The following is a 115,343-nucleotide window of genomic DNA, read 5'->3' as shown; positions in this document are numbered from 1 at the left end:
CCCCCGAACAAAACTCAAGTAACACTTCTCAAAGTGAAGCGTCTCCCACGTCTCCGCCTCCGGTATCAACCGCCAAAAAGCCACCCGCAAAAGCAAACAAAACGGAAGCGGCGGTCAGTTCAATTCGAGTCGATATCGATAAAGTCGATAGCCTCATTAACTTAGTCGGTGAGTTGGTGATTACGCAATCGATGCTCACTGAAATTGGCAATGATTTTTCGATGGATAAACTCGAAAAATTAAAAACAGGACTTGATCAGTTACTCCAAAACAGCCGGGACCTACAGGAAAATGTCCTCAATATTCGCATGTTACCGATGAGTTTTGCATTTAGCCGTTTTCCGCGATTGGTTCGAGATCTCACCAGCCGATTGGGAAAAAAGGTCGAGTTACAAATTCAGGGTGAACAAACAGAGTTAGATAAAACTGTGCTCGAACGCATTGTTGACCCTTTGGTTCATTTAGTAAGAAACGGCATTGACCATGGAATAGAGACTCCCGACAAACGCCGTGCTGCCAACAAACCCGAACAAGGCACTATTCAGCTCAATGCTTTCCATCAAGGAGGGTCGATTGTCGTTGAAATAAAAGATGATGGCGCAGGGCTTGATTGCGATCGTTTGTGGACGAAAGCGCATGAAAAAGGCGTTATTCCTGCGGATGCACGAAGAGAAGAGATGGATGACAAGCAGGTCATGCGTTTGATTTTTGCTCCGGGCTTTTCAACAGCAGAACAAGTTTCCGACATCTCTGGGCGCGGTGTCGGTATGGATGTGGTTAAGCGCAACATTCAAGAATTAGGCGGGCACATCGAGGTTGAGTCTGAATTAGGCAAAGGCAGCTGTTTTACGATCAGTTTGCCCCTTACTTTGGCGATTCTTGACGGACAACTCGTCAAAGTTGCGGGTGAAGTGTATGTGATTCCTTTACTCACCATTATTGAGTCCATTCAAATTGATGCCTCTTGCATTAAACGCGCATCAGGTGGTGTTGAGCTATACCGTCTGAGAGATGAAAACATCCCCATTTTACGTCTGCAAGATGAACTCAAAATGGGTAACAGCGGCGAGCTTAGCAAACAAATTTTATGTTTTGTCGAAGCGGCAGGTCATCGCGTCGGACTATTGATTGAAGAACTTCTCGACCAGCAGCAAGTTGTGATTAAAAGTCTTGAATCCAATTACAGCAAAACAATGGGGATCTCGGGAGCCACGATCTTAGGCGATGGCTCAGTATCTTTGATTCTCGATATTCAAGGTTTGATTACTCAATTTTTGAATCGCTCGAAAGAGCAAAGTGGGATAGCGGCATAGGTGAAGGTATGGATATCGCGATTCAAAATTTGGACAGCGAAAACCCATTAATGGCTGCCGAACTCGATATACACAGCAGCAGTGGGGAACGAGCGGACTTTTTAAGCTTTTGTTTGGATAACGAACTCTATGGCGTCGAGATAAAAGATGTTGAGGAAATTCGCGTTTGGGAGCGCCCGACGCCGATTCCGAGAGCACCTTCATGCGTGAAAGGCGTGATTAATATTCGAGGAATGATTGTTCCCGTTGTCGATTTGCGCAGCCGATTTGAGATTGGCAGTTGTGAATACCTTCCGACCACTGTTGTGATTATTCTGCGATTTGTCGGTGAAGACAGTAAACGCATGATGGGTATCGTTGTTGATTCTGTTAGCGATGTTATTGAGCAAGGTGATAATGAACTTTATCGCTCTGTTGGCGAGTCATTGGTCACTCCTTACTTACAAGGTCTCATCAATGTTGGAGAGCAAGTGATGTCTTTGTTTGACACTGAAATGTTACTCGATATTGAACGTTTGCTGAGGAGTGAGTAATGGAAAGTAGGCAAGAGTTTCTCAGCTTTGTGTTAGATGGCGATGAATATGCGGTGCCAATTTTGGATGTACGCGAGGTACGCGGTTGGAGTGATGTTCGTCAAGTGCCGAACTCACCAGACTACTTGATGGGAGTACTCGAAATTCGCGGCGAGTACGTACCGATTGTCGATCTACGAATGCGTTTTTCTTTACCGCCAGCAACCATTAATGCAACGACGGTAGTGATTGTTCTTAATGATGCGGAGCAGAACCCACTCGGGATTATCGTTGACGCGGTTTCTCAGGTCTATGATTTGCAGGTCGATAGCATTAAGCCCGCGCCAAAAATTTCCGTTAATGTCGACCATGCCTACGTCAGAGGTATTGTTGGTATTGATCAAAAACATTTAATTCTAATCAACCTGGAAGCTTTGTTTGATGTAGCACTGCTTAACAAAACTTCTCAAACAGAAGCACTATGTGAGAGGTGAGTCAGTAATGGCATTTTGGAATAAAAAACAACGATCTGTAGCTCAGTTTGCTGCGCCGGAACCAGACTCGCTTCTGGATGAAACAAGTCAATCTGGTGAGATTTCAAAACAGCAATTACTGTCAGCATTGGATGGTGCTAAAACCGCGTTAATGATGATTAACCGTGATTTTGAGATTACTTACGTTAACAAAACCTCACTGGAACTATTGAAGCAACATGAGTCTCTGTTTCAGCGAATGTGGCCAAATTTTCGGGCCGATGAAGGCTTTTTGATGGGGTACTGTATCGATGGTTTCCATAAAAATCCAAGTCATCAACGTCAGATGCTATCGACGCCAAATCATCTTCCTTACACCACAACGATCGATATTGAAGACGTAAAAATTGAATTAAATGTTGGAGCGATAATCGATGCCCAGGGCAATTATGTTGGGAATACCCTTGAATGGGCTGACGTTACCCAAGACGTAAAAACTCAAAATGAAGTGGCCCGGCTTAAAGCAGCTGTTCACCAAGCTCAAACAGCGATGGTGATGATCGACCGCGATCTCAACATCACCTATGTCAACGCTCAGACCTTAACGCTATTCAAGGCGCACGAAACGACATTTCGCCAAGTCTGGGCGAACTTTACTGCCAGTGAAGAATGGCTTATGGGACGTTGTATCGATGAATTTCACCGTGACCCTCAACACCAAAGGCGCTTGCTGGCCGATCCATCCAATTTGCCATATCAAACTGATATTACGATCAAAGATTTAATTATTGAGCTAAATGTTGCGGCGATACGTGATGTTAGTGGTAACTATATTGGAAATACATTGGAGTGGCGTGATGTCACTCAAGAGCGAGCCAACGAAGAGCAAGTTGGTCGTTTGGCTTCCGCTGTTGAAGGTATGACGACCAATCTCATGATGGCAGATAAATCCGGTGTAATCAGTTACTTAAATCCCTCATTGATGAATCTATTAAAAAGCCGTGAGCAGGAACTGAGAAAAGCAATGCCTGGCTTTTCTACCGATAGCTTGGTCGGAACGAACATGGATATTTTCCACCAAAAACCGAGCCACCAGCAGAGTATCATTGCCAACCCTGATAACTTACCTTTCTCCTCGAATGTCAAAGTCGGCTCATTGGAATTCAACCTTACGTGTATCGCAATGAAAGATCCTAAGGGCAACTATATTGGTCCTGCGCTCCAATGGGTTGATATTACAGAGCAGCAAGATGGTCAAAGACAAGTTGAATCTTTGCTGCAGAAAGCAATGCAGGGGCAACTGAATGAACGCATTGATACGACGGTCTATAGCGGATTTATGCGTGAACTTGGTGAAGGCATTAACGGGTTACTGGATACGATCGTTGATCCACTCGGCCAATGTATTGATGTTATGAGTATGGTTGCCGAAGGGGACCTTAACCGAGATATGGATGATGACCGTCAGGGAGAGTTTGGCCGTTTAGCAAAAGCGGTGAATACCTCTATCGTCAATATTCGCTCAATGGTTGAAAAGATTACTCACTCTTCTGCTCGTGTTGCAACGGCCTCAAATGAAATTGCGGATGGCAATAACGACTTAAGTCAACGTGTCGAAGCTCAGGCATCTAATTTGGAAGAGACTGCCGCGAGTATGGAAGAAATGACATCGACCGTACGTCAAAACGCTGAAAACGCCAAAGGTGCTAGCGAATTGGCTACCGACGCGACGAAGAAAGCAAGTAAAGGAGGCGATGTTGTAGGACAAGCCGTTTCTGCGATGTCTGAAATCAATTCGGCGAGTAAGAAAATTGCTGACATCATTGGTGTGATTGATGAAATTGCTTTCCAAACTAACTTACTTGCACTCAATGCTGCTGTCGAAGCTGCCCGTGCGGGTGAGCAAGGACGCGGCTTTGCGGTGGTTGCTGGCGAGGTGCGTAATCTTGCTCAGCGCAGTGCTGCGGCAGCAAAAGAAATCAAAGGCTTAATCAAAGATAGTGTAGAAAAAGTAGATGAAGGTTCACGTTTAGTTGATGAATCTGGCGCGACATTATCTGAAATTGTCGAGGCCGTTGAACGTGTTTCACAACTTATTGCACAAATAGCGTCTTCAAGTGCTGAGCAATCTACGGGGATCGATGAAATTAATCGAGCCATCGCAATGATGGATGAAATGACGCAACAAAATGCATCGTTGGTAGAAGAGACATCGGCAGCAAGTCAATCGCTTAAAGATGAAGGTAAAGAACTACTCAATCTAATGAACTTCTTTACCACGGATAACAATGTCGCGACATTCGATACCCGCAGTAAACCTGAACTGCCACCCCAGGTGAAAAAGCCTGAAGATAAAGTAAGAGATATTCGAAATAATCGCATCGCGAATGCAAGATTCAATGCCAGTGAGGATGGAGATGAATGGCAAGAGTTCTGACAAGGTCGAGTGAGATGGCAAGTCCCACCAGTCAAGAATTTGAATTCACCGAAAAGGATTTCAAATACATCCAATGGTTTTTGCATAAAACGGTCGGCATCTTTTTGTCCGACCAAAAACGAACCATGGTTTATGGGCGTATTAGTCGACAATTAAGAGCACTAAGGCTGAGTAGTTTTCAAGAGTACCAGCAGCTGATTGAAAGTGACAACGACGTTCGCGTGAATTTTATCAATAGTCTTACGACTAACAAAACCCATTTTTTTCGCGAGTTTCATCACTTTGAGTTCTTTGAAAAAATCATGCTTGGAGAGTGGCAACACACGGAAAAAAAGCGAATCCGTATTTGGTCAGCTGGTTGCTCTACGGGAGAGGAGCCGTACAGTTTTGTCGCCTCTTTGTGTAAAGAAGGGGTGTTGAACTGGTGTGAAGATTTGGAAATTACCGCCAGTGATTTGGATACCAATGTCTTAAAGCAAGCAGCACTGGGTGAGTATCCCATAGAGGCATTAGGTTCAATTCCCAAAGAGTATTTGAAACCGTGTTTTCTTAAGGGCGTTGGGAGTAAGCAAGGAAAGATTAAATTTGCTAGTACGTTTCAACGCCTGATCAAGTTTAAACAGATCAACTTACTGGAGCCTTGGCCTTTTAATGAAAAGTTTGATCTTATTTGCTGTCGCAATGTGATGATCTACTTTGATAGGCCGACTCAAGCAAAATTGATCCAGCGTTTCCATCAACAGCTTAATCCAAAGGGAGTGCTGTTTATCGGACACTCGGAAACGATCGGTGAGTGTGCGGATCTTTTTCACAATCTAGGCAATACCATCTATGTCAAGCAGTAGTGAGAGGTCATGATGCACGCAGTTCAAGAGCATATTATGCACCAAAACAACCCACATCACTTCAGCCGTTTTCAGCATCCGGTTAAAGACGTCACCATGGTTAAACTCCAGCCTGGAGGGATCTACTGTACCGAACAAGCTGAGATCATTTGTACTGGATTAGGGTCCTGCGTATCTGCTTGTATTTGGGATGATGAGATTGCGTTAGGAGGTATGAATCACTTTCTTCTTCCGTTTGACAATATAAATCAACAGCTGCATTGGCATCCTGACCAAGCTGCCACGGTCCCATCTCGATACGGTGCTCATGCGATGGAGATGCTGATCAATTACCTGATAGCAAAGGGCGCTTCACGTCAAAGGCTGCAAGTGAAGTTATTTGGAGGCGCTGAAATGATGGGTCGCTATTCAAAGATCGGGGAGAAGAACGTCGAGTTTATTTTGGATTATGTTGAGCGTGAGAGCTTGAACGTCGTTTCGCAGGATCTAGGCGGACTCGATCCAAGAAAAATTATGTTTGATCCCACCTCTGGAAGAGCTTGGCTAAAACGGATTCCTTTCTCTGAGGTTCATCTAATTAAGCAACAAGAACTTCATTATGCTTCTGAATTAGAGCGCCAGGCTCAACTTCCGACTGATAATGTGGAGCTGTTTTGATGAAAAAAATCAAAGTGTTGATTGTAGACGACTCCCCGGTATTTCGTGCATTACTGACGGAGATTATTAGTTCTGATCCTATGCTAGAAGTGGTTGCTCAAGCTGAGGACCCTTATGTTGCACGGGATCTTATTAAAGCTCATAACCCAGATGTTCTAACGTTAGATATTGAAATGCCTAAAATGAATGGCGTGCAATTTCTCAAAAATCTCATGCGATTGAGGCCGATGCCTGTCGTCATGGTATCGACTTTGACTCAGCATGGGGCTGATGCGACTTTGGCAGCGTTAGAGTTCGGGGCAGTCGACTATTTTCCTAAACCTAAAGTGGAAAATGCGGCTGAGATGATCAACTACCGCACTCAAGTTAACGACAAAATTAAGATAGCCGCGGGCGCAAATGTGAGCTCTGATTTGATATCTGCCTCAACCTCACAACCCGCTGACCAGCTGAGCGCTCCGAAAAAAACGCATATAGAATTGATCGCAATTGGGGCTTCTACCGGCGGAACTGAAGCGGTCAAACAGGTGTTAAGCCGATTACCTGCCGGTTTACCTCCTATTGTGATTACTCAGCATATCAGCGCGCTTTTTTCTCCTTCATTTGCCCAGCGTCTCAATGATACGAGCAACATCCATGTTCAGCAGTTAGATGTACATAAAGCACCTCTCGTAAATGGTGGCGCGTACCTCGCGCCTGGCGATCAGCATCTTGTGGTCACACGAAGAGGTAACCATTTGTATGCCCAGTTGGATGATAGACCAGCCGTTAATCGTCACAAACCGTCGGTGGATGTGATGTTTGATTCGATTGCCGAAACTGTTGGTAAAAATGCGATAGGGGTGATTCTGACAGGGATGGGGCAAGATGGAGCTCAAGGTTTGCTGAAAATGCGAGAAAGCCTCGCCGAAACCATTGCCCAAGACGAAAAATCGTCCGTCGTTTGGGGGATGCCACGTGTTGCTGTTGAAGTGGGCGCGGCTGCACATGTGGTGAATCTAAATAAAGTTTCTGAGTTGATCTGCAAGTTGCTATCCAGTTCGAGCAACTAAGATAACCAAGGATGAATTATGAAAAAAAATGTGATGAAAAATCGTCATCAATGGTTAGCGTTACTTCAAGTCTTAACTTTATCGGTAGTGTTTGTATTGGCCAATTCTTGGCTGGTATTTACGCTTGTCGTGATTGGTGCTGCTCTTCCTTGGATAGAGCTCTATTTGCGCGGCCGATCTGAGACGACTCATCGACTCGATGAAAAAGCCAAACCTTCAAATGTGCCAAGTTTTCTGCCTGACTCAGTGCGACTGAGCCTGTTAGTACCTATTTTAAACAAAACTCAAGAGCAATTATTTGAGCCGCTTAATAACCAGCACAGCGTGATTAACGAGTCAGCAGAAACGCTTAACGAAAGTTTCTTTGAATTAGAGAAACTCTCGGCAACTCAAAATGAAATCACCAATCATATCGCAGATATTTTAGTCAGCAATCGGGGTAGCGAAAGCGATATCACTCAGGTGCTACCTAAAACAGAGGAAGTGATCGTTAATTTTGTCGATATGTTGGTCAAGATTTCGGAAAAAAGCATCTCTGCGGTTCATAGCATCCATGACATGTCGGAAAAGCTCGACAATGTGTTTCGCCTGTTGGATCAAGTCCGCGGGTTGTCGGAACAAACCAACTTGCTGGCATTAAATGCTGCAATTGAGGCCGCTCGTGCTGGTGAGGCGGGAAGGGGCTTTGCCGTGGTTGCTCAAGAGGTGCGTAATTTGTCGGTCGAAGCTTCAAGCTTAAATCGTCAAATAGAGGTTGAAATAAACGTTGCACAAGCAACCGTTAAACAAGCCAATCAAACCGTTGGTGAAATGGCATCGTTTGATATGGCACACGCGATTGAGTCAAAGAATCATGTCGATGAGATGTTGAAAGGTGTACAAAAAGTTAGTTTTGAAGTGGAGCAGGAGGTTAACAATATCCATCAATTAGGTGACAAGTTGGCAACGCTCGTTCAAAACGGTATTCGTGCGCTTCAATTTACAGACATTGTGGTTCAACAAGGTGATTACGCTAAGAGCACTTTGGAATTTGTTACTGAAACTATCTCTTTAATCAATCAGTACGAATCACGACAACTCACTGCGGAACAAGTCATCGAACAACTGCAACAGTTGCAAAATACAATTGAGAACCGAGCGGCACCTGCTGCGAATCAAGCCAGCATTGATGAAGGCGAAGTTGAATTGTTTTAGAGGATACTATGAGTATAACGACACAAGTTGATAGTAAAAATAAACACGTTACCGTGAGTATTGATGGCGCATTTGGATTCAGCCTCGTTCAAGACTTCCGGCGTTGTTATGTTGAACGTAAAGATCATACCTTCACCATCGATTTACGAGCGGTAAACTACATTGATAGTGCTGGGTTGGGGATGTTACTCAATATGCACAACTACTTGGAACAGCGTGACGGCACGATTCGTTTGATTAACATCTTACCTCAAGTGAAAAAAATCTTATTAATTTCTCGCTTTGACAAAAAATTTAAAATTGAGTAAATCAGCCTTATGCATGTATTGATTGTTGATGACCACGCAACCAATCGAGAGTTGTGTCGCTACATGTTGTCTGATCTCACTCGCCAGGTAGAGACATTTGAAAGTGGTGTGGGTGTGGTTGAAGCGATGCAAAATATGGATAGCTTGCCCGATGTTATTTTGCTCGATGTAATGATGCCTGTGAAGGATGGTTTTGCGACTGCTTCAGAGATTCGTCAGGCGTTTGAAGGGGAGCACATCCCAATCATCTTTTTAACGGTGCTTGATGATCATGATTCTTTTGAACGCTGTTTGGCGTTGGGGGATGACTTCATTCTTAAGCCGGTTGATCGCAGCGTACTCGTCGCTAAAGTCCAGGCCCACTGCCGTATTGCGCGCATGCACAACGAAGTTAAAAACCAGCGAGATTTACTGCATCGTTTTCATGAACAAGTGCAATATGATTACATTATCGCCGAGTCTATCTTCTCTAACTTGATGGAGAAAATGAGCTCCAAAGCGCGTAATATCTATGGTTTAGACTATCTATCTACGCCTTCTACAGTCTTTAATGGTGATATTATTTTGGTTGCCAACCGCCCCCATGGCGGTATCTATGTCATGATTGCGGATGCAACAGGGCATGGGCTACCAGCGGCTATTTCTGCTATTCCTGCATCTCGTACTTTTTTCGCTATGGTTGCTAAAGGAATGTCGCTGGGCGACATTGTTTTGGAAATGAATAACGCGTTATACGGATTTCTACCCATCGGAATGATGCTCGCGGCGAGTGTATTTGAAATACGAGCGAATGGCTTTGAAGTTTCTTGGTGGGGAGGTGGCTTGCCGGATGGCTATATCGTCGCCCCTGATGGCTCTATTGTAAGACGCTTAGTCTCATCTCATATGCCGCTTGGTGTACTTCAACCCCATGAGTTTGAAACCGATATAACTCATTTAAAGATGGCTCCCGGCGAGCAAATTTTATGTTATACCGACGGTGTGATTGAAGCTGAAAATCAGCAAGGTGAGCAATTTGGACAGCACCGTTTAGAGCAGGTGATTTTGCAAGGGAAGGATATGATTCCCAACTTGTTTGAGTCGGTAAAAGCATTTGCCGATAAGAATGAGAATGTTGGTGATGATTTGTCTATTCTATCTATGGACTTTCCAATTTCGAGTAGTCAAGAGGATAACTTAGCGAATGAGCAAGGCTACCGCTGTTTGGTTCCAACCAAGACGCAACTGAGTTTTGACGCCAGTTTAATCAGAGATGTTGCTTTAATGAATCAAGTTCGCCAGTATTTAAGTGGTTTATTTAATGGCGACTCTCACTTAGATTTGGTGTGTACCTTATTGTCTGAACTGATTTCCAACGCTTTAGACCATGGACTGTTAATGCTCGACTCAAAGATTAAAGAAAGCCCTGATGGCTTCTTCGAGTTCTACCAACTTCGTGAGCAAAAACTCAAAGAGCTCGCAAACGATGCTTGGATCACATTAGATATCGACTATCGTCCACAGCACCAATCTATTCATTTTATTCTTGAGCATAATGGCCAGGGGTTTGACTACCACAAGGTTGTTAATGCCAGCGAAAATATGACACACGGTAGAGGAATTGTTCTCGCTAATGAGTTATGTGATTCATTGACTTATTCAAAGCAAGGTCGTCGTGTTGATGTTAAGTATTGCTTTGACTCTCAACATACTTTCCCTGAATCTTCCTAATTTACATTGTAAACTGTGGGAGGTGACGTTAAGTCTTCGCCTTTGGCCCGTTAGTTTTAGAAACCTCGCGTGTTTTTATCTAATGCTATACTGTTAGATGTTATTTATAAAAGCATGACTTAAAAACACATCGCTTATTTTTAGCCAATTGTTTTTTGAGTGATACGTGCCTGAATTTGTACATTTATTTATAGGGTTGCCTCACAAAATTTTATAAACTGATGCGATCAAAAGCAGGTATAACGGGTTGCGGTATGTGGGGAAAATTCGTTGCGCTAACAGAGGATAATCAAGGAGTTATTGCTAAATTAACACCAGATATTCAGATTGATGGAAGTTTCAGCAATAAAGGATTATTGGAGGCGCTGCACAAGATTAATGCGGATAACTTCTATGTTGATGAAGACGAAGTAAACCGCTTTTTGAACTGTGCTAAAGAGGGAAAAAGCGAAGCATTTGTCGGTATCACCATTGCCCAAGTTCGCGATGCGAGCGTAAAAGTTGTCGTTTCTGAACAGAATATGTTGGCCTCTATGGTTGTCACTGGGGCTTATCGAGGAAAACCTCTCAACGGACCGCAAATCGTTCAAGCTCTGGCTAATGCTGGTGTGACCAAAGGAATAAACAAATTAGCGTTAAAAAAAGTATTAGCGGTGAGTCGTCAGCTAAAGCCTGGTGAAAATTACACCCAAGCCGTTGCGGCAGGAAAGAACCCCGTTAATGGTCGTGACGCTAAGTTTGTACCTCTGGTGAAAGACGTCACAAAGCAAGTTCTCGCTCCTCGTAAAGATATTGAATCCACCGATAAAGTCGACTTACTCAACCTAGGTGAAACCATCACCGTGGGTGAAAATGATCCCCTCATGAAACGGATTCCTGCCACTAAGGGTACGCCTGGGATCAGTGTATTAGGTGAATCTGTCGCGCCTATCGCGGGTAAGAATTCTCCATTGAAGGCCGGAAAAGGTTCCTACATCGCCAGTGACAACCCTGATGTTCTTTTGGCCTCTATTTCTGGTATGCCAATCATCAAAGCCAATAGCGTAGACGTTGAAGATGCATTGTATTTACCGAATGTTGGTGTCGCTACCGGTCACGTTAAGTTTAAAGGCAATGTCATCATTGCGGGCAATATTGAGTCAGACATGATTGTGCGAGCTACCGGATCTGTGACGGTTGGTGGCTTTATTGAGTCTGCGGACGTACAAGCTCAAGGTGATATTGACGTTGGCAAGGGTATCATTGGTCACACCGTGTCTGAAGGCGAAGAATACAGCTGCATCGTAAAATCTGGTGGCAATATTCGAGCGAACTATGCACAGTATTCCAAATTGCAGGCTGGACAAAATATCGAACTCGCGGTGCACTCATTAAATAACGAGTTACGCTGTGGTTTACACTTGTTTGTTCACGATACTGCAGAGAGACAAGGAACCCTTAGCGGCGGTAAAGCGCAAGTGGGCGGGAAGATCATCTGTGTAAACTTGGGTGTAGAAGGCGATACGGCAACCTATATTCACGGTTTTGCTCGTTTCCAGCAATACAAAGATCGGCAAGCCAAACTCAAAGAAGTTTATCGCACAGCTCAAGAAGGAACCATGCAAATCATTCGTAAGGAATTGGAGTTTAAGAAGAAACCTAAATCTGAGCGAGCTGAGGAAGAAGAGCTTTTGCTGGAGCGTCAGAAACAACAAGCCAATCAGAAACTTGAAAAGGCAAAACAAGCTCGTGATGATCTCAATATAGAGTTTGATCAAGCTCTGGCCGACAACGGAATAGAAATTAAAGGCAAAGTATACACCCACGTGACGGTACAGTTTGGTACTGAAAAAGTGACAACGCGCCGCGTTCATGGTCCGACGACGTTTACCTTTAATCAATACGAAATTAAATGTTCTTCATTGCTTGATGAAGGGGCCGTTGAAGAGAGTATCTAATAAGAAAAATCTCGTTCGTTTTTGATTCCAGTTCAAAAGAGTGATGCACTCAGGTGTATCACTCTTTTTTTACATCTCAGTAACTGCTAACCACTCATTTCATTGGTTTATTATTGATAATTGTGCTTTATCCGACATATTTTACTAATTTAACTAAAACTAATAAATGTCCCACCGATAGCTAGAGAGACTATAAAAGATTCTCAAAGAATCGAAAAATCAAAATTATATCTCTTTAAATAGGACAATGGTTGAATATGTTTAAGAAGCTATCACTGAAAAACAAATTGGCCTTATCAGCCAGTATGGCGATCATTATTGGCGGTGTCGCGGTCAAAGTCATGGCATTCAATGATTCGTTACAGCGCATGCAATATGATGTCAGCAAGAGTCTAACCAGTTCACTCACGTCGTATAATCAGTACGTATCAGACTGGTTGCTTTCCAAAGAGCGCGCGTTGTCATCGTTATCATCTCAATCAGAACCGAGCACCATTGTCACTTATTTAAAGCAAGTCAAGGTATCTGGCGCATTTGATAATGTGTTTGTTGCTTACCCAGACGGCAGCCAACAGAACGCCAATGGTGTGGTATTACCCTCAGGGAACAATGACCCGAGAAAGTGGGGATGGTACATCAATGGCAGCGCGATGAATGGTGAAATCTTTATGGATAACCCAACCGTAGCTGCGGCCACGGGGGCTAATGTCGTTTCTTTGGGCAAATCAATACAGCTTCAAGGCAATAAGGTTGTTTTAGGGGCTGATGTTGAGATCACCGACATCGTAAAAACCATGACTCAAACCATCTTACCGGGTGAAGGCTTCATGTTTATTGCTAATCGCCAAGGTAACGTTTTTACTTATCGTGATGCATCAATGTTGAATCAACCAACGACCAAACTCGGTATTCGCTTTGCTGATGTTCAAACGGCGGCTAAAAATGCGAGTTATGTCGAAGTCGAGTTAAACGGTGAGCCTACCATATTGATGGCAAAACCGATTGAAGGTACTGAGTTGATAAGTGTTGTCGCAATCAATCGAGATTCTCTTGTCGCGCCCCTGTATGACGGGTTAATTGGTCAAATTGTTGTCACCATAGTCATTGTCGCTATCTGTATCCTATTGTTTAACTTGTTGTGTAATATCCTTTTTCGCCCTTTAAACAACGTGGCGAACGCGCTATCACAAATTGCCAGTGGTGATGGGGATCTGACACTGCGCATTGAAGTAGAAAGCGAAGATGAAGTCGGGCGTCTTGCTCAAAGCTTTAATACGTTTGTTGGGAGTTTACAGCAGCTTATTGGTCGTATTCGCCAGCAAGCTGATGAGTTGAATCACCAAGCGGATGATAGTTCGCAGCGGGCGAATCAAGCCGCACAAGAATTGAATTTACAGCAACAAGAAGTGGCAATGGTGGCTACTGCGGTGACTGAAATGGCGTCTGCGACTCAAGAGATTGCCTCGCATGCAGAGCAAACTGCACATGCGGCACAAGAGTCGTCGCAGAGTACCCGTAGCGGCCATCATTTGGTGGTGAAAACCAAAGAGTCGATTCATAACTTAGAAAGTGAAGTACGTCAGGCGAGTGCCGTGATCAGCGACTTAGATAAGCATGCTCAAGAAATTTCTCATGTACTTGCAACCATTCAGGGAGTCGCTGAGCAAACTAACTTATTGGCGCTTAACGCAGCGATTGAAGCGGCTCGTGCCGGTGAACAGGGGCGTGGTTTTGCTGTCGTTGCTGATGAGGTTCGCGTGCTTTCTCAGCGTACTCATGCGTCTACTGAAGAGATCAAATCAACGATTGATGTACTTCAAGAGATCACTCGCAAAGCGGTGGCATTTATGGAAAGTAGTTCAAGTCTTGCACAGGGGTCGGTTGAGGATGCTGATCAAGCAACACGAGCGCTTGATGAAATCAACCAAGCGGTTGCTGTAATTAGTGATATGGCGACACAAATCGCCACAGCCGCAGAAGAGCAAAGCCATGTGACAGACGAAATTACCCAAAATGTTACCTCAATTAAAGATGTATCGGACCAGCTGGTATCGGGATCAAATCAAACACAGCAACAATCAGAAGCATTAAAACATCAAGCTGCGCAGTTAAATCAGCAAGTGGCTGCATTTAACGTTTAGCGGTAGTTTCATCGATCAAAGCGAAGCTTGGGCTTCGCTTTTTTTGTGCTTTTAATACTGGTATGTCACGCTTCACGAGTAATTGGTTTTATTTTCTCGCTATGTGAGAAATTAAAATAATAAAAACGATTAAATTCTCTTTATATGAGAATATGATTTGTACAACAAACACACGCACGGTACAAAGAATGATGAAGCAAGCGAACAGCAAATCAGGTTTAGTTAACGAAAAGTTGCTGCAACTATTAATGCAGGTTGCAATAGCCGATGAACCTCTCAATGCCAAACAATTAAGCTTAGCGTTGGACGTGCCTATTAGCAGTTTGTATCGCCAGCTGAAATTGCTGAAAGAATGGAACTTGGTTGAGGAAAGTCCGATCGACAAGTCCTTGATCATCGGTCCGGCAGCATTGCTATTGATGCGCAGTTACCAAAGCAGTCAACACGATCTAGAAGAGATCGATTCAGTGCTCAATCGCTTGCAAAAACAAACCGGAGAAATGGCGGCTTATATGGTGCCGGTTGGATACCGAGCACTGTGTGTAAGCCGAAAAGAGAGCATGCAGGCACTCCGTTGCAGCTACGTCCAGGGTCAGAGCCAACCATTGCTGCGGGGTGCCTCATCCACCGTTATGCTTGCGTATTTACCTCAAGCAAGGAGGGATAAGATCTTAAGTCACTTTGGTGAAGATCCAAATAACTCCGTTTGGTTGAATAAATTTGAAAAAATTCGCGATCAGGGGTTTGCGATCAGCAATTCTGAATATGATCCCGGAGTGTCTGGTCTTAGTACGCCGGTATTAAAGGGAACAAAGCTGGTGGGGGCTGTCTCGGTTATGGCGCCGACGGAACGGGTCGAAAGCCACCAGAATAAAATTATTTTACATCTACAACAGGCTGCGAGGGCTCTACCTCCAGAAAGGTAACGACGATGCTAGGGTTATTCAAACGCAAGACATTTCATGATGTTTCTGCTTTAACGCAAAGAATGGCGTTATTGACACATTGTCAACGTATTCAGCCATTAACCCTAGCGCAATATGAGCAAGCCGAACAAAGCTTAGAAAGCTTCTATGACTGGCTATTTGATTTTTCCAATATCAAAGCGCCGATCTATGCTGGCCACTATGCCGTGGACGATAAATGTCGCGAGCATTTTGCTCAAAAGCTTGAGAGTTTAGTGAGTCAACAGCATTTACCGATTGTTGTCAGCAACACTCATGAAGGCGTACTTAGCTTGTTGCCTGAATTTGTTGGGCAAAATCGTGATATCGGTATTGTTAGTATCGGTCCTTCTTTTCAGCTTAAGCCAGCGTTAAATCTAGAATTGGGGAGCGCCTTTCATTTTGCGCTCTCGCGTTACAATGAATGTCGGTTAATGTGCTTGGGGATTGATGACTCGACTCAAGACATAAAAACGTTTGAATATGCTGAAGATTTAGGATGTAACTGGCTATTGCAGCGAGAGTGTGATTTTCGTCATCGGCAGCAGCTTAAGCATCAGTTAACAACCTATTTGTCGCGCTGTGATGACATTATTGTCGATATCGATTTATCCTCATTGTCGAAATCTGTGGATTGGGAGAGCGACAAAAAATTGGACGTAGATATGGTGATTCGTATGATTGCACACTGTCTCGAGTCCAAAAAAGTAAGAGCTATCCAATTGACTGGAATAAGAGATAAAGATTGGTATTCAAAATACACCAAACAAATTCTCGATGAGTTGTGTACGCGTTTGTCTCGTAATGATAGTGAGTGATGGAGTGTTTTTCTCAGTCCCTTAAATGCAAAAAGCTGGCGTTTCAGCCAGCTTACTTTTTTACCCTTATCAGGGTTATTGGGGTTTGTTGCCCGTGTTTTTATTCGAGTCTTTCCAATATTGAATTCGAATACGATGCAACTGAGCTTTTCTAGTTTTTTTCATAATAAATACCTCACTATTACAACGACGCTCCTCAAGAGCGGCTTATTATTGTCTTTGCGTTAATAACAGCTAGTTTGTTTTGATTGACGCTACGCCTAAGTTTCTAACGCAGTTCAATCGACCTCTGGCTCAACTGTGAGCGAGAAACCGAATCATGATAAGATCGGAAGGTTGATTGGATTTAAGCCGACCTTCTTTAAGTCACGTTACATGGCTTAAACCACAATATCCACAGTATAGACCAGTTTTTTCCATTAGAGTTCAGAAACAAGCAGTTAAAGCTTATATTTCAGACGATGCTTCAAAAAAGTGACATCTTGTCTTCGAGTTTATCTCGTCCCACTCAATGGTAAAATCACTATAACGTCGAATTATGAAACAAATACGACACTCTTTATATGGAGGTGAAGCGTACTTTTTTCAAGCTTGACTCGGTATTGAAGAATGGAAGGTGACTGAAACGAGCAACCCGCTACGACTGAGCGGGCTGATGATATTATACGGCAAGCATCTGGTTGGCAAGTTCGCGACCACTGCCGCGGAATTTATCGACAGCCTCTTTAAAAGTGGCAGAGATATTGAGTAGGCGAGAATCGGTGTGTTCTGCAAGGTAAACCGATTTCTGGTCATCGCTACTGAAATGATCCCAATTGAGATGAATATCTTTAGCAAGATGAATGATGGAAGCCAATTTAGGCGAAATATCTGCTTCCCGTGGATCGGGGAAATGTTCAATTGCATCGACCATTTCTTTGGGAAACTTCCAGTTTTTTGCGAGTAACGCGCCAAGTTCGGCGCTTGATACATCCAATATTTCTTCTTGTGCTGAAATTGCATCCTGGCCATTCATGACTTTGCTATTGATGACAAGTGCCTGTTCTGGTACCAAGGCATGGATCATCAGCTCTCCGATATTATGCAGAATTCCCGTTGTAAAAGTTTCATCGACATCCATTTTCACGCAAGCCGCAATTTTACTCGCGATCACCGACACTTCAAAGGTATCTGACCAATACTCTTCCATATTCAGGGTTTCAAGGTGCGGAAATGCGCTGGAAAGGACGGATGCAACAACCAATGTTTTTACTGGCCCTGTTCCGACGCGAATTAATGCCTCATTAACCGATGTTACCGTGCGGTTACCACCAAAATACGCGGAATTTGCCATGCGAAGCAGGCGAGCCGAGAGAACCTGATCCATGGCCAGTTTTTCGGCGAGACGTTTAAAGTCGACGTTATCCTGATTGACCATATCAAGCAGCTCTTGTAGGACTTTTTGAATTCTAGGTAACTCATTCAGGCGAGATATCAAAGGCGCATGGTTCACTATCATTCTCCTTATTCATGCGGTGCCCCTTTCAATATAGGAGAAATTTTTTACTTGATACAAAAGTTGTAAGTCGTGTTTGTGTGACGCTTAAATTGTTGATTATTGTGTTTCCCAGAGGCTAAAAGCTTGTTACCATCGTGGCAGATAGTCGGGGAGCTCACTTGAGCTGAGATCGCGTTAGCGAGACCCGTTGAACCTGATTCAGTTAGTACTGACGTAGGGAACTATTACGCGGTGGTAAAGCCATTTCGTAGCTTTGCTGTCGCTCAGTGCGTTCCTTTACGTCTTGTATTTGGAGATTCCATGCAAGACCAACTTAGCCCACACTCAACCCCCATCGTTCTTACTATCGCCGGTTCAGACTGCAGCGGCGGAGCCGGGATTCAAGCCGATATTAAGGCCATCAGTGCCACGGGTAGCTATGCGTGTTCGGTGATTACCGCCATTACCTCACAAAATACACGAGGCGTTAATGCGATTCTGCCTGTACCCGTTGAGACGATTGAAAGTCAGCTCGATGCCGTATTCAGTGATCTTAACGTTATTGCGGTCAAAGTCGGTATGCTAAGCGATGCACCAGTGATTGAAGCCGTAGCGAAGCGTATTGCGGATTATCAGCCGCGCTATTGTGTCGTTGATCCGGTTATGGTCGCCACGTCTGGCGATCGTTTGCAATCTCCTTTGGCTGTAGAGACATTAAAAGAGTGTTTATTTCCTGTTGCGGATCTTATTACTCCAAACTTACCCGAAGCGGAGGTATTAACCGGTGAGTGTTTTGGCGAGCCACCAAGCGATGACCAGCTACTGGCTTTACTGAAGCTTGGAGCTCAGGCCGTGTTACTCAAAGGCGGGCATCGTCAAGACTCTGCCCTATCTCGTGATTGGTTATTCAGTGCCCAGCACCGACAGGTATTTGATGCGCCGCGTATTATCACTCGTCATACTCACGGAACAGGCTGCACACTCTCTTCCGCAGTGGCCTCCTATTTAGCACAAGGCGAACGGTTACCTGAGGCGATAAAACGAGCCAAAAACTATATAACTCAAGCAATTGCATCAGCAAATGAACTAAACGTTGGCCAAGGAAGAGGGCCGGTTCAACACTTTTTTTAGCCCATCATTGTACGGGGTTTGGGCTGGTGATGGCTTTGGATGGTGGCGGTATTTTGAGCAGTTATCTTTCAGCAATTTGACACAGACTTGATGCATGTAAGAACATGACTCACTAACATCGAAGTGGGTTATATGTTTATAGACGTTAAGGCGGTTAATGAGAAAGCTCAACATTATTAACAAAAAAGTCGAGCTGAGTTTGCTGACAGCCATGGCATTGGTGTTGGCTCCTTTCGCTCGTTCTTTACCTGTCACCGACTTGCTTGGGTCTGTTGATGCAACTTCGGGTTGGATCATCAGCACCATTACAGATTCCGCTGGTCAGCGCGGCCTGTGGTTAACCATCGTGATTTTAAGTGCGCTTTCTCTGTATAAGCAACCACTGAATCGAACAGAGATTTTTAAATACATTGTCCAATTTACGGTTATTTTTATGATCGCTTACTTTGGTAAGAATGTGCTCAAAGAGTTGCTTGAAAGCCCAAGGCCTTATACCGAATTGCTTACACATGAGTTGTTGTTGCCCAATCCTGGGCACTTTTACAAGCTTGGCTCTAGTCAGCAATTGGCAACACTCGATCAGGTGGTGGATAAAGTCAGTGAGTGGCGCCTTCGCCACTGGTATCAAGAAATGAACTATTCTTTGCCTTCTGGTCATACTGTCTTTGCGGCGCTTTGTTTGGCGTTCTTTGGCGCGATATTTGTTCGTCAGCAGCGCTTTATTTTGGCCAGTGTGGTTGTCCTATGGGCCACACTAGCTGCATACAGCCGCATTTGGTTGGGGATGCATCGACCAGAAGACTTGTACGCTGGTATCGTATTTGTCGCGGCCGTCGTCACCTTTACGCCGAACGTGGGTGAGTGGCTGGTGGCCAAAATGCCAGGCCATGTAAAGCAGCAGTGGCTTAAAGCAAGCCATTAAGCAAAAGTAAAAACAATAAAAAAACCCTCGCTTGCGAGGGTTTTTGTGTTTATGCAGCAGATGAAAATTAGGCTTTAAATTCCGCCGGTAAGTCGGCAATGTATACCGCTGGTACACCTTCAAAGTCACTGGTAAATAAGACGCCGTCATCACCTGGAGTGAATGATGGGTGTGGATGCGTGATTTGACGGTCGCCATCAAGTACGTCCCAAGATGTGCTGTGTTTACACAGTTTCTTGGCACTTTTGGTTTGCGTGTTCAATACATACAAGAATGGGTCATTTTCAATGTCGTAGCTTTCTGCATCAGCGACATCGACAGGCGCGTCACAACCGTCTCCGACCATCAGTGACCCGTCAAAGTTACTCATAAGGTGAGAACAAGGTGGCATGACCATGACTTCTTCGTTCTCTAACGTTTCTGGGTTCGCTTTGTAGATCACGCGATCGGATTGACCTTTAAAGTAAGAAACGTAAGCCATTGCGCTGCCATCTGGAATCCAGAATTCGTGCGTGCAAGATTCACCTTCCGCATGCTCTTTGATCTTACGAACATTGCTACCATCTTCATCCACCAGCCACATGCGTGCGTCAACAAGGTCATGTGGGCCTTCGTGACAAAAACCAATGGTGCTGTCATCAAATGGGCGATAGATTGGGTGACCAAGCCATGTTTTGTCTTGATGAACCACATCAAGTTTACCTGTTGCGATATCGACTTTGATAAGACGACAGGTTGGGTTGGTGTGGTAGAACTCTGCGAATTTCTCCCAAGAGGTGAGGGGAGCCCAGTCTGCTTTGAGAATTTCGATGCCAACAAGCTTGGTGCAGTCGGAGTTAGCAACCCAAGTGCCGTACCCTTTCCATTGCTCATCAACGGTATAAACCACGCGTTCTTCGAGTGATTCTAAGTCGACTTGCATAAGGTTGAGTTCATTTTTTACGTAGAAGAAGGATTGGTCATCGGTCGCAATGAAACCGCCGAAGGTGTTGTCACCAGAACCTTCTGTTAACTGAGTCGCTTTCTGGGTTGCGAGATCAACAAGGTAGTAGTTGCGATTGCCATCAAAGTCGCCCGCAAGTAGGAGCTTTTGTCCATCTTGAGTAAAGCATTTCTGGTAAAAGTAGTTACGATGACAAATCACATCTTTTGGTGTGATTCGAGTCACCTTCACTTGAGTATCGCTATCCACAAATGTTTCAAACTCAAGGTTGATAATATCGCCTTTCGCCATGGAAAATATCTCCTGTAAATAAAAAGAAGGCTGCTAACGGGGGTTAGCAGCCAATCATTAATTGTGTTTATCGAACCGTTGCGGTTTTGCTGCTTATCTCGTCGAGTTTGGCGCTGCGTTTTAATGCATAGCCAACTAGGAAGATGGCAGCGGCACAGCCGAGGAAGACCAGGCGTCCCCACATTGGGTTTGGAATCAGAACCATCAAAGTAAGGCCTGCTGCCATATACGTTACCAATGTACCCAATTTCGCGCGTTGCATACGGTCAACAATGTCTTGGCCTTCTTCTGCAACGCATTCGGTGTCAACGTCTTTGAAGAACTCAAGAGTTTGCTGTTTGTACGTGTCTTTCTCTTCTTTGTAGAACAGCGTCGACAAGCAGAAGAAACCGGCGGTAAAGATTAAGTGTGCCGCGATGGTAATCATGGTGCGCATTTCACCGGCTTCACGGCCTGTTAGGTTTTCAATACCGAACCAGCTTGCTACGTTTTGTGGAGTGAAGATTTCCACCACAGCCCAAGAGACCAACATACCGAACACAACCGTTGCCCAAGGTGCCCATTTTGGTGTCTTACGAATCAAGATACCTAGGAATAGCGGCACTAGGATAGGTGATTGAAGCAGGGTCGCCACTTGCATCATCAAGTCAAACAAGCTTAGGTGCTTCAATGAGTTGAAGAATTGTGCCATTAGGATAACGAGAATACCGTTAACTAGGCAGGCAATTTGGCCGGCGCGCAGTTGCTCTTTATCGGTCGCTTTGCCTTTGCGCATGATTGGCGCGTAGAAACTACGAACAAAGATACCCGAGTTACGGTTTAGCGCTGAGTCCATAGAAGACATGGTTGCCGCAAACAGCCCCGCCATTAGCAGACCAACAGTACCGACAGGCATGGTTTCGCGAGCAAACACAAGATAAACCGCGTCACGTGCTTTCGCGCCTAGTGCTGGGTAAGCTTCTGCTGCATCTGGGTAAAGAATTGCTGATGCCCATGGTGGAATGAACCAAATCACCGCACCGACAACCATCATACCCAATGCTAATAGGGCAGCTTTACTTGCGTTTTTAGAATCTTTTGCGTTAAGGAAACGGTAAGACTCCTGCATGTTGTTGATACTTTGTAGCTGCTTAACAATGAAGAAGATGAAAGTACAAACAATCAGTAGCGGGTAGTTCATATCAGGACCCATGATGAAACCACCAGGGAACTTGTCTACGATTTCGCTTGGGCCGCCGACAAAGTACAAGGCCACGCCTGCACATGCCACGGAAATAACAGCAACAACCAACGTTTGAATAAAGTCAGAGGCAACGACACCCCATGCACCACTCAATAAAGAGATGATCAGCACGGCTGCGCCTGTGACATAAATGGTTGTGATGATGTCAGCGTTAAATACGGCAGAGGCGAAGACACCAAGACCGTTTAACCAAACACCAGCGTTGATAACACTTAAAGGAATGATTACCCAAGTGAAGAACTGCTCGTTGTTGTTACCAAAGCGACGTTTTACACCTTCTGTTGGTGTATCTACGCGCATTTGGCGGAAGCGGCGAGCAAAATAGAAGTAGGCGAATACGTACGCCACCATGTTACCAACGAAGACCGCTAATACGGCAAAACCATCGTTGAATGCTTTACCTGCTGCACCTGTAAAGGTCCAAGCAGAAAATTGGGTCATAAAGGCCGTTGCCCCGACCATCCACCATAACATCTTACCGCCCCCGCGGAAGTAGTCACTGGTGCTATTGCTAGCCATCTTTTTGAATATCAAGCTAATTGCCACCATAAGGGCAAAGTAACCTGCAATGACAAGGTAATCATATTGCATAACGTCATCTCATAACTTAACTAAATTCGTCGCTGGCTATTCTCTACGAAAAAATTAAAAACTTATGTGATTAATATCAAAACGGTGGTTCACTTTTTGTTTTGATTCTATAAATGTGATACCACTCTCGTTAATGAAACTGGAGTTCAATTTTGCACTTTTTGATATTAAACGTTATGAATGAGACGCGAGCCGTTTATTCATCAAGTCTCAGCAATGATATGCGTATGCTTAGGAGATTTCACGCAATGCGTGAAACGTACTCTGGCGAATGTGACGCCAGTGTTGTTTTGAAAAAATTGGAACTGCTGGTGGTAGAGAAAGGTCGTGGGTTTGAGCCGACAAGGTTTGCTCGACCAACAATTGGCTTAGCAAACTGACATCAATCGTTGAATCGGCATGAGGCTCACTGACGATCAATGTTTTCAAACCAATAGTCGAAGGTTGATGAGGCGTGACAATAACCAAAATCGGTAAGGTGAGCCCTTGAATGTTCACTTGAACTTGGTTCTGGGGAGCGGTGGCTATTCGCCGCGTATCACCGCAGCGATCAATGAGTTCAATATCTGCTGAGCTGTTCAGCAAAGGATGAGCAATATGCAGGTTAACCAGCGTGTCATTTACGATCGAAATATCCGGCTGCCAGCCATCGAATATAGTAGTCAGTGTGTACTCACTAATATTTTCATCGCTCAGTTTGTATGCTGTTTTTGGCTGGCGCAGGTGACCTTTTTGCTGGTTTTGATATTCCCAGAAACGAGCGTCTTCGGGGAAAAACCACTGAGTCTCCCCGTCTATTGAGCGGCCGCCCATTTTTTCCCAGCCAGCGAGGTGGTCGTCAAATTCACAATGTAAATAGGCGCAATGGCCGATGGCGTTAGGGTCTGCATAAAAGCCATCATTAAACTGGGTGGTGGGATGCCAAGGCCGACCGAGTGCATAGCTTTGAGCGGGAACATTGGCTTCCTTGGTAAACTGGCAAAATTCAAATACCAACCCAAATGGCTGCGAGATATGCGTACATGGCGCAGCAATAAAGCCCATTGGTTCATCATCTGGTGCATCGAGGCGCTGACGAGCGCGAACTTCACAATGGTGAAATAGCGCGCAGCCACCACCAAAAATAAAATCAACATGTCCGGTAATCAGGCAGTGGTCGAAGTAGCTTCTTCCAGCACTGACATATAAAGTGTCGTGATAGCTATCGAGGCTCACATCTTTAAACTGCGCGCGATCGCCATGCTTGCCGATCAGCAGTGCGACAGCTTGTGTGTGTTTAAGCTTAGTGAGATCTGAATCGGACTTTTTTGCGTTGGCGATATAATCAAATCGGTTTTGAATGGTTAGCGAGGTTGCGCGAAACCCCACACTATCTACATTCACTGTACGGCTGCCATAGGTGCCGGGAATTTTTCCGTCTTGACGGATATGTCCGTTGGCACAGCATCCAGAGATGATGGTATGTTGCCGGCTTTCTCCGAGGAGATGAACATTCGGACGAGTGATATGGAGTCGCTCCGAATAGACGCCATTTTTTAGAAAGATAACGTAGTCACTGTCATCTTGTGGTGCGGCGTCGATGGCGTCTTGGATGGTTGTAAAATCACCGCTTCCGTTGCCGTCAACCATGACATCAAAAAGCGTCCAAGTAGGGGGCGAAGAGGCAAAATGTCGTTGAATTGTCATCGCTATAAGTGATTTTAAAATAATGAACCATTGTTTTATTTTATATTTTTTTATTTGAAAAACTGTGATGTTTCTAAGGTTTATTATGTCTTCTAATTCAGGCTAATAAAAAAAGAGCCTCAGTGAGGCTCTTAGGTTGCATGAAGAATGAAGAGAATGGTTATTGCGCTAATTTGCCTGAACCCGCGTTGGTTTTTACGTGTTCGCTTAAACGTTCAGTCGGTTTGAGTAAGTAACTGTAGTTTTTACTCGGTAGCCAATAGCTTTGATCCGAGTTGGGATCAAGGATAGTGAGTGGCGCATTGCTGCTGCTTTTCGCGGCTTTTTGGCTTGCCACTGGAATCAGGTCGACCTCTGTTCCGTTAAGCACATTATTGTGTGCAAAATAGTAAGAACCACATTCGGCTTCGCTCCAACCTTGGGCCATACATTTATCTTTGTTTTTCTGTTTAGAACTAAAGCCAATCAGTTTATTGATGATGTCTTTCTGTTTGCCCGGAACATTAAAGACGTTGTTTTCAGCAAAGATTTTACCGGCTGTGCCGACCATCATCGCATCTCCCAAACGATATTTTGGATAGGGGGATTTGCGGTAATCGACATCATAAACATTGTTATAAACATGCACACGACCAAAACGCACACGTGGCATACGCTGGCCTGTGGTCTCGTAGTAGTTGTCATGCATCGTCACATCCAGCGCCGAAGGGCCGTAACCGGTCAATTTATTCGCAGAATCTGAACCACCAATCAACCCCACTTTATCGTGATGTTTGAAATGATTATTGGAAACGGTAACGTTACTTGATGCGCCAACGATGTCGAGCAGTGCATCATGATGCTGCACTTTTTGCGTCTTTTCGTTGTATGGCGCTTCCCAAACTGGTGGGAATTTATCGTCGGTTCGTTCGCCGTCACTAAAGCTGTTGTGATCGATCCAAACTTGCTGAGCATTTTCGACCGTGATGTTGTCGTATTCCGAATTCCAACGCCCACCACGTAGACTGCAGCCGGTCGGATTTTTAGTGTCATCAACATAGACGTCGCTGCAGTTGCCCTGACCAAACTGCTTTTTATCGACTTTAAAGGAATCACGAGGTCCCCAGCCAGGGAAATCATCAAACGCGTCGGTGAAGCGAATATTGCGAATGACAATGTTTTCAGCTTTGAAGTTATACGGTCTCTCTTTACTGGCAGCGCGATCAAAGCGCAGTTGCCCGAGTCTGAGTTGACCATGTTTAATCTCTGCATCACTACCAAGGCCTATCAGTGATGTATTCGAGCCTACACGTAGGACGATATGTTGGCTCTGCTTTTTACTAAAGCATTGACGTAAAGACTCCAGCTCACCACTGAGCTCTGGTGGGCGTCCGTTGACTAAGGATTGTTTATTCCACTGCTGTGGTGTGTAGGTCTTCAAGTACTTGGCAAAGAATTGATCATAGCTTGTGAACGTATTGCCACTGCACATCGCCATATAATGTTCGGGTTTGATCGGGTTGCCGTTTTCATCGGCATTAAGATCAATACTGCCTTTGATATAGATGATCTTTTTTTGATGAGAAGGCTCAACCCATTCACCACTTGGCAAAATGGTTGGTTGACCATCATAAAGAGCATCGATCAACTGCTGACGGTTAGTCACAGTGTAAGTGTGTTTCGCCGGAGCACCGCATCCGCCAGTCGCGCCTTCTGCCCAACCCGTGGCACCCAGTGAAGACGGAGAGGAGTCGGTTTGACTATTACAGGCGTTGTCAGCCGCCATTGCCGGAAAGGCCATCATTAAGGACAGAGAAAGGTAAGAGAGTTTTTTCATACGTTTAACCTAATGAAGTTATTATTATTGAGTGGTTGTTGAATGAGTAAAAATAAGGCTTAGCATGTTGCTAAGCCTTAGAGTGTGATCAGTTTTGGCTGATCAATGCTTTTAATTTCTTCACTTCGCTTTGGCCAGGTACTGCCTCATTGGCTGAGATCTTCGCTGCTTGCTTCAGTTCAAGTAGTTTCGCTGAGTCAACCACTTGGCCTTGCTCGTTCACGGTTTGACCATCTTCGATCAGGTAGTTGTCTTTCTCGACATCGGCGTTGACGACATCACTGTAGTGACTGTCGACGTAGAAGCGATAAGAGCGGTTACCGGTGAATGTGCCTTGTTTGACTTTCTCGGTGTATGGGCTCTTACGCAGTAGGAAGTTAAAGCGCGTGTTATCAATCGACACGTTATTCTCGAGCGTTAATGCGCCAGGGTTAAAGTTATCGGTAAAGCCGTCCATGTTGTTTTGGAACGCTAAGCTGTTTTTAACCACGTGAGCCACAGGCAAACCTTCGCCACCCAGTTTAAAGCCATTACCCCGTGTTCCGCCTTTCTCCTGCACTGTCAGGGTTTGACCATTTTTGTAAGAGATCGAATCGAGAATGGTCACGGCACCGTTGGCACCATCTTCGACTTTATTGAAAAGATCCCAACCATCATCAATATTGTGGTGTGACACGCAGCGAATGAAGGTATTGCCGTCACCAATACGCATTTTCGCGGCAAACCCATCAGCGTTAATTTGCGACTCATCCATGTTGTTGTAGCTTTCACTGTCTTCTACCACGTTATAACTTGCCCATAGTGCGCGGCCAATACCGGATTTAGACGTGATTTGGAAGCCTGTGTCAGGGGCATCATGTGTCAACATATGTTGGAAGTGATTGTGGCTGCCGTGAACAATATAACGCGCGCCATCGACTTCAATGTTAGACACATTCCAGTAGCTGGCTTCGTGCATCACATCACCAGTGAAACGCACGCCATCTTTGGCAACCAGATTCTTGGCTTTCTCTGGTGTACCGCTGGCGGTAACGGGCAGGGTGATGCCTGCGTAAGTGCCAGGTTCAAGTGTAATCGTGCCACCTGGAGCTACCAGCTCAACGGCCGTCGCGAGATCCAAACGTCCGTTATTGCCTGTCGGGTTAACGGTGATGTTCATTGGGTCGGCCAATGTGATTTTTTCGACCGTTTGAGCATAAGTTTTTGGTGTTAAGTCAGGACCTTCTACCGGCGTGTAGGTAACATCAAACTGGGCTTGATTGGCCTTCAAGGTTGACTGATAGCTAAACATATCGCCTGCAGTGACTGGGCGGTTATCGACCAGAGACTGACCATTTTGTGACACGCTAAACGTTCCCGAGTAGTTAGCGCGAGATTGCAAGGTATAGTTGGCAATCGCGGTTTTATCCGGAGACGCTTGTTGTAAAACCACATCTTCTAGTTGCGCTTTGTACAGCGGCGCGTCTTCGGTGTTGGCTTCACTGAGGGCAATCTGCACATCACTGACGGTGATTTTGGCATTACGCGATGCAAAGAAACCGACATATTGGTAGTTCGGATCTTGAACTTCAACGATATTGGCATGCGCGCCTTTCAGCTCTTCAGTTTTCTGCTGCTCTCCGTTGTCATAGCTGACGATATACCCGCTATCGGTGCGAGTGAGCGACATTTTATAAGGTTTATCGCTACCAAATGGCACGCCTTTAATGAACTCATCACGGCTCATGCGATTGCCGCCCGTGCCCCAAGGTTCGTAAATCCCTTCGCGGAAGTTGGCGTTAATGTTGACCAAACCATTGGTGGCTTTTTTATTGGCGCGTAATACGTTCATGACCATATTAGACGCCGCTGGAAACTCTTCCAAACCCTCTGGTTGTGGGTTAAGGCGAGGCTCGCCAATGATGTCGCGCACCATGATGCCCGCGCCTTCTTGACGGTTAGGTTTGGAACCGGTTTCAGGTCCGAGCTGATCTAAAGTAATGGTCGCCGAAATCGTAAAGTTCACATCGGTAGGTAACTTGGTGTAATAGAAGGTTACCCCTTCGTGAGAGTTAGCTAACTTGCCGCCACGGCTTTCAACCGTAAATGAAGCTGCTAATGGGCCTGGCTTTGCAGGTTGACCATTCACCAACACTTCGTTGGTACCGACTTTCTCTGGCAAAATGGTTGAGCCAAAGTTTAAATCGGTAGACTGGCCAAAGGTAATGGCTTGCCAAGTAAGCTGACTGGCGTCGAGAGAGGGGGTGTTTGATGCGTCATTTGCGCAAGCAGAAAGAAGCAGTGCCGATGAGACACAAAGTGCAATAGGCGTTTTTTTCATTATTTAGATCCTCGAATAGGCCTATTGGGAAGCAGTGGATACCTCTCCCAATAAGCCTGTTTGCGTAGTTTAAATCGTGTAATTAGAAGCTATATTTCATACCTACACGGTAACGAGGACGCCAAGTATCATTTTCATCGCTGTTCTCTTTCTTGGTTGGAGTTACACCAAATTCAGCGAATGGTGCCCAGCCGTTACCCCATTTGTATTCCGCTTTAAAGTTGATTTCTGTAAAGCCGTCGCTATCACCCTTCCATACGTCAGAACCTTCTTGTTTCCACGTATAGTCAGTTGACGCGCCGAATTTCCAATCTTCAATGCCGCTGTAGCCTAGGCCGACCGTCCAACGGTTGTAGTGTGAGTTATCATCACCGCCATTTTTGATTTCATAGTGGTAACGATGACGGAATGACGTTGACCAGTCGTCGTTGATTTTGTAGCCCAACGTCAAGTTGAACTGGTGAGCGTGTTTATTACTACCGGTTTCCCACTTGTATTGAGGTTTTAGTGAGAATTTGTCGTCTAACTTCATACTGTAGCTGATGTTCGCTTGGTTACCGGCATCAACAAATTGGTCAAAATCAAAGAAGCCATCACCACTTTTATATTTAGCTTCTACTTCAAAACCCACACCGTTTTTAAAACGATGGCTAACCGCGATACGGTCTTTGTGTGCCTGGTCTTGACCTTCGAATTCAGGTTTCCATTCGTGACGCATGTTAATCGAAACCGCGTGGGCTGCTGTACTGGTTAACGCGAGTAGTATGGCAGAGGTAAGTAATTTAGTTTTCATATCGAAACACCGTTTTGTTATTGTCATGTTCGAAGCTAATTTATGCGTTATACGTGTCTTGTTGAAGTCACATTTGGCGAAATCGTGATCTGTAAAACGGTGTTTCAATAAAAAGGTGGTGATTATTGTGATCTTATTAATAGTTTAGTGATTGGCAATGTTTATAGAGATAATCGAGCGACTCTAAATAATTTGATTTAGATCAATTAGACTAAAGTTGAATATATTACAGGGATTTATGTTTTTATTTATTTTGATAGTTAAAATATTTATAAAATCATACTTATGCATTAATAAATCAGCAAGTTAAAGCTTTTCTACATGCCAATTCATAAGTTCTTACCTTTACTTTTATCCCCTTAATAAATGCGATCTTACGCACATTTCTATTTTTACTTTTTATTTTATTAAATAATTTTTCACTGTGAAATTAATCAATAATTATTGGCTGTATTTATTTTAAAATTTCAAATTGAAACTGCATTTCACATTTTTTATGTTTTTATTGATAAAAAAATATTCAAGATCACATTTATGCAATTATCAGCTGGAGCGATTTATTTAAACGAGTTTAATAAAAGGGCAAGTCGGGCAGGGGGGTTCCTTGGGATTGTTTCTAACCTACCGACAAGAATCTAAATATAGAGGACGAGAAAATGTATGAAAATCGTAAGCTTGGATTAGCTTATCTAACACCATTCATCATCGGGATGATCGTGTTTACAGCTTTTCCATTCGTATCGTCATTCTTAATGAGCTTTACCGATTACGATCTGATGACTTCGCCAGAATTCGTCGGCATCGAAAACTATCGGTACATGCTTGCTGAGGATGATATTTTTTGGAAGTCAATGAGCGTTACATTCTTGTACGTTTTCTTGACCATTCCAGTCAAACTGGCGTTTGCTCTGTTTATCGCCTTTATCCTTAACTTTAAGTTAAAGGGTATTGGGTTCTTCAGAACGGCCTACTATATCCCTTCTATTCTCGGTAGTAGTATCGCTATCGCAGTATTGTGGCGTGCTTTGTTCGCGATTGATGGGGTATTAAACGGCGCGCTTGGTTTTATCGGTATCGATCCGATCAACTGGTTAGGTGAGCCATCTTTTGCGCTCTTCTCTATTACGCTTCTACGTGCGTGGCAGTTTGGTTCAGCGATGGTTATCTTCCTAGCTGCGCTACAAAATGTGCCTCAATCACAATACGAAGCGGCCATGATCGATGGCGCAAGTAAATGGCAAATGTTCATGAAAGTGACGGTGCCACTGATTACGCCAGTTATCTTCTTTAACTTCATCATGCAAACAACGCAGGCGTTCCAAGAATTTACTGCCCCTTACGTCATTACGGGTGGCGGTCCGATGAAATCAACCTATCTGATTTCACTCTACATCTATGAAACGGCGTTTAAATTCTTCGATATGGGTTATGCAAGTACTCTAGCATGGGCACTGTTCATCGTGGTTGCCATCTTTACATCGATCACGTTCCGTTCCTCGAAGTACTGGGTGTTCTACTCAGGTGATAAGGGAGGCAAATAATCATGTCTAGTACTATGACAGCTCACAACAAAAGTACGGCAGCAAACGAGAGCAATCTTGAAAACGAACGCACCTTGCGTCGTGAAAAAATCAACGCATTTATTCGTTATACCGTGCTTATTATCGTCGGCAGCTTGATGCTCTATCCATTGATTTGGATGTTCTCAGCGGCGATGAAACCCAACCACGAGATCTTCTCTTCACTGAGTTTGATCCCAAGTGAATGGAGTTTAGAAGGCTTTATTAACGGTTGGAAAACCGGTACTGAATTTACCTTTGGTCACTACATCTACAATACCTTTGCTTATGTATTGCCAAAAGTTATCTTGACGGTTATTTCGTCAACCATCGTTGCGTACGGTTTTGCTCGCTTCGATATTCCGTGGAAACCATTTTGGTTTGCTCTATTGATTGCAACCATTCTACTTCCACAATCTGTATTGCTTATTCCGCAATACCTAATGTTCCGTGAAATGGGAATGCTAGATAGCTACTTACCACTGTACTTACCGATGGCATTTGCGACACAAGGGTTCTTCGTGTTCATGCTGATTCAGTTCCTACGTGGTGTCCCAACAGACATGGAAGAGGCAGCAATGATTGATGGCTGTAACTCATTCCAAGTTCTATGGCATGTAGTGGTTCCAGTGATTCGTCCTGCGATTATTTCGGTTGCTCTGTTCCAGTTCATGTGGTCAGTCAACGACTTCCTAGGCCCTCTAATCTATGTGTCTAGTGTAGAGAAATATCCAATCGCTCTCGCTCTGAAAATGTCTATCGACGTTACAGAGGGTGCGAAGTGGAACGAAATCCTAGCAATGGCTTCTATTGCCATCATCCCTTCAATCATCGTGTTCTTTATGTCACAGAAATACTTTGTTGAAGGCGTTACCAGCAGCGGTATTAAAGGTTAATTTTTTGGAGTAAGTAAAATGGCTGAAGTTAAATTCAATAAGCTAGAGAAAATCTATTCAAACGGTTTCAAAGCGGTACACGGTATCGACCTCACTATCCAAGACGGTGAATTCTTGGTGATTGTTGGCCCATCGGGCTGTGCAAAATCGACCACGTTACGCATGTTAGCTGGTCTGGAAAACATCTCTGGTGGTGAAATCACCATCGGTGGCAAAGTGGTGAATAACCTGGCGCCAAAAGATCGCGGTATTGCCATGGTGTTCCAAAACTACGCCTTGTACCCACATATGACTGTTGCGCAAAACTTGGCGTTTGGTCTGAAACTGCAAAAGCTACCAAAAACGGAAATCGATCAACGCGTAAACGAAGCTGCGAAAATCCTAGAGATTGAAGAGCTTCTTGACCGTCTACCTCGTCAGTTGTCGGGTGGTCAGGCGCAGCGTGTTGCCGTAGGCCGTGCGATTGTTAAGAAACCAGAAGTGTTCTTGTTCGATGAGCCTTTGTCGAACTTGGATGCCAAGCTACGTGCTTCGATGCGTGTCCGTATTTCCGACTTGCACCGTCACCTTAAAGAAGAAAACAGCCCTGCAACAGCGGTTTATGTCACTCACGACCAAACCGAAGCCATGACCATGGGTGACCGTATCTGTGTGATGAAGCTGGGCGAAATCATGCAGGTGGATACGCCAGATAACCTCTACGACAACCCGGTTAATATGTTCGTCGCTGGCTTTATCGGTGCACCTGAAATGAACATGATTGATGCGCAAGTGAGCGAGCGAGATGACGGCATGTACGTCACTATTGGTGGTCAAGAGCTGCGTCTGTCTGAAGATAAAGCCGCGAACGTTCGCCAAAACAGCTTTACCAAAGCCGTATTTGGTATTCGTCCTGACAACATCACCTTATCGCTTTCTGATGACCCTGCGGCACAAACGATTGTCGGCGATGTCATCCGTATGGAGAACATGGGACACGAAGTGTTTGTTTACTTCGGTGTCGGTGACAAAGAGTTTACTGCGCGTGTGCCAATTGATGACGTTCGCCAAAAACTCAACATGAAATTGCAAAAGGATGTGAAGTTTGTTGTTGAAATGAGCAAAGCGCACATCTTCGATAAAGAAACTGAGAAAAATATTTCTCTAAAACTATAAATCTGGAGACTGATCCATGAATAAAAAGGTACTGACTACAATTATCTCTGCCGCCATTGCCGCTACTTCTATGACTTCTATGTCAGCATTTGCTGACACAGAACTCCGTATGTCTTGGTGGGGAGGTAACTCTCGTCACCAAGCGACGTTGAATGCGCTTGAGAAATTCCAAGAGAAATATCCGGATATTAAAGTAAAAGCTGAATATACCGGTTGGGATGGCCACTTATCACGTTTGACCACGCAGGTTGCAGGTAATACTGAACCTGATGTGATGCAAACCAACTGGAACTGGTTACCGATTTTCTCTCGTGACGGCATGGGTTTCTACGACATGAGTCAACAGGCGGACGCGCTGAATATCAGCAATTTCCCTGATAACGCCATCGGCATGACAACAGTAAACGGTAAAATTAACGGTCTTCCAGTCAGTATGACGTCGCGCGTGTTCTACTACAACAAGGACATGTGGGAGAAAGCAGGGGTTGCATACCCAACCAACTGGAAAGATTTGATGGCTGCGGGTAAAGCGTTTGAGAAAAACCTCGGCGCAGACCACTACCCATTAGTTATTGAAGCGCGTGACGTGTTTGCGATGAACCGTTCATTCATGCTTCAAACCATGGGTAAAGACATCATTAACCATGACACGAACATGCTGAACTACGATCAAGCAGAGATGGAAAAATTCTTCCAACTGTATGCAGATCAAGTGGCATCACACGTATTCCCATCAACCAAAGAATTTGCTTCTTACGGTAAAGGTAACCTTTACGAGATGCGTCCTTGGATCGACGGTCGCTTCGGTGGCTTGTACATGTGGGATACTGCGATTGCTAAATACACAGCCAACCTAGATCCATCTATGTCTCTAGAGCTTGGTCCATACCCAATGGCGCCAGGTGCGACAGATTCAGGTCTATTGGCTCGTCCTTCAATGATGTTCTCTATCGGTCGTAATACAGACCATCCAGAAGAAGCAGCGAAACTGGTTAACTTCCTACTCAACGATCCTGATGGTATCCATGCGCTTGGTCTTGCTCGTGGTATTCCAATGAGTAAAGAAGGCTTGGAAGTACTGAAAGAATCTGGCGAAGTGGATCCAAACAGCTTGTCTTTCCAAGGTTACGAGCAAGCGAAAGAGCTTCCTAAAGTGATTGCCCCAACAACTTACACGGATAACGCACAGTTGATGGAGCTATTTAGCGAAAACATGCAAAAACTGGATTACGGTGAAACAGACGTATCAGGTGCAGCGAAAGACTTCCTACGCCGTGGTAACCGTATCCTTAAACGCATTGCGAAATAATTCATTTCGTTAGTGTTAACAAAGCACCCCTCGCGGGGTGCTTTACGCGTTTATGGTGAACAGCAAATCACGCTCAGTTTATGAGGTTATTTGCTGTTGATCATACGTTCGACTCCCCCTATCTGTTATTGGAGAATTATTATGTCTGCAACGCGAACGTCCCTACTTCCGACTATGACTGCGTTTTATCAGCGTGCGATTGAACTGGGTCAGTCGTCCTCTAGCCCGATGCTGGCAGATGGTATTGATGCCCAAACATTAACTCCCATTGAGTGGACTTATCCCGATGGTAAGCAAGTGCCGATGAGCAACTTTGCTAGCCAACAGAACTTGATGCGTGGCCTTGTTGCGTTATCCATGATTACTGGTGACAACGACTATTTTCATCAAGCTCAAAGTACCACTGCCTATGTGTTAGATAATTTTGCTGACCATAACAGCGGGTTACTGCAATGGGGCGGTCACCGCTTTATTCACCTTGAAACCGGCAGTATTGAAGGGCCGGCAAGTAAAGAGTGCGTACATGAGTTAAAACACCACTTCCCATTTTATGATTTGCTTCATCAAATGCGCCCAGAGGTAACAGAAAAATATTTGAAAGGCTTTTGGGCGGCGCACGTAAAAGATTGGCAGAAACTCGATTTAAGTCGCCATGGTGAATATGGGGAAACCTTTCCAGAAGCGTTATTTCAACATTACACGCCGACACCGGTCGTTGACCCTGCGAAGTGGCCTAATTTGCCTGAAACGGTTGGCTTAACGTTTGTGAACGCTTCGACCGATCTTATTTATGCGGCGTGTCACTATTACCGTTACACAGGGGATGAAGACGCGCTAAAATGGGCTAAGCACCTGTATCATCAGTTTGTGTTAGCAAGACACCCGAAAACTGGCATGCCGGTGTACCAGTTTTCTTCGCCGCTGCAGCGCGAACCGATTCCAGAGGATGATCGCCTGACTTATTCTTGGTTTGGTGACCGAGCGAAACGTCAATTTGGTCCTGAGTTTGGTGATGTCGCGCGTGAAGCGAACGTGCTATTTCGTGACTGCTGGCCAGTGGTGGTGGACAACCCTCTGGCGATGTTGGAATGCGTGAAAAAATTGGATGACCCAGAGTGGCTTGGTTGGGTTGTCGATGGCATCAAAGCATACTTCACGCACGCTTGGGATGAAGAGACCAACCAAACGATTCCAATGTGGAATAGCGGTGAAGACATGACGGGCTATCGCTTTAAGCGTGATGGCTACTACGGTGACAAAGGAACCACCCTTGCCAGACAACCAGCGAATCCGGCCTATCTATTGACCTTAATTCGCGCTTCAATGGTGAGTGAGGATTTAGAGCTTCACCAACTGACTGCGCGCATGTTTAAACGTTTTGGCCTTGGCGAACTCGATCCGGCAACCTTAGCGCCGCTCTCGGTGGCCTCTGATACGGAGTTGCGCTCTGCTTATTTGGTGTTTGCACTGCTTGAACTTCACGCTCAGTATGGAAATGACGCCTTACTGGCTTTAGCGGATCGTGTCGGTGCGAACCTCATGGCTGACCATTACGATACGCAAAGTGGGCTATTTGTCACCACGATGGAAAACAAAAAGTCACGACTTGATGATCCTGTACCGTATGCGCTGCTGGCGATTGAAGCTGCTTATGCTGGCGTTTACGATCAAATACCTGTCGCATTATCAACGGGCGGTTATTTACATGGAGAGCAATTGATCAATGGAGAGATCAAAACCGTTTATGATCGCGATGTTATCTATCGCCAACCTCACGTAGAGATGGCGATGTCTTAAATTGCGAGGTAACCAAGGTGGGGAAACTTTCTGTTCCTGACCAACCCGGCGATGACGTCGCCAAGCCTAAACCAAGGCTACGTTATCGCCATCGAGTATTATTAAAACGCCAAGTGTGGCCATTTGCATGGCCGATTTTGGTGGAATTATCTTGTGTGGTACTGATGGGAATTATCAGTACCGTTCTCGTCAGCCGCCTAGGAGCCCAACAAACTGCGGCAGTTGGGATCACCGATGGTGTTACCTGGATCATCATTTCTGTACTCACCGCCACCGCCCTTGGTGGTTCTGTGGTTATTGCTCAAGCGTTTGGTAAAATTGATCGTAAAAAGGCACTTGATAGCGCTGGGCAAGTGATGAAACTGGCGCTCGCGGTGGCGCTGATCTCATTTTTGATCGTTCAACTTTTCGCGCATTTCATTTTGACGGTGATCGCGTACGGCGCGGAGCCGGAAGTGGTCGAGATGAGTGAGATGTACCTTAAGCTGGTGGCGTGCAGTTATCCGGCACTTGCCATTACCTTAGCGGGGAGTGGTGTGCTACGCGCGGTGGGGAATTCAAGGTTGCCAGCGCTGAGCAATATTTTAATGAATGTGCTTAATATTGTATTCAGCTATCCACTGATTTATGGCACGGCGGATTTTGGTGGCAGTTGGCAGGGGCTCGGGCTGTTTGGCTCTGGGTTAGGGGTTGCTTTAGCACGTTGGGCTGGCGCGGTGATGATTGTGTTTTGCTTAGTGCGTAATTCCACCTTGTCAGTGGGCCGTGCTCAATATTTCAGCCGTTTTGACCGTGAAACATTGATGGATATTTTGAGTGTTGGTATTCCCGCCAGTGTCGAATCACTGATGTTTAATCTGGGGAAACTGATTACGCAAATTATGGTTGCGGGGATGGGGACTGTAGCCATGGCCGGGAATGTTGTGACCTTTTCAATCGTACTCATGCTCAATATCCCCGGAAATACTCTGGCCATGACCTCGACGATTTTAATTGGTAAACGCTTAGGCCAAGATAAGCCCAAAGCGGCTTATCAGGAGATGCGCTTGATCTTCTGGGCTGCAACACTACTGTTGATGATTCTTTCTGTGGCGTTTGTGATTGGCGCTGAGCCTCTAGCTCGCTTGTATACCAAGGATGATGCGGTTATTGAGGTCGTGAAAAACCTGATTTATCTCAATGCGATAATGATTCCGGTCTGGGCTGCGTCGTTTGTGCTGCCTGCGGCATTTAAAGGCGCCAAAGATGCGCAGTTTACGATGTGGATAGCGATCGCCAGTATGTGGGGTTGCCGTGTTGTGCTTGGTTACTTTCTCGGGATCACGCTGGATATGAATGTGTATGGTATTTGGCTTGGCATGTTTGCTGACTGGTGGATTCGCGGCGCGATCTTCTTCTATCGTATGATTCACCTGCGATGGTTAGATGTTTATTTTCGCAAAAAGTCGGCAGGGAAGTAACGGTAACGTCTGGTGACGCGGGTCAATCAAAACGCCGGGATGATTATCACCGGCGTTTTTGCCTTGGTTAACGGTCAGTCTGATTCGTTTAAGCAACTGTAGCGAAAGCGGTCATCAAGATCTAATGGCAAGATTAACGTACTGAATTTGCGCTGATTAGCATCGTCACATAATGCATTGCGTGAGCTTGTACTGTCGACGTAGGTGGATTCATATTCGGCGTTAAACACCGCTTTATCGGCCGCGATAAAAGGCGCTAGATAGCCACATTCATTGTATTCAAAGCACTGTTCGTTGACGGCGAAATCAAAATAATCTACTAAATCGGTGATTTGGTCCAAATCATTTTTTAGCCCAACGGACAAACCAAGTTGATGTGCCGTATTGGCAATGTAACGGTTAAACATTAGCTGATCGTGGTAGCTGAGATTAAACCCTGAGTTATTGGTATAACCATCGACGTTATCTGGTTCAACACCATCACAGCCTTTACGCTGTGCCAGTTCAAGGCGGGCATGCATGATCTCTCGAACCGACTCGGCGCTGATGTCTAACCAGCGTTCATCTTCCCAGCCATCGAGGGTGTCGCCCAATACGCTGTCTGCAAAAGATGTTGCATCTTCACGCCAATCCTCAAAAGAACCGGCTGAGAAGTAACAAATTACTTTGTGACCATCGGCTTGTAGCGCTTTGATATCACTGGTACTGGTATCAAAAAGATCAATGTCGTAGACCGCGACCTCATAGCTTGAATTAATGGTGTCTTTGAGTTGCCACTGCCATGTCGTTTGACTAGCGGGTTGATACCAATTACCGCCCGTGATCGGCGTTAATATTTCAAACTGGCTTGCTGAACCTTGGCTATCGCTTCCACAGCCCATAAGCAGTAAAAGACTGAGCAGACTGGCGATGAATGTGAACTTATGTGTATGCATAAGTGGATATGGAATGGTTAATGGTAGAGCTGTTCAGTGTTATCGACTCTCAATGAGAAAGCAATGGTTTAAGGGCCACCAAGCGTTAAGATTGGAAGCGGAGTGCAATAACGTAAGATGTTGAGTAAGCTTGCGAACAACGAAGGCAAAAAAAAGCGCCTGATCGGGTCAGACGCTGGCAAAATAAAGCCATCAAAATAGGACTTTAATAATCAAGTCAGGGGTTACTTGATAATATTGGCGACTTCGCGAACAAGGGCTGCTAATTCATCCCATTTTTCGCCGTCAATTAGGTCATTTGGCACCATCCAAGTACCGCCACAAGCGAGTACGGCAGGGATGCTCAGGTAATCTTTTACGTTTTTCGGGTTAACACCACCGGTAGGCATAAAGCTTACTGGATAAACCGCGGTGAGTGCTTTCAGCATACCAACGCCACCAGAGGGTTCCGCTGGGAAGAACTTCAAGGTTTTTAAACCCATTTCCATAGCTTGTTCAACCAAGCTTGGGCTGTTGACGCCAGGGACGATGGTAACGTTACGCTGCTGGCAGTATTTGACGGTTGTTGGGTTGAAGCCTGGGCTAACAATGAAGTCAACGCCAGCATCAATGGCTGCATCTACCTGCGCTGCACTAAGAACCGTTCCTGCGCCAATCAGCATTTCAGGATACGCTTCGCGCATATTGGCGATAGCTTGCGCTGCATCGTCTGTACGGAAAGTCACTTCTGCGCAAGGCAGGCCATTTTCGATCAGTACTTGTGCCAGTTTGACCGCTTTGCCTGCGTCTTTAATGGCGATAACGGGTACCACTTTAATTTCTTGTAGCTGTTGCTCTAGAGTTTTCATTGTTGTCTCCTTAAATGCTTGGCATCACGTCGCTCGGAATGATTGCGCCGCGATGTTTAATAACGGTACCGGCAACACTATGACCTGCTGCAGCTGATTGTGCAGGGCTGCCACCCAAAATACGTTTTGCAAGGTAACCTGCACTGAACGAGTCGCCTGCTGCTGTGGTATCGACAATGTCGGTCACAGGTGTTGGGGCCACTTCGACGCGCTGATCATTTTCAATCACAATGCACGCATCGCCACCTCGTTTAATCACAATCTCTGAAACGCCGAACTGATGAGTACGAGCGATGCATTGTTCAACATCGGTGTCGCCCCACAACATCTCTTCATCGTCGTAAGTAAGAAAGGCCATGTCAGTGATCGCCAGCACTTGTTGATACCAATGCTGAGCTTGTTCAGCACTTTGCCAAAGCGCCGGGCGATAGTTGTTGTCAAAGGCGATTTTAACCCCATCTTGGCGGCATAAAGTAAGACACTCGATCAGTTTTTCACGGCAATCATCGGGTAGAATCGCTAGGCTAATCCCGCTTAAATAGACGAGGCCGTGTTGCGATAATTTCTTAGCCACATCGACAGGGTTGGTATCACGCAGCCAGTATTTCGCTGCGGAGTCATTACGCCAGTAGAAGAAGCTACGCTCTCCATCGTCTGCCGTTTCAATGGCATAAATACCAGGCAGTTTGTCGGTTGAGAGATAAACCATATCGGTATTGATAGCTTCAGATTGCCATGCACTGAGCATATCGGCACTGAATGGATCGTGTCCTAAACCAGTCACATAAGAGGTGGTGACACCTTGTGCTTTGGTTAAGCGTGATAGATAAATCGCGGTATTGAGCGTGTCACCGCCAAAACCTTGCTCAACTTGTCCGTTGACCTTTTTAAGCTCAACCATGCATTCGCCAATGATGGCCACTTGACCGATAGGGTTCATAAAACCTCCTGAAAATAACTGTCGCTATTATCCTCCCGACAAAACTTCAAATCAATAAAAATAAAACGATGGTTTAAAGTTTGTGATTCTGATCTGTATGTTATTACGCAAGTGATTGAGCATGACTTGAATGAGCGACTTTATTTTTGGTCAGTGACGTCTGATAAATCAAACTGTTGGCACATCCACTGATGGAATAATTGCGGCCATTGACGCGCGGGGAGATCGGCGACTTTACGAATGCCAAACCCATGCCCACCTTGTTCGAATAAATGCATTTCGACTGGAATACGGTGTTGGATTAAAGCACGCCACATCAAGATGCTGTTTTCCGCATTCACCACATCGTCATCACTGGCGTGCATGAGGAAGCAGCTTGGCATCTCGGCGTGAACATTGCGCTCGATTGAATAGGTCTTGAGTTGTTCGTCACTCGGCGCTGCCCCCATCAACTGGGTGAAAGACCCTTTGTGTGTTTCATCCTGCTCCATGGTGATCACTGGGTACATGAGCGCCGCGAAGTCAGGGCGAGGGTCGTAGAGGTCGATATCATCGCTGGGCGTCGCAATCGCGGTGTTATAGCGGGTTGCGAGCTGGCCTGCTAAGTGACCACCAGCTGAAAACCCCATAACACCAACGTGTATTAGCTGCCACTGCTTGGCATGATGTCTTACCCAGCGAATCGCTCGCTGCGCATCCGCCAGAGAGGTTTCTGCGCCATACTCATGACCTTCACCCGGCATGCGGTAAGTGCTCACAAACACCGTATAGCCTTTTGAGGCAAGTAACGTCGCAACCTCACACCCTTCGTTATCCATCGCTATGCGTTGGTAACCGCCGCCGGGGAAAATAACCACGCCAATACCGTTACTGACCTGCGGGTGATAAACCATACACTCTGGGTTGTGGACGCCGCACACAATGCGATCGTGATAGTGTTGGGTATTGGGGCTACGCTCGGTCAAGGTCGGGGCGATGTTCCCTTCAGGTTGCGGAGTGGACCACAAAGGGTATACCGGACAAGGCTGTTCAAATTGAGTCAGAGAACGTAGTGCGATAGGAGTTAGATTTGTCATGGTTATTATCTCAACGCATTAAAATGAAAACAGTGGCTTTTGATTATGCGCCTTACAATATAAAAAAAGCCAGCCTGATTAGGGCTGGCAAAAGATTCACTTATTCCCGATAAGATAATCTAAGATGAGCAACAAACTTATTTCAGTAGGCTGTTAACGTATTCAGCGATTTCTGGAACTTGGCAGTTTGCGAAGAAACACTCTTGGAAACGAGCGCCGCCAACAGCGGTTTTAACCAGTTCTTGATCGATTGAACGTAGGCCTTCAATAACGTCTTTAGATACCGCTGCTTTCACGTCGTTTAGGATAGCTGCGTTGGCTTGTTGAGGCGCTGCGCGTTCAATTGGATAACCTTCGCCACGAGCACCTGTAAATGCTTTTTCGAAGATGTAACGAACGTTCAGTTCACCCGCCCAGCCAAAGCCTTTTGCAAACGCAAGAGCGATAGCGTTACCGTTGTTGATTTGGTTGAATAGGAAAGCATCAGATGGCTCTAGGCAGTAACCACAAACAACACCAGGGTGCATGTTGCTTGACATAAGAGCGCCTTGACCAGTACCACAGCCAGTCACGACGAAATCAACTGCTTTAGAGTTAAGTAGGATGCTCGCCATGATGCCTAGATGGATGTAAGTGAGGTGGTGGTCGTTTTCATCACTCATACCGACGTTAAATACATCGTGACCAAGACCACCAGCAACGTTGTTGAGTTCAGCAGCAACCATTGCGTTTTTGCCAGCTTGGCTGTTTTCCATCATTAAAGCGATTTTCATAATTTGTTCTCCTGCGGCCTTACCGCGTGATATTCAGATAATTCGGGTGGTTTATTCAACGAAGTCTTTACGCATTGGTGTGAAGTTGTCTAGCAATACACCTTTCTCTAGGCACACACAGCCGTGCATAACGTTTGGCTCTTTGTAGAGCGCATCGCCCGCTTTGACGATTTTCTTTTCGTCACCAATGGTGAACTCAAACTCACCAGATAAAACGTAGGTTAGTTGTTCGTGTGGATGGTTGTGCATTGCGCCAATTGCGCCTTTTTCGAAATGCACTTCTACCGACATGATATTGTCACTGTATGCCATGATTTTTCGTGACACGCCATCGCCGAGATCTTCTAGTTTCACGTCTTGATTAAAAACAAACATGATGTCCCCTTGTTTACATTGCTTGGGTTGGACATGTGCTTTTCTTTTTGTCTTTTAGGAGACGATAAATCGTCATGCAATTTACGCTGAGTAACGTCATTTCCAACATAGTTCCGCCGATAGAGCCGACAATAATGTTGTTAATCAGCCAGCAAATTGCGCCAATCAGAAAGGCCACACGCATAGCAATACCTTGCAGCATAAATACCGCATAGGTGCCGATTACTGTGCCAAAAATTGGCCACATATCCCACCAGTTATCCGCCAATTTCAGCCCTAGGCCCAAACCTAAGACGATAAACAAACCGGCGACGTACTTTGAGGAAGTATAAATTGAGCTTCCAGTACGAAACGCCGACAACGCCGCGCTCAGCGCAGACGTCATCGAACCAAGTAAAAAATAATGCAGCAGGTGATTGAGATTAAAAATCAACATAATGATTTTTAACTTGCGGTCGTCCTTCTGGTAGAAGGTCGATACACCTAAACCAAAGCTAACAAAGCCTAAGGCCTGCGCGATAAACGTGATGTCTATATCCACTTCGGTTATGCCTGCATTTGTTGGTTAAAACCTAGGATTAGCGTGCTAACCAACCGCCGTCAACCGCGATGGTGTAACCACTGATGTAGTCAGACGCTGGAGACGCTAGGAACACACATGGACCCGCTAGGTCAGATGGTAGACCCCAACGACCTGCTGGAATACGGTCTAGGATTTCTTTGCTACGCTCTTCGTCTGCACGAAGTGCCGCAGTGTTGTTGGTTGCCATGTAACCAGGGGCGATCGCGTTAACGTTGATGTTGTGAGATGCCCATTCGTTTGCCATTAGACGAGTCACACCCATTACACCGCTCTTAGATGCTGTGTAAGAAGGTACGCGGATACCGCCTTGGAAAGAAAGCATTGACGCAACGTTGATGATTTTACCGCCAGTACCTTGAGACATGAATTGCTTAGCAACGGCTTGAGACATAAAGAACACAGACTTGATGTTGATGTTCATAACATCATCCCAATCTTGCTCTGAGAATTCGATTGCGTCGTTACGACGGATGATACCTGCATTGTTAACTAGGATATCAACTTTACCTAGCTCGCTAACGGCGCGGTCAACAATTGAAGGGATATCATCTAATTTCATTAGGTTAGCGCGAACGTCAACGAATTTACGGCCAGTTTCTGCCATTTTTTCGATGGTTTCAGTTGGCTCAACAATGTTAACACCAACAATGTCACAACCTGCTGCAGCAAGGCCCAATGCCATGCCTTGACCTAAACCAGTGTCACAACCAGTGACGATTGCAACTTTGCCTTCTAGGTTGAATGAATCAAGAATCATATCTATTTCCTCAGTGGTATCTAGCGTAGTGAATCAGGAGTCGTCTGATCACCTGTTGAAACCCACATTACATAAAAAGAAATTTGGTTGCAATTTTTTTTGAAACGCCTTTTCATAAAAGATGATGAAGATCTGAGTTTTCACGCAAACTGTGCTTGGTTCTAAAATTTTGAAATGCCTTTTTTAAATAACTGGCTCTGTGACTTTGGTTCGCTATAATGAGCAAAAATAATTAAAGAAGGTTGATACTTAATGCAGAAATCGACGCAACCAGAGGCCGTCTCATCGGTACTTAAAGTGTTTAATATTCTTCAGGCACTGGGCGAACAAAAAGAAATTGGGGTGTCTGAATTATCCCAGCGCTTAATGATGTCTAAAGCAACGACGTACCGTTTTCTTCAAACAATGAAGACGCTTGGTTACGTTTCTCAAGAAGGGGAAGCGGATAAATACTCCCTGACTTTGCGCTTATTTGAGCTCGGTTCTAAATCGCTAGAGTATGTGGATCTTATCTCTATTGCTGATAAAGAAATGCGCTATATATCAGAAAAAACCAATGAGGCATTGCACTTAGGTGCACTTGATGAAAATGCCTTTATCTATATTCACAAAATTGATTCGGGTTATAACTTGCGCATGCAATCGCGTATTGGCCGTCGTAATCCGCTGTACAGTACTGGTATTGGTAAAGTGCTGCTTTCGGGGCGTGATGAAGCGTTTACTCGTGAAGCTTTGAAAGATGTAGAGTTCATCAAACACACTGATAAGACTCTAGAAAATGTCGATCAATTACTGGCTGAACTTGAGCATGTACGTGAAGTCCATTATGCCGAAGATAACGAAGAGCAAGAGCCTGGCCTACGTTGTATTGCAGCCCCTGTGTATGACCGTTTTGGTAATATTATCGCTGGCTTGTCGATCTCTTTTCCGACCATTCGTTTCGATCAAAAACGCATGTCTTACTATGTTGGCTTACTGCAAACCGCATGTAAGAACATTTCAAAAGAGCTTGGTTATCACAACTATCCGGCATAAAAACTGGCTTAATAAGAAGCAGCCTGCGTGGCTGCTTTTTTTTGCATTATGATGTTAAGTAAAACGTCGTTTTAATATTATTGAGGTTCTTATGGGTACGTCGGTTACTCCCAACATCTACGATTTTCTTATTCGCTTAGACCCGTTTGATAAGTTGCCAAACGAGATTGTGCGCCATTTATCAAACACAGTGAAAGTGAAATATCTTACTGAGGGTGAGGAAATTGAGTTCAGCTCCAGCTGTGAACAGCGGTATCTTTATATCATTCGCACTGGCGCGATTGAGCAGCGCATGCCCACTGGCGCACTGCGTGCCCGTTTAGGTGAAGAAGACCAATTTGGCTTTACTTTTCTCGAGCCGTTGACCAACGCCGAAAATGGATACCGAGCGGTATCGATTGAGGATTCGTTACTTTATCTAATTCCTCACCAAGAGCTTATTCAAGTTTGTGATAGCCATCCTGAGTTTGCCGATTATTTCGCGGCGCAAGCGCAAGTGCGTTTGAGCTCGGCGATAAAACACGTGGCGACCAAAGAAGAAAAAGGGCTGTTTTTTCGCACTGTGGGCGAGATTGCCAGTGAAAATATCGCCATCGTTGACCTAGAGATGTCGATTCGCGAAGTGGCGTATGCGATGTGCAATGACCAGCGTAGTTCGTGTGCGGTGGTTAAGCGCGGGGAAGAAATTGTTGGGTTGATCACCGACCGCGATATGACGCGTGGTGTTGCGGCCGGAATGGATACTTCGCTCTCGGTTTCGCAAGTGATGACGCCAAACCCTGTATTGATACAGGCAGAGGATAAGGTCATTCAGGCGGTGTCTTTAATGCTGCAATACAATATTCGTTGTTTACCCGTGCTAAAAGGCAGCGATGTCGTCGGACTGATTACCACTACACACTTGGTCCACGGCCACCGCACGCAATCGCTATTTTTGATTGAAAAAATTCGCTATGCCGGGTCGGTGAACGCATTAGCCAATTTGCGAGATGAGCGTGAGGCTATTTTCCAAGCTTTGGTTGAAAGTGGCGTGAGCGCGGAAATTCAAGGTAAAGTGATGTCGATGATCATGGATGCTTTCACGCGTCGTTTGATTCAACTGTCACAAGAGGTTCTAGGCCCTGCACCTTGTGAGTTTGTATGGATGGTTGCGGGCTCACATGCGCGTAATGAAGTGCATATGCTATCGGATCAAGACAACGCGATCGTGCTTAGCGATGATGTGACCGAAGATCACCGTCTCTACTTCACGCATTTGGCGATGCGGGTGTGCAATGGGCTAGCGGCCTGTGGTTACCCGCTGTGCGATGGAAAATACATGGCCGCATCACCAAAGTGGTGTCAGCCGATTTCACGTTGGAAAGAATATTATCAAAAATGGGTCTCCAGTCCGGAGTACAATAAGCTGCTGAGTATTAGTGTGTTTCTTGAAGTGCGTGCGATTTATGGCAACGCTGATTTTGTCGACCAAATTCAGCAGCATCTGCACCATTGTATTCAAGACAGCGCGAACTTTTTGCCAGCGTTGGTGAAGGATGCCATCGACACGCAACCTCCGCTAGGGATCTTCAACAACTTGGTGTTGGAGAAGGGCGGTGAAAACAGTAATACCCTTAATATCAAAAAGTATGCGCTCAATTTGATCATCGATTTAGCGCGTATTTTTAGTCTCTCGGCGGGCGGTTCATTGACCGGTACCGAAGAGCGCTTTCGCTACGCCGCAGAGCACGGCAGTATGTCTCAAGACAGCTGCGATAACATTATTGGCGCTTATCGCTTTATTACTCAAGTGCGTTTTCGCCACCAATTGGATGCGATTAAGCAAGGTTTAGAGCCCAATAATCATATTAAACCAGACAGTTTTAGTAGCTTTGAACGCAAGCATTTAAAGGATGCGTTTAAAATCATCAGTGAAATGCAGGACGTAGCCAAATTACGTTTCTTAAAAGGGAATTAATCGGATGTTTGAGAGGTTGTTTAAGCGCTGGGATAAAAAGTTATCCCCCGAAGCGATTCGGCAAAAAACGCTGTTGGAGCCGGATTGGGATGGCGGCTTCAAACAATACTTCTCAACTCCTTTACCTAATATTCACGCCTCGCTCAAAGAGGTCGAGTTGATCGCGCTCGATTTTGAAACGACAGGCGTGGATGTGGATGAAGATAAAATTCTCTCCATTGGCTTAGTTCCGCTAACCGTCAATGATATTGATGTCGGCCAGACCCAAGAAATTTTGGTCAACAACGGCCAGTTTGTGAAAGCGGCAAGCGCAGAAGTTAATGAGCTGACCCCAAAATTGCTGGCGGATGGCGTCGATATTCGCCAAGCCATGTCCCAGCTGTTTTCCTGTTTAGCCGGTAAAGTTATCTTGGTTCACGGCGCGAGTATTGAACGAGCTTTCATCGAACGTTATGCCGAGGAGTGTTACCGCTGCGATGCGTTTCCTGCCTTTTTTTTAGATACGCTGCAACTAGAAAAGCGTTTTAGCTACCAGGGGCGCACTGGCGCTCACCCCAGCTATCAATTGAATGACTTGCGTACCTATTATGGGTTACCTAATTATCACTCACATTCGGCGGCGAGTGATGCGCTCGCGTGTGCAGAGCTGTTTACGGTGCAATATAAGAAGCTGCTCAGTACCACCAAACTCGAACTCAAAGACTTGGCGGTTTAAGGCGCGAAAAAACGCACTTCAAAAATATTGCGTTGGTTTGTCCTTGGTAACAGTGTAACTTGCCCGTTGTGAAGCAGGGCAATATCACGCACGATCGACATGCCAAGCCCGGCGCCATCCCCTTGCTCGGTATTAGCGCGGTAAAAGTTATCAAACAACTTAGCTCGAGTTTCTGCGCTGAGGTCTGGGCCATTATCCGCAACGTGTACCTTTAAGCCTTGGTCATCAGTATCGATGGTGACTTTGATCTCACAGCCTTCCCCAGCGTAGCGTATTGCGTTATCCAGTAAATTTTTAAACAAGACTTCGAGCAACATCTCGTCGCCCATGAGTGTGCCGCTTCCCCCCACAAATTCCAGCGCTTGATGTTGCTTTAAAGCGAAGGGAGCTAACATCGCCATTAAGCGTTTGATTAATATATCGAGTTCGATTTGTTTGCTCTCAATGTGCGAAGTGCTCTCAACTTTCGCTAGAGTTAACAGTTGATGAATTAGCCGGTCAGTACGGTCGATGCCTTTGAGAATATTGTTGAGGTCGTTATCCAACTGCTGGCGGTTTTGGCTGCCCAGTGCGTTTTCTGCATTGAGCCTGAGTACAGTCAGCGGCGTTTTTAATTCATGCGCTGCCATGCGCGTAAAGCGCTTTTCGCGCTGCCATGCCTGAGACAGTTGCTCTAACATGTTGTTTAGCGAATCAACCAGCGGAGACAATTCTTGAGTCTCATTGGCGACAACAATTTTATCAAGACGATGGGCACTGCGCTGGGCAATCGCCACACGTAACTCAGAGATAGGCTGAAAGTTTTTCCCGATCAGCAGCGTAATCATAAAAGCCAAACAGGGAATCAAAATGATTTGCGGCAGGGCGGTAGATAAGGCGATTTCATCAATAATTTCATCACGTATGCTTTGCTTTTCAGCAACGATAATGTGGGTGCCGTGTTGGTCATTGAGTGGCAATTGGAATGAGCGCCATAAGCGCTGTTGATTGTGAAAATACCCAAAACCTTGGCTGTCGACTTGGTGCTCAACTTCACCCATTGTATTGTCAGAGCTCCACAGCAGTTCACCTTGTTGGTAGAACTGAAAAACGATGTTTTGTTCATAAGGGTGGCCATACTGAGTTGGCCCGTCATCGTCATCTGGTGCTAGCCGGCGAATGTCTTGCATCCAACGTTCAAACGTCTGTTGATAAGAGGTTTGGTCTGATTGAGTACTGAGCAAGCTGTAGTTGAGTAACAGCAACTTGGCCGACTGCCCTAGCCGTGCGTCATACACTTCTTTGATTTCATGGCGCGCCGATGCAAAGCTGAAAAAGAGGGTGATCACAATCAACAGGGTAGAGAGCAACACCACAGAAAGGGTTAAGCGGCGTTTTATCGAAAAAGGGCGTTTACTTTTCAATGATATATCCTATACCGCGAATGTTTTTGATAAGGTCGCCAGAGACTTTTTTACGCAAGTTGTGGATATGAACTTCAATCGCGTTATCACTGGCGGTCTCGTCCCAGCCATGCACAGATTGCTGGAGTTGTTCTTTGCTCATGACGCGTCCAGCATTGGTCATCAAGTTGGCTAAAATCTTAAACTCGTTCTTGGTGAGTTTGAGTCGCTCCCCATCGAGTTTGACCGACTGCTCGGATAAACACAAACACAGTCCACCTAGCTGAATTTGCTCTTGAGCGCTGCCAGATTGGCGACGAATTAATACGCGAAGCCGTGCCAGTAGTTCTTCTAAGGCAAAAGGTTTACCCAAGTAATCATCGGCGCCGCCATCTAATCCTTTGACTCGGTCATTGATGTCATCGCGAGCAGTTAAAATCAGTACGGGCTGGGTAAAATGGGCATCCCTTAAGCGCTTCAAGACTTCAAGCCCATCCATATCGGGTAAAGTAAGATCAAGAATGATGGCTGTGAACATTTCCATACGCAGCGCTTCGACCACACCGCTGCCACGTTCTAGCCAATCGACAGTGAACCCGTGACGACTGAGCGATGTCATCATGGATTCGCCCAGTAATTTATCGTCTTCGATGAGTAATAGACGCATTGGTTATTGTAACTCCTTTAACTTCGCCGCGATTTCTTGTTGTCGTCCTTGGTCTGCGAGCGGACGTTCGGCTCGAGGTGGGGCTTTCTGGGCTCGGGTTAAGTATTGAATCGCTTCTTTGTCCCGCCCATCCTCAGCGAGGAAGTCACCATAAAAATAGTTGGGGTCGATACCGTTTGGATTAATGGCTAAGGCCTTTTTAAGCATATGCTCGGCTTTGTCGTCATCGCCAAAACCCACTGGCCATCCCGGTACCTTATAGTATAGCGAACCTAAACTCGTGTACGCGGAGCCATCGAGCGTTTCTGGCGCTAGCTCAATAACTTGCTCTAAAAGCTCTTTGGCTTCTTCGACTAAAGAGAGTGCCGCAATACCACCTTGGGCGCCGGCTAAGGAGCTTTTATTGATGGCCAGCCACAACTTAAGAGCAGCGCGTGTCGGCGCCGAATTCAAAGCTTGTTGATTGCGTTTGATTAGCTGCTCAAAACAGTAAATTTGCTGTTTTTCTTGCGAGCGCTGGTATTGGCATTGTGCCCATTTTTTCTGAATGGTGACCAAAGGATCAGCGCTCGCATGTGCCGCGTTGGTGAACAATGCGCTGCTGAGTAGTGCGATGAAAGGAATCCATAGACGAGTCATGTGCGCCTCCTTATAAGTGTTTTTCGGCAGAAGTGAATGAAGCATTGGGCTCAACGTCGTGATGATGGCTTAACGGTGTTTCGGTCAGGCAATCATGAATAACGCTTTGGTGTCTGTGAATGGCGTTTGAGACTAAGCTTGGGAACCACTGGTTGATTTGAACCAACAGTTTTTCTGGCCAACCCAGCCAGCGTGTGGCCTGCTCTTGTTGCAGCATCTCGACAAGTTGCTGAGCGACCACCTGAGGCGAATCACTGTGATTGCCCAGTTTTTTATTCATGGCTTGCACTGCAGCGCTATTAAGGTCGGTGTCAGTGGCTCGCGGCGCGAGATAAAGCACGTTGATCCCAGCCCCATCAAGCTCTCGGTTTAAGGCTTCGCTAAAACGATGCAGGCCTGCCTTCGCGGCGCAGTAACTGGTATAGCCAGGGTAACCAATGGCACCAAATGTTGAACCGACATTAAGGATCAATCCTGGGCGTTCCAGCCATTGCATAGCCATTTGGCTGAGCAAAATCGGTGTGAGCAAATTGAGGTTAAGCTCAGTTTCCAAAGTGTCATGACTTCGTTGAGATAAAAATTGGAACTGATTACTGCCTGCATTATTAATTATGACAGAGAGGCGTTTCCCTTGTTGCTGCCAATGTTCAACCTGTTGATTCAACGCACATCTTCCTGCGCGGGTGGTCAAATCCGCACTCAGCGTAGTGTGAACATCAGGGTTGGATAGACGAGCAATGAGCGCTTCAAGTTTTTGCTGATTGCGTGCAACAAGCAGCAACCTCGCCCCTTGCTCTGCGAGCAATTGAGCGGCTTGTTGTCCAATACCACCAGTGGCACCAGTGAGCAAAATTCGTTTATTGTTCAGTTCCATCATCGACTCCTTATGCGGCTAATTCGCGAGAGTTTTCGGTTAGGCCATAAAGCATTTGTCCATACAGTGAGAACACCATATTGGCGGAATCGATGATCGCCTGTTGATCGCTTGGATTGGTGATTTGATTCATCAATGTTTCGAAAAACTGAATGTGGTCGGCATCTAATACACTGTGTGAAGTAAGGTAACTCATGGCGTCATTCCCCAAACCAAGGTGGGTTTGAATTAGCTCAGCCATGGCGCCGCCAACACCGACACTGGTTCCTTCCAATACCCAAACCATGCCAAACAGAGCCAGCGGATTGCCCCGGTCTATTTGGTGATAGAGATAGGCCACCATCAATTCAATCTCTGGGCTAACGCGGCCTTCTAAACGGTTATCACGTACATGTTGTGCATCGGCACCGCAGGCGGTTAAATCATTAAGAATCCATTCGTGGTGACCTTGCTCTTCTGAAATGTATTCGCCGATCGCGGCACGTAACCACTCATCATTCATCGACAGTTTTCCTCCACATGCCATTAGCAGAGGAACCGTATGTTTCACGTGATGAAACGCCTGAGTAAGAAAGTCACAGTACATGGCACGGCTAACTTTACCTTGCTGACAAGCTTGAAATATCGGAGCTTGCAACATGTGCTGCTGCGCGGTTTGGGTTTGCTGCTTTAATGTCTCAAAAAATGGTGTCATGTGGATTTCCTCTCTGTTTTGCTCCAATGCGTTCAATGTTTTCACTGTGACAAACGCTGGTGGTGTTAGTACCCATTGTTCAAATTGGTGGCGAATAGGGCGTCCATTGGTGGTGTAGAGGTTGGGTAACTGAGCGATTTTCGCGCTGTAGATCACACGATTAATGCGTGCGTAATCTGGCAGTGTTTGATTTAGCTTGGCGATAGGCGACGTCATATCTTTATCGCTGCAGATCACCGCGGTTAAGCAAGATTGCGCGTCACCAACCACCACAATGGGTGTGCCAAGTAGCCATTTTTGTGCGGTGGTTTCAATCCATTCTGGTGAAATGTTGCGCCCAAAACTGGTGATGATTTGATTCTTTTTCCGTCCCCAAAGGGTGACAAACCCGTGCTCATCGATATCGGCTAAATCGCCTGTCGGATACCACTCGTCATGAAACGGTTGGTCGATGTAGCCAAGGGCGGTATTCCCTTTGACCCAGACTTCGTTATCGCTTGCAATGTGCAGTTCTAGGTGGGGTAGCACTTTGCCGCAACTGCCGGGTTTGAATTGAGTGGGGGTGTTAAGGCATACCACGGATGCACATTCAGATAAGCCGTAACCTTCATATACGGGAATACCAAGCTGGTGAGCATGTTCGATCCACTGTGCTGCGACGCTCGCGCCGCCAACAGCAACAAAACGCAGTGATGTGACTAATGCCGGGTTGTGCTCAGCGATCTTAACCAAAGCCATTAACAGCGCTGGCGTTAAAACCAAGCTGTGTGGTGCAACCTGATGCAGCATGCTTGCAAACATGGTTGGGTCAAATTGGCTTGATCCAATGAGACCGACCTGCGCCCCTTGATAAATATAACTGGTGACCCCGAGGGTAATTGGCACGTATATGCCGGTGATATTTTCCAGCAGGGTCGACAGCGGGAGCAAAACCAAATGTTTTTCTATCTCTGTCGCGAGGCTAGCGGCTAAACTCTGAGTGACGGTATTAAGCTGTGCTCGACTAAGGCAAACACCTTTTGGTGTTCCTGTGGAGCCAGATGTAAAAGTCACCTTGCAGGTGCCGTTTAAGCAAGCGGCTTGGCGGGGATTGGGATAAGCAACGCAGGCAAAACCACCCAGCGAGTCGCGACTTGGCTCACCGTATTCAGGCCAGTCGCCAATTAACCAATCCACCCCTGCGCAGTCAAGAGCATGAGTGACTTGTTGCTGTGAGAAAAACGTCGGAATTGGCAGTAAGTTGATATCACTGGCGAGCGCCGCGAGATCAAGTACCGCCCAGTCGACACTATTTTCCGCGCGCAGCGCAATGCAGTGAGGATTAAGCTGTTTTAATTGCTTAGCCGTATTTTGAACCCGTTGCCACAGCTGTGCATAGCTTAAGCTAAGCTCACTGCCTTGTGCATCGTGACCAACCAGTGCTGGCCTCTCGGGGCGCAGCTTGGCCCAATCACTAAGCTTAGAGAGTATCGTCATTAGCGTTCTCCTACTGCGTGGCTGCGGCTCGATGCTAAGCGTGCATTAAGATGGGCTAATCCAGACACCAAATGGCCAGCGACGATTCGTGGCTGATGTTGATAGTAATTACCCCAAATTGAAGTCGCATCGAGAATGCGGTTTGGGTCGGCGTCTGCAATCGTCACCAAGGAAAGACCAAAACGTTTCATCATGGCATACAGCGGGTCGGTGGCCGTAAAGATGCACCATTGGTAGTTACGTGCCACTAAGGCTTGAGCGACCAAGAAAAAGTGCACAAGTGACAAGCCCTTATTGAAAGAAGCAAGCTGGCCAAATTCGACCAATTGCTCACGTTTAACTGCGGTTGAAAACTGCTGGCTGACAATGACGTCTGCAGGTATGTCAAGATACTGCTCAAGAAACAATTCACCGCTCTGTGCGCCGCGAAAGCCACACAGTGATACAAATTCTTGCTCTTTCATTAATGCCATAAACGCTGGCATGTAATCATTTAGCTGAGCATCAAACGCTTTGGCGTAACGTTCATGAATGTAGTGCTTGGCTTGGTTCCATTGGCAGTGATTAGTATCAATAATGTCAAGATAAAGACCATCAACTGAGAATAAGTTTTCCATTGGACTCTCCTTTACTGGATTAAGGAGAGGTTATCCAAACTAACTTAAGGAATACTTAAGAAAGGCATCTTGTGACCATGATAGTTATCAAAAATAGGTTTTGCCTGATATAGAAAAGGTTAACGACTGCCTGCACTCCATACATTTTTAATGTCTGGCCAGCCCCAGTTAGTGAGGGCGACGTCATTGAGTACGTCTTGAAAACGCAGTGTCTGACGATGATGAAACATTGGGATCATCCAGGATTCATTGATCAGTGCAGAAGCGATTGGCTCCAATGCTTCAAGGTAATCGTCCAAGCAATGATTCGCGCGAACGTTAAACAGTGAATCGGTTAACCACTGGCTGGCTTGGGGGCCAAGCGCATAATGCAGGACAGGGTTATCAAGTAGACAACTGAACGCGGAGGCGTGGCGGTTGTCATCGAGATTCATATTGGTGACGATCAGCGTTTCATCGAGTGTTTTCTGACGAGCATGCTGAGACAACTCTCGAAACGAATAGACAGTAATTGACACCCTGATGCCTAGCTGTTCGAGCAAACTCTTTACTGCGTGAGCACAGTACACCAGTGCTGAATAGTTGTAGACCGCAATTGAAAGTTCAGTAGGCAGGTTGGTCTGCTGAGCGGGTGGGCGTGTAATATCGTGCCATTGTGGCAGCAGATTCATTGCCGTTTCACATTCAAATAGGGTGCCTCGCTTGGCTAATTGCTGATAAATCGCTTGCTGGGAAAGACGATAAGAGAGATAGCGTCTTTGCTCTTCACTCAGTTTGGGCGTGGCCGTTTGGTTAAACAGTAGGAACATACAGCCGTCTTCGATTTTACTCTGTTCAATGTTACTGCTGTGACTGTCGCTTTGCGTGGCGGGTGCAATGTAATAATTACAGTTATCGACGGGGACATGATGCGCCTCAGGCTGATTGGTTTCAATTTGCGATACGTGGTTATCTTCAGGCCAATGCCAAATTGAGACTTGGTCGGTTAACGCGCGGGATGCGTAGTAGCGCTCAAAGGCATGCAGTTCTAACTTTGTGTGGTCGTGATTATACACTTGGAACGGTCCACTGCCTGTCACCGCGGTATGGGTGGTGTTGTTCACTTGGTTGATGGGCTGAATGCAGTATTTGACGCCAGAAATCAAACCCGCAAAGCCAAGATCAGGTTGGCTCAGTTCGAATTCGACACGGTTTGCCATTGGCGCACTGACATTGACCAAGTGTGCTAACTCAATTTGATAGTTTTCTAATTGAGTGAGTTTGGCAAATAAGCTGACGATAGTCTCAGCGGTAATCGGCGAACCATCATGAAAGGTCAAACTCGGGCGCAAGTAGAAGGTCCAGCGATAATGCTTGGGATCATAATCCCAGTGATGAGCGAGATCGGGCTGTACGTGGCCATGTTGGTCGCTTGTCACGAGACAACTGTAGATTTGTCGAATCAAGTAACGCTCACTGGAGCGGTGAACTTGATGTGGCACCAAACGCTCAAAAGGACGTTTGTAAGTGAGCTGAATATGCAGGCGTCCTTCGCGCATTGAAGCGCCAGACGTTCGCTGTAACAATCGACCAAATGCGACTTGGTCATGGTCTAAAATTGACAGCGCTTTATCGTACTTTCCTTGCAGAAGTTGCTGTGAAGCAAGTTGGCTCTTAAGCTCATCCAGAGCAATATGTAATGTTAAATCAGACCGCTGGTTGCGTCCGGCTCTCGGTTGCCATTCTAACCAGTTAAGTTGCTGCATTTGATGGAGGAGATTACGTGCATGTCTCGGGCTGGTAAATAAACGCTCGGCAACCAGAGGGAGAGCGGTTTTCGTTGTGTCGCCAATCCCAAACTCAGCCAGCCTCTGGTAATAACGTAAAAGATTTAACTGTGACACTTTGCCTCGCTTATTACTGATATTCCTACTCAACATGCGTCAACTATCATAATTGAATTTCGGAGTGAATAATGAGAAATGTTCACCACAGCTATTTCCTATTTTGTGAGTTTATTGACTGGGCTCGGACGTAATTTGCCAAAATTGGCCCAAAAGGGGATTAAATAAAACTGATTTTCTAACTTTTTTGCTTCCGGATTTGGCGTCACAATGTCCATCAGTGGCAGACAAAGATTGATGCTCCTGATACCCCCCAATATTGAACATCAAAAACATTGCCCAAAGAAAAACCAGCCTAATTGGCTGGTTTTTCTTTGTTTACACTGTAAATGAGTGGCAAGTTACAACGCCATATTTTGCCAGATCGGGTGACCATTTTTGATGGTGGTCTGTACTTTTAGCGATCGCAGCTCGAGTGGATCAACCTTGAGTGGGTTTTTATCTAAAATCACAAAGTCAGCCACTTTACCCCGAGTGATGGTGCCTTTGGTTTTTTCCTCGAAGTTTTGATAAGCCGCATAACGCGTCATCGCTTCTAATCCTTGATAGATAGACACTTTTTCCTCTGTACCTAACGAAGCACCTGCACGTGTTATGCGATTGACACTGCTCCACAGGGTCATCAACATATCCGGACGCATTTTAGGTGAGTCGGTATGAAATGTTGCCTGAATACCGGCATCAAATGTCGATTTAGCCGGGTCAAGGTGAGCAGACAGTTGTTCACCAATCGCTGAGTCGTGATAGAAATCGCCAAATAAGTAGATGTGTGTCATTTCATACGAGGGAATAACATGCCATTTTTTCATGTCAGCGATTTGGTCTGGTCGGGTTAATTGCGCCTGAACCATGACTGGCCGCCAATCGCGTTTTTTCACGCCTTTAATCGACTTGATTGCGTTCAAAAACTGATCGCAGGCTGCATCGCCATTGCAATGTGCCTGAACTTGCCAGCGGTTGGCCCAAGCTTGTTTGACTAACTGTTTAACCTGCGCATCGCTGTAGTTAGGCCGCCCTTTAAAGCTGGTATCCTCACCGTGAGGGGGCATGTGGTAAGGGTGTGTCAGATACGCGGTTTGACCTGCAATTGAGCCATCGAGGTCTAATTTAACCCCACCGAGCCTGAGGTTCGATTGATAGTGGTTATAGTGCTTAAAATTAGGCTGCCAGTCTTGGCCAATTTTGTTTAACATCGGATAACTGATGACGTCCAAAAACAGGCGGTTTTTTTGCGCGGCATCGCTCAGTAGCGCGAAATCTTGTGGTGTTGTCGAGCTATCCTGAGCCGTTGTAACGCCTTGGCTGGCATAAACGCGCTGCGCATCATCCAACTGCTTTAGTCGTTCACTTTCGGTGTTCATTGGCAAATTGAGCAGCACTGGCCAAAGTGCATTTTCAGCAATGACGCCGTTTGGCTGATTATGTCCATCACGTTGAATAACACCACCATGAGGGTTAGGGGTGTCTGGTGTGATATGGGCAAGTTCAAGCCCCCGAGAATTCAGTGCTCCAATGCGGCCTGAAGCATGAAGTAGCAAAATCGGGTGCTGGGTGGACACGGCATCCAATAATTGGCGGTTGGGATGAGAGGGCAAAACGGTGGTGTCATAACCGGTAGCAACAACCCATTCACCGGGTTCTAGGTGTTGGTCTGCGATGTGTTCTCTCAGTGTTTTTTGCAAGCTGGCAAAGTCATCACTGCTGCCATAGGGCGATGCCGCGATATTGGCCATATTGAGTGACATCGCGTATTGAACCAGTTGTCCTTGAGTATCGATAAAGCCGGGTAATAAGGCTTGTCCTTTAAGGTCTACTAAATTGGTCGTGGCTTGACGGAACTCGAGTGCCTTTTGTTGACGACCGGCAAACAGGATTTTTCCATCGGCAACGGCGACGGATTCCACATATTGTGGGAGCTCGCCTTCCATAGTGAGTATGTCTCCACCAAAATAGATGGTATCCGCGGCGGTCACTTGAGTGCTAGCAGATGAGGGGGCCAGTGACTCTTGGTTACAGCCTCCCAATAACGCTAACGTCATGCTCAAAGTAACAACACGCTTATTCATTAATCATTATCCTCATGGTAAATTTCGGCGCTACTCTAGTTAGAGCTTGACGGAATCACTAGTTCATAACTGAGAATTAAGTGTTAACCGACACGTTCTTGACATAATTAACGCCTGTCGAACGTGTTGTCAGAAGCAGACTACTATTAAAATGAGTGGTATGGCTTGGCCGTGAAATTTGGGTTAGTAAAGATGTGAAAAGGTCGCATTATTAATCTAACTGTCTGGCAGCTGGCGCTTTTTCGGCCCGTTAGCTTAAATTAATTCATCATAAATACATCAGTCGATCGGATAGGCGAACTATGGAACGTGTGGTCAATATCAACCGCTGGCAGCGAGAACATGTCAAAACGCAAATCGACATTCGCCATCTGTTTTCTGAACTTAAAAATCGCTACGCCGCAGACCCATTTCCGGACTACGAGGCGCGTTGTCAGCGGCTTAAGCAACTCCAACATGCGCTTCTTGATTCGCAAAATATCCTCGTTAAGGCGATGAGTGAAGATTATGGTCAGCGCAGTGAATTTGACTCTCTGATCGCCGACGTTTTGCCGTCACTTAATCACATCAAGTACAGCTTGAAACACCTAGCGCGTTGGATGAAACCGAGCCGTAGAAAAGCTGGGTTGCTTCTTGCGCCATCGTCAGTTCGAGTTGAATACCAACCTGTTGGCGTGGTTGGCATTATGGTGCCATGGAACTTTCCTATTTATCTCAGTTTAGCTCCGCTCGTGACGGCATTAGCGGCTGGCAACCGTGTCATGCTCAAACTCAGTGAATACACACCACATACCAACCAAGTGTTGCGTGAGATGTTGGCTGATTTTGATGAACATATCTATGTGATCGAAGGAGATGCGCAGATTGCGGCGCATTTTAGTCAGCTACCTTTTGACCACCTATTATTTACCGGTTCAACGTCAGTAGGCCGTTTAGTGGCGAAAGCAGCGGCACAAAACCTTACGCCAACGACATTAGAGCTTGGTGGTAAATCCCCAGTGATTATCGCCCATGATGCGGATATCAATCGTGCTATCGATGCCATTATGCTTGGTAAGACGCTGAATGCTGGGCAAGTATGCGTGGCGCCAGATTATGTTTTCGTGCCGCACGGACAAGAAATGACATTTGTTCATCGATTTCGTACTCGCTATCGCCGTTATCTTGCGTCACATGCAGCCAGACAAACCCAGATTATCAATGAGCAGCAATGGGGGCGATTGCAGGCCTATTTGCATGACGCGAAACAAAAAGGGGCTGACGTACATGCGATGGGAGACAAACTCAGCGATGAACGATTTATGGCGCCGCATCTTGTCACTGAGGTCAATAGCAATATGTTGTTGATGCAAAATGAGATTTTTGGTCCTATTTTGCCCGTGATTGGTTATCATCAAGTGAGTGAAGCCATCAGTGCAATCAACAGTCGCCCACGGCCGCTTGCTTTGTACTTATTTAGTGAAGATCCTATCTTTCAACGTCAAATTATCGAACAAACCCACAGTGGGGGCATTGCAATCAACGATACCGTGATGCATGTCGCTGCCGAGGATGCGCCGTTTGGTGGTATTGGTGAATCCGGGATGGGTCATTATCACGGTGTTGAAGGTTTTCGACGATTGTCACACGCGAAAACTGTGCTAACTACGCCGAAATGGCTGCCAAGAAGCATGATCATGCTGCGTTTTCAGTCATGGGTTACGAAACTGATACGCTGGCTGTTTGTACGCTAAGCATGTCGTTTTTGAGCTTTTTTCTTGCCAGGGAAAGGAGTACACTAACTTTGTTCGCTTAAATAGAGCGAAATCACATTGTTTAATTGTTCTCAGGGCGGGGCGAAATTCCCCACCGGTGGTAGGTTTCAAGTGGTTCATTGCGAGATGAAATGAAACGAGCCCACGAGCGCTCGATGCGTCGAGGTCAGCAGATCTGGTCAAACTCCAGAGCCGACGGTTACAGTCCGGATGAAAGAGAATAGCAACGGCGTTAAACGTTTAAAGTTTGGCGTAGCTGCGCGTAGTTACACTTCTCTGTTAAGTCGCCCTGATTCTGGTTGTTAGCAGGAGTTCACCATGAATCAGTCATCACTACTTGCCGAATTTGGCGATCCTATTACTCGGGTTGAAAATGCGCTTGCCGCGTTGCAACAAGGCCGGGGTGTCCTATTACTCGATGATGAAGATCGAGAAAACGAAGGCGATATTATCTGCGCCGTTGAAAGTTTAACTCAAGAGCAAATGGCGTTAATGATCCGTGAAGGCAGCGGTATCGTGTGTCTTTGTTTAACCGATGAACAAGCCAATAAGCTGCAGTTGCCGCCGATGGTTGAAAACAATAACAGCGCCAATCAGACGGCATTTACTGTTTCAATTGAAGCCAAGGTGGGGGTTACGACAGGAGTGTCTGCGGCTGACCGTATTACCACGTGTAAAACCGCGGCCAATCCGAATGCTCGTCCTGAAGATTTAGCGCGCCCTGGTCACGTATTTCCGCTACGTGCACGCGCTGGTGGTGTATTAACGCGTCGTGGCCATACTGAAGGGACCGTCGATTTAATGCAAATGGCGGGGTTGCAATCAGCAGGCGTGTTGTGCGAAGTGACCAATCCAGATGGCACTATGGCTAAAACGCCTGAAATTATCGCGTTTGGTAAATTGCATAATATGCCCGTGCTGACGATCGAAGACATGGTGCTTTATCGTACTCAAAACGAAGCATTGACGGCCTAAGTGTCTTGCGGTTATAAAAGAACAGCGCCTTTTGGCGCTGTTTTGGTTTGATAAGGTCTCCATCGCTTTACGCGGCGCACACTGCTTTTTCTTTACGCGGCGCGATACTTGGCGCTTTGAAGAAGGCTTCATGTAGCGCACAAATCGCTGCCTCATAACTCTCATCATTGACGACGTACTGCACGTTGACATTACGCATCGAAGAGTGAACTGCGATTGGGGCAATGTCTTTATCCATCAATGCCAGCACACCTTTGCTTAATGTCGCGTTGGTGTTGATTGATGCACCAATCGCGGAAATCATCGCGACCATACACCCAGTGATGGTTGATTTCGGGAACGCTTTTTCTGATTTATACAGTAAATGATTTAAGCTTTCCGTATTGCCACTCACGTAGTAGGTGATTGAGTTGGCGTTCATTTCTTTTCCAACCAGCTGTACACGAGCATCGGCGATCAGCGCCATCATTTCATGACTCACGTTGTCCGCTTCACCGACCATGGCTTGGTCGAAAATATGCAGAGCAAATACTTTGTTTTTGCCAGCAATAATTTCAATTTTATCGCGCTCAGGTTGATACTGCTGTGAAATAAGCGTCCCTGGGTGTTCCGGCTCAAACGTATTTTTGATTTGCAGCGGAATGTCTTGTTGGCGCAGACCTGATGCGGCGTTAGGGTGAATGGCTTCCATCCCTAAATTGGCCAGTTGGTCGGCAACATCAAAGTTCGTTTTGCCAATCGGCAATACGTTTTCTGGGCCAACGACACGAGGGTCGGCGCTACTCAAATGATACTCTTTGTGAATGACGGCTTGGTCAGCCCCACTGATACAAGCAACTCGACTGAAGGTCATCTCGCTATAACCGCGGTCATAGGTTTTCATCAATCCTTCGTCGCAGTAGGCATAACCAGTGACGATAGGCAGTTCACGAGTCGTATCTACATCTTTAAATGCATGCTCAATCACGCTGTCTAAGTCGCCGGTTAACTTATCATCCCAACCGGACAAATCGATAAATCGCGCATTCACGCCAAGAGTTTTTAGCTTCAGTGCAGTATTGTAGGCACTGTGCACTTCACCGATTGAAGATAAAAACTCTCGAATTTGTGGCAAGTATTGACGAAGAGAGAATTGTCCGTACTGACACGTATCCAAAATGTTGCTCACACAATTGATTGCTTCGCTAATTCGAGCGCGAATAAATTTATCTGCACGAATACGATTTACAGGGTCAGCAAATAGGTTCTCGTTGATCAGCAACATGCGCTGTTCAAGATCCGCCATGGCTTGCTTCCATTGCTCGTCGCGCTGAGCGATATAACGATAAACACCGGCTTTACCTGTGTGTTTACATTCCAGTAAACCGTCGGTAATGCCACCATACGCAGAGACAACAAATACGCGGTTATAAGGGTTATTCGGACGTAAAATAATGTTATCAAGTACAGCGTCAAACGCTGACATTGACGTACCGCCAATCTTTTCAACGGTATAAGTCATGTTCATTTCCTTTTTTATGGCAGTAAAGAAGGAGGCTGATCATTCAGCCTCTCTATTAAGCTCAGACTCTAAGGTCTGATCGAAGGCAAGAACTTAGTCAACCAGCGGATAGACACCGCTTTCATCATGTGTTTCAGCACCGGTCAATGGTGGGTTGAAGACACAAGCCATCACCATGTCAGTGCCTGGCTTCGCACGCAGATAGTGCTCATCATATTTGTCCAGCACATAGAGTGTGCCAGGTGCAATAGGGTAAGTTTCACCACCCACCACTTCAATCTCACCTTCGCCTGACATGCAGTAGACGGACTCTAAGTGATTTTTATAGTGAATGTGCGTTTCCGTCCCTTTGTAAATCGTCGTGATGTGGAACGAAAAGCCCATTTTGTCGTCTTTAAGAAGCATGCGAACGCTTTCCCAGTTGTCTGCAACAACGCGACGTTCACTGTTTTTACATTCTTCTAGAGTTCTTACAATCATGGTTTTTCCTTAAGATGCTTTTCGTGTGAGTTTTTCGGCAACCGAATCGACTGCTTGTTCGAAAATATGAAGGCCTTGCTCAAGCTCTGATTCGCTAATCGTCAGTGGGCAGAAGAACTTCACTACTTCATCATCTGGACCCGCTGTTTCGATGATCATGCCGTTTTCGTAACAGGCTTTAGAAATATCAGAAGCCATATCACCGTTTTGGCATTCGATGCCTTGCATCATGCCGCGACCTTTACTCCGTACAAACAGAGATGGGTAGCGGCGCAGAGTGCGTTGAATCGCTTTACTTACCTGCTCTGCACGGGCTTTAATGTGTTGTTCAAATTCATCGTTTGCCCAGTAGTTTTCAATGGCTTGGGTTGCCGTTACAAACGCATGGTTGTTGCCACGGAATGTACCGTTATGCTCACCAGGTAACCATTTGTCGAGCTCTGGTTTAAGCAGAACAACCGCCATTGGTAGTCCGTAACCGCTGAGTGACTTTGACAGCGTCACAATGTCAGGTTTAATACCGGAAGGCTCAAAGCTAAAGAAAGTACCGGTGCGGCCACAACCTGCCTGAATGTCATCGACAATCATAAGAATATCGTTATCTCGACAGATTTTTTCTAACTGTTGTAACCATTTATCGCTCGCCGCGTTAAGTCCACCTTCACCCTGAACAACTTCAAGTAGAACGGCAGCAGGCTTATCCAAGCCGCTTGAGTTATCAGTCAGCATGGTTTCAAACAGTGCAAGGCTGTCAATACCTGCATAACCTTCATATGGAATACGGGCTGTGCCATTTAATGGCGCGCCATTACCACCACGATGGTGCTGGTTGCCTGTCGCGGCTAAGGCGCCTGCAGTACAACCGTGGAAACCGTTGGTAAACGTAACGATATTGCTTCGACCAGTCACTTTACGAGCCAATTTCATGGCGGCCTCAACGGCGTTGGTACCTGTTGGGCCAGTAAATTGGACTTTATAGTCCAAGTCACGCGGTTTCAGAATGTGCGTGTTGAGCGCAGACAGAAACTCGGCTTTAGCTTCGGAGTGCATATCAAGGCCGTGGGTGATGCCGTCAGCATCAATGTAATCAAGCAATGCTTGCTTAAACACGGCATTGTTATGACCGTAGTTGAGCGACCCAGCTCCGGCGAGAAAGTCTAAATAGCGCTCGCCATCTTTGGTGTATAACCAACAGCCTTTTGCTGATGAGAAAACCACTGGGAAGTTGTTTGAATATGAACGAACCTTTGATTCTTGCTTTTTGAAGATATCCATGTCGGGACCGTTTTTTAACCCTATTTCTGTGTGTGAATGTGTGAGTGAGTTTGAGCGCGCCATTAAGAGCGGTTCAAAGGAATGTGATACAAATACTCGGTATCGTGTTTGCCTTTGAAGTGCTGCTCTTCGCATAAAAAGGTGCTCACTTCACCTTGATTGCCATTGGCTTTATCTAGCTTCTTAAACAGGCTCCAAGAGCCTTTGTTGTCATCGGTGATCGTTGTTTCAACGACTCGAATGTCACCAAGTCCATCACGCATCAAAATTTCTTGCAGCATGTGAAAGGCAAGACCTTTACCCCGATGTCTTGGTGATACTGCCACCTGCCAAATAAATAGCTCATTTGGATGATCCGGTTTTCGATAACCAGAAATGAAACCTGCAATTTCATCATTACATTCGGCAATAACGCAAGTCTGATTGAAATGTTGAGATTGCAAAAAGTTACAGTACGCAGAATTGACATCCAATGGTGGACACTCAGCGATCAGCCGATGCACAGCATCACCATCTTTAATGTTTGGAGCTCGAAATACCCACTTCTCTTCATCCTTTGTCAGTATTTCTGGGTAGACAACCCATGGCGCGGCAGTAATCATAATTCGACTTTTCCTTTAGAGGTCTAATTAAAATTCCTGGTAAAGGATACATGTCTGAGGAAGATGATCAAGGTTTTATTTTTGAATTTATGGCTATTATTAAACTAAGTGTATGATTTTTATTTGATTTAATAATATTAATCTTATGTGAAGAAAATATTAGACCTGTAATCTAATGAGTCGCTCATCAATAGGTAGTATAAAGTGGTTTTGGGTAAAAATTGAACGTAGTTTTTATTGCTTTGCGCCAATGAGTTTAAAGGAGATGGAATTCTGCAACATAATGAGAATGGGCGAATATTTAGTATCCGAAACTATATTTAGAGATTTTTGTCATTATTTAATTTAATAAAAATCAATAATTTATGGTTAAATCCTGATTTTTTATGATGTTTTTTATTTGAAAAGCGCTTAAATAAAGGTTAGGGTTCTATTGTTTTCATGTGTAAATAACAGAGCATGTGGATTTTGCTCAAGGATATAAATGGATGTCGACCATACTCGAAGTTAAAAACCTGTATAAGGTCTTTGGTGAGAAGCCCGAAGAGGCATTTCCCTTAATTGAACAAGGGAAAGATAAAGACCAAATTTTTGAGGAAACCTCGCTCACCGTCGGGGTGAAAGATGTTTCTCTAACCATCAATGAAGGCGAAATATTTGTCATTATGGGGTTATCCGGATCCGGAAAATCGACCCTCGTTCGCCTGCTCAATCGATTAATCGAACCGACTCGTGGCCATGTGCTATTGCGTGACAAAGATATTGCGCACATTTCAGAGCAAGAGCTGCGTGAAGTTCGTCGTAACAACATTTCTATGGTGTTCCAAAATTTCGCTTTGATGCCTCATATGACGGTCATTGAAAATGCGGCTTTTGGCCTTGAGCTTGCGGGTATGGAACTTGAGCAACGCAACAAATTGGCTTTAGCTGCACTTGAACGTGTAGGCCTAGATAGCAATGCATATTCTTACCCAGATGAACTCTCAGGTGGGATGAAGCAGCGAGTTGGTCTCGCTCGCGCGTTGGCGTGCGACCCAGATATTTTGCTTATGGATGAAGCATTTTCAGCGCTTGACCCATTAATTCGGACCGAAATGCAAGACGAGCTAATTCGTTTACAAAACGATGATCGACGCACCATCGTGTTTATCTCTCACGATTTAGACGAAGCGATGCGTATCGGTGATCGCATCGCCATTATGCAAGACGGTGTTGTGGTTCAGGTGGGGACGCCTGATGAAATACTTCATCAACCTGCTAATGAATATGTGCGTTCATTCTTCCGCGGCGTCAACGTGGCAACGGTTATCTCAGCCAAAGATATCGCACGTAAAAAACCTGCGGCGGTGTTTAAAAAGTCTGATAACGATGGTCCCGCATCGGCGATGCAAATCCTATTGGAAAACGATCGTGAGTATGGCGTGGTCGTCGATAAAGCCAACAAATACTCGGGTATCGTTTCTCTCGACTCCCTTAAAGCTGCTCATCAACAAAAAGGCTCACTAGCCAGTGCCATTCTCGAAGATACCGTTAGTTTGTCGCCAAACGATACGGTGAGTGATCTGATTGGTCCGGTAGCGAACAACCCATACTCGATACCTGTGGTTGATGAAGAACGGAATTATTACGGTGTGATCACCAAATCACGCCTGTTACAGACTTTAGATAGGGAATAATTATGTCGACAGAAAATAGTGCGAATGCCGCCTCGAATGATCCATGGGGCCAAGCCGCGACCACCACGACTCAAAGTTCAGACCCTTGGGGTTCAAGTGCTGGCGCCAGTGATGCCGCAGGCCAGGCAGCTTCTAACACCGATTGGCTAAGTAGTGTGCCTGTAGAGCAGCATCAGTTTGATTGGTTGCATCCATTTCACGATGCGTTAATCCCTTTTGATAGCTGGGTAGAAACGGCTTTGAATTGGTTGGTAGCACATGGTCGTCCAATTTTCCAAGCGATTCGCGTTCCGATTGACTTCATACTTACGTCATTTGATACCGCGCTAACCTCAACACCCGCGCCAATTATGTTGCTGATTTTGTTTCTACTGGTTTGGCAATTTGCAGGGCCGAAACTGGGCGTATCATCATTGGTATCTCTGATTGTCGTCGGCTTAATTGGTGCTTGGAGCGAATCAATGACGACGCTGGCATTGGTGATGACCTCGGTGTTTTTCTGTTTATTGATAGGCTTACCGCTTGGCATATGGCTGGCAAGGAGCGACACCGCAGCGAAAATTATTCGACCGATACTCGACGCGATGCAGACAACGCCGGCATTTGTGTACTTAGTACCGATCGTTATGTTGTTTGGTATCGGTAACGTTCCGGGCGTAGTGGTCACCATTATATTCGCGCTTCCGCCTGTTGTTCGTTTGACGATTTTAGGTATTCAGCAAGTCCCTGAAGAGTTAATTGAAGCTGGTCACTCCTTTGGTGCCAGTCCAAAACAAATGCTGTATCGCATCCAGCTGCCGTTGGCAATGCCGACCATTATGGCGGGTGTTAACCAAACTCTGATGTTGTCACTATCAATGGTGGTGATTGCATCGATGATTGCGGTTGGTGGTTTAGGCCAAATGGTACTGCGAGGTATTGGACGTTTAGATATGGGGCTAGCCGCGGTCGGTGGTTTGGGGATTGTCATTTTGGCTATTTTACTTGACCGCATCACCCAAGCGATTGGCGCAGAATCTCGAGATACAAAGACGCGTTGGTATGAAACAGGTCCGGTTTCTTTCATCCTGCGCTTAAAGTCAAAAACTGAAACCAAAGAACTTAACAAAAAACTAGGAGAAAATTAATGGATCTCTCATGGAAGAAAGTGCTTTCGACAAGCCTTATCGCGACTGCTGCATTTGGTAGCTCTGTTAATGCGGAAACACTGCCAGGTGAAGGCATCTCTGTTATTCCTGTACAGTCGACGGTAGCAGAAGAAACCTTTCAGACTCTGATTGTGAATAAAGCAATGGAAGCGTTGGGTTATGACGTACAACCAACGAAAGAAGTGGATTATAACGTAGGTTACACCTCGGTTGCAGAGGGTGACGCGACTTACCTTGCTGTTGGTTGGGTGCCGCTACACGATGACAAATATGCGAAAGCAGGCGGTGATGACAAGTTCTTCCGCGAAGGTGATTACATCAGCGGTGCGGCTCAAGGTTACTTGATTGACAAGAAAACGGCCGAAGAATATGGCATCACCAATATTGGTCAATTAAAAGACCCGAAACTGGCTAAGCTGTTTGATGCTGATGGCGACGGTAAAGCGGATCTCACCGGTTGTAACCCTGGTTGGGGTTGTGAAGGCGTGGTCGAGCACCAACTGGATGCATTTAAGCTGCGTGATACGGTTGAACACAACCAAGGTAACTACGCGGCAATCATTGCCGATACCATTTCGCGCTACAAAAAAGGCGACCCAATTCTTTACTACACTTGGACACCATATTGGGTTAGTGGCGTATTGGTTCCGGGTAAAGATGTGGTTTGGCTAGAGGTTCCATTCTCGTCGTTGCCTGGTGATCGTAGCGATATTGATACGACGTTACCAAATGGCAAAAACTACGGTTTCCAAATGAACAGCATGAAGATTGTCGCGAACAAGAAATTTGCTGAAGAAAACCCTGCTGCCGCTAAATTGTTCTCCATCATGAAACTGGACATTAACGATGTGAGTGCGGAAAACATGATGATGAGCCAAGGACACAACTCATCAGCAGACATTGAAGCGCACGCAGAAGGCTGGATCAAAGCTCACCAAGAGCAATTTGATGGTTGGATTGCAGAAGCGAAAAAAGCCGCGAAATAAGCGACTAGGCCGATAGGTCATTGATGACCTATCGGCAACAAAGATAAAGGTAAAGGGAGATGACATTGGATGCTCATGAAGAGGTGCTGGTAGCGCTTCGTCAAATAATTCGTGCCGTGGATTTGCACTCAAGAAAGTTGAACAAGGATTTGGGTTTGACCGGTCCTCAACTGATATTGATGCGTGCTATCCGTGACCTTGGTGATGTGACAATCAAGCAGTTGTCCATTGAAACCAATATGAGCCAGGCGACGGCGACAAGCATCATTGATCGATTAGAAAAGCGAGAACTGGTTGAACGAGTGCGCAGTCAGAGAGACCGACGTATTGTCCACGCGAACCTTACCGATAAAGGCCTGCTTATGCTTAGTACAGCGCCACTCCCACTACAAGATAGTTTTATCCAACGTTTTTACGATCTTGACCGATGGGAGCAGACCCAGATCTTGTCCACGGTTCAGCGCATCTCTGCGATGATGAATGCGCATGATATTGAGGCTGAGCCTGTGCTGCATATCGATACTGAGCCGAAAGACTCAAATCATCGACATTAAATTACTTTTATCATTACATCATTAAAAAAGGGACTCGCTTAGCGAGTCCCTTTTTTATCTTCTGTTAGAGACTTCATACTTTGTAATTAACCGCTAGGTTTAAAATAGCGATGTTGATTGCCCACCAACCTCCCTCCTTTTTATGCTCGATTCGTTCACCTAATTGGGTGGTTTTACCTCACCAAAGTTGATCGTATTGCAACATTTGAGTGCACAATTCGCTTCTTTTTTGTTTATGCAATTGCGTTAAATCCTTGTATTCATTGTATACAAACTTGTGGCATGAAAAGTGCTTTTCATGAAGTGCGCACCAAGAAAAATATTTTACTTGATGTTGTTATGTTAGGAGAAAGCCGGAAACAGCACGTTAACCAAAACGAACTTGGTGCTGTTTATTAGGCAAAAGAGTGCAACTTTGCACTGAATATGGATTGAATTGAATATTGAGGGAACTCTCATGAAAAAACGATTACGTAGTTATTTATCCACTGCTGTGAAATCAAGCTTATTGGTTGCGAGCTTAGCGGGCTTCCAGTCAACCGCAATGGCGGATGATAATGAAGCGACCTTAACTATCCTTAACTCACAATGGTTAGATGCGCTACGTGGCGAGTCTTTATGGGGAGCGGTGAAAAAGTTCGAGGCAACGGATCCAACGGTTACCCTTGAACGTGAAATGATTTCGTCATCAGAAATGTATACAAAAATGATGACACAGCTGGCCGGTGGTCAGGGTGCAGATTTATTGATTTTGCAAGAAGGACTTTTTTATTCTGCCGCCAATGCGGGCTTTCTAACCGATATTAGCGAAGCGGTAGAAGGTGTCGATAACCTGAATGTAACGAATGAGAATGGTGTTATTGATGGTGAGCGTTTGGGCATTGCATGGCAACGTGCGCCTTATGCATTAATCTACAACAAAACGTTAACGGATGACGCTGGCGTGTCAGCACCAACCACTGTTGATGAACTCATCGCGTCTGCAAAGGCGGTTCATGATAAGTCAGATGTGATTGGCTTTACAGCCCGCCACCGTATGGCTGATGTTGGCTCTTGGTCTATGGATTTCCAAAACTGGGCGTTTGGCTACGGTGTTAACTGGGTTAACGAGGACGGAGAGTTGACGATCAATACTCCAGAAGCCGTTAAAGCCGTCAAAGCGTTCAAGAAATTGTACGATGCGGACATCATTCCAAAGGGTGATGACATGCCGACTCAGCGCACTCGCTTTAAGCAAAACCAAGTGGCGTTCAGTATTGATAATAGTGGCGGTACGTTGAATATTGCTAACGGTGGCGAGTTGGATTCCAAGAACCTTGCCGGTGCATTGCTGCCATTCCCTCAACCTGGTGCTCACCAGCAGTTATTTATCGCTCTTAATGCGAAAAGCGAGCACAAAGCAGAAGCGATTAAATTCCTAAAATGGTTAGTGTCAGCAGATGCTCAGAACGCGATGCGTCAAGCATCTGGCCCTGATGCATTGGCGACCGATGTTCCTGTTACTCAAGAGTTTCTGGCTGCAAACCCATGGGCAGCGGCGTTTGCTGAAGCAGGTAAACACTCTCGCAGTACTTTGATTCCTGGATACGAAAACGAAACGCCAGCCATCATGCGTACCGTGATGGGCGCAGTCGAAAAAGTCATTGTTGCTGGTGAAGATCCTGAAGAAGCGCTTGCTTACGCGCAAAAACGCATTTCATTGAAATACTAAACCAGAGTCCTATCGATTAAGAGAGTCCTCATGGAAGCAATACTAACTCAACGCTCGCGCAAGTCGCGGGCGTCCCTTCTGCCTTATTATTTCATCGCTCTACCGATGATTTATTTGGCAGTGTTTATGTACTGGCCGCTCATCAAAGAGATGTATATGAGTTTGACATCAGCGATGTTAACCAATCCATCAGGCGGCAAGTTCATTGGTTTAGGGAACTATGAACTCCTGTTCCAGGACCCGACCTTCTTTAAAACAGTCAGAGTCACCGTTGTTTATTCACTGCTGTCAGTGGTGTTTAGTGTCGCGTTAGGTGTCGTTGCTGCGCTGGCGATTAACCGTCCTTTTCCTGGACGCGCCATTGTTCGCGCTATCCTGTTGTTTGGGTGGGCAGTACCGAGTGTCGCTGCCGCTCTAATTTGGCTGTGGATGTACAACGAGCGTTCAGGTGTATTTAACGAAATCGCCGGCATGCTGGGTTTTGATGCTCAGCCTTGGTTGACTAGTGCAGACATGGCGATGACATCGATCGTGACGGTGACCGTTTGGCAAGCCGTACCTTTTGTGATGCTGGTGGTTCTTGCTGCCCTGCAATCTGTTCCCGACGAGGTGAGAGAAGCGGCTCGCATTGATGGGGCTGACGCTCTTAACGTCTACCGCAACGTGACTTGGCCGCATATTCGCCCAGCGGTGCAGTTGGTTGCACTGTTGATTACTGTTTGGTCTATTCGTCGTTACGATTTGATTTACTTGCTTACCGGTGGCGGCCCTCTTGATAGTACAGGTACCTTGGTTGTTCAGCTAAAGCAAATCGCGTTCCGTGATTATGAACTGGGCACAGCCAGTGCTTACGGTGTTGTCGGGCTAGTACTGGCGATGTTGGTCGCTGCCTTCCACCAATATGTTGAACGTCGTCAAGCAAGGAAATAACTATGTTGTTAAGAAAAACCCCTGCGTTATTACGCTACGTGCTCATCGCTATTTTGCTGGTGTTTAGTGGATTTCCAATCTATTGGATGCTTAATACTGGGTTGTCAGCAGAAGCCCAACTCTACAATGAAGGGCAGAGTTTTTGGCTGCAGCTAGGTAACCTTCCGGCGACGATTGGGTCGTTGAGTAGTGTGCCTGTGATGCATTGGCTGTTTAACACTTTCTTTATTGCAGCGGGTACTACAGTGCTGAGCTTGGTCTTGGGAGCACTACTTGGTTATGCACTGAGCCGACTTAAATTCCACGGTAAAGGCTTAATTGGCTTCTTACTTTTTACCACTCAAGTTGTGCCTGAAGCCTTATTGGTGGTTCCACTTTACTCCATGTTTATTACCATGGGGTTACTCAATAGCATGTTTGGTCTCATTCTGGCCAACGTAGGCTTTGCTCTTCCGGTCTCGGCCTTCATTATCAAAGGGGCGATCGATCAAGTACCGTACGAAATTGAAGAGTCGGCTGCGGTTGATAACTGCCCACGTTATGGCATTTTTTCTACCATCATTTTGCCTTTGATAGCGCCGAGCTTGTCCGCAGCGGCCGTGATTTCTTTCTTCTCCGGATGGAATGAATTCCTGTTCGCTTCAACATTTATTAACGATGATGACATGTGGCCTGCGAGTGTGGGTTTGGCTTCATTTATTGGTCAATACGACACACCACTCTCCACTGTGATGACGGCGGCGCTGATTTTCAGTATTCCAGCCATTGTCTTTTTCTTAATTATTCAACGCAGAATTGTCGCTGGCTTGACCGCTGGCTCAGTTAAGGGGTAATCATGCCTAAACTTAATTTTCGTAATCTATCTAAGTCTTTTGGCGACCACACTGTCATTCGTGAATTTAATGCAGAAGTCAGTGACCGTGAATTCTTGGTGCTATTAGGGCCGTCGGGCTGTGGTAAATCAACGCTACTTCGCATGATTGCTGGCTTGTCTGATATCTCGGGCGGTGACTTTCTGATTGATGATCAAGTCGCCAACGACTGGTCACCCAAAGAGCGCGGTATTGCGTTTGTGTTCCAAACGTACGCGCTGTATCCCCATTTAACGGTACGTGAAAACATTGCCTTCCCGTTAATGATGAATCGATTTAACTGGTGGCATCACCTGCCAATGATCAACACCCTAAAACGTTGGTCTTTAATGAACGATGCCTCCATCGTACAAGCCACGGACAAAATCGCAGAGCAGCTCGAGCTAACTCCGCTTCTTGACAGACGTCCTGCGGCACTTTCGGGTGGTCAACGTCAACGGGTTGCACTCGCACGTTCCTTGGTGCGTGACCCATCGATTTACCTACTCGATGAGCCGCTATCAAACCTTGATGCCAAGCTGCGAACTCAAATGCGTTCTGAAATTTCAGCACTACATAAAAAAGTGAAGAAAACCTTTGTGTATGTGACCCACGATCAGGTTGAGGCCATGACGATGGCAACGCGCATTATCATAATGAATCAGGGCGAAATTCAGCAAGTCGATACGCCAGAAAATATCTACAATGATCCTCGAAATACCTTTGTCGCGCGCTTTATTGGCTCACCAGCAATGAACCTCTTCACCGTCGATATTGAAGGTAACGAACTGAACGCTTCAGGACGCGAAAGCTGGGAGCACCCCGGTGCATTGCCAGACGCTAGCAAAGCCATTATTGGCGTACGCCCTGAGAAAATGATTCTGGCGGAAGGGCTAGAAGGTTTAATCAAAGGTCATGTCGTCGCGGTAGAAAAACTGGGCGCAGAGACAGTGGTTGGTCTGAACGTAGGCCTAGATGTTGATGAAGACGACGAGGAAAGCTTGATCGAGAAAGACACGATCTTTATTCGCGTTCCGGGAAATGTGAATGTCGAGATTGGTCAGCAAGGCTCATTCAGTTACGACGCACAAGATTGCTACTGGTTTGACGAACAAACGGGGGAGCGTATCGAGAGTCCAGCGGGAAAGCTTTATGAGTTGGATGACAGTGTCAGCGAGCGAGTAAGACAGGCTTAAAACAAAAGAGGCAATTGAGTTTGGGTGTAAATATGTCTGATACGAGTAAACCAAAAGCAGTGAAAGAATCGTTTATCTCTCGAGTCAAAGAAGCGTTTCCTTCATTGCATCCTGTTGAGAAGCAGCTTGCAGGCTTCATTTTGGATTTTCCAGGCGAATTAGCCAGTTATTCTGCGTCTGAATTGGCTTCTTTAGCTGGCGTCTCGAATGCCACCGTATCTCGCTTTATTCGTCATATTGGTTACCAGAATTTTGATGAAGCAAGGCGTCAGGTGAGAGAAGAACGTAAGTCCGGTGTTCCCTTATTTCAAGCTGAGCGAAAGGCCGTATTGAGCGGTGAGGAGGGTGGCGACCCTTCCATCCTATACGGAAGTAATATCACCGAGACGTTTAAACAGCTTGGAGAATCACGCGTTAATGCTATCTCAGATAAAATGCTTAATTCTCGACGAGTATGGGTTTTTGGTTTCAGAGCGAGCCAAGCTTTAGCCGCATATTTTCAAACTCAGCTATACCAACTCAATGACGAAGCTCGCTTAGTGAACACCGGTGATGGCGGTTTGGGTGAGTTTCTTAGTGCCATTAACGACCAGGACCTGATTGTGCTGTATGGCTTACGCCGTCGCCCAACGATATGGCGTCAATTGCTGAGCCAATGTATCGGAACCGGCGCTGAAATATTGTTGATTAGTGATGACCACTTAGCGTTTAACCAAGATGTTACCTGGCACATTCGCTGTTGTTGCGATAACGCGGGTCCGCTTGATGATCACACCTCGGTGATGGCCTTGAATCACCAGCTACTAAATTCAGCGTTTGAACGTGCGGGGCCAAATGAGCGCAGCAGACTCGCAGAGTCCTACAACCAGCATCAACAATTGGATGAGATGTAAAGCAGCCAATTATAAATAAAGGAAGTCATACCTTAAGGAGTATTAAAGAGATGGCGACTAGTCAGTTTGAAAAGCTATTACAAGGGTTTGAACCCAGTTTTGAGTTTGTGCCGCCAAAGGCCATTCCTGAAGCCGAATTTTATTCCCGTGTTGAGCAAATCCGCCGCGAAGCGATGATTGCTGAACTGGATGTCACTATTGTTAACGCCAATGGTGCCAGTGGTTTCAATACCACCAATAAATATTTACGCTACTTGTGTGACTGGATGCGTGAAGGGATTTTAATCATCCCGACCGACAGCAGCAAAGGGCTTCAGTTATATTCTTTTTATACTCAGTCAGTCTTGCTACCACCGTCATTAGGTGAAGCGATTGGGGTAGAAAAAATGTATCAGGTTGGGGCTTTGGGCCGTGAATATTCAGGCCGTCAGGGCGACTCGGGACGTCAATTGGTTGAAGGTGTGGTCAAGACACTCTCTCACCTAGGCTATAGCACAGCAAATATCGGTTTGATTGGTGATTCATCATCCGTTAAACACTGGCATGGCATTCAAAGCCTGCTACCGAAAGCGACATACAAAGAGATGACACACGTTATCCTTAACATGCAACGCATTCGCTCAAAGAACGAAGTTGATCAAATTCGCGCGTCAGCGCAATTAATGGATATCGGCTTTGAAGCGGCTGTTCATGCTTGCAAACCGGGTGTGACGGATTTTGAATTGTACGCCGCATTTAGCTTTGCCCAACTTGCACGCGGTGGTGAAAACGCCGATGCGTATCAAATTGGTGTGAATCAATACGGTACTCATTGTGGTAAGCCCTACGGCCATCGCATTGTGTCTGGCGATCTGATCAACTTCTACGTTTCGGGTATTGCGTTCCGTGGTTACTCGGCACAAATGGCGCGCATGATTGCGGTGGGTGACATTACCGATAAGCAAGAGCAAACACTAGAAGTGTGTACCGAAGCGTTAAGACGTGCAGAAAAAGCGATTCGTCCAGGAGCTCGTGCCTGCGATATCAATAAAGCCGCTTTTTCGGCCTACGTTGAACAAGGGTACGTTAAAGATGATGTTACCGCGACGATGCCTTATAACTGGGCGCCCAACGATGACCTCTCCGCAGTAGAAATACCACAACAATACGTACCAGATGTTGATTTTGAAGCTACGGGGCGCAAACTGATGCATGTCTATCCAGTGGTTGCTGGGCCTCATAACCCGAATGTTGGCCACAGCGTTGGTATGCATGGCAACCCAGATAAATTTAATCTGACATCGCACAATACTGATATTTGCCGTCCTGGCTTAACGTTTGTTCTGCATCCTCAATGGCTCGCACCACAAGAATCAGGTGCCAATATCGGTAACAGTTATGCCGTTACTGAAGATGGGTATGAAAACCTGAATTGCCACACGCCAATCGAAACAATTCGTATCAAAGCGTAATGTTCACAAGTTAATCATTCATTCCCTCAGTACTTAACTGAATGCATCTGTTCAACCTGAATTTGTTAAGTACTGAGTTATATCGGCATTATTGCCAGAGGATTTTATGGAAAAAATTCAAGTCGCAGCGACCGGTCATAGCCTTAACTATTTGCCGGAATATCTGGCTCTAGAAAACGGCTATTTTGCAGAAGAAGGCATTGAGCTCAACGCCATCGTACCGAGCCCGTGGGACAAAGTGATCACAGAAATTGAGCAAAGCAGCTCCAACTATGCATTGGGCGGAATTTGGGTTCCTGCGATGTATCACGGAAATGGTAAAACGTTGGTGCCATTCGCCCAGCTTGCCGCTCGTTGCCCGCTGACCATTGTTGGCCGCAAACAAGCTGAGTTCAAATTTGAGGACTTAGTCGGCAAAACGATTTTAGTCCCAGGTGGTAACGGTGCGAGCCCGGGCATGTTTTTAGACGTGCTATTGAAAGAACACGGTATTGATCCAGCTACGGTTAAGGTTGCCCGTTGTTTAACTGGCACCATGATGAAAGAGCTGTATGTCGGAGGATTAGGGGATTATTTGATGATTGACCCGATTTCAGCCCTCAAACTCTCCCGTGAAACCAGCAACGTGATAGTGACTCACTTAAGCCAAAGTGGTGGCCCGATCCCATGGAGTGTTTATTACTGCACGCCCGAAACACTGGGCGACGATGAGGCATTGCAAATCAAATTTAGTCGCGCTCTCGCGAGAGGAATGAAGTTCGTCAATGAACACTCGGCTGAAGAGATGAGCGACTTACTGGCTAAACTGTTTCCCGCCAATGAATTGGATGATTTGATTGGGTTGGTGAACGCGTATCGAGAGTGGGGTATGTGGACGTCTCCAGAGATCGACCGTCCGTCATGTGAGCGTTGGCTTCACGGCATCAGTGATGGCAACCTCTCTGCACAACCGATACCTTACGATGAACTGGTTAACGCGAAGGTTGCCGCTAGCGCGCTAAAGTAAGGCTGAGTGCTGGGTATTGTTTGTCTATGTGATACTAACATCGAGCGTCTCATTCTTGTGGCGCAAAACCAACTATGGGACGCTTTATATGTTAGTGTGCATGAAATTCAGATAGATAGAGAATATATCGTTCATTTGTTGCATTGAGAATTTGTAATGTCTAGTGATGATAAAATATACAATAAACTGCTCAAAACCATCGTCGCGCATCAGTTGCCTCCTGGGGCTCGGCTTCCTGAAGATAAACTTTCTGAGGCGTTCAACGTCAGTCGAACAGGAATCCGTAAAGTCTTGCAGCGTTTGGCGGTTGAGCAATTCGTTTTAATTCGCCCTAACAAAGGCGCGGAAGTGTACGCGCCAGATCAGCAAGAAGCGAATGAAGTCTTCGATTCCAGAATATTAATCGAAACTCAGTTGATTCCGAAGTTGGTTCGTAATTGGGATCGAACTCTTTCCGCCCAGTTTCGCCAAATCGTGGTGCAAGAGAAGAAAGCAGAACAAGACGACGATCTGTCCAATGCGATTTTACTCACATCGCAGTTTCACTATGAGCTTGCGAAAATTGCGGGTAACTCGGTTTTGGCGAGTTTTGTTGAAAAGTTGTGTTATCGCTCCTCGCTGGTGATCGCGTCTTATGGCTCGATCAATAGTGTTGGTTGTGATTGTGGTGACCACGGGCATTTGATTGACTTGCTGGACAAAGGCGATGTAGAGGGAGCCACGGTATGGATGAAGCATCACCTTCAACAGATCAAACAGTCTCTCGATATTGACCGTCAAAGAAGCAGTGATATCGACTTTCTCCAACTGTTTTCTAGTTAGCGGTTAATGTGACTTGAGAAGCGGTTTCCGGCTTTTGCTGTGAACCACTGCACTTTCTAATCCATCGAAAATTTCTAACAATAGATATCATTCAACACCTTATAGCGGTAGAGTGACTGGCATTGTGTATTAAGATGCGGCCGTCTGAAGGAGTGAATGATGAAAATAGGAATTGTCGGATTAGGTGATATTGCGCAGAAAGCGTATTTGCCTGTGATCACGCAACGCGATGACCTTGAGTTGGTATTTTGTACCCGTGACCCGCAAACGCTTGCCGCGTTGGCTGGGAAGTATCGTATTGCCGAGACGTGTCAAGATTACCGCCAATTGCCAGCCATGAACGTCGATGCGGTGATGATTCATGCGGCAACCCACGTTCATTTCGAGATTGCTTCATTTTTCCTTGAGCAGGGGATTCCAACGTTTGTCGACAAACCGCTTTGTGATAATGCCGCTCAAGTAGAACAGCTTTATACCCTTGCAACACGTCAGCAGCAGCCACTGTATGTTGGGTTCAATCGTCGGCATATTCCGCTGTATAACCAATACATTCCCGAGCTCGCCGAGCAAAGACTGGGTGCTTTGCGTTCATTACGCTGGGAAAAGCATCGCTGCGCGCACCCAGGCGATATTCAAACATTTATTTTCGACGACTTTATCCACCCATTGGATAGCGTCAATCTTAACCATCAGAGTGATTTACGCGATGTTGATGTGCGTGTGCAAACTCAAGGGCAGCAACTGGCTCGAATTGATGTCAGTTGGGAGAGTGGCTCTACTTTGTTGTGCGCGTCAATGAATCGCCAGTTTGGCACCACCAGTGAGCGAGTGTCTGCTTGTTATGACAATCATGCTTTTGAGTTTGATTCTTTTGTTGAGGGGCGAGAGTGGAAATCAAGTGAAGAGCGCCATCTTAAAGTCAAAGATTGGACACCAATGCTGGCCACTAAAGGCTTTAGCGCGATGATTAATGATTGGATTGCTTGTGTTAACACCGGCACGGTGGCCAGCGAAGTGGTCGAACGCAATATCGCTACGCATCGCTTGGCTGACGCGATTTATGAGCAGATTATTGGGCAATTGGCGTAAGATGCGCCAATCCTAAGTCGGTGTGATTGATTAGTTGAGGAATATGTGTGTCTGATTGGCTAAGCTCGCAGGCGTTAATCGCCATGTTTTTGATTTTTCTCGGATCATTTGTTCAAACCGCGATTGGGTTTGGTTTGGCGGTGGTGGCTGCGCCACTGCTGTTTATGGTTTCACCTGATTACGTTCCGGCACCCATTACCATGACGGCGCTATTTATTTCGTTGCTCAGTGCGCTGAGACATCGCGCCAGCGTTGAAATTGGTGGGCTAAAAATGGCCTTGATTGGACGTATTCCTGGCTCGATTGCTGGTGGCGTTCTGTTAGTTATGGTGTCGACTCAGCTGCTGTCTTTGTGGTTAGGGCTGCTGGTGTTGTTTGCTGTGGTAGTCAGTTTACTGCCATTTCGCGTTGAGCCAACACCGGCAAGAATGGCAGTCGCCGGATTTTTTTCAGGTTTCTTTGGGACCAGTTCGGCGATCGGTGGACCGCCAATGGCCTTGCTGCTACAACATCAAGAAGCCAATCAGCTGCGCGGTAATCTCTCGGCGTTTTTTGTGTTCAGTTCCATCATTTCACTGATCATCCAACTGCCTACTGGGTATCTCACCTTACATCATCTGTGGCTGACGATACCGTTAATTCCTGCGGCTTGGCTCGGATATAAATTGGCCATTCTTACCACGCAAAGTTTACCGAAAGAAAAAATTCGCGCAGGGGCGTTGCTATTATGTCTAGTAAGTGGTGCCACTGCAGTCTATAACGGGGTGATTCAGTATTAGGGAGCGAGTTTTTAAGGTTTTTGGTCAAAATATGACACCGCGTTTACCTTGTAGGTCGAGCAGTCACGCATGATAGGCGAATAATAAGACGGGAGCAGATATGCGTACGATTGGAAATATAATTTGGTTCTTGTGCGGCGGCGTGGTCATGGGGCTGTTGTGGTGGATGTTTGGTTTGTTAGCGTTTATTAGCATCATTGGTATTCCTTGGGGGAAATCATGCTTTGTTATCGGGACCTTTTCATTCTTTCCGTTTGGCAAAGAAGCGATTTCTCGGAGTGAGTTAACCAATCAATTGGATATTGGTACTAGCCCTGTGGGGTTTATCGGTAACGTGATTTGGTTCTTACTGGCTGGGATTTGGCTGGCGATTGGTCATATTGTCTCGGCGGTCGCTTGCTTTGTGACCATTATTGGTATTCCGTTTGCGTTGCAACATCTAAAGCTGGCGGCTATTTCACTTGCGCCTATCGGTAAAACGGTGGTCTCAAAAGAGCGTGCTGGCGCGGCGCGTTTTCGCTGAGTAGGTTAATGGTTTTTTGGGGGCCCTTGTGCTTGAGCGCAAGGGCTTTTTAATACGCGCGAATCCCGTATCGGCGAAGGCGTTTTGGCAGCACTTCGTCGAGTTGATGCACTTCTTGCTCACTCACTTCAATGAGCGCAAAGTTATGTTGGTGATATACATCTCGAATTTGCTGACGTTGAGACTCGGTTTGCGCGCCATGCGCTTCGCTCCAGTACTGCAAGTACACTTTTCCTGCCGGTAAATAAAAGTCGCAAACCATATCATCTTCAATCGGCAATTGGCGCGCGTATGCGTGAACAATACCATTTACGTATAGCCAATTATCGATCAGCAATTCCCCCACGGTTCGCACATAGTGGCCATCCAAGGTTCGGTGCTTGGCTTCAAACTTTTGTCGAAAGCTTGAAATGGATTTATCTGTCGCGTGCAGCTCGGCGTCTTGACCAAGAAACTCGGTTACCGATTGTTTAAAGCGTTTATTTTTAATGATCGAATCGTGCCAAACGATAAAATAGTTTTGTGAAGTTTTATCTTGTTTCTGTTGCCCACCAACACTGGCACCGAGTTGGGTTAATTGCCAGCCGTGTTCTCCCTTTTCCATCCAACCTAATTCATTGAGTAACTGATTGACTTTTTTCGCGTTGAGCTTGAGGCGCTCACCAATTTGCGTCGCGGTTAGATGGGGTTGCGCTGTGTGATCAAGATCGATGATGAGATTCGCTGGCCAGGCAATGAATTGACCAAATTTTTTATGCTGAGCATATTCTCCCCCCATTTTTGTTCCAAGCGGTGTGAGTAGCCACTGTTCTTGATAGCGATTGATATAGCCCGCGTTGGCTAACGTCTCAAACAGTTGCTTTGCTGAAATACCACGCTGCTTAGCGAGCGCTGAGGTGGAGAGTTTATTCACCATAAAAGCTCAAAAGTTGAAAAGTAATGCGCCATTGTTTCCCACTTTTATCATTGAATACAAATTTAGAGCGCACGATCTTTGAGCCATCTTCCGTTTCCAATGGCTCAAAGTCTGGTGGGGTTATTCATCACTTGTGGTCGAGTGGTAGAAAATCGCCATTGACTCGGGGGCGATTAATACTTGCTTGTGATCAATGGTTTGATGGACATTATGATGATCGGTATGGCATATCATTACCCATTCTTGTTCTGTCTCATCGGGAAGCGTGAATCGGGCGGGCGCTTTGGTTTGATTAATGCAGTAAAAAAGTTCATCGCCTGCTTCATCGATCCCCATATGCAGGGCGACAGAGCTTAAACGGTTCCAGTCGTCATGTTGCATGATTTCGCCGTTTACTCGCCGCCAGTAGATTCGATTGTTATTTCGCCTTTCGCCGCTAAAGGCTTGGATAAATGGCACCATATACTCTTGCCTTGCCACGACCATTTCCGCAACCCATTGCTTAAACGCCTCTTTACGTGGCGTCATTTCCCAGCTCAACCAGCTCAGTTCGTTATCTTGGCAGTAGGCGTTATTGTTGCCTTGTTGAGTGTGGGACAGTAAGTCAGCGGTCAAAATATGTGGAATTCCGAACGAGAACAGTAAGCTCGCCATAAAATTGCGTTTTTGCTTTTCTCGTTTGGCGATGATAGCGGAATTATCTGTTGGCCCTTCGACGCCATAGTTATGCGAGCGATTATCCCCGTGCCCGTCTCGATTTTGCTCACCGTTCGCTTCATTATGCTTATGTTTGTAGCTGACAAGGTCTTGCATACAAAAACCGTCATGATAGGTGATGTAGTTGACCGTCATACGAAATGGCCAACAAGCGGCGCTGTAGAGATCGCGAGAGCCCATTAAACGAGTCGCAAATTCCTTTAGATAGCCTTGATCGCCTCGCCAAAAGCTGCGAGTTATATCGCGAAGACGGTCATTGCATTCATTCCATCCGAAAGGAAAGTTACCAACCTGATAGCCATTTGGCCCGATATCCCAAGGTTCTGCGATCAATTTAACCTGTTTCAGTACTGGATCCTGAGCCACGGCTTTAAAGAAAGCAGAATTGCGATTGAAGTTGTCGCCTTCTCGACCCAGCGTTGCCGCTAAATCAAAACGAAACCCATCGATTTTATATTCGCTTACCCAGTGGCGTAGGGTGTCCATGACTAGGTTGAGCGAGGGTTGATAAGCGAGGTCGAGCGTATTACCACAGCCAGTGAAGTTAGCAAAATGTTCCCCGTGTTTGATGTAATACTCATCATCAAGCGCTTTAAGGTTGAATACCGGGCCGCCTTCTCCACCTTCTGCGGTATGGTTGTAGACCACATCCATGATGACTTCTATGTTGTTTCTATGCAGTTCTCGAATTGCGGTTTTTAACTCGTTAATCGCATCTTGGTCGGCATAACGAGGATCGGGCGCCATAAAGACATACGGGTTGTACCCCCAATAATTCACCATATCATTACTTAATAGGTGAGGTTCGTGCATACAGGCGGTAATGGGCAGCAGTTGCAGCGTATTGATGTTTTGTTCACGATAGAACCTCAGCATGGCTTCGCTGACCAGCCCCAGATAGCGTCCACGGTGTTGAGATTCGATATCAGGGTTAAGATTCGATACGCCTTTCACATGGGTTTCAAAGAGAATGACGTCATCAAGAGGACGACAGGGTTTTTCTACGCCTTGCCAATCAAACGTATCCTCGGTGACAACGCACTTGGCCAGTTCGAAGCTTTTCTGGGCATCAAACGGTGGAATATAATGTAGAGCGCTATCAAGCGCTTTGGCGTAAGGGTCAGCGAGGTAGTAGAGTTCGTCATCAACTTCGAGTACGTAACCATATCGTGTTCCCGGCTTAATGTTTTCAAGATAGGTGTAGCGAACCCCTGCGTACTCTTCGGTGAGCGGGTAGCTTTGATAGCCGTTGTCTTGATCAAAAATGGCCAGAGAGAGCGAGGTTTTCTTTGGCGCATGAATCGAAAAATTACACCCGTGCTTGTCGAGTGTGGCACCTAAAGGAAAAGGGCGAGCGCACTGCATAGTCATTGATTGTCGTTTCTTCTTTTTAACTTATTAAATACTAAGTAAAAGGCTTGATGTGATTTCGGTCAAGCGCCCTAGAGGATATTTTTCAGTGTAATTTTATTTCATTTTAGGGACATAAAAGCTGAAAAAAGTGAGCCGATTATCACTTTGTCGCTTAAAACCTGATCATCAAGCCAGATCCTCCGCCTCAAATTTGTGATTGGCCCCTTAAAAAGCAGGTTAGCGCTTTTTTCTCCTCCTTTCTCATCCCCCTCAAATTAGTTTTGGGTGGAGGAAGTCAGCCATCTACTCCTTGGGTAATCTTTCCTACGTCGAAACAAAATACGAGCAACTTGTTACCATGTGACTTGATGCTCCGTCTTACCACTCATGTTGTTGTCTCTTCATTTCTGCCTTTATGAAGCGATGGTCAATGAGTCGAAATGCGCAAGATAAAAAATAAAAGCCCTATATGGAGTTTAAAATGAAAAAAGTAAGTGTAATTGCTGCCGCAGTGGCCGCTACTCTCGCTGCAGGTTCTGCGTTCGCAGTGGATTTTAATGGTTATTTCCGCGCTGGTACGGGTATCAGTGGTAATGGCGAAGGCGATGTGGCATTTCAAAAAAATGCCATTGGTCGTTTGGGTAACGAGAACGACAACTACTATGAGTTCGGCTTTTCAGAAGAGCTAAAGACCGGTGAGCAAACTTGGAAAGTTGAATCCATGATTGCCCAAGGTAACGATGGCGCTGCAGGTTGGGAAGACGGTGATTTCAACGTTGCTCAATTTAATGTTCAAGCTAAAGGATTACTGGCCAATGATAAAGATGCGGTTCTTTGGGCGGGTAAACGTTACTATCAACGTAAAGATATTCATATCACAGACTTCTATTTCTTGAACACCTCTGGTACCGGTGGTGGTATCGAAAACCTATCTATCGGCGACCAAAAACTATCTTTGGCTCTTTTACAAGATGGTAAAGTCAACGATGGAGACTCAGTCAAAGAGGAAGATAAACGATATTCAACTGGTTATATATTCGATGCACGTTTAGCAAATATTAATCTTTGGGATGACGCATCTTTAGAGTTAGCTGTTGCTTACAACTTTGCCACAGATAAAGATGGAGAAAATGAAGCTGCTGATGATGGCGTTTTAGGTACTGCCATTTTACATCAAGGCCTTAGCAATGGTTTTAACCAAACCGTGTTCCAATATGGTACAAATGGCTATGGTGCGCAAATTGCAGACTTTGGTTCTGGTGCTTGGTATTCGCGTGGTAGTGATGCTTTAAATGAGGCCAGTGCATTCCGTATCATCAACTGGGGTGTGGTTAACTTTGGTCCTTCGTGGGAAGTTGGCCATCAACTTTCATACCACCACGGTATGGATCTTGTTTCCGGCTTAGCTGATTCAGACATGTTTACGGCTGTTGTGCGTCCAATGTACAAATGGAATGATACAATGAGAACCATTGCCGAAGTGGGATACTTTAGCGCTGAAGTAAAAGAAGGAAGTGTTAAAGAAAAAGCAGGCGGCAGTAAACTGACTCTAGCTCAAGCTTGGGCAATGGGTGATAGCTTCTGGTCACGTCCTGAATTACGAGTATACGGCTCTTATATCACAGATGATGAAGGTACAACCTTCGGTGATAAAGGAGATTCGGATTTTGTTGTTGGTGTACAAGTAGAAGCGTGGTGGTAATCCACAAAAAGTCCTAAATAAATTAAGTCCATAGTGTAAATAGCCGACTTATGTCGGCTATTTTTTTAAAGGTTTATGAGAGCCTTTAAAAAAATAACAAAGGAAACACTCTATGTATTTACGCGCTTTACTTTTAGGGGGCTGTATCGCCCTAACAGGCTGCCAATCTGCTTCAGTTGTTGAGCAACAGCCAGCAACGTCTTCTCAAGCCTCTCGTATTTCTCAGTTATCGGCAACACAAGTAAAGTTACCGAGTGTCACCCGAGTGGCGATTACCGCTAATACCCAGTATTTGAACAATCAAACCATTGATAGCCCGGTGGCGGTATTTGCGATTCCTGCTGACCGCGGTCGCATGTCACTGACGATCACTAGTGAAATAAAAGATTCAGTATTTTACCCTTATGCAATGATCACTGATGAACAAGGTCAGGTGATTGAGCAATACGATGACAGCAGTTTTGAATATGTGAAGCCACGCCTGAATCTCGGTAACCGTTTAGTGGCGGATATCGATTTCTTCCCGCCTCGTGGTTATCAAACCTTGTACTTAGTGGTTTATACCAAGAAGTCTGATTTAGATGGCTCTACCGGAGTGATTCATCCTGCACGATTGGATGCAGAAGCTCGTGGTAACTATATGCCAGAAATGAAAGATATTCCGGTTCCGCACAGCTTAACGGGCACCATCGAGCTTGAGGTCGCTGGACCAAGCTTTTTCTCATCATTGACGAGTAATGACAACGCAGAGCAAAACGTTACGTCTAGTGACCAAGCTCAGCGCGCAGTGGAAGCCGTACAACCTGATACTCAAAGCTACTACACCAATGCCATCACTCAAGCGGTTAAAGAAAACAACTTGCCGAAAGCCCTTGGTTTGCTGGACGAAGCCAAAGCGCTAGGTGTAGAGGGCGCGCAGGAAGTGTTTATTAAAGCCGTGAACAGCAAATAAGCCGTTAAACACTCAATGAAAGCTCCCAAATGTGGGAGCTTTTTTTTTACCCGCAAAAAGGGTGTGAAGTCAAAATCCTAAACTGCTGCGCGTCTATGGTGATGGTGAGTTCACCGTCACAAACCGTCATAGGCGCACCATCTGTGAAGTCGTAGAACTGGCTATGCTCTGATCCCGTTTGCCATATTGGCGCACGGAAAGTGGCGGGGCTTTGGCTAACATTCATCGCAAACACAACCATTTGCGAACCGAGGTGGCGTGCAAATACAATGCCTTGCGATGATTGATTCAGCCACTGAAAATCGCCTTGCTGCAGCGCAGCGCAGTGTTTACGCAGTGTCATTAAGCGTTGGAAAAACGGAAGGTGTTCCGAGGTTTCTACTTGATGCCAAGGCATGCAGCGGCGGTTGTCTGGGTCGTCGCTTCCTTCCAGCCCCACTTCGGTTCCGTAATACAAACAAGGCGTGCCAACGTAGGTAAATAAAAACGCCGCAGCGATATGGAATCGAGCTTTATCACCATTAACCATGGTCATAAACCGGCGTGTGTCGTGACTGTCTAATTGGTTGAGCTGAGCTAATTGATTTTGCCAAGGAATGCTAGCGCGAGCTTGGTCGAGCCAAGTGCAGAATTCGCCAACATCAATTTCGATTGGATCCCAACTGACATCGATATTAGCTAACAAGGCGCGAAGCGGATGGGCAAATCCGAAATAGTTCATTGAGCCATCTTCTTGATCGCCTTGTAACCACTGGGTGGCTTCAAAAAAGTGCTCACCGAGGATATAACAGTCCGGGTTGACTTGCTTGGCAGAGTGACGGAATGCTTTGACGTAGTGAGCATTGTTTTTGGCGCCTGAGCCTTCTCCGAGCATATGGATAACATCAAAGCGCCAACCATCAACATGATACGGTGCGCGCAACCAGTGCTTGATAACGGAATCATCGGACTGATAAATCGTGTCACGGACTTGCTGATTTTGGAAGTTTAATACTGGGAGCGAGTCGATACCTTTCCAACCAATGTAATGATTCGTATCACCTTCAAAAAAGTAATAATCGCGGTAAGGTGAACTTGGGGATTGATACGCGCCAGCTGTGGTTTGTTTTCCCGGTTTATCAAACCAAGGATGTTCGGTAGACGTATGGTTAAAGACCGCATCGAGCATAACCTTCATGCCGCGCTGATGAACGGTTGTACACAGCGAGGCAAACTGCTCATTGCCACCAAGGTGCGAGTCAACGTGGTAGTAATCGGTGGTGTCGTATTTGTGGTTACTGGGCGCTGAGAATATCGGGTTAAGATAAAGTGCAGTCACGCCCAGTTGTTGTAGATACTCGATTTTTTGTTCCACGCCAAACAGATCACCACCATAAAACTCACTGGCCCCACTATTATCGTGCCCACCAACCGGCTCTTCCCAGGCTTTTTGTAGTGATGGTTTTCCACTGAGTAATTGATATTCGCCACTTTTTACGCTGATTTCTGGTTTTCCGTTGGCAAAGCGATCAGGGAAGATTTGATAAAAAATTTGGCTTTTTACCCAGTTTGGCGGCTGGTGGGCAGCGTTATATTTAAAGTGGTATACGCGTGAAGGAATACGGCGGTTAATACCTTGCCCCGTTAGCCAAAATTGTTGGATTCCGACCATCGCTTTGAAGCTGTAATGAGTGAGGTCGCTGTCAGTGTTAAGTGCAATCGTTGCCTGCCAGTAGATGAGCGTAGACGTCTTTTTTAATACCGACATCTCAACCAGATACTCTTCATTATCTGGCTCATGGCGAACATAAATATGATCGTATTGATCTTGTGCTGAAGTGGCAAGAGTCAGAGTGAGCGAGCCTTGTTGGCGTTGTACCCAAAATTCGCTCTGACCATGATAGAGAAACGGAAACGTCATGCGGGCTCCTTAATCAGTTCTAGATAGCCACAAAACAGTGGCGTAAATTCGACGCTTACACAGACGCCGTCGTGGTTTAGATGCAGTGGATAACGCACGTCGTTCAGCTGGTCATACAGGTACAGGCCATCACTGTTTTGTGGCCAATGTTTGACGAGCGTCTGTGGAAGAGAAAGATTGATGCGTTTTGAATGTTGGTGGTCAAAATTGACCGCAATAATCACAATTTGCGAAGGCGCTGAGCGGGCAAACGCAAACAGGCGATGCTGCAATTCATCAAACTGTGCGTAATTAGCCGCATAAAGGTCATGATAATCGCCCTGCATTGCCGGAGATTGAAGCGTCAGATTTAATAATCGTTGATAAAACTGCCGAAGTTCAAGCTCATTGTGATTAAGGAGGCCGCCATCAAATCGTCCTTGGTTCATCCATCTTTGGTGATGAGGAACACCCACGTAATCAAAAATCGAGGTTCTTGATGGTTGACCAAAACCTGCATTTTCATTTGCAGGCTCTCCTACTTCTTGTCCGAAATAGATAAGCATCGCTGCTGGGGAGAGCGTGCAAGCCACTAACATGGCGGGGCAAGCACGCTTGGCATCTCCAGCAAATGCCGGCGAAGCAATACGCTGTTCGTCGTGATTTTCTAAGAAATTGACAAAATGCGCGGCCATCTTACGTTGCTGCGATTCTAAGGCGCCGATTTGAGATGTGGAGGCGGTGCCTTGGACAATTGAACGTAATAGGTCATAGAGCCCCACCTTGTTGTAGAGATAATCCATTTTGCCCAGCCCAATATAATCCTCATAGCGATCGGGCTGATAGATTTCGGCTATCAGTACGGTATCAGCGCGCTGGGTTTTTATTAAGCTGTTGAGGTAGCTCCAAAATTCAACGGGCACCATCTCTGCCATATCAAAACGAAATCCATCAACACCTTGAGCGAGCCAGTAACATACGATATCAGCAAATTTGTACCATGAATCTGGCAGCGACTGCTTGTCCCAAAACGCGAGGTGTTGAGCGTAAGAGCGGTGCCGAAACGCATCGTCCAATGGCGTGAAATCTTGGCTGCCATCGGGCTTAATACCATAGTTAATCTTGACCGTTTCAAACCAGTCATCAAAGCTTGGCTGAGCGCGCGCTGCGCCATTACCTGTCCATTTGGCGGGCTCTTCTTTGAAAGGTACGTTGAGCTGAGAATGCGCTTCGCCGCCAGAAGGCCGATAATGCTTTGGAAATTCAGGCAGCTGAAACGCTTCACCAGGCAGATAGTAGAAGTTGTTATCACGTTGATAAGCGACAGAAGTGTCGTCGTTATGACCAAAATCAACAACGTGCTGTGGATTATTCAGGCCTTGATAACAGCGCGCCACGTGGTTGGGCACAATGTCGATGATGACTTTTAATCCTGCTTGATGCGTACGCTCTATCAGTTGACTGAATTCTTGATTTCGCTGCGCGGGGTTATCGGCTAAATCAGGATCGACAGAGTAGTAGTCTTTGATCGCATAGGGCGAGCCTGCACGTCCTTTGACTATTGCAGGGTGGTCATTCGTAATCCCAAAACGTTGGTAATCACTGGTGGTGGCATGGTGAAGGACTCCGGTGTACCAAATATGCGTAATGCCAAGCGCTTTAATTTGCTCAAGTGCACACGGCGTAAAATCACTGAATTTTCCCACGCCATTTTGTTTCAACGTACCCCAAGAATGGTTGTGGGTCTGAGTGTTACCAAATAAGCGAGTAAAGACTTGGTAAATATGACATTTTCCAGATTGCATCACGCGCCTCCCTGCTAAGCTTTCTTTCTAGCCTAGTTGAGGTTGACGAGAATAAGCTCATCCTTAAATGGTGAATCAGGGGCGTAGTCGAGAAAAATGTGACTTTAATCGAGACAAAAAATAAAGGTCGCGTTTACAACGCGACCTTTAAAGAAGCAACAAGTCCTAGATAAGACCGTTAGAAGCCAACGATATTTTGCGCTTCGAGTTCAGAGAAATATTTGACCGTTTTGACTTTCAGCTCTTGCGTGGCGGGCTCGTCACACACCATGACTGACTTGGGATGTAATTGCAGGGCGGTAACGGTCCATAAATGATTAACACTCCCTTCCACAGCAGCTTGCAGGGCTTGGGCTTTATTGTGACCCGTCACCAGAATGAGCACTTCTTCCGCGTCAAGCAAAGTACCCACACCGATGGTCAATGCGTATTTGGGCACCTGAGAAATATCGCCATCAAAGAATCGAGAGTTTGCAATACGAGTGTCGTGAGTTAGTGTTTTGATACGAGTGCGCGAAGCGAGTGAGGAACCGGGTTCGTTAAACGCGATATGTCCGTCATTACCGACGCCGCCCATAAACAAGTTAATTTTGCCATAAGACTTCATTTTTGCTTCGTAATTACGGCACTCTTCATCGTGGTCATCCGTATTGCCATTGAGCAAGTTAACGTTTTGCTCTTGGATATCTACGTGATTAAAGAAGTTATTAAACATGAATGAACGGTAAGACTCAGGGTGATCAGCAGGCAAACCGACATATTCATCCATGTTAAAGGTGACGACATGTTTGAAGCTAACTTCACCAGCATTATATAGCTCTATCAACGCTTTATAGGTCGTTAGCGGAGTGCCACCTGTTGGTAGCCCGAGAACAAATGGACGTTCGGCAGTAGGGTTGAATTCGTTGATGCGACGCGCGATATATGCCGCGGACCACTTACCTACTTGCTCGGCATTATTTAACGGGATAAGTCTCATGTTTTGCCTCTAATTCTTTATCGTGTTCAAATAGTGTTGTTATTTTTCATTATAAAATAAGTTAATCAGCACAGCCATTGTTTTTGGTCAAATTTTCTGATTTTCGTTCAATTGAGATAATCTCATCGCAATTTTACGCTTTCATGAAACCAGAATAAGCGATTATTTTACGTGGATTGTTGTGTAATTTTACTTCTAAAATTAAGGCCTTGTCGCAGCGATCATGTTAACCAACTAAACTTTAGATTTGGATAGCCGCCTTCTAGTACGATATGTCTAACAGTTCGCACTGAATGCCTAGATTTATTAATACGGTAGAAGCGCAACACACAAAGTGCTCACTTGCGCTTTGAACTAACGCTTTTTATTAATCAATTAGGGCTCAAATTATTGGCTAAACGGCCGATAAACAATCTATTGAAGAGATGCAAGTATAACGAATGGATATTATTGGAATGGCGATAGGTGCAGCAGGGTTAACATTGCTTTCAATGTTTGCCTGGATGCTTGTGCTTTCGTTACGTAAAAAACGCCTAGAAGAAGAGCGTAAAGAGCGTGAAATAGCTTACCGAAAAGCGATAGAAAAACACCGCAAAAAAGAGCATGAAGAGCGTTTAGTCAAAGCGGAAAATGGCCATGTTCCAACGATTCTATTTCTGGCTAAAGAAGCCGAACGCACCAATATTCGTGAAGCCCTTCATTGGTATGGAAAAGCCGCAGCACTTGATAATGTGACTGGCATGTACGGTATCGTGCGTATTAGCGCCAAAATGAGTGATGACATGGTGCTGAAAGAGCAAGCAAAATATTGGAAAACGTGCATTGCTGCCATGGAAGGAAATCTTGAAAAGAAATATCAAATGGGCCAAGCGCTCTATTCTGGACGTGGGGTCGCCCAAGATGTTGTAAAAGCCCTTGAGGTGATCACAGAAGCGGCAGAACGTGGGCACGTTGAATCGATGTTATTCTTGGGTGATTGGTTTCGCTCGCAAGAAAACTCGGCCCCAGACCCTAAATTATCACTTCAATGGTATAAACGGGCTGCAGCGATGAAGAGTAACCCCGGGCGCATGAAATATGGCCTCAATTTTCTACAAGGGGTGGGCGCTGCGGTGGACTTCAAACGCGGTGTCTATTGGCTTGAACGCGCCGCAGAAAAAGGCCACACCGAAGCCATGTATCAAGCTGGCGAAGCATGGATTGACCAAGGGCCGCATGGTAATGCGCTCGCGTATATCTGGTTATTTATGGCGGCGCAACTGGGGCATGTTAAATCACGTCGCAGCCGTGACCAAGTCGCGTTAACCATTGGCGTAGATACAGTAGTCGGACTTCAGGCACTTTCCAAACCTATGCTCAGAAAGTTGCGGGAAAATAAGGTGAACAAACATGCTTTGATTCGAGCTTTAAACCGTTTATACAAACGCGATATTCCTCTTTATGAAAGCTCGCCGTTAACAGAGCAAGATGAGTTGATGCAGGGCGGTGAACAGGTCGTCGCCGATGCCCAGCAAGTTGAGGATATACTGGAAGAGACCAATCAACAATCGACGAATTCAAACCAAGAAAAAGAGCAAGAAGATAAATCTAAACTCGATTTTTCTAATACTTCAATGGATAAACCAAACCCTAGCTAACTTGGTGTCTGGCGGGGTTTCGCCAATAAAAAAGGCTCGTTAAACAACGAGCCTTTTTTATTTTTACATTAAGAATTAGCTTTTTTGTACTGACTTACATACCGCAGCGGTAAATACCACGTCGGTAGAGCTGTTCAGTGCAGTTTCTGCTGAATCCTGAATCACACCAATAATAAAGCCGACCGCGACCACTTGCATGGCGACTTCGTTATTAATGCCAAATAACCCACACGCAAGAGGGATCAACAGCAGTGAGCCGCCTGCAACGCCAGAGGCACCACACGCTGAGACTGCAGCAATAATGCTCAGCAAAATCGCAGTCAGAATATCAATCTCAACACCGAGCGTATGTACAGCCGCGAGCGTCAAGACGGTGATGGTAATTGCTGCACCAGCCATGTTAATCGTTGCGCCCAGTGGAATCGACACAGAATATGTATCTTCATCCAGATCAAGCTTTTCACACAGGTTCATGTTGACAGGAATGTTGGCAGCACTTGAACGCGTGAAGAAAGCAGTGACACCACTTTCACGCAGACATTGGAACACCAATGGGTATGGGTTAGTGCCTAGCTTGATGTAAACGATCAGTGGGTTGACCACAAGCGCAATGATCAGCATCGCTCCAAGCAGTACCGCCAACAGATGGGCGTAACCCGCTAGAGCGGAGAAACCTGTCGTTGCCAAGGTGGAGGCAACAAGGCCAAAAATACCAAATGGCGCAAGACGGATGATGAAGCGAACAATTTGTGATACGCCATGGCTAAGGTCTTCAAAAACAGATTTGGTGGTCGCGGATGCATGATGAAGTGCTAAACCCAAACCAATAGCCCAAGCCAAAATACCGATGTAGTTAGCATTCATTAACGCACTCACTGGGTTATCGACGAGCTTAAACAGCAATGTATTAAGCACTTCTGCAATACCTTGTGGCGGTGTTGTACCCTGAGCTCCAGCAACCAAAGTCAACTCGGTTGGGAACAAAAAGCTCAGTACCACGGCCGTGAGCGCGGCACTGAAGGTGCCAATCAAGTACAGAACAATGATTGGGCGCATATTAGTATGCTGGTTTTTCTTCTGATTCGCGATAGAAGCAGCCACTAAAATGAAGACCAAAATAGGAGCGACCGCTTTTAAAGCGCCAACAAATAGGCTACCAAGTAACCCGGCGTTTTGTGCAGATTCTGGAGATAAAGTCGCCAGTATGACCCCGAGAAGGATACCAGCGAGTATTTGCAAAACGAGGTTACCTCGTGCAAATCGGGCAAAAATATTGTTGCGTTGCATTAGAATTATTCCTGAAGTGAATAGTTTCTCGATTTCTTGTTATCAAAGCCTTTTATGACTAAGGCTGCTAATACTATCGTGCTGAAATAATGTGTCTAGATGTAGGTATAAATTAGTGGGAAAAATTATTTAATATGAGGCATCTTGATTCATTTCACTGTCAAGTTGTTACTTTATGACCATTAATATTACTCACTGATTTGGTGGGATATTTTATTATTAAGCGCGCTTAAAGTGACAAAAGCCGCCAATCATGACATTGGCGGCTTTATTGCTATTGGTTGGTGCAGTGACGTCGCGGGTGACTAGTGCTGCATATCCATTTTGCTATGATCCATGTCTTTACCATGAGCCATGTTGTGGTTCATGCTCATGCCTGCCATTACTTTTTTGACGGGCGCTTGGAACTGGTACTTTTCACCGTTAGCGAACGTTAGGGTCACATTGAGGGTTTGGCCTTCTTTAAGAGGATGCTTTAAATCAAACATCATAATGTGATGTCCGCCGGGTTTGAGTGGTAACTTACCATTGGCGGGAATGACAAAGGTGTCCACATGGCGCATTTTCATCATTTCGCCATTCATGATCACATCATGCAGTTCTGATTTTCCTGCAGCATCAACACTCACCGAAACGATATTTCGGGCGCGATCTCCACTATTGTGAATGTTACCAAACACCGCGCTCGTCACTGCTGTTGGGGGCGTCGCGCGTGCGTAGGTATCTTGAGTGGTAATTTCTGCGTTGGCAAATGCCAACGGCGCGGCAACAAGGCTGCTAAGTAGAAAAGCTTTAAGCTTCATCGAATTATCCTTTATAAATAATGTGTTGAGCGAATTGGGATTATTCAGTGATGGTTTTAATGGCGTCAATAATCGGTGCAGGTGTTAGCGTATGCGGCACTTTGGTGATCATCGAACCATCGGGTTTTAGAAAATAGAAATAGGAGCTGTGATCCAGAGTGTATTCAAGTTCAGAGTCTTTTAGCTCTGTTTTTCGAAAAATAACCCCATATTTATGAGCTAGGGGAGTGGTCACATCAAGCGGTGCCGATAATCCTTCGATCTGCTTATGGAAGTACTGCGCATACTCATAAGAGGCTTGGGCATTATCACGTTCGGGATCAAGAGAAATAAACACTGGGCGGATTTTGGCAATGGTATCGGCATCAAGCTGATTGAGCGCACCCGCTAACATGGCGAGTGACGTCGGGCAGACATCCGGACAACGAGTAAAACCAAAATAAACAATGCGAACTCGGGTGTCATTCGGGTCGAACAAGTCGACTGGCTGGTTGTCTTTACCATATAAAACAACGTTACCGTCATCTTGCGCTTGCTTATCCGAGGTCTTCGTTTCTTGTGCTGATTTATTGTCTGGCTGCGTCTCGAGATAGTTGTAAACTCCAAACCCCAAAGCAAATGCAACGACTAATATCAACGACCAATTTTTACTCATCTTTTCATCCTAATCGCGGTCTTAACAGAGCTTGAACCATCACTGAGCTCCCCAACCCAAGTCATTTCGTCACTGGTGCACACCGGCAAAATCACTTCACCTTGGAATTGGTCACCAGAGGTTCGGTTCAAGATAAACTTTACTTTTCCCATCTCCATTTCACGGCCTTCAAGTGTCAATAATAGTTGCTTGGCAGCGGTGTCGACCCAAGTGACAGAAAGTTGAGATGGAATTAAGGGGTGTACCGTATCTGAATTTGCTTTGATGGTCACGTTTTGTTGTACGCACGTTTGGCTTGATACCACGCAGTAATCATCCAGAGCCTTAAGGTCGGTGGGTTGAACAGGGGCGTTGAACCATTTTGCGGCGATAAAACCGGCGCTAAGCGCAAGTAACACTGAACCAAATTTTATGAGGTTTGACATGGGGTTAGTATCAAATGAGCGTAAAGTTAGATGTTACCACACTCAGGTTGTAACATCTGATAATTTGTGGTTGAAATGAGCGCCCATTCAAATTGTAAAAATTTGCATATAGGCGCGGGTAAATAAGGGATTATTGCTTGAAATTAGAGCATTATTGTTGGTTAACGAAGGCCTTAAATTTTGCTTTGGTTTCAGCATCCGCTCGTTGGTACCAAAAATGCAGCATTTCTTCTGCATTATTTGTGGTGTCTGCCGGAGTTTGATTCGTTGCAACTGAGGGTTGTGACTGTCCTATACTCAGCGCGGCAATACCCCCTTTGGCATTATAGGCTTTCGCTTCACTTGGGTAGTCTCGACCCAGCTGAACCCCTTTTTTGATTAGCTTGTCTTGGTTAACTTCAACCGCCGCGCCAGACTGGTCAACTAACTGCCATTGCAGATTATCCATGTGCTCTTGTGCTTGTTGCTGATTTTGATAATCAGGCAGTTCAAAGTTCAATTCGCTGTCGGATGACTTGAATGTCGCGATAATCGCATCACTTTCTACTACGATGCGATCATTTCCCTGGCTAAAATAAGATTTATAACGAAAGACGATTTGGTTTTCGCCATCTGGCAGGGTTACGGTGTTGGATGACGAAAAAAAACCACCCGAAATATCAGGCTTGGCTTCATTTGCGGCTAATAGATCGATGGTATCTGGAACCTGAATAGTGACAGCGGCCAAACTCGTAAAGCTCAGCGTACTTAATAACGTACCCAATACCATGTTTTTGAGTTTCATTTTCTTGTCCTAATTTGTTGACCCGAAAACAGAGTGCCGCGCTCACACGCAGTTTTCAACGTCTGTAAGTGAGAAGTCGGAAAATTTTATCATTAAGTCTTTAGTGTTCGTAACGATGATTTATTTTCTTCAAGAAAAAAGTATTGCCGATTGGTGGTTGTTATTGTGATTTAATCATCGGTATCGCATTGGAAACATAAGAAAAATTCAATCAATCCCTAAACGGCTTTAATGGCTAATGTTTTGATTTTTCGTTGATAGTGAGTCTACTTTGACAAACTCATTGTCAACTTTTTCGCTTTCTGACTCAAAGTAGCGGCAATGATGCAATTGAAACGTCGTGACGAGTTTTTTTTTCGTTTGACTCGAAAAAAGCTTTAATTTTTCGAGTCAAAAATAAAGTCTCTTAAATACTGGAGTGGATGGTCTTCAATATATCGAGTTGAGGAACAGGACAATTAACCACAAAAGGAATGAGAGATAACGATATGAATCGTATAACTTTATGCGCCGCAAGCGTCACGTTAGCGCTCTGTGGCAGTGCGCTGGCTGCTCCAGCCGTGCCAGCCATTGACCTCTACGAATCAAACAATCTTCAGTTTTCGAAAATCGATCTGGAGATGGAAGCCACGAGTGGCTACAAAAGTATGGTTACGTACCATGTCCAAGCCGACATCACACTCAAATTTAATCAGTGGAGCGGTGAACCCGGTGATACTTACCATATTTATTTCGATGGTCAGCAGGTCGCAACGGGACCAATTACTGGAACCACGACCACGGCGAGCTTTAGTTATGCCAATGGCGGGAAGTACCAAGTCATTGTTGAAGCCTGTGATGAAACTGGCTGTACCCAGAGTGCGCCGAGCGAGTTGGTGATTGCCGATACCGATGGTTCACACCTTGATCCCTTAGCGATGAACATCGATACAAATAATAAAACCTACACGACAGACCCGAATACGGTCGTTGGGGCTTACTTTGTTGAATGGGGCATTTATGGGCGTGATTATACGGTAGATAATATTCCCGCAGATAACTTAACGCATATTCTGTATGGATTTATCCCTATCTGTGGGCCTAACGAGTCAGTAAAATCGGTTGGCGGCAACAGTTATACTGCGCTGCAAACCGCTTGTCAGGGTGTTGATGATTACGAAGTCGTTGTCCATGATCCTTGGGCAGCTTTTCAGAAAAGTTTTCCGCAGGCTGGCCATGAGTACTCTACGCCGATCAAAGGGAACTATGCGATGTTAATGGCATTGAAACAGCGCAATCCAGAGTTAAAAATTATTCCATCCATTGGTGGCTGGACTCTGTCTGATCCTTTCTTTGATTTTACCACGAAAGCCAACCGTGACACCTTCGTTGCATCAGTAAAGGAATTTTTAACCACGTGGAAGTTTTATGATGGTGTGGATATTGATTGGGAATTTCCTGGTGGCGGTGGCGCTGCGCCGGATTTAGGGGATCCTGTGAACGATGGTCCTGCGTACGTTGCTCTGATGAGTGAGCTACGCGCAATGCTGGACGGGCTGCAAGCGCAAACTGGGCGTGAGTATGAGCTTACATCCGCGATTGGAGTAGGTTACGACAAGCTGGAAGATGTTGACTACGGTCAAGCCGCGCAATATATGGATTATATCTTTGCCATGACATATGACTTCTACGGTGGTTGGAATAACGTATTGGGTCATCAAACTGCGCTATATTGCGGCTCGTTTATGTTGCCAGGGCAGTGTGATGGTTCGGGTGTTGATGCACAAGGTGAACCGTTCAAAGGGCCCGCTTACACAACAGATAATGCGATTCAAATCTTACTTGGACAAGGGGTTCCAGCAAGCAAGTTAGTGGTTGGTGCGGCCATGTATGGTCGAGGTTGGCAAGGTGTGATGCCAACTTCTCTCGCCGATCCTACCGATCCAATGACGGGCGTAGGCAACGGAAAATTAACCGGAACCACCGAGCAAGGTGTTTGGGAAGACGGTGTTATCGATTATAAGGGCATCAAAGCCAATATGCTTGGGAGTAATAATAGCGGTATCAACGGTTTTGAATATGGTTACGATGAACTTGCGCAAGCGCCGTGGGTGTGGAACCAAAGTTCCGGTGAGTTGATTACGTTTGATGATGAACGCTCAATCAAAGCAAAAGGGGCTTATGTTCGTTCATTGGGGCTTGGCGGTTTGTTTGCATGGGAAATCGATGCCGATAATGGTGACATTCTTAACGCGATGCATGAAGGGTTGAATAGTACGCCGCCAGCAAATTATCCACCAATCGCCAAGGCTGGTGACGATCAAACTGTGACAGCCCCCGTCGAGGTTACGCTTGACGGCAGTCAGTCCAATGACCGTGATGGTGAGATTGTCAGCTATCGATGGACACAGATTTCCGGACCTTCCGTAACTTTGAGTTCAGAGAGCAGTGTGCTTACCAGTTTTAGCGTTTCGGAACTTGAACAAACACAAGTGTATGAGTTTGAGTTAACGGTGACCGATGACGATGGTAGCGTGGCTACTGACAGCGTGCTGATTCGTGTTAAACCACAAGGCAGTGAGCCTCAAAATACGCCACCTGTCGCCAGTGTGAGTGCTCCAGCATCTGTTTCCTCGGGTGATGTGGTCGTCGTCGATGCCTCGCAGTCAATGGACGCTGATGGTGATGCGTTAACCTACGTTTGGTCGATCCCGACAGGCGTCGATGCGACACAAAGCGGCGCGACATTAAGCTTTATCGCCGGTGATTACTCTCAAGAGACTGAACTGATGTTCAGCGTTACCGTTGATGATGGTGACCTTTCAGACAGTGCAACCACGATCGTCACTGTGATCGCGAGCGGTTCATCCACTGAATTGTGCGATAATTTATGGGATGCCACCCTCGCATACCCAACGCCAGGCACCCAAGTGACTTGGGATGGGGGAATCTGGCAAAACAAGTGGTACGCCAACCCGGGAGAGGATCCAAGTGAGTCGGGTCCATGGGGCGCATGGGAGCGTATTGGTGATGCGCAATGTGCCACTGAATAATCTTATCGATAAATAATGCCGTTAAACCTCGCGCTTGCCGCGGGGTTTTTTATTTTCTAAGTATCCGTTCTTTACGTTGAGTACTTGAAGTTGTTTTAGAGTTATGGTGTTATAGTTATATATAACACCATAATTTAAAGAGGCATCGTGAGCGATTGGAATGAGGATCTGCCGATCTTTCGGCAATTAGCCCTACGTGTGAGCGATCAAATTGCCCAAGGTGTCTGGGCAGATGGCGACGCGTTACCTTCGGTAAGAGCCGTCTCTGCCGATTTAAAAATTAACCATCTAACCGTACTAAAAGGTTATCAGCTGTTAGTGGATGATGGGTTAGTTGAAAAAAGGCGTGGGCAAGGTATGTTCGTTGCACCCGGCGCCCAAGCCAAATTAAAGGCTAAGCAAAAACAGCAATTTATTTCTGAACAAATACCCAAGATTCGTCGTACTCTGCGTCAGTTGGATATGCCTTTGGAAGAATTTATCTCGCGTCTTAAGCAAAATATTGAAGGTGAATAATGATGCCCGTGGTTCGTGTTCAACATCTGTCAAAAAACTATAGCGGGCGCCAGTCTGGACAAGGCGAAGCGCTCAACGATATCAGCTTTCATCTCGAGTCTGGTCAAGTGTTGGGATTGCTTGGGCACAATGGTGCAGGCAAATCAACATTGATAAAAAGCTTGTTGGGGGCTCAGCGTTATCAGGGAGAGATCGAAATTAATGGTTATGAGCCACTATCACAGCGGGCTCAGCTCATGAAAGGCGTCGCCTGTATTTCTGATGTCAGCGTATTACCGGATTGGATGAGAGTTGAGCAGCTACTGGAGTACATTGCTGGGGTTCATCCAAAATTTGACTCGTTACAAGCACAGCAGTTTCTTGCCAAAACGGACATCACACTCGCGAGTAAAGTTGGCCGATTATCCAAGGGTATGAAAGTTCAGCTGCATCTCGCAGTGGTGATTGCCACTGATGTGAATGTACTTATTTTGGACGAACCGACGCTTGGATTAGATTTGGTCTACCGGGACACGTTTTACCGCCATTTATTGCAATGGCTCGAAGAAGGTGAACGCACTTTGATTGTTGCCAGTCATGAGGTGCAAGATATTGAACATTTATTGACCGATGTGTTGATCCTAAAGCAAGGAAATGCCGTTTGGCAAAGTACGGTAGATGATATTCAGCACTCGCTGTTCGTACTTGACGCAAGTGATGAGCATAAAGCAGAGCTGCTAGCTTGCCAGCCTTTATATGTCGAGCAAGGGTTAGGGAGCAGTAAGTGGCTACTAAAGCGAACTTATCTAGAACAAGTTTCATCGCTTGGACGCGTACTTCCCGCTGGGTTGACGGAGTTATTCTTAGCGCTGCAAAAGGGGGCGGTATCGTGAATCAATATGTTGCGATGTTAAAAAAAGAGTGGATTGAATACCGTTACTTAGTTCGTATTCCACTGTGGAGTGGGTTATGTGCGCTAGCGCTGCTAGTCGCATTATTTATGAACACGGCATTGCAGGAAAATTTGCTGTTTGAGATGCGTTTTGGTGACGGGTTTACTCGAGATGGGCTAAGCCTTGGCAATGGGTTAAGTACTCTGACAACTGGCGCTGCTGCGCTGTTATCACTGCTAATCAGTACCATGTATTTTCCGAAAACATTACGTAAACCTCGCCAAGAGGGCAGTTTGATGTTCTGGCGAAGTATGCCCGTCAGTGACGCGCAAAATCATTTAGTTAAGTTAATTTTTGGCTTGGTCGTCATTCCCGCGGTGTGTGCGTGTCTTGTGCTTGGTGCGGATATTCTATTATGGCTAATGAATATGGTTTCAGGCCAACAGTTGACTTTGGCTCTTCCACAAGCGTCGTTAAGTTTTAGTCTTATCCATTGGCTCGGGTTTTTAGCTCGCATGCTCTGGGCGGGTGTGCTTATGGTACCACTGGTCTTTGTCGCACTTGCATTATCACAGCGCGTCAATTCGCCCATACTCATCATGTTTGTTGCCGTCTATGCCTTGAAGTGGGGGGCGATTGGTGTGTTCAATTACTATGGAGTGAGTGAATTTTTCTCTGCAGTGTTTGCGATTCCAATGCACATTATGTTCAGCGATAATCCGTTATCTGTGCTGTCCGAACTCTCTTGGCTCGCATGGGTTCTCTATATATTAATCGGTATCATTGCCGCTAGCGTAAGCCTGCAGTTGAGTAAAACGGTGGAATAAAAGCAGGCGATGGATAACCATCGCCTTTATCTTTTATGAGTATGTTCAACCATTCTCCGGTGGATCAAACGCGGTCAGTGGCAAGGGCTCACCTGAATACTTTTCTATTTTCACCAGCGCAGAGTTGGCTGCGCAGCCATTGGCAAGGCGTGATGTGGGAATGTCCAATGTCAGAACATTCGCTGCGCCGTTTTTACACAGGCCACTTTGTTTATCGAGATCTGGCCATCCGCCTTCATGGATACATACCGACCCCACTTTTATGCGGTTTGTGACGACGGCTCCGACCAAAACCTGCCCACGTTGATTGTAGGCGCGCACTAAATCTCCGTCTGCAATATTGCGCACTTTTGCATCATCTGGGTGAATCCAGATGGGTTCACGGTTCGCAACAGCGTATTGCTCGCGCAGTGATGCGTAGTTGAACTGGCTATGGAGACGGTCTGCTGCGTGCGCAGTCATTAATTGAAGTTCATCCGCTTGTGCGTTCCCGGTGTACTCGTCAGGTTCGAGCCATGTCGGATGGGCGGGACAGTCCTCGAGTTGGTAACCTGCAATGGTTTTGGAAGTGATTTCTATTTTTCCACTCGGGGTACCCAATGGGTTGACGACAGGGTCGTCTCGAAAATCTGCATAGCGCACAAACTGTGCACTTTTAGGGTTTTCGTTCATCTCAATCAGCTGATTATTGCGCCAAAAGGTGTCGAAGTTGGGCATAGGAACGCGCGCGGCGCGGCCACTTTTTTGCGCTGCGGTGTAAAACTCATATAGCCACTCCATCTCTGTTTTTCCCTCGGTGTAAACCTCATGCCCACCAGGTTTAATTAACTCGGCCATGTCGGCAAAAACATCAAAGTCACTTTTAGCTTCACCTTGAGGTTCAACGACTTGCTTCATCGGAACCAGATGTTGATTGCTGTAGTCACCCGTCATGGTTAAATCGTTACGTTCGAAGGAGGTGGTGATTGGCAAAACAATATCTGCGTGTTTGGCAGCGGCTGTCCAGTAAGGCTCGGAGATAACGACCAACTGAGGCTTTTGCCATGCAGCAATCAAACGATTGGTATCTTGATGGTGGGTAAAGTTAGCGCCGCCAGCCCACCAGATCATTTTAATATCGGGAAACGTAAGACGATGCCCATTATGCGAGTACTCTTTCCCCGGATTCTCTAACGCCTCAACAATGCGTGCGACCGGAAAACTTTGTACGGCGCCAGATACCGCCCAGTCGTTGCCCGCTGATGAGCCCCCACCCAGAGAAGCCGATATCGCGGGTAGAACACCAGCGTCTCGCGCTGGATTGCCACCGTTAGAGTAATGATAGGAAAGGCCAAAGCCGCCACCTGGTAAGCCAATTTGTCCCAGCATTGCGGCCAGTGTCACCAGCATCCAGTGGCGTTGCTCGCCATATTGCTGTCTTTGCATACCCCAACCAGACATTAACATGGTGCGGTTTTCAGAGAAAATCTCGGCCAGTAATCGCAACTGTTTGATGGGAAGGCCACAAATATTGGAGGCCCACTGAGCATTTTTCTCTATACCATCTTCTTCGCCCATGAGGTAGGCTTCAAACTCATCAAATCCTTGGGTATATTTTTCTAAGAAGGGTTTATTGTGCTTGTTACTCTTGATCAAAATATGGGCAATGCCCATCATCATTGCGACGTCCGTCATTGGATGAGGAGCGACCCAAGTCGCGTTATCACCAAAAAACTCGGCGGTTTCGGAACGAATCGGGTCGATGATAATGACGGTTTTACCAGACTGCTTAAGTTGATGGAAAAACTCGAGACCAGCGCAATCGGATGACGTCCACGCGATTTTTAGTGTATTGACAGGGTTAAGTCCCCATAGGACTACGACGTCGCTGCTTTCTAAAATCACGGGGTAGGTAGTTTGTTGTTCGTAGACTTCGATTGAGCCCACCACATGCGGCATAATGACTTGTGCTGCGCCAGTTGAATAATCGCCCAAATGGCCTGAATAGCCACCGGCCATGCTCATATAGCGTTGAAGCAAGGTTTGTGCTTTGTGCAAAATACCACTTGAGCGCCAGCCGTAAGAGCCGGCAAACACTGCCGATGGGCCATACTCTTTGCGAATGCGCATATGTTGCTGGTGGATCAATTGGTAAGCTTGATCCCACGATACGCGAACAAATTCATCATCACCTCGGCGTCCTTGAGGATCTTGTGGATTAGCAAGAAAACCTTTGCGAACCATTGGGTACTTAACTCGAGCCTTGGTATACACTTGGTCTGGCCCGGTCAGCTGTAAACTGTTGGGCATGGTTTGCGCCAGCGCATTTTTGCTGGCGACCAACTTACCATCTTTTACTTCACACAGTAGTGGTCCCATTCGTCCAGCGGTTAGTATGCCATTGCCTCGCTCTTCAGCCCCATGGGCTAAGGGGATAAATGTGTGAAAAGTGAGTGCTCCTGCCGTATAGCCTGTGGTTTTTAAAAACCGGCGACGTGAAATATCAGTCATCGTCATTCTATAACTCCTTAGTGACTAACCACATCTTTGGCGTGGTGCTGGAAGAACTTGGTTAAGATTTCGAGATTGGCATCAGAGATGTCCGTGCGAGCACCCATGCTTTTCGCCACTGGGCCCCATGCGTTGACGGTGAAGTGTTCAGCCGGAATTTTTGCATGGCAAGTGGCACAATAGACGTTGTCCAATTGTTGGGCATAATCCCAAACCGGGTCTAGATTATCGACCACGGGTTGGTTTATTACGGTATTTAAGCGAACGGCTCGCCATTCATTGCCATAGCGGTCGGCTTCAAACTCACCCCCTTGCAGGGCTTGTTGCCCTTGTTCATTAAGCGTTGCGACAATCGCTCTCTGGCCACGTCCCATATACAATACTTGCTCTGCTCCTTTCATTTGGTAAGCGTTCAAAGTGACTTGTCGTTGATCACCATCAGTTGCTGTGACGTCGAGCGCAGTGGTGGGATTGACCGTCCCGAGTTCACCAAGAGCAGTAGCTGTGATTGGATAAACGGTTTTGGCCGTACTCGATGTGCGTTTTGTTAATGCAACGAGGTTATCGTAGGCTTTACTGTCGAGTTCAGCTTCTGGAGCGAAATGAGCAACCCCTTTATGACAATCAATACACGTTTGATTGTTTTCCTTGCCGTAGGCATGCATTTTGGCGGCATCTCGCGATTGAGCATAAGTTTCCATCGCATCAAAGTCATGGCACGAGCGACAGGTAGCTGAGTCATTGTCGCGCATTTGGTGCCAAACCATTTCCGCTAACTCTTTTCGGTGTGCTTCATACTTTTCTGGTGTATCGATTTTTTTCGAAATGAACTCGTGATAGATGTCCTTTGAAGCGCGAATTTTGGTGATCAAATAATCCATGGGTTGTTCGGGGATATGGCAATCGGAACATTCAGCACGAATGCCTTTCGCGTTACTAAAGTGAACCGAGCCTTGGTACTCTTTGAAGGGTTGTTCCATGGTGTGACAAGAAATACAAAAATCGGTGTCCGATGTGTAGTGCATGACGGCTGCCGTTCCGCCAAGGACTAACCATCCGATGACACCGCCGATGAGAGCGATTAAAGCGATATAACGTTTTTTCATTGGCATTGCTCAAGATATTGTTATTGGACGTTGTCCGGTAATAATCACAACTTTAGAGCGGTTTGATGATGAATGGTGAGAAAAGGCTTGGTTTTTATAGGGCTTTTCAATTTTAAGACGTATAAGGCTCGCACGCTGTAGATCAAGGTGAAGGTTATTGCTTGAACGCTATACAATAATTCTGGCATCTGCTAGCTTGGATCGCGGTTGAGACGAAAAAGGTTAGGGCAGTTTATCGTGCCACAAAGGTCTATTCCTCGTGCATAACAAGGGAGAGGAGAGGTCCCGGTCAACGTTTTTTGAGCGTGCCTTTTTTTAAATCACTTAACACATGAGCTTTGGGGCCATCGGCGACGATCATGCCTTTTTCCATCACAATGATACGTTCAACCAGATCAAGCATCGACGGTTTATGAGTAATCAAAATGAGCGTTTCTGTTTTTCCCAGCGTGGCTAATTGCTGCTTGATATGCTGTTCGGAGCGGTTATCCATCGCACTGGTTGGTTCATCCATCAATAACACTGGAGGACGACCAAGTAATGCTCTCGCGATTGAAACCGCTTGGCGTTGACCACCCGAGATTAACACACCACCTTCGCCAACTTGACGCTCAAGCCCGGCGGGATCGTTTTGCGTAAACACACTGACGCCTGAGCGATTGGCTGCATCGAGAATATCGCGATCATCGGCGAGGGGGCGCCCTAAGGTGATGTTGTCACGAATAGAACCATAAAACAGTTGGCTCTCTTGAGGAACACATCCTATATTGCGACGTATATCAATATGATGCAGCTGTTCGATATCGGTATTATCGATTCGAACATGCCCTTCGGTGGGCTTATATAGCCCCATGATTAGGCGCTCTAACGTGGTTTTTCCAGAGCCAATGCGACCAATAATCGCGACTTTTTCACCTGGTCGTATCGTGACACTTAAGTTACGAATGGCCGCCATCGAGGAGTTTGGATAGTGAAACGTCACGTTATCCAGTTCAATTTTGCCATGGATAATTGGCCTGTGGAGATAACGCTTGCCAGGTTGCTGTTCATCGGGCATCTCCATGACTTGATTGATGATCGATAACGATGATTTGGCTTGATTGTAGCGCGTGGAAATCATGGACAGCTGTACCATCGGAGCGATAGCGCGAACGCTCAGCATAGTGGCAGCGATGAGCCCCCCCATGGTTAATTGACCATCGGCAATGAGATACACCCCGAAGATGATAATACCGACATTGCAAGATTGCTGAACAAACCCCGCGGTATTTTGGATTCCATCGGTGATTCTTCGACTCTTTATACTCCAGTTAGCCATATGGGCAACGGCCTCTTCCCAGCGAAATTGGAATTGGCTTTGTGCCCCAAACAGTTTAACTGTTTCCAACCCCGACAGGCTTTCGATTAAATTCGCGTATTTTTGCGAAGCGAGTCTAGAGCCTTCTTCGATAGCACGGCGTAACGGTTTTTGAATCAACAGTGAATAGAGGAGAAGAATCACCACTCCGGTGACAGGAACATAAACCAGATCGCCAGCCATGAGCCAGATGATCAGTAAGAACATGATGGTAAAAGGCAAATCGATGAGCGCTGCGATGGTCGCTGAGGCAAAGAATTCTCGTATGGCTTCGAACTCTTGTAAGTGACGGGCAAACGCACCCACGGATGGTGGTTTTGATTCCATACGGATGCCCATTACTTTGGCGTAAATTTTTGAAGAGATTAAAATGTCTGACTTTTTGCCTGCCACATCAATAAAATAGCTGCGTAGCAGTTTGAGCAATAAATCAAATAAGAAAACCACGACAACGCCACTGGCTAGCACCCAAAGTGTATCAAACGCCAAGTTTGGAATGACTTTATCGTACACCAAACGAGTGAACATCGGCGCCGCGATGGCAAATAGATTGATTAAAATAGATGCAATTAGCACATCTCGAAAAATGCGCTTACTTTTCCAGATGGTACCCCAAAACCAATGACTATGGTCGTCTTTAAGGATTTCGGGCGAGCGTTCATCATAGCGAAATTGCTTTTTTACTAGAAAGTAACGACCTACGTATTGGTTATTTAAGTCACTCAGCGACAAGGTAACGGGGACCATGCCTGAGTCTAGATTGACGACTTCAACTTCTTGTTTTTCGATATCCAGCTTATTGAGAACACAGGCATCGCCATCACGAAGCAGCAGCACGACAGGAAGTACGAGTGGTGAAATATGCGTTAGGGATGCGCGGTTCTCACGAGCGACTAATCCAGCACGCTCTGCTGAGCGAGGAAACAGAAAGGGCGTTAACTTTCCTTCACTGAGGGGCAATCCATTAATCAACGCTTCAGGCGAGTTCGCTAGTCCATAGTAGCGACTGACATAAATTAATGAATTGAGTAACGCATCCTGCATTATTTAACCCCTCTGTGTGTTTAATTGTCCACAATAAAACCTTGAAATACGTCAATAAAATGTTGAGATAAGAAGTTTAATTGAGTTTGAGTTTCTACCCTTGAAGCAATGGTCACAATGCCGAGATCATGTGCGGTTCTTGAGATTGAGGTTAAGGTGAATTTCTGCTTTTCATCATCTAAATGGTGCGTGAATAGGTAGTCGAGTTTGACATAAGCGGGTCTAAATTCGTTGATGTAATCTAACGACTGGAAGTGACGGCCATAATTATCGACACCAAAATCCGCGCCCGCTTCTCTTACCGCACTGCAGAAAAGAGCGGTATGATGCGGTGTATGGATAAACGCACTTTCTGGAATCTCGAAATGCAGCTTAGAAATCACGTCTTTGTGCTTGCTCAGTTCATTGCCAATCCAGCGAATAAAGCTTGGTTGGGCGATACTGGCGGCGGATATGTTGATCGCGACTCGTGTCGTGATTTGCTGCTCTTCAAGCCGATTTAACAGCGTACGAATGACATATTGGTCGAATAGGTGGCTTGCATTGAGTTCTTCGAGTGCAAACAAATATTGATTGGCACGATAAGTTTGTCCATGGCTTTTAATCGTTGAAAATACTTCACTGTGATAGCTTTGGCCTTCGGCGTTGTTCGCTGACTGGAGACGAAACTCAATCCAGTCATTAGAAATGGCTTCTTCCACCAAGTGTTTCCACTGACTTCTACCCATCACGTGTTGTGAGGTATGGGCAGCAATAAAGCCAAATTCCAGTTCTGGCTCTGCTTTGGCGATCGCTAATGCGTTGTCAAGCATGCTCAATACGTCCGTGGTTGTCTGTCTATCTTGGGTATAGACCACGCCGAGGGCGATATTTTCCGCGCTAAAACCAAGGGGATCCGCGTTTAAATTATGCACATAAGCCATAATGCTGTTTGCCATCTGCTTAAGCTGCTCTTCGGTCATATTGGGGAAAATAAACGAAAACTCGTTAGATGACATTCGTGCGATAACCACGTCTGACGCTGTAATTGATACTTGTAACTGCGCGGCGACTTCTTGCACCATTCCATCGCCTGCTTCATAGCCTTTCTCGTCATACAGATCTTTAATGAAAGAGGCTTCTAAGATCGCTATCCCGCCACTGCCGCCATCGCCGAGCCAAGCGTTGAGCTGGTTCATATAGTAGGCGCGGTTACCGAGTTTAGAGACTGGATCAATGTACGCACGCTCACGCAACATTTGCGCTTCTTTGGCTTGCGCTTTAAACGATTTCTCAACTTGCGCTGACATTCGATTAATGCCATCGACCACATAGATTAAATCTTGGGTTTGAGGACGAGGTAGGGGCTGACCAAATTGATTTTTTGCCACTTGCTCCATTTTGGTCACGATCAATTGCAAAGGACGCAATGCGCGTTTAAGAATAAAGGCAATTGCGGCGATACCGATGATAAAAATGACGCTAAAGGCAAAACTCAGACGAACAAATGCTTTCCACAACTGGGAGTAAGCACTGCCGGGATGGCTGACAATTTCCACTTCAGCCAGTTGCATCCAACCGCTAGTGACGACTCGACGATCGTGAATTTTGCTAAATAGATTAAGATTCGAGAACCATTTAGGAACGCTGCTGGGATGAATAGGATAACTACGAACGATTTCTTCACCACTGTCTAAAAATACCAGCCTTACTACCGAGTAACTGCTACCGTCAAACAGGGCATTAATCACTGATTCAACGGCGACCTGATCTTTATTTTCCAGATACGGAGCAAGCGCAAGCCCCACGGTGTTGATCGTGTTACTGACTTCAGAGCGTTGTTGCTGCTCCAGATTGATTCGTGTCGTATTGAACTCGATGACGAAGACTGATGCCATCAGCATCAGAAACACCGCGATCATTCCTGCGACCAACTGTTTATATAGTGTCATACTGCCTTTTAATCATAATTGACGATCGGTTTATTCAGTTTGAGTGAGCGCTCACGACTTCTTAAGTCATTCCATAGACTGAGTCTAGATGACTCACCCGCTAACTGCCCTTGATTTGACTTCATTAACCACAGATTTTTACCGTTAAAACTGTATATCGGTAGTAGATCTTTACGTGTAGAAGCAGGTTTAATCACTGGATTAATATTGTCCAAAATCAGTGGTTCTGAACTTGGTCTTTGATAATACGCAAGAACCATATGAAATTGGTTAAGTTCTAATGCTTTAACATACACCAGTCGTAGTTTTGTGTCTGAGACGCCCAGTTCAAGTAATGAAAAGTATTTTGCTATCGTAAAGTCTTCACAATCACCGGCGTTAGCACCAAGAAATTCGAGCGGTGTAGCCCAATAATCATTTTTACCCCAAAGGTTTATGTCATTGACAAAGTTTAGCTGATTAAAGAAACGATTGACGCGCTCAATTTGTTGCCTTTCATCGAGTTTTTGATAATTTTCCATCTCTTCGCGCCATGTTGTCACGCGTTTCGCGGCTCGTTCTCCGTAGGTGGTACGCACAGAGTCAACCCATTGCTGTTCAGTGCGGTTTAAAGCAAAGGTAAAGGTCGAAAGGATTAAAGCGAGTAACGCGGACAACCAACGGGTCATGTTATCCAAATTCTCAATGAAACGGGTGAGGGTCGGCAAATCATTGTTATTCCTTGAGCGCATTCTGTTGCGCACTTAAAATGGGGGTTAATAAATATTCCATGACGGTGCGCTTTCCGGTAATGATATCGACCGACGCGGTCATTCCTGAAATAATCGGTAAGCTGGTGTCATGGTTTAGTGAGGTTTCTTTGGTTCTCACTCGAACTAAGTAGTAACTGTTGCCTTCTTCGTCTTGCGTTGTATCTGCACTAATATGCTCTAAAGTACCAGATAATCCACCATATTTGGTAAAGTCGTAAGCACTAAATTTAACGACAGCCGGTAAATTGGGGCGCAAAAAGGCAATATCTTGCGGTGCAATTTTTGCCTCAACTAACAGCGTATCTTCACTCGGGACGATTTCCACAATATCCATCCCTGGTTGGATAACGCCCCCGACCGTATTAATGTTCAATGTTTTTACTGTCCCTGTCACTGGTGAGATCACCACCGTTCGATTGACCCTGTCTTGCAGGCCCACCGCGGATTCGGTGAGTGCAGAGAGCTTATCTTGCACTTGGTTAAGCTTTTCTTGCTGCTCTGAGCGAAAACGTTGTGCGGCTTCAATTCGATTGAGCATTGCTTCACGAATCGCCGAAAGAAGCAAAGGGATTTTCAATTCACTGGAGGTGAGTTCTCGTTTGGTATCGTTGACTTGACGCTGCAGTTTTAGAATCTCGATTTGCGGCACGACACCCTCTTCGGCAAGGGGTGTGGTGATCTCAAGTTCTCGATTGGCGAATTGATAACTGGCCTTGAGGTTACTCACCCGGGCTCGTGTTTCAATTAAATCCTGCTGCTTTTGTTTAACCTGCTGATCAATCTGCGAAATTTTATTGCGTAAGTTGTTAAGGTCGAGCTGATATTCCACTTTTTGCCGAGCAACAAGTTCGGGCCTTTGTTGTTCAAATTCTTGAGGAAATACCAGCAATGAATTGTCAATTTGAACGTTTTGTGTCCAATCCTTTTCATTGAAGTTATCGTTAATTGCGACGCTATCGATGGAGGCTGATAATTGATAAACACTGGCGCGGAGATTCGCCACTTGTTGCTCTCTTTCTCGAAAGTCAGAGCGAAATAGTGTGTCATCAATCAGCAGTAACTGTTGTCCTTTGTTGACGTGTTGACCCTCGCGCACCAAAATTTCTTTGACTAAACCCCCTTCCAAATTTTGCACTATTTGCACTTGTGAAGAGGGGACCACTTTACCTTGGCCAGCAGTGACTTTGTCGATTTCTGCCCACGAAGACCACACGCCGGCGGCAATAAAGAATAGAACGACGAGCCATAACATTATGCGAGCATTACTTGGTGTGTTGAGAAGCAAGGCCGCGGTCTGATCATCGATGTAGTTAAGTTCCTGCTGTGAAAGCTTGTTATAACTGCTTTTTCCCATACTCATCCCTTGCGGTTACCACTACGTATAAAGCAATAGATAAAAAGTCTGATATATAAACTTTTGCTGATACTGTGTATTTTAGAAGTCTTCTGACGAATACGAGAACTTATTGCTGGTTTTGACTGATTTTGTATCGAGGCATAGCTTGTTTTCTCAATAATATCAGCGCACAATCTAGCAAAAATTAGTGGGGGTTAAGATGGAACTTGAAGATATCCGCCGTGAGTACATTCGAGGTGGCTTGCGAAGAAAAGATCTGCTTGCTGATCCAATTAAGCAGTTTGATGTGTGGCTGCAACAAGCGATCGATGCCAAGCTGACCGATCCGACGGCGATGACAGTGGCAACCGTTGATGGAGACGGGCAACCATTCCAACGCATTGTTTTACTTAAGCACTTAGACAATAACGGTTTTGTTTTTTATACCAATCTAGGCAGCCGTAAGGCTCAGCAGATCAGTCACAATAATAAAATCAGTTTGCACTTTCCCTGGCATCCCCTAGAACGTCAGGTTCATGTTACTGGCATCGCGCACAAATTATCGATGGCGGAAAACATCAAGTACTTCTCATCTCGCCCGAAAGAGAGCCAGATCGCAGCGATCGCGAGTAAGCAAAGCAGCCGCATTTCAGCGCGTGGGGTCCTTGAAGGTAAGTTCTTAGAGCTGAAGAAGAAATTTGAAAGTGGCGAAGTTCCAGTACCAAGCTTTTGGGGCGGCTTTCGGGTTGAACCTCAAACGATGGAATTCTGGCAAGGTGGTGAGCATCGCCTTCATGATCGTTTTCTATTTAGTAAGCAGCAGCAAAGTTGGGATATCGACCGCTTAGCACCTTAAGCACGAATCTGTTGCTCGCTAGGCTCCTGAGCCTTCAGTTGGTGATGGGGCCTGGCAATGTTCAGTATGACAGAAAGTTGCGTTTTTAGCAGGCTTTGAGGAATATGAGAACCAAAGCCGTATTCTAGTGCTTTTTCTATCAGTTGAGTCTGATTCAACGCGCCAAATTTATCACGTAGTTTTACGATATACCCTTCAAACGTTTTCACCGAAATATTCATCACCTCAGCGATGAACTGTGGCTTTTTACCGCATAACAATAAAAATAGCGTTTCTGATTCACGTGGTGTTAAGCGGTGGCTAAGTGCTGTGTATTGTTCGTGATCATGAGCCGCTACGGCAGTCAGTTTATCTTGGCTTTGGCAGACCCAATGTCCGATCTCAAGAAGGACGGAATCGGTTAAATCTTGGGCAAAAAAGATCACCCCTTGCACTTGACCATCATAATCAAACCAAGGCTTTTTGGTAAAAATGTGAGCGCGCCATTGACCATCCGGATAAGGGTGGATATCAAGAATTTTCAGTTCTTGACCACTTTCTACCACCAATTTGTCCTGAGCTTTAAAGGTGTCTGCACAATCGGCAAGCGGTGAAGGTAACTCATGCTCACTTAATCCAATACATTGCTCTGGCGAAGTGAGGCCAACCAGTTCAGAATATGACTGATTCACATACACAAAGACCGAGTCTAAGTTTTTGCATCCCCAATAACCGGGAATTTGCTTAAGCAGTGAAACGAATTGGTTGTCCACATTAAGTACCCTGACCCTATACACGAAAGATAGAGGTGTTCCCTCTATCTCATTGGTGCGACATACAAACCAAGAATACTAAATAAAAAAGCCAGCCGGCTGAGCCGACTGGCGAAAATCGGAATAGGTGAGTTGGACTTCACCTAATCCAAAAGGCAGCAATATGCTGCATTGAGACATATCAACAGAAGAACCGTAACAGTTAGGGATATGCTACAGCTCTAATAATATAAGTTAGCGGCAAACAGTGAAGGCGATAAGGGGGGATTTCCCTCCCCTTTATCGCAGAGTGAATAATAGAGACATAATGATTATGAACGGCGGTTATTTCACCGTGCGTACCACACGAAAGCCGACATAGTTAGCGGATGCCGAAGGTTCGATAAACAGTTGCTGATGAGCGGCCGCCATGTCGGGAGAGAAGTTCCAAGCCCCACCTTTGGCGACACCGCGTGGATCATTGGTCCACTGCCAAACGTTACCGACGGTATCGTATAAACCAATTGGGTTTGGTGCGAAACTCTTTACAGGGGCAGTACTGATGTTTGACCAAGGCGTTCCGCTCCAGCCGGTATTGGCTTCCCCAGCGCGAAACTCATCCCCCCACCAATACTGCGTGTGCTTGCCAGCGCGTGCGGCAATTTCCCACTCTTCTTCCGAAGGAAGGCGATAGTGGAAACCGGTGCGTTGGCTTAGCCAATTGATGTAGGCTTGCGCATCGTTACGGCTGATACATACTGCAGGAGAGTCGGCAGTTTGTTTGAATCCCGGATTACGCCAATAGCTCTTTGCAATCGCGGTAATGTCCGAATCTTTTATGGTGGTACAGGTATTTTTGAGCTCGGCATCGGTTTGATATTGTGTGCTATCGATGAAGGTTTCAAACTGTCCAACCGTAATCGGCGTGGTACCAATTGCGAAAGCATGATCAAGGTGAACTTGATGGGAAGCATTTTCACCGATGTAATATTGTCCTGGGGTAACGGCGACTAAATCCGGCGCTTTTAATTTACCTTTGACACTGTCGGCGAACCGCTCCCCAGCTTTTAAGCGATTTTCATATTCGTATAAATTCGCGCGTAATGCCTGATCTGATTGAATGTTGATCTCTTGCTGAAACGAGCGATAGCCCTCTTTGGCGATCATTACAGTGTGTTTGCCAACGGGCAACATCACTTCAAGCGGCGTACTACCGTAAGAAACGCCATCGATGGTGACGTGATCATCATATTGGTTTGAACGCACCGTTAAACTGACCCAAGCAATCTCTTTTTGGGCACTGAGTTCACTATCGCCAACGCCAGGGGCAAAGCAATACTTGGTATCAAGTCCAAGTAGTTGGCAGGCTGCGCGTTCTGGCGCACGCGATTCCAGAGCGACATCAAGTACCGTGCGATAGCGCATGCCGTCATAAAACCCTGATTCAGTCACATGATGACTAAGAACATGGATGTTGAGTGAGGCATCGCTAAGGTGTTGCCGGGCAATTTGGGCTTCCGAGGTGCTGTCAATTAAACGCGTTTGAAATTGTTTTACGGCTTTTTGTAAACCAAGGTCTCGGGTCTGTTGATCACATTGAGCAAGGGTCATCGAAGATTGGCAACGATTAGTAAAGCTAACCTTAAGGGTTTCTTGATGTCTCAACTCTTTCTTAAGTCGGTCAGCACGCGCCCGTAACTTAGCGGTTTCCAATTCTTGAATAGATTGCATTAGCTCGTCAACAGCGGCTTGCTTTTGGGTTAACTGAGACTCTTGTTCTTCGAGTTGTTGCTGCGCGTCTAGGCGTTGAACTTGGTTTTGTTTTACCTTGGCCCACGCTTGTTGGTAACTTTGCTGTGTCGCGGTAATATCTAAAGTTGGGTCGTCAATGATTCGTTGATAATCGCGTGCCAAATCCGTTTTGACTTTACCCAGCTCCGCATCGAGTCGCCGCGCATTTTTATTTAGCTGGCGCAGTGTGGCTTTTTGAGTATTAACCGCAGCATGTTGCTCATCTCTTTGTTCACGCGCCACTTTGAGTTCTGAATGGCGGGTAAAAAGAGCATCTTCGATACCGACAACGGTGGTTGGAAGCGCTTCTGCCCATACATGAATACTATTCACGCTGAGCAGAGCAATCAATAAAGAGGGGAGACCTAGGCGCATTCTCATTCTACTTCAATTATCATTCGTTTTTCGCCTCACTCATCTCAAGTGCCAAAACCGTCATGTGAAGTGACCGCCTTTTCTAGCACTTGAGCGAGAATCATGCTCAGCGAAGAAACACTAAAAGAATTAACTGTCTTTATTGGGTCTGAGCTTAACCCAAACAGTATCATTGCCAGAGACAGTAATGGTTCGGTTGTAGGTTTCAT

The 115,343-nt window shown here is 45.9% G+C and carries 96 protein-coding genes, 1 pseudogene and 2 riboswitches (2 of these 99 running past the window's edge); of the genes and pseudogenes, 50 read left to right on the top strand and 47 right to left on the bottom strand.

The genetic code is table 11. The features are described from left to right. From M1D72_RS07060 to M1D72_RS06995, 14 genes are all read left to right on the top strand, one after another. Window positions 1-1,313: the 3' portion of a chemotaxis protein CheA gene (locus M1D72_RS07060; protein WP_456295065.1), read on the top strand. It extends 784 nt beyond the left edge of the window; 1,313 of the gene's 2,097 nt are visible here — the last part of the coding sequence; its start codon lies off the left edge, out of view; it ends in the stop codon at window positions 1,311-1,313. Window positions 1,314-1,363: 50 nt separating this feature from the next. Continuing rightward, the gene (locus tag M1D72_RS07055) at window positions 1,364-1,846 is read left to right on the top strand and encodes a chemotaxis protein CheW (RefSeq protein WP_390193294.1); all 483 of its coding nucleotides are present in this window, start codon (window positions 1,364-1,366) and stop codon (window positions 1,844-1,846) included. Then, entirely contained in the window at window positions 1,846-2,319 is a 474-nt protein-coding gene (locus tag M1D72_RS07050) for a chemotaxis protein CheW (protein WP_390192517.1), read from the top strand. The genes M1D72_RS07055 and M1D72_RS07050 overlap by 1 nt, the downstream gene beginning before the upstream one ends. Before the next feature lie 7 nt (window positions 2,320-2,326). Then, complete coding sequence (gene aer2, locus M1D72_RS07045) at window positions 2,327-4,735, top strand: aerotaxis transducer Aer2 (protein WP_456295064.1); 2,409 nt, start codon at window positions 2,327-2,329, stop codon at window positions 4,733-4,735. 14 nt (window positions 4,736-4,749) lie between these two features. Next, window positions 4,750-5,580 carry a CheR family methyltransferase gene (locus tag M1D72_RS07040; protein WP_456295063.1) on the top strand — a complete coding sequence of 277 codons (831 nt, stop codon included), beginning with the start codon at window positions 4,750-4,752 and terminating at the stop codon, window positions 5,578-5,580. Between the two features lie 9 nt (window positions 5,581-5,589). After that, complete coding sequence (locus tag M1D72_RS07035; protein ID WP_456295062.1) at window positions 5,590-6,237, top strand: chemotaxis protein CheD; 648 nt, start codon at window positions 5,590-5,592, stop codon at window positions 6,235-6,237. Further along, a complete protein-coding gene (locus M1D72_RS07030; protein ID WP_456295061.1) occupies window positions 6,237-7,289 on the top strand; it encodes a protein-glutamate methylesterase/protein-glutamine glutaminase in 1,053 nt (350 codons plus the stop codon). The genes M1D72_RS07035 and M1D72_RS07030 overlap by 1 nt, the downstream gene beginning before the upstream one ends. Window positions 7,290-7,307: 18 nt before the next feature. Further along, complete coding sequence (locus M1D72_RS07025) at window positions 7,308-8,483, top strand: methyl-accepting chemotaxis protein (protein WP_456295060.1); 1,176 nt, start codon at window positions 7,308-7,310, stop codon at window positions 8,481-8,483. An 8-nt stretch (window positions 8,484-8,491) separates the two neighbouring features. Then, complete coding sequence (locus tag M1D72_RS07020) at window positions 8,492-8,791, top strand: STAS domain-containing protein (RefSeq protein WP_456295059.1); 300 nt, start codon at window positions 8,492-8,494, stop codon at window positions 8,789-8,791. A gap of 9 nt (window positions 8,792-8,800) precedes the next feature. Further along, window positions 8,801-10,501 carry an ATP-binding SpoIIE family protein phosphatase gene (locus M1D72_RS07015; protein WP_456295058.1) on the top strand — a complete coding sequence of 567 codons (1,701 nt, stop codon included), beginning with the start codon at window positions 8,801-8,803 and terminating at the stop codon, window positions 10,499-10,501. A gap of 254 nt (window positions 10,502-10,755) precedes the next feature. After that, complete coding sequence (locus tag M1D72_RS07010; protein WP_456295057.1) at window positions 10,756-12,438, top strand: DUF342 domain-containing protein; 1,683 nt, start codon at window positions 10,756-10,758, stop codon at window positions 12,436-12,438. A gap of 257 nt (window positions 12,439-12,695) precedes the next feature. Next, the gene (locus M1D72_RS07005; protein ID WP_456295056.1) at window positions 12,696-14,579 is read left to right on the top strand and encodes a methyl-accepting chemotaxis protein; all 1,884 of its coding nucleotides are present in this window, start codon (window positions 12,696-12,698) and stop codon (window positions 14,577-14,579) included. A gap of 191 nt (window positions 14,580-14,770) precedes the next feature. Beyond that, window positions 14,771-15,505, top strand: coding sequence for an IclR family transcriptional regulator (locus tag M1D72_RS07000; RefSeq protein WP_390192494.1), 735 nt, complete (start codon window positions 14,771-14,773; stop codon window positions 15,503-15,505). 5 nt (window positions 15,506-15,510) lie between these two features. Then, complete coding sequence (locus M1D72_RS06995) at window positions 15,511-16,341, top strand: arginase (protein WP_456295055.1); 831 nt, start codon at window positions 15,511-15,513, stop codon at window positions 16,339-16,341. A gap of 661 nt (window positions 16,342-17,002) precedes the next feature. Here the strand turns inward: M1D72_RS06995 and M1D72_RS06990 are convergent. Beyond that, a complete protein-coding gene (locus tag M1D72_RS06990) occupies window positions 17,003-17,839 on the bottom strand; it encodes an HDOD domain-containing protein (RefSeq protein WP_456295054.1) in 837 nt (278 codons plus the stop codon). A 136-nt stretch (window positions 17,840-17,975) separates the two neighbouring features. Continuing rightward, window positions 17,976-18,076: riboswitch (TPP riboswitch) on the top strand. A 63-nt stretch (window positions 18,077-18,139) separates the two neighbouring features. On the opposite strand from M1D72_RS06990, the gene thiD reads away from it, so the two are divergent. Together thiD and M1D72_RS06980 are read left to right on the top strand one after the other, a co-directional pair. Continuing rightward, window positions 18,140-18,949 carry a bifunctional hydroxymethylpyrimidine kinase/phosphomethylpyrimidine kinase gene (thiD, locus tag M1D72_RS06985; RefSeq protein WP_456295053.1) on the top strand — a complete coding sequence of 270 codons (810 nt, stop codon included), beginning with the start codon at window positions 18,140-18,142 and terminating at the stop codon, window positions 18,947-18,949. A 157-nt stretch (window positions 18,950-19,106) separates the two neighbouring features. Beyond that, window positions 19,107-19,871 carry a phosphatase PAP2 family protein gene (locus tag M1D72_RS06980; RefSeq protein WP_456295052.1) on the top strand — a complete coding sequence of 255 codons (765 nt, stop codon included), beginning with the start codon at window positions 19,107-19,109 and terminating at the stop codon, window positions 19,869-19,871. Between the two features lie 67 nt (window positions 19,872-19,938). On the opposite strand, the gene M1D72_RS06975 is transcribed toward M1D72_RS06980, so the two are convergent. The 6 genes from M1D72_RS06975 to M1D72_RS06950 all read right to left on the bottom strand — a co-directional run bounded on the left by M1D72_RS06975 (window position 19,939) and on the right by M1D72_RS06950 (window position 29,554). Further along, window positions 19,939-21,105 carry an oligogalacturonate lyase family protein gene (locus M1D72_RS06975; protein ID WP_456295051.1) on the bottom strand — a complete coding sequence of 389 codons (1,167 nt, stop codon included), beginning with the start codon at window positions 21,103-21,105 and terminating at the stop codon, window positions 19,939-19,941. Between the two features lie 67 nt (window positions 21,106-21,172). After that, window positions 21,173-22,939, bottom strand: a complete 1,767-nt coding sequence (locus M1D72_RS06970; protein WP_456295050.1) for a sodium:solute symporter family protein — start codon at window positions 22,937-22,939, stop codon at window positions 21,173-21,175. A gap of 231 nt (window positions 22,940-23,170) precedes the next feature. Continuing rightward, a complete protein-coding gene (locus M1D72_RS06965) occupies window positions 23,171-24,625 on the bottom strand; it encodes a pectinesterase family protein (RefSeq protein WP_456295049.1) in 1,455 nt (484 codons plus the stop codon). A 160-nt stretch (window positions 24,626-24,785) separates the two neighbouring features. Further along, complete coding sequence (locus tag M1D72_RS06960) at window positions 24,786-26,441, bottom strand: pectate lyase family protein (RefSeq protein ID WP_456295048.1); 1,656 nt, start codon at window positions 26,439-26,441, stop codon at window positions 24,786-24,788. 88 nt (window positions 26,442-26,529) lie between these two features. Continuing rightward, window positions 26,530-28,761 carry a right-handed parallel beta-helix repeat-containing protein gene (locus M1D72_RS06955; RefSeq protein ID WP_456295047.1) on the bottom strand — a complete coding sequence of 744 codons (2,232 nt, stop codon included), beginning with the start codon at window positions 28,759-28,761 and terminating at the stop codon, window positions 26,530-26,532. Window positions 28,762-28,843: 82 nt separating this feature from the next. Next, complete coding sequence (locus tag M1D72_RS06950; RefSeq protein ID WP_456295046.1) at window positions 28,844-29,554, bottom strand: oligogalacturonate-specific porin KdgM family protein; 711 nt, start codon at window positions 29,552-29,554, stop codon at window positions 28,844-28,846. A gap of 656 nt (window positions 29,555-30,210) precedes the next feature. On the opposite strand from M1D72_RS06950, the gene M1D72_RS06945 reads away from it, so the two are divergent. From M1D72_RS06945 to M1D72_RS06920, 6 genes are all read left to right on the top strand, one after another. Further along, window positions 30,211-31,095 carry a carbohydrate ABC transporter permease gene (locus tag M1D72_RS06945; RefSeq protein WP_390192466.1) on the top strand — a complete coding sequence of 295 codons (885 nt, stop codon included), beginning with the start codon at window positions 30,211-30,213 and terminating at the stop codon, window positions 31,093-31,095. Window positions 31,096-31,097: 2 nt separating this feature from the next. Beyond that, entirely contained in the window at window positions 31,098-32,009 is a 912-nt protein-coding gene (locus M1D72_RS06940) for a carbohydrate ABC transporter permease (protein ID WP_390192463.1), read from the top strand. Window positions 32,010-32,027: 18 nt separating this feature from the next. Next, window positions 32,028-33,164, top strand: coding sequence for an ABC transporter ATP-binding protein (locus M1D72_RS06935; protein ID WP_456295045.1), 1,137 nt, complete (start codon window positions 32,028-32,030; stop codon window positions 33,162-33,164). Window positions 33,165-33,180: 16 nt separating this feature from the next. Further along, window positions 33,181-34,473 carry an ABC transporter substrate-binding protein gene (locus M1D72_RS06930; protein WP_390192458.1) on the top strand — a complete coding sequence of 431 codons (1,293 nt, stop codon included), beginning with the start codon at window positions 33,181-33,183 and terminating at the stop codon, window positions 34,471-34,473. Between the two features lie 141 nt (window positions 34,474-34,614). Beyond that, window positions 34,615-36,270 (top strand): pectate lyase, encoded by a 1,656-nt coding sequence (locus M1D72_RS06925; protein WP_456295044.1) that lies wholly within the window; start codon window positions 34,615-34,617, stop codon window positions 36,268-36,270. Between the two features lie 17 nt (window positions 36,271-36,287). Next, window positions 36,288-37,730: an EmmdR/YeeO family multidrug/toxin efflux MATE transporter gene (locus M1D72_RS06920; protein ID WP_456295043.1), complete on the top strand. Its 1,443-nt coding sequence runs from the start codon at window positions 36,288-36,290 to the stop codon at window positions 37,728-37,730. 74 nt (window positions 37,731-37,804) lie between these two features. On the opposite strand, the gene M1D72_RS06915 is transcribed toward M1D72_RS06920, so the two are convergent. From M1D72_RS06915 to kduD, 8 genes are all read right to left on the bottom strand, one after another. Beyond that, window positions 37,805-38,665: an endo alpha-1,4 polygalactosaminidase gene (locus M1D72_RS06915; RefSeq protein WP_456295042.1), complete on the bottom strand. Its 861-nt coding sequence runs from the start codon at window positions 38,663-38,665 to the stop codon at window positions 37,805-37,807. Between the two features lie 224 nt (window positions 38,666-38,889). Beyond that, complete coding sequence (locus M1D72_RS06910) at window positions 38,890-39,513, bottom strand: bifunctional 4-hydroxy-2-oxoglutarate aldolase/2-dehydro-3-deoxy-phosphogluconate aldolase (protein ID WP_456295041.1); 624 nt, start codon at window positions 39,511-39,513, stop codon at window positions 38,890-38,892. A 10-nt stretch (window positions 39,514-39,523) separates the two neighbouring features. Beyond that, window positions 39,524-40,453 (bottom strand): 2-dehydro-3-deoxygluconokinase, encoded by a 930-nt coding sequence (gene kdgK, locus M1D72_RS06905; protein WP_390192443.1) that lies wholly within the window; start codon window positions 40,451-40,453, stop codon window positions 39,524-39,526. Between the two features lie 140 nt (window positions 40,454-40,593). Then, window positions 40,594-41,529: an alpha/beta hydrolase gene (locus M1D72_RS06900; RefSeq protein ID WP_456295040.1), complete on the bottom strand. Its 936-nt coding sequence runs from the start codon at window positions 41,527-41,529 to the stop codon at window positions 40,594-40,596. Window positions 41,530-41,666: 137 nt separating this feature from the next. Further along, window positions 41,667-42,302: an RpiB/LacA/LacB family sugar-phosphate isomerase gene (locus M1D72_RS06895; RefSeq protein ID WP_390192437.1), complete on the bottom strand. Its 636-nt coding sequence runs from the start codon at window positions 42,300-42,302 to the stop codon at window positions 41,667-41,669. 51 nt (window positions 42,303-42,353) lie between these two features. Continuing rightward, a complete protein-coding gene (locus M1D72_RS06890; RefSeq protein ID WP_456295039.1) occupies window positions 42,354-42,677 on the bottom strand; it encodes a cupin domain-containing protein in 324 nt (107 codons plus the stop codon). 13 nt (window positions 42,678-42,690) lie between these two features. Beyond that, complete coding sequence (locus tag M1D72_RS06885) at window positions 42,691-43,212, bottom strand: YgjV family protein (protein WP_456295619.1); 522 nt, start codon at window positions 43,210-43,212, stop codon at window positions 42,691-42,693. A 43-nt stretch (window positions 43,213-43,255) separates the two neighbouring features. Further along, a complete protein-coding gene (gene kduD, locus M1D72_RS06880; RefSeq protein WP_390192430.1) occupies window positions 43,256-44,017 on the bottom strand; it encodes a 2-dehydro-3-deoxy-D-gluconate 5-dehydrogenase KduD in 762 nt (253 codons plus the stop codon). A gap of 252 nt (window positions 44,018-44,269) precedes the next feature. On the opposite strand from kduD, the gene kdgR reads away from it, so the two are divergent. The 3 genes from kdgR (at window position 44,270) to M1D72_RS06865 (ending at window position 47,724) form a co-directional block, all read left to right on the top strand. Further along, on the top strand, window positions 44,270-45,052 hold the full coding sequence (gene kdgR, locus M1D72_RS06875; RefSeq protein ID WP_456295038.1) for a DNA-binding transcriptional regulator KdgR: 783 nt from the start codon (window positions 44,270-44,272) through the stop codon (window positions 45,050-45,052). A gap of 91 nt (window positions 45,053-45,143) precedes the next feature. After that, a complete protein-coding gene (locus tag M1D72_RS06870; RefSeq protein ID WP_456295037.1) occupies window positions 45,144-47,009 on the top strand; it encodes a DUF294 nucleotidyltransferase-like domain-containing protein in 1,866 nt (621 codons plus the stop codon). A gap of 4 nt (window positions 47,010-47,013) precedes the next feature. Next, window positions 47,014-47,724: an exonuclease domain-containing protein gene (locus tag M1D72_RS06865; RefSeq protein WP_456295036.1), complete on the top strand. Its 711-nt coding sequence runs from the start codon at window positions 47,014-47,016 to the stop codon at window positions 47,722-47,724. On the opposite strand, the gene M1D72_RS06860 is transcribed toward M1D72_RS06865, so the two are convergent. From M1D72_RS06860 to M1D72_RS06820, 9 genes and pseudogenes are all read right to left on the bottom strand, one after another. Further along, window positions 47,721-49,127, bottom strand: a complete 1,407-nt coding sequence (locus M1D72_RS06860; protein ID WP_456295035.1) for an ATP-binding protein — start codon at window positions 49,125-49,127, stop codon at window positions 47,721-47,723. The genes M1D72_RS06865 and M1D72_RS06860 overlap by 4 nt on opposite strands. Next, complete coding sequence (locus tag M1D72_RS06855; RefSeq protein ID WP_456295034.1) at window positions 49,117-49,773, bottom strand: response regulator; 657 nt, start codon at window positions 49,771-49,773, stop codon at window positions 49,117-49,119. Before M1D72_RS06855 ends, M1D72_RS06860 begins: the two co-directional genes overlap by 11 nt. 3 nt (window positions 49,774-49,776) lie before the next feature. Continuing rightward, window positions 49,777-50,412, bottom strand: a complete 636-nt coding sequence (locus M1D72_RS06850; protein ID WP_456295033.1) for a tetratricopeptide repeat protein — start codon at window positions 50,410-50,412, stop codon at window positions 49,777-49,779. Window positions 50,413-50,422: 10 nt separating this feature from the next. Continuing rightward, window positions 50,423-51,286: an SDR family oxidoreductase gene (locus tag M1D72_RS06845; protein WP_456295618.1), complete on the bottom strand. Its 864-nt coding sequence runs from the start codon at window positions 51,284-51,286 to the stop codon at window positions 50,423-50,425. 10 nt (window positions 51,287-51,296) lie between these two features. Next, on the bottom strand, window positions 51,297-51,980 hold the full coding sequence (locus M1D72_RS06840) for a TenA family transcriptional regulator (protein WP_456295617.1): 684 nt from the start codon (window positions 51,978-51,980) through the stop codon (window positions 51,297-51,299). 546 nt (window positions 51,981-52,526) lie between these two features. Continuing rightward, window positions 52,527-53,456 (bottom strand): annotated as a pseudogene (locus M1D72_RS06835) (AMP-binding protein); the annotation flags it as partial. Further along, window positions 53,456-54,073: a thermostable hemolysin gene (locus M1D72_RS06830; protein WP_456295032.1), complete on the bottom strand. Its 618-nt coding sequence runs from the start codon at window positions 54,071-54,073 to the stop codon at window positions 53,456-53,458. The gene M1D72_RS06830 and the pseudogene M1D72_RS06835, both read right to left, overlap by 1 nt. Before the next feature lie 119 nt (window positions 54,074-54,192). Then, window positions 54,193-55,956, bottom strand: a complete 1,764-nt coding sequence (locus M1D72_RS06825) for an SgrR family transcriptional regulator (RefSeq protein WP_456295031.1) — start codon at window positions 55,954-55,956, stop codon at window positions 54,193-54,195. Between the two features lie 341 nt (window positions 55,957-56,297). Next, window positions 56,298-58,022: an amidohydrolase gene (locus tag M1D72_RS06820; protein ID WP_456295030.1), complete on the bottom strand. Its 1,725-nt coding sequence runs from the start codon at window positions 58,020-58,022 to the stop codon at window positions 56,298-56,300. 302 nt (window positions 58,023-58,324) lie between these two features. Between M1D72_RS06820 and M1D72_RS06815 the strand changes: the two genes are divergently transcribed. After that, the gene (locus tag M1D72_RS06815; RefSeq protein WP_456295029.1) at window positions 58,325-59,755 is read left to right on the top strand and encodes a coniferyl aldehyde dehydrogenase; all 1,431 of its coding nucleotides are present in this window, start codon (window positions 58,325-58,327) and stop codon (window positions 59,753-59,755) included. Between the two features lie 84 nt (window positions 59,756-59,839). After that, window positions 59,840-60,002: riboswitch (FMN riboswitch) on the top strand. A 92-nt stretch (window positions 60,003-60,094) separates the two neighbouring features. Beyond that, a complete protein-coding gene (gene ribB / locus M1D72_RS06810; protein ID WP_456295028.1) occupies window positions 60,095-60,751 on the top strand; it encodes a 3,4-dihydroxy-2-butanone-4-phosphate synthase in 657 nt (218 codons plus the stop codon). A 67-nt stretch (window positions 60,752-60,818) separates the two neighbouring features. Here the strand turns inward: ribB and M1D72_RS06805 are convergent, their stop codons facing one another. The 4 genes from M1D72_RS06805 to ectA form a co-directional block, all read right to left on the bottom strand. After that, a complete protein-coding gene (locus M1D72_RS06805; RefSeq protein ID WP_456295027.1) occupies window positions 60,819-62,252 on the bottom strand; it encodes an aspartate kinase in 1,434 nt (477 codons plus the stop codon). Window positions 62,253-62,345: 93 nt separating this feature from the next. Continuing rightward, on the bottom strand, window positions 62,346-62,732 hold the full coding sequence (locus M1D72_RS06800; protein WP_456295026.1) for an ectoine synthase: 387 nt from the start codon (window positions 62,730-62,732) through the stop codon (window positions 62,346-62,348). Between the two features lie 9 nt (window positions 62,733-62,741). Then, on the bottom strand, window positions 62,742-64,007 hold the full coding sequence (gene ectB, locus M1D72_RS06795) for a diaminobutyrate--2-oxoglutarate transaminase (RefSeq protein WP_390192383.1): 1,266 nt from the start codon (window positions 64,005-64,007) through the stop codon (window positions 62,742-62,744). A gap of 62 nt (window positions 64,008-64,069) precedes the next feature. Continuing rightward, the gene (gene ectA / locus M1D72_RS06790) at window positions 64,070-64,609 is read right to left on the bottom strand and encodes a diaminobutyrate acetyltransferase (protein ID WP_456295025.1); all 540 of its coding nucleotides are present in this window, start codon (window positions 64,607-64,609) and stop codon (window positions 64,070-64,072) included. A gap of 488 nt (window positions 64,610-65,097) precedes the next feature. On the opposite strand from ectA, the gene proV reads away from it, so the two are divergent. The 15 genes from proV to M1D72_RS06715 all read left to right on the top strand — a co-directional run bounded on the left by proV (window position 65,098) and on the right by M1D72_RS06715 (window position 80,224). Beyond that, the gene (proV, locus tag M1D72_RS06785) at window positions 65,098-66,285 is read left to right on the top strand and encodes a glycine betaine/L-proline ABC transporter ATP-binding protein ProV (RefSeq protein WP_456295024.1); all 1,188 of its coding nucleotides are present in this window, start codon (window positions 65,098-65,100) and stop codon (window positions 66,283-66,285) included. A 2-nt stretch (window positions 66,286-66,287) separates the two neighbouring features. Next, the gene (gene proW / locus M1D72_RS06780; RefSeq protein ID WP_456295023.1) at window positions 66,288-67,412 is read left to right on the top strand and encodes a glycine betaine/L-proline ABC transporter permease ProW; all 1,125 of its coding nucleotides are present in this window, start codon (window positions 66,288-66,290) and stop codon (window positions 67,410-67,412) included. Next, a complete protein-coding gene (gene proX, locus M1D72_RS06775) occupies window positions 67,412-68,419 on the top strand; it encodes a glycine betaine/L-proline ABC transporter substrate-binding protein ProX (RefSeq protein WP_390192372.1) in 1,008 nt (335 codons plus the stop codon). Before proW ends, proX begins: the two co-directional genes overlap by 1 nt. A 65-nt stretch (window positions 68,420-68,484) precedes the next feature. Further along, a complete protein-coding gene (locus M1D72_RS06770; protein ID WP_390193276.1) occupies window positions 68,485-68,973 on the top strand; it encodes a MarR family winged helix-turn-helix transcriptional regulator in 489 nt (162 codons plus the stop codon). A gap of 457 nt (window positions 68,974-69,430) precedes the next feature. Continuing rightward, window positions 69,431-70,684: an ABC transporter substrate-binding protein gene (locus tag M1D72_RS06765; RefSeq protein WP_456295022.1), complete on the top strand. Its 1,254-nt coding sequence runs from the start codon at window positions 69,431-69,433 to the stop codon at window positions 70,682-70,684. Window positions 70,685-70,714: 30 nt separating this feature from the next. Beyond that, window positions 70,715-71,614, top strand: a complete 900-nt coding sequence (locus M1D72_RS06760) for a carbohydrate ABC transporter permease (protein ID WP_390192367.1) — start codon at window positions 70,715-70,717, stop codon at window positions 71,612-71,614. A gap of 2 nt (window positions 71,615-71,616) precedes the next feature. After that, on the top strand, window positions 71,617-72,447 hold the full coding sequence (locus M1D72_RS06755; RefSeq protein WP_456295021.1) for a carbohydrate ABC transporter permease: 831 nt from the start codon (window positions 71,617-71,619) through the stop codon (window positions 72,445-72,447). Window positions 72,448-72,449: 2 nt separating this feature from the next. Next, window positions 72,450-73,661, top strand: a complete 1,212-nt coding sequence (locus M1D72_RS06750) for an ABC transporter ATP-binding protein (protein WP_456295020.1) — start codon at window positions 72,450-72,452, stop codon at window positions 73,659-73,661. A 32-nt stretch (window positions 73,662-73,693) separates the two neighbouring features. After that, window positions 73,694-74,554, top strand: coding sequence for a MurR/RpiR family transcriptional regulator (locus M1D72_RS06745; RefSeq protein WP_390192361.1), 861 nt, complete (start codon window positions 73,694-73,696; stop codon window positions 74,552-74,554). Window positions 74,555-74,604: 50 nt separating this feature from the next. Further along, complete coding sequence (locus M1D72_RS06740) at window positions 74,605-76,005, top strand: M24 family metallopeptidase (protein WP_456295019.1); 1,401 nt, start codon at window positions 74,605-74,607, stop codon at window positions 76,003-76,005. 106 nt (window positions 76,006-76,111) lie between these two features. Then, window positions 76,112-77,011: an ABC transporter substrate-binding protein gene (locus M1D72_RS06735; protein WP_456295018.1), complete on the top strand. Its 900-nt coding sequence runs from the start codon at window positions 76,112-76,114 to the stop codon at window positions 77,009-77,011. 156 nt (window positions 77,012-77,167) lie between these two features. Further along, window positions 77,168-77,833 (top strand): GntR family transcriptional regulator, encoded by a 666-nt coding sequence (locus M1D72_RS06730; protein ID WP_456295017.1) that lies wholly within the window; start codon window positions 77,168-77,170, stop codon window positions 77,831-77,833. Window positions 77,834-77,992: 159 nt separating this feature from the next. Continuing rightward, entirely contained in the window at window positions 77,993-78,922 is a 930-nt protein-coding gene (locus M1D72_RS06725; RefSeq protein WP_456295616.1) for a Gfo/Idh/MocA family protein, read from the top strand. Window positions 78,923-79,005: 83 nt separating this feature from the next. Beyond that, on the top strand, window positions 79,006-79,701 hold the full coding sequence (locus tag M1D72_RS06720) for a sulfite exporter TauE/SafE family protein (RefSeq protein ID WP_456295615.1): 696 nt from the start codon (window positions 79,006-79,008) through the stop codon (window positions 79,699-79,701). A gap of 100 nt (window positions 79,702-79,801) precedes the next feature. After that, on the top strand, window positions 79,802-80,224 hold the full coding sequence (locus M1D72_RS06715; protein WP_390192350.1) for a YccF domain-containing protein: 423 nt from the start codon (window positions 79,802-79,804) through the stop codon (window positions 80,222-80,224). A gap of 49 nt (window positions 80,225-80,273) precedes the next feature. Here M1D72_RS06715 and M1D72_RS06710 read toward each other — a convergent pair whose 3' ends face one another. Both M1D72_RS06710 and glgX read right to left on the bottom strand, forming a co-directional pair. Then, window positions 80,274-81,140 (bottom strand): glycerol kinase, encoded by an 867-nt coding sequence (locus M1D72_RS06710; protein ID WP_456295016.1) that lies wholly within the window; start codon window positions 81,138-81,140, stop codon window positions 80,274-80,276. Window positions 81,141-81,260: 120 nt separating this feature from the next. Beyond that, on the bottom strand, window positions 81,261-83,228 hold the full coding sequence (glgX, locus tag M1D72_RS06705; protein WP_456295015.1) for a glycogen debranching protein GlgX: 1,968 nt from the start codon (window positions 83,226-83,228) through the stop codon (window positions 81,261-81,263). Window positions 83,229-83,691: 463 nt separating this feature from the next. On the opposite strand from glgX, the gene lamB reads away from it, so the two are divergent. Further along, the gene (gene lamB / locus M1D72_RS06700; RefSeq protein ID WP_456295014.1) at window positions 83,692-84,912 is read left to right on the top strand and encodes a maltoporin LamB; all 1,221 of its coding nucleotides are present in this window, start codon (window positions 83,692-83,694) and stop codon (window positions 84,910-84,912) included. A gap of 112 nt (window positions 84,913-85,024) precedes the next feature. Beyond that, window positions 85,025-85,864: a MalM family protein gene (locus tag M1D72_RS06695; RefSeq protein WP_390192343.1), complete on the top strand. Its 840-nt coding sequence runs from the start codon at window positions 85,025-85,027 to the stop codon at window positions 85,862-85,864. Window positions 85,865-85,910: 46 nt separating this feature from the next. Here M1D72_RS06695 and malZ read toward each other — a convergent pair whose 3' ends face one another. The 3 genes from malZ to nagB form a co-directional block, all read right to left on the bottom strand. Continuing rightward, window positions 85,911-87,764: a maltodextrin glucosidase gene (malZ, locus tag M1D72_RS06690; RefSeq protein WP_456295013.1), complete on the bottom strand. Its 1,854-nt coding sequence runs from the start codon at window positions 87,762-87,764 to the stop codon at window positions 85,911-85,913. Further along, complete coding sequence (locus tag M1D72_RS06685; RefSeq protein ID WP_456295012.1) at window positions 87,761-89,548, bottom strand: alpha-amylase family protein; 1,788 nt, start codon at window positions 89,546-89,548, stop codon at window positions 87,761-87,763. The genes malZ and M1D72_RS06685 overlap by 4 nt, the downstream gene beginning before the upstream one ends. Window positions 89,549-89,726: 178 nt before the next feature. Continuing rightward, window positions 89,727-90,527, bottom strand: a complete 801-nt coding sequence (gene nagB / locus M1D72_RS06680; protein WP_390192336.1) for a glucosamine-6-phosphate deaminase — start codon at window positions 90,525-90,527, stop codon at window positions 89,727-89,729. 440 nt (window positions 90,528-90,967) lie between these two features. On the opposite strand from nagB, the gene M1D72_RS06675 reads away from it, so the two are divergent. Next, window positions 90,968-92,164 (top strand): tetratricopeptide repeat protein, encoded by a 1,197-nt coding sequence (locus tag M1D72_RS06675; RefSeq protein WP_456295011.1) that lies wholly within the window; start codon window positions 90,968-90,970, stop codon window positions 92,162-92,164. Window positions 92,165-92,239: 75 nt separating this feature from the next. Here M1D72_RS06675 and sstT read toward each other — a convergent pair whose 3' ends face one another. The 5 genes from sstT to M1D72_RS06650 all read right to left on the bottom strand — a co-directional run bounded on the left by sstT (window position 92,240) and on the right by M1D72_RS06650 (window position 96,118). Further along, window positions 92,240-93,451 (bottom strand): serine/threonine transporter SstT, encoded by a 1,212-nt coding sequence (gene sstT, locus M1D72_RS06670; protein ID WP_390192331.1) that lies wholly within the window; start codon window positions 93,449-93,451, stop codon window positions 92,240-92,242. 305 nt (window positions 93,452-93,756) lie between these two features. After that, entirely contained in the window at window positions 93,757-94,254 is a 498-nt protein-coding gene (locus M1D72_RS06665) for a copper chaperone PCu(A)C (protein WP_456295010.1), read from the bottom strand. A 40-nt stretch (window positions 94,255-94,294) separates the two neighbouring features. After that, entirely contained in the window at window positions 94,295-94,909 is a 615-nt protein-coding gene (locus M1D72_RS06660) for an SCO family protein (RefSeq protein WP_390192326.1), read from the bottom strand. Beyond that, a complete protein-coding gene (locus M1D72_RS06655; protein WP_456295009.1) occupies window positions 94,906-95,334 on the bottom strand; it encodes a hypothetical protein in 429 nt (142 codons plus the stop codon). Before M1D72_RS06655 ends, M1D72_RS06660 begins: the two co-directional genes overlap by 4 nt. 151 nt (window positions 95,335-95,485) lie before the next feature. After that, the gene (locus M1D72_RS06650) at window positions 95,486-96,118 is read right to left on the bottom strand and encodes a DUF2057 family protein (RefSeq protein ID WP_456295008.1); all 633 of its coding nucleotides are present in this window, start codon (window positions 96,116-96,118) and stop codon (window positions 95,486-95,488) included. A 488-nt stretch (window positions 96,119-96,606) separates the two neighbouring features. Here M1D72_RS06650 and M1D72_RS06645 point away from each other — a divergent pair, with 488 nt between their 5' ends. The 4 genes from M1D72_RS06645 (at window position 96,607) to M1D72_RS06630 (ending at window position 101,365) form a co-directional block, all read left to right on the top strand. Beyond that, a complete protein-coding gene (locus M1D72_RS06645; protein WP_456295007.1) occupies window positions 96,607-99,150 on the top strand; it encodes a glycosyl hydrolase family 18 protein in 2,544 nt (847 codons plus the stop codon). A gap of 147 nt (window positions 99,151-99,297) precedes the next feature. Next, on the top strand, window positions 99,298-99,666 hold the full coding sequence (locus tag M1D72_RS06640) for a GntR family transcriptional regulator (protein ID WP_390192317.1): 369 nt from the start codon (window positions 99,298-99,300) through the stop codon (window positions 99,664-99,666). Beyond that, on the top strand, window positions 99,666-100,538 hold the full coding sequence (locus tag M1D72_RS06635) for an ABC transporter ATP-binding protein (RefSeq protein ID WP_456295006.1): 873 nt from the start codon (window positions 99,666-99,668) through the stop codon (window positions 100,536-100,538). Before M1D72_RS06640 ends, M1D72_RS06635 begins: the two co-directional genes overlap by 1 nt. After that, on the top strand, window positions 100,535-101,365 hold the full coding sequence (locus M1D72_RS06630) for a hypothetical protein (RefSeq protein ID WP_456295005.1): 831 nt from the start codon (window positions 100,535-100,537) through the stop codon (window positions 101,363-101,365). The genes M1D72_RS06635 and M1D72_RS06630 overlap by 4 nt, the downstream gene beginning before the upstream one ends. Before the next feature lie 45 nt (window positions 101,366-101,410). Here the strand turns inward: M1D72_RS06630 and M1D72_RS06625 are convergent, their stop codons facing one another. The 6 genes from M1D72_RS06625 to M1D72_RS06600 all read right to left on the bottom strand — a co-directional run bounded on the left by M1D72_RS06625 (window position 101,411) and on the right by M1D72_RS06600 (window position 111,399). After that, window positions 101,411-103,855 carry a molybdopterin guanine dinucleotide-containing S/N-oxide reductase gene (locus M1D72_RS06625; protein ID WP_456295614.1) on the bottom strand — a complete coding sequence of 815 codons (2,445 nt, stop codon included), beginning with the start codon at window positions 103,853-103,855 and terminating at the stop codon, window positions 101,411-101,413. A 17-nt stretch (window positions 103,856-103,872) separates the two neighbouring features. Beyond that, on the bottom strand, window positions 103,873-104,967 hold the full coding sequence (locus M1D72_RS06620) for a NapC/NirT family cytochrome c (RefSeq protein ID WP_456295004.1): 1,095 nt from the start codon (window positions 104,965-104,967) through the stop codon (window positions 103,873-103,875). Window positions 104,968-105,250: 283 nt separating this feature from the next. Then, window positions 105,251-107,362, bottom strand: coding sequence for a type I secretion system permease/ATPase (locus M1D72_RS06615; protein ID WP_456295003.1), 2,112 nt, complete (start codon window positions 107,360-107,362; stop codon window positions 105,251-105,253). Window positions 107,363-107,382: 20 nt separating this feature from the next. Beyond that, window positions 107,383-109,293 carry a bifunctional diguanylate cyclase/phosphodiesterase gene (locus M1D72_RS06610; RefSeq protein ID WP_456295002.1) on the bottom strand — a complete coding sequence of 637 codons (1,911 nt, stop codon included), beginning with the start codon at window positions 109,291-109,293 and terminating at the stop codon, window positions 107,383-107,385. 8 nt (window positions 109,294-109,301) lie between these two features. Further along, complete coding sequence (locus M1D72_RS06605) at window positions 109,302-109,961, bottom strand: transglutaminase-like cysteine peptidase (RefSeq protein WP_390192305.1); 660 nt, start codon at window positions 109,959-109,961, stop codon at window positions 109,302-109,304. A gap of 46 nt (window positions 109,962-110,007) precedes the next feature. Further along, window positions 110,008-111,399 carry an HlyD family type I secretion periplasmic adaptor subunit gene (locus M1D72_RS06600; RefSeq protein WP_456295001.1) on the bottom strand — a complete coding sequence of 464 codons (1,392 nt, stop codon included), beginning with the start codon at window positions 111,397-111,399 and terminating at the stop codon, window positions 110,008-110,010. A gap of 202 nt (window positions 111,400-111,601) precedes the next feature. Between M1D72_RS06600 and pdxH the strand changes: the two genes are divergently transcribed. Then, window positions 111,602-112,237, top strand: coding sequence for a pyridoxamine 5'-phosphate oxidase (gene pdxH, locus M1D72_RS06595; protein WP_456295000.1), 636 nt, complete (start codon window positions 111,602-111,604; stop codon window positions 112,235-112,237). Here pdxH and M1D72_RS06590 read toward each other — a convergent pair. The 3 genes from M1D72_RS06590 to M1D72_RS06580 all read right to left on the bottom strand — a co-directional run. Then, on the bottom strand, window positions 112,234-112,989 hold the full coding sequence (locus M1D72_RS06590) for a helix-turn-helix transcriptional regulator (protein WP_456294999.1): 756 nt from the start codon (window positions 112,987-112,989) through the stop codon (window positions 112,234-112,236). The genes pdxH and M1D72_RS06590 overlap by 4 nt on opposite strands. 324 nt (window positions 112,990-113,313) lie before the next feature. Continuing rightward, window positions 113,314-115,134 (bottom strand): SUMF1/EgtB/PvdO family nonheme iron enzyme, encoded by a 1,821-nt coding sequence (locus tag M1D72_RS06585; RefSeq protein ID WP_456294998.1) that lies wholly within the window; start codon window positions 115,132-115,134, stop codon window positions 113,314-113,316. A gap of 129 nt (window positions 115,135-115,263) precedes the next feature. After that, window positions 115,264-115,343, bottom strand: partial view of a PEGA domain-containing protein gene (locus M1D72_RS06580; protein ID WP_390192292.1) — the final stretch only. The gene runs 1,021 nt beyond the window's last position; the window shows 80 of its 1,101 coding nt (coding positions 1,022-1,101); the start codon falls outside the window, past its right edge; the stop codon is at window positions 115,264-115,266.

It is taken from the genome of Vibrio sp. AK197 (assembly GCF_053903115.1).
This window is presented reverse-complemented; position numbering and strand designations above follow the sequence as displayed.

Excerpts from the sequence above, each read along its gene's own strand:
- M1D72_RS07055 (WP_390193294.1), top strand. The coding sequence starts at position 1,364 with ATGGCTGCCGAACTCGATATACACAGCAGCAGTGGGGAACGAGCGGAC.
- M1D72_RS07050 (WP_390192517.1), top strand. The coding sequence starts at position 1,846 with ATGGAAAGTAGGCAAGAGTTTCTCAGCTTTGTGTTAGATGGCGATGAA.
- aer2 (WP_456295064.1), top strand. The coding sequence starts at position 2,327 with ATGGCATTTTGGAATAAAAAACAACGATCTGTAGCTCAGTTTGCTGCG.
- M1D72_RS07040 (WP_456295063.1), top strand. The coding sequence starts at position 4,750 with ATGGCAAGTCCCACCAGTCAAGAATTTGAATTCACCGAAAAGGATTTC.
- M1D72_RS07035 (WP_456295062.1), top strand. The coding sequence starts at position 5,590 with ATGATGCACGCAGTTCAAGAGCATATTATGCACCAAAACAACCCACAT.
- M1D72_RS07030 (WP_456295061.1), top strand. The coding sequence starts at position 6,237 with ATGAAAAAAATCAAAGTGTTGATTGTAGACGACTCCCCGGTATTTCGT.
- M1D72_RS07025 (WP_456295060.1), top strand. The coding sequence starts at position 7,308 with ATGAAAAAAAATGTGATGAAAAATCGTCATCAATGGTTAGCGTTACTT.
- M1D72_RS07020 (WP_456295059.1), top strand. The coding sequence starts at position 8,492 with ATGAGTATAACGACACAAGTTGATAGTAAAAATAAACACGTTACCGTG.
- M1D72_RS07015 (WP_456295058.1), top strand. The coding sequence starts at position 8,801 with ATGCATGTATTGATTGTTGATGACCACGCAACCAATCGAGAGTTGTGT.
- M1D72_RS07010 (WP_456295057.1), top strand. The coding sequence starts at position 10,756 with ATGTGGGGAAAATTCGTTGCGCTAACAGAGGATAATCAAGGAGTTATT.
- M1D72_RS07005 (WP_456295056.1), top strand. The coding sequence starts at position 12,696 with ATGTTTAAGAAGCTATCACTGAAAAACAAATTGGCCTTATCAGCCAGT.
- M1D72_RS07000 (WP_390192494.1), top strand. The coding sequence starts at position 14,771 with ATGAAGCAAGCGAACAGCAAATCAGGTTTAGTTAACGAAAAGTTGCTG.
- M1D72_RS06995 (WP_456295055.1), top strand. The coding sequence starts at position 15,511 with ATGCTAGGGTTATTCAAACGCAAGACATTTCATGATGTTTCTGCTTTA.
- M1D72_RS06990 (WP_456295054.1), bottom strand. The coding sequence starts at position 17,839 with ATGATAGTGAACCATGCGCCTTTGATATCTCGCCTGAATGAGTTACCT.
- thiD (WP_456295053.1), top strand. The coding sequence starts at position 18,140 with ATGCAAGACCAACTTAGCCCACACTCAACCCCCATCGTTCTTACTATC.
- M1D72_RS06980 (WP_456295052.1), top strand. The coding sequence starts at position 19,107 with ATGAGAAAGCTCAACATTATTAACAAAAAAGTCGAGCTGAGTTTGCTG.
- M1D72_RS06975 (WP_456295051.1), bottom strand. The coding sequence starts at position 21,105 with ATGGCGAAAGGCGATATTATCAACCTTGAGTTTGAAACATTTGTGGAT.
- M1D72_RS06970 (WP_456295050.1), bottom strand. The coding sequence starts at position 22,939 with ATGCAATATGATTACCTTGTCATTGCAGGTTACTTTGCCCTTATGGTG.
- M1D72_RS06965 (WP_456295049.1), bottom strand. The coding sequence starts at position 24,625 with ATGACAATTCAACGACATTTTGCCTCTTCGCCCCCTACTTGGACGCTT.
- M1D72_RS06960 (WP_456295048.1), bottom strand. The coding sequence starts at position 26,441 with ATGAAAAAACTCTCTTACCTTTCTCTGTCCTTAATGATGGCCTTTCCG.
- M1D72_RS06955 (WP_456295047.1), bottom strand. The coding sequence starts at position 28,761 with ATGAAAAAAACGCCTATTGCACTTTGTGTCTCATCGGCACTGCTTCTT.
- M1D72_RS06950 (WP_456295046.1), bottom strand. The coding sequence starts at position 29,554 with ATGAAAACTAAATTACTTACCTCTGCCATACTACTCGCGTTAACCAGT.
- M1D72_RS06945 (WP_390192466.1), top strand. The coding sequence starts at position 30,211 with ATGTATGAAAATCGTAAGCTTGGATTAGCTTATCTAACACCATTCATC.
- M1D72_RS06940 (WP_390192463.1), top strand. The coding sequence starts at position 31,098 with ATGTCTAGTACTATGACAGCTCACAACAAAAGTACGGCAGCAAACGAG.
- M1D72_RS06935 (WP_456295045.1), top strand. The coding sequence starts at position 32,028 with ATGGCTGAAGTTAAATTCAATAAGCTAGAGAAAATCTATTCAAACGGT.
- M1D72_RS06930 (WP_390192458.1), top strand. The coding sequence starts at position 33,181 with ATGAATAAAAAGGTACTGACTACAATTATCTCTGCCGCCATTGCCGCT.
- M1D72_RS06925 (WP_456295044.1), top strand. The coding sequence starts at position 34,615 with ATGTCTGCAACGCGAACGTCCCTACTTCCGACTATGACTGCGTTTTAT.
- M1D72_RS06915 (WP_456295042.1), bottom strand. The coding sequence starts at position 38,665 with ATGCATACACATAAGTTCACATTCATCGCCAGTCTGCTCAGTCTTTTA.
- M1D72_RS06910 (WP_456295041.1), bottom strand. The coding sequence starts at position 39,513 with ATGAAAACTCTAGAGCAACAGCTACAAGAAATTAAAGTGGTACCCGTT.
- kdgK (WP_390192443.1), bottom strand. The coding sequence starts at position 40,453 with ATGAACCCTATCGGTCAAGTGGCCATCATTGGCGAATGCATGGTTGAG.
- M1D72_RS06900 (WP_456295040.1), bottom strand. The coding sequence starts at position 41,529 with ATGACAAATCTAACTCCTATCGCACTACGTTCTCTGACTCAATTTGAA.
- M1D72_RS06895 (WP_390192437.1), bottom strand. The coding sequence starts at position 42,302 with ATGAAAATCGCTTTAATGATGGAAAACAGCCAAGCTGGCAAAAACGCA.
- M1D72_RS06890 (WP_456295039.1), bottom strand. The coding sequence starts at position 42,677 with ATGTTTGTTTTTAATCAAGACGTGAAACTAGAAGATCTCGGCGATGGC.
- kduD (WP_390192430.1), bottom strand. The coding sequence starts at position 44,017 with ATGATTCTTGATTCATTCAACCTAGAAGGCAAAGTTGCAATCGTCACT.
- kdgR (WP_456295038.1), top strand. The coding sequence starts at position 44,270 with ATGCAGAAATCGACGCAACCAGAGGCCGTCTCATCGGTACTTAAAGTG.
- M1D72_RS06870 (WP_456295037.1), top strand. The coding sequence starts at position 45,144 with ATGGGTACGTCGGTTACTCCCAACATCTACGATTTTCTTATTCGCTTA.
- M1D72_RS06865 (WP_456295036.1), top strand. The coding sequence starts at position 47,014 with ATGTTTGAGAGGTTGTTTAAGCGCTGGGATAAAAAGTTATCCCCCGAA.
- M1D72_RS06855 (WP_456295034.1), bottom strand. The coding sequence starts at position 49,773 with ATGCGTCTATTACTCATCGAAGACGATAAATTACTGGGCGAATCCATG.
- M1D72_RS06850 (WP_456295033.1), bottom strand. The coding sequence starts at position 50,412 with ATGACTCGTCTATGGATTCCTTTCATCGCACTACTCAGCAGCGCATTG.
- M1D72_RS06845 (WP_456295618.1), bottom strand. The coding sequence starts at position 51,286 with ATGGAACTGAACAATAAACGAATTTTGCTCACTGGTGCCACTGGTGGT.
- M1D72_RS06840 (WP_456295617.1), bottom strand. The coding sequence starts at position 51,980 with ATGACACCATTTTTTGAGACATTAAAGCAGCAAACCCAAACCGCGCAG.
- M1D72_RS06830 (WP_456295032.1), bottom strand. The coding sequence starts at position 54,073 with ATGGAAAACTTATTCTCAGTTGATGGTCTTTATCTTGACATTATTGAT.
- M1D72_RS06820 (WP_456295030.1), bottom strand. The coding sequence starts at position 58,022 with ATGAATAAGCGTGTTGTTACTTTGAGCATGACGTTAGCGTTATTGGGA.
- M1D72_RS06815 (WP_456295029.1), top strand. The coding sequence starts at position 58,325 with ATGGAACGTGTGGTCAATATCAACCGCTGGCAGCGAGAACATGTCAAA.
- ribB (WP_456295028.1), top strand. The coding sequence starts at position 60,095 with ATGAATCAGTCATCACTACTTGCCGAATTTGGCGATCCTATTACTCGG.
- M1D72_RS06805 (WP_456295027.1), bottom strand. The coding sequence starts at position 62,252 with ATGACTTATACCGTTGAAAAGATTGGCGGTACGTCAATGTCAGCGTTT.
- M1D72_RS06800 (WP_456295026.1), bottom strand. The coding sequence starts at position 62,732 with ATGATTGTAAGAACTCTAGAAGAATGTAAAAACAGTGAACGTCGCGTT.
- ectB (WP_390192383.1), bottom strand. The coding sequence starts at position 64,007 with ATGGATATCTTCAAAAAGCAAGAATCAAAGGTTCGTTCATATTCAAAC.
- ectA (WP_456295025.1), bottom strand. The coding sequence starts at position 64,609 with ATGATTACTGCCGCGCCATGGGTTGTCTACCCAGAAATACTGACAAAG.
- proV (WP_456295024.1), top strand. The coding sequence starts at position 65,098 with ATGTCGACCATACTCGAAGTTAAAAACCTGTATAAGGTCTTTGGTGAG.
- proW (WP_456295023.1), top strand. The coding sequence starts at position 66,288 with ATGTCGACAGAAAATAGTGCGAATGCCGCCTCGAATGATCCATGGGGC.
- proX (WP_390192372.1), top strand. The coding sequence starts at position 67,412 with ATGGATCTCTCATGGAAGAAAGTGCTTTCGACAAGCCTTATCGCGACT.
- M1D72_RS06765 (WP_456295022.1), top strand. The coding sequence starts at position 69,431 with ATGAAAAAACGATTACGTAGTTATTTATCCACTGCTGTGAAATCAAGC.
- M1D72_RS06760 (WP_390192367.1), top strand. The coding sequence starts at position 70,715 with ATGGAAGCAATACTAACTCAACGCTCGCGCAAGTCGCGGGCGTCCCTT.
- M1D72_RS06755 (WP_456295021.1), top strand. The coding sequence starts at position 71,617 with ATGTTGTTAAGAAAAACCCCTGCGTTATTACGCTACGTGCTCATCGCT.
- M1D72_RS06750 (WP_456295020.1), top strand. The coding sequence starts at position 72,450 with ATGCCTAAACTTAATTTTCGTAATCTATCTAAGTCTTTTGGCGACCAC.
- M1D72_RS06745 (WP_390192361.1), top strand. The coding sequence starts at position 73,694 with ATGTCTGATACGAGTAAACCAAAAGCAGTGAAAGAATCGTTTATCTCT.
- M1D72_RS06740 (WP_456295019.1), top strand. The coding sequence starts at position 74,605 with ATGGCGACTAGTCAGTTTGAAAAGCTATTACAAGGGTTTGAACCCAGT.
- M1D72_RS06735 (WP_456295018.1), top strand. The coding sequence starts at position 76,112 with ATGGAAAAAATTCAAGTCGCAGCGACCGGTCATAGCCTTAACTATTTG.
- M1D72_RS06730 (WP_456295017.1), top strand. The coding sequence starts at position 77,168 with ATGTCTAGTGATGATAAAATATACAATAAACTGCTCAAAACCATCGTC.
- M1D72_RS06725 (WP_456295616.1), top strand. The coding sequence starts at position 77,993 with ATGAAAATAGGAATTGTCGGATTAGGTGATATTGCGCAGAAAGCGTAT.
- M1D72_RS06720 (WP_456295615.1), top strand. The coding sequence starts at position 79,006 with ATGTTTTTGATTTTTCTCGGATCATTTGTTCAAACCGCGATTGGGTTT.
- M1D72_RS06715 (WP_390192350.1), top strand. The coding sequence starts at position 79,802 with ATGCGTACGATTGGAAATATAATTTGGTTCTTGTGCGGCGGCGTGGTC.
- M1D72_RS06710 (WP_456295016.1), bottom strand. The coding sequence starts at position 81,140 with ATGGTGAATAAACTCTCCACCTCAGCGCTCGCTAAGCAGCGTGGTATT.
- glgX (WP_456295015.1), bottom strand. The coding sequence starts at position 83,228 with ATGACTATGCAGTGCGCTCGCCCTTTTCCTTTAGGTGCCACACTCGAC.
- lamB (WP_456295014.1), top strand. The coding sequence starts at position 83,692 with ATGAAAAAAGTAAGTGTAATTGCTGCCGCAGTGGCCGCTACTCTCGCT.
- M1D72_RS06695 (WP_390192343.1), top strand. The coding sequence starts at position 85,025 with ATGTATTTACGCGCTTTACTTTTAGGGGGCTGTATCGCCCTAACAGGC.
- malZ (WP_456295013.1), bottom strand. The coding sequence starts at position 87,764 with ATGACGTTTCCGTTTCTCTATCATGGTCAGAGCGAATTTTGGGTACAA.
- M1D72_RS06685 (WP_456295012.1), bottom strand. The coding sequence starts at position 89,548 with ATGCAATCTGGAAAATGTCATATTTACCAAGTCTTTACTCGCTTATTT.
- nagB (WP_390192336.1), bottom strand. The coding sequence starts at position 90,527 with ATGAGACTTATCCCGTTAAATAATGCCGAGCAAGTAGGTAAGTGGTCC.
- M1D72_RS06675 (WP_456295011.1), top strand. The coding sequence starts at position 90,968 with ATGGATATTATTGGAATGGCGATAGGTGCAGCAGGGTTAACATTGCTT.
- sstT (WP_390192331.1), bottom strand. The coding sequence starts at position 93,451 with ATGCAACGCAACAATATTTTTGCCCGATTTGCACGAGGTAACCTCGTT.
- M1D72_RS06665 (WP_456295010.1), bottom strand. The coding sequence starts at position 94,254 with ATGAAGCTTAAAGCTTTTCTACTTAGCAGCCTTGTTGCCGCGCCGTTG.
- M1D72_RS06660 (WP_390192326.1), bottom strand. The coding sequence starts at position 94,909 with ATGAGTAAAAATTGGTCGTTGATATTAGTCGTTGCATTTGCTTTGGGG.
- M1D72_RS06655 (WP_456295009.1), bottom strand. The coding sequence starts at position 95,334 with ATGTCAAACCTCATAAAATTTGGTTCAGTGTTACTTGCGCTTAGCGCC.
- M1D72_RS06650 (WP_456295008.1), bottom strand. The coding sequence starts at position 96,118 with ATGAAACTCAAAAACATGGTATTGGGTACGTTATTAAGTACGCTGAGC.
- M1D72_RS06645 (WP_456295007.1), top strand. The coding sequence starts at position 96,607 with ATGAATCGTATAACTTTATGCGCCGCAAGCGTCACGTTAGCGCTCTGT.
- M1D72_RS06635 (WP_456295006.1), top strand. The coding sequence starts at position 99,666 with ATGATGCCCGTGGTTCGTGTTCAACATCTGTCAAAAAACTATAGCGGG.
- M1D72_RS06625 (WP_456295614.1), bottom strand. The coding sequence starts at position 103,855 with ATGACTGATATTTCACGTCGCCGGTTTTTAAAAACCACAGGCTATACG.
- M1D72_RS06620 (WP_456295004.1), bottom strand. The coding sequence starts at position 104,967 with ATGCCAATGAAAAAACGTTATATCGCTTTAATCGCTCTCATCGGCGGT.
- M1D72_RS06615 (WP_456295003.1), bottom strand. The coding sequence starts at position 107,362 with ATGCAGGATGCGTTACTCAATTCATTAATTTATGTCAGTCGCTACTAT.
- M1D72_RS06610 (WP_456295002.1), bottom strand. The coding sequence starts at position 109,293 with ATGACACTATATAAACAGTTGGTCGCAGGAATGATCGCGGTGTTTCTG.
- M1D72_RS06605 (WP_390192305.1), bottom strand. The coding sequence starts at position 109,961 with ATGACCCGTTGGTTGTCCGCGTTACTCGCTTTAATCCTTTCGACCTTT.
- M1D72_RS06600 (WP_456295001.1), bottom strand. The coding sequence starts at position 111,399 with ATGGGAAAAAGCAGTTATAACAAGCTTTCACAGCAGGAACTTAACTAC.
- pdxH (WP_456295000.1), top strand. The coding sequence starts at position 111,602 with ATGGAACTTGAAGATATCCGCCGTGAGTACATTCGAGGTGGCTTGCGA.
- M1D72_RS06585 (WP_456294998.1), bottom strand. The coding sequence starts at position 115,134 with ATGCGCCTAGGTCTCCCCTCTTTATTGATTGCTCTGCTCAGCGTGAAT.